The sequence below is a fragment of the Citrobacter sp. Cs237 genome, from assembly GCF_030332325.1.
In the GTDB taxonomy this organism is placed as follows: domain Bacteria; phylum Pseudomonadota; class Gammaproteobacteria; order Enterobacterales; family Enterobacteriaceae; genus Citrobacter_A; species Citrobacter_A sedlakii.
Genome location: NZ_JAOWIB010000099.1, coordinates 1 through 86,280 on the forward strand (window position 1 = coordinate 1; position 86,280 = coordinate 86,280).

An 86,280-nucleotide genomic window follows, 5' to 3' on the forward strand; every position below is an offset into this window, starting at 1 on the left:
TGCGTGCCGTTGTTCCGTGTCAGTGGTGGCGCATTATAGGGAGTTATTTCGGGCTGACAAGAGGAAATTTAAAATAATTTATCAACCGCGCAATTTTTATTCTTTACGTTTATTTAACCGGCGATTTGACGGTTAACTGGGCGATTTCCCGGGCAAAACCTGCAACCTGCTCCCAGTCGGTATAGATCACTTCTTTATTGGTGTCCGTTTCGCCGCCTGACATTTTCATAATCAGTTTGATCATTATGCGGTCATACCAGCGATAGCGCGGGTAAAGCAACGCGCCGGCGATCACCGCACAGCGGTCAGGGCGCCACTGCGAGCTCATTAAAAATTTACGCGCGTAACTGTTAGTCTGCGGCGTGCGCTTTTCCGGTTTACGCGCCACCAGATTTACGGAATAGAACGCGCTCGGCATCCCGTTCAGCCGCGTCGCATGTTTTTTTACGAACTCCTGAAAGGCTGTATGGTAATGCCCGTAACGTATAGACGCGCCAATAACCACGCGATCGTAGCTGTCCCATTCAGGTTCTTCGGTACGGTGCAAATTCACGACGTCTGCCCAGATGCCCAGTTCTTTCAGTTCTGACGCCAGATACGAAGCGATTTCGCGCGTTTGTCCATCCCGGGTTGAAAAAAGAATCAGTGTTTTCACGTGTTACTCCATTATTCACGCCAGAAGGTCGGGGTAAAAAGTACCAGCAAAGTGAAGACCTCAAGACGGCCAAACAGCATATTGGCAATCAGGATCCATTTCGCCACCGGATTCATACTGGCAAAGTTGTCCGCGACGACACCCAGCCCGGGTCCAAGGTTGTTAAGTGTAGCCACCACGGAGGCAAACGCGGAAAAGTCGTCGACGCCAGTCGCGATAATCGCCAGCATACTGACAATAAATACCAGAGCATACGCCGAGAAAAAACCCCAAACCGCTTCGAGGATACGTTCCGGCAGCGCACGGTTCCCCAGCTTAATACTGTAGACCGCATTCGGATGCACCAGTCGCTTCAGTTCTCGGTTCCCTTGTTTGAACAGCAGGAGGATACGGATCACCTTCAGCCCCCCGCCTGTCGATCCGGCGCAACCGCCGATAAACGCGGAGCACAACAGCAGCACTGGCAGGAACAGCGGCCAGCGCGCAATACTGTCGGTAGTGAAGCCCGCCGTCGTCGCCATCGACACCACCTGGAAAAAGGCCTGGTTGAGCGTCGTTAGCGCAGAGTTATAAACATCATGGAACCACAGCACGATCGTGCAGATGACCACCAGCGTAAGCTGCACGCCAATAAACATGCGAAACTCCGGGTCACGCCAGTACACTCTGAGGCTACGTCCGCTTAACAAAGAGAAGTGCAAACCATAGTTACAGCCGGAGATTAATAAAAAGATAGCGATAATCGTGTTAATCGTTGGGCTGTCAAAATAGCCCACGCTGGCGTCGTGCGTAGAAAACCCGCCGATGGCGATAGTGGCGAAGCTGTGCCCGATAGCGTCAAAAGCGGGCATTCCGGCAAACCATAGCGCCAGCGCGCAGGCCACGGTCAGCAGGACGTAGATCAGCCACAGCGTCTTTGCCGTCTCCGCAATACGCGGGCGCATTTTGTTGTCTTTTAGCGGCCCGGGCATTTCAGCGCGATACAGCTGCATCCCCCCGACGCCAAGTATCGGCAGAATCGCCACCGCCAACACGATGATCCCCATCCCGCCAAACCACTGCAGCATCTGGCGATAAAAAAGAATCGCGTGCGGTAACGAATCCAGACCCACCAGTGTGGTGGCGCCCGTTGTGGTTAAACCGGAAAATGATTCAAAAAACGCATCGGTAATGGTGAGGTTCGGGCTTTCCGAGAAAATAAACGGTAACGCACCCACGCTACCCAGCACGGTCCAGAACAACACCACAATCAGAAACCCTTCGCGCGATTTCAGTTCACCTTTCTCGCGGCGGTTAGGCCACCACAGCATTGAGCCTATCGCCAGCGCGACAAAGAACGTTTGCGTAAATGCACGTCCCGCCCCATCACGATAGATGAGGGCTACCAGTCCGGGAATAATCATCGTCCCCGAAAATAAGATGACCAGTAGTCCAACGATTCGGGTAATGGCGCGAAAATGCATCTCTGCCGCTTCCTTAGTTCTTCAAAATGAGGGGGGATTATTCTTCAATCGCTAACAAATGCAATGAACCGCGGCTAAAATCCGCCAGCCTTGCTGAAAATTCGGCCACTTTCGCATAAGGAAGCGCCACCCTGAGCCGAACGAACGCCTGGTATTCACACGTGACGATGTTGCCGTCATGCTGAGCCAGAAGTGTTTCCACGCCAGCCAACTGCGCGTATTCACACTGCAAAGTATATTCGGTTAACGGCGTCTTGCGCTGTGTTGTTAGCTGACGCAGCGCCTGATTGACGCCGCCGCCGTACGCTTTCACCAATCCACCTGTTCCGAGCAGGATCCCACCGTAATAGCGCACCACCACGGCGGTGATTTCCCCAACGCCGCAGCCCATCAGTTGGGCAAGCATTGGCTTGCCCGCCGTGCCCGCCGGTTCGCCATCGTCGGAAAACCCCAATTGCTGCGAATCATCCGGCGCGCCTGCCACCCACGCCACGCAATGGTGACGGGCATCCGGATGCGCCGCTTTCACTGACCCGACAAAGGCTTTCGCCGCCTCAACGCCATCGGTATGCGCCAGAAGCGTAATAAAGCGGCTTTTTTTGATCTCCTCGACTACAGTGACCGGCGCCGCAGGAATTAACCAACTGTCCATTACGCCAGTTTCAGATCCCGCGTCATGTTTTCCACGCTGTTATCATGAATCACCACGTTATCTTCGATACGAATGCCGCCGAACGGTTTCAGCGCTTCAATTTTCTGCCAGTTGAAATGCTTGCTGTACTGCCCTTCGCGCCACGGCGCAAGCAGCGACTCGATGAAGTAAATCCCCGGCTCAATGGTCAGGACCATGCCAGGCTGGAGCACGCGGGTACAGCGCAGGTACGGATATTTTGACGGCGCGGCAAGATGCGTACCGCTGTCATCCTGCATAAATCCGCCAACGTCGTGTACCTGTAACCCCAACTGATGGCCGATTCCGTGCGGCATAAACGGCCCGGTAAGATTATTCTCCACCATCGCTTCTTCGCTCATATCCGTAACAATCTGGTGCTTACGCAACAGCTTGGCGATGCGTTGATGGAACTGGATGTGATAATCAACGTAGCTGACGCCCGCCTTCATGGTGGCGATCAGCGCCAGCTGTTCATCGTTAACGTCTTTTACCAGCTGCGCATAATCGTTGTCGCTTTTCGCCGACCAGGTACGTGTGAGATCTGCCGCGTAACCGTTGTACTCCGCGCCCGCATCCAGCAAAAAGCTGCGGATTTCAGATGGCGCCTGATGATCCAGTTTGGTGTAATGCAGTACAGAGGCGTGTTCATTGAGTGCGACGATATTGCCGTAAGGCACATCGGTATCACGATGTCCGGTGGCGGTCAGGTAGGCCAGATTAATGTCGAACTCGCTCATGCCGGAACGAAAGGCTTCCTCTGCGGCACGATGACCATTCACCGCCATTTTCTGCGCTTCACGCATACAGGCCAGCTCATAGTCTGTTTTATAAGCGCGATAATAATGCAGGTAATCAATCACCCCTTTCGGGTTGATATTGCTGGCCGCAATATCCAGTTGCAGCGCGCGCTCCGGAACCGGGCCAATATAGCCGATATTGCCGCGTGCAGCAGGCAGTTGGCTACCAATGCCCTCCGCTTTTGGCAGCGCAATGACTTCAATTTCTTCTGTCCAGAAGGAGGTCGGCAGCGGTTCCACATTGTGCCAGTAATCCACCGGTAAATAGAACCACAGTTTCGGTTTGTTTACGCCATCCACCAGCAGCCAGCAGTTCGGCACCTGCGTCACTGGCACCCACGCCTTAAACTGCGGATTCACTTTAAACGGATAGGGATGATCGTCGAGGAAGACGTTAACCAGCTCGCCGGAATGAATAAGTAACGCATCGAGTTTGAAGCGCGCCAGCGCGTCACGTGTCCGTTCCTGTAGGGTAACGATATGATTTTTATAGAGTGCGGCCAGTGATTCCATTTTCTATCCTTCTGCTTTTTTGACCTCAAGTCTCCGCATCTTAGCACAACGACCCGAAAGAGCGTGATTTCTGCCGACCGTGATCGGATCGGCATTTTTTTAATCACTTGTTTGCATTTCTTTAACACAAAATACACACTTCGATTCATCTGGTACGACCAGATCCCCATGCGGATTCAGGAGACTGACATGCTTTACAAAGGCGACACCCTGTACCTCGACTGGCTGGAAGATGGCATCGCCGAACTGGTGTTCGATGCCCCCGGCTCAGTCAATAAACTCGACACTGCGACCGTCGCCAGCCTCGGCCAGGCGCTGGATGTACTGGAAAAGCAGACAGATTTAAAAGGGCTGCTGCTGCGTTCTGAGAAAGCAGCCTTTATTGTCGGTGCGGACATCACCGAATTTCTTTCACTGTTTCTGGTTCCCGAAGAACAGTTAAGCCAGTGGCTACATTTTGCCAACAGCGTCTTTAACCGTCTGGAAGACCTGCCGGTCCCTACCCTTTCCGCCGTCAACGGCTATGCGTTGGGCGGCGGCTGCGAATGCGTGCTGGCGACCGATTACCGTCTGGCGACGCCCGATCTGCGCATCGGTCTGCCGGAAACGAAGCTGGGCATTATGCCAGGCTTTGGCGGCTCCGTCCGTATGCCGCGCATGCTGGGCGCCGACAGCGCGCTGGAAATTATTGCCGCCGGTAAAGACGTTGGCGCAGAGCAGGCGCTGAAAATCGGCCTGGTCGATGGTGTGGTGAAGGCGGAAAAACTGACGGAAGGCGCAATAGCGGTACTGCGCCAGGCGATTAACGGCGATCTGGACTGGAGAGCGAAACGTCAGCCAAAACTGGAACCCCTTAAACTCAGTAAGATTGAAGCCGCCATGAGCTTTACCATCGCCAAAGGCATGGTCGCGCAGACGGCGGGCAAACATTACCCGGCCCCTATGACAGCGGTGAAAACCATTGAAGCGGCGGCGCGCTTTGGCCGCGAAGAAGCGCTGAACCTGGAAAATAAGAGCTTTGTTCCATTGGCGCATACCAACGAAGCGCGCGCGCTGGTTGGCATCTTCCTGAACGATCAGTTCGTAAAAGGCAAAGCGAAGAAGCTGACCAAAGACGTTGAGACGCCAAAGCAGGCTGCCGTGCTGGGCGCGGGTATTATGGGCGGCGGTATCGCTTATCAATCGGCATGGAAAGACGTGCCGGTGATCATGAAAGATATCAACGACAAATCGCTGACACTGGGAATGACCGAAGCCGCCAAACTGCTGAATAAACAGCTGGAGCGCGGCAAGATTGACGGTCTGAGGATGGCGGGGGTGATTTCGACGATTCACCCGACGCTCGACTATGCTGGCTTTGATCGCGTGGACGTGGTTGTGGAAGCCGTTGTGGAAAATCCGAAGGTGAAAAAAGCCGTGCTGGCGGAAACAGAAGAAAAGGTCCGCCCGGATGCTGTGCTGGCGTCAAACACGTCCACGATTCCCATTAGCGAACTGGCAAGCGTACTGAAGCGTCCGGAAAACTTCTGCGGGATGCATTTCTTTAACCCGGTGCACCGTATGCCGCTGGTCGAAGTGATCCGTGGCGAACAAACGTCTGACGACACCATCGCCAAAGTGGTGGCGTGGGCCAGCAAAATGGGCAAAACGCCCATCGTCGTTAACGACTGCCCGGGCTTCTTCGTTAACCGCGTGCTGTTTCCGTACTTTGCCGGATTCAGCCAGCTGCTGCGCGACGGCGCGGATTTCCGCAAAATCGACAAAGTGATGGAAAAGCAATTTGGCTGGCCGATGGGTCCGGCGTATCTGCTGGACGTCGTGGGCATTGATACCGCCCACCATGCGCAGGCAGTGATGGCCGCAGGTTTCCCGCAGCGTATGCAGAAAGATTATCGCGACGCGATCGACGCCCTCTTCGACGCCAACCGTTTTGGTCAGAAGAACGGTCTGGGTTTCTGGCGCTATAAAGAAGACAGCAAAGGTAAACCGAAAAAAGACGACGACGCGGCCGTGGACAGCCTGCTGGCGGACGTCAGCAACGCGAAGCGTGATTTCAGCGACGACGAAATTATCGCCCGCATGATGATCCCAATGGTCAACGAAGTGGTGCGTTGTCTTGAAGAAGGCGTCATCGCCAGCCCGGCGGAAGCCGATATGGCATTGGTGTACGGCCTGGGCTTCCCGCCATTCCACGGCGGCGCGTTCCGCTGGCTGGATACGCTCGGCAGCGCGAAGTACCTCGACATGGCACAACAGTATCAGTCTCTCGGTCCGCTGTATGACGTGCCGGAAGGGCTGCGCGACAAAGCGCGCCATAACGAACCCTACTATCCAGCAGTTGAGCCAGCCCGTCCGGTTGGCGAGCTGAAAACGGCTTAAGGAGTCACAATGGAAAAGGTTGTCATTGTTGATGCGATTCGCACCCCGATGGGCCGTTCAAAAGGCGGCGCGTTCCGTAACGTGCGCGCGGAAGATCTCTCCGCGCACCTGATGCGTAGCCTGCTGGCGCGTAACCCGGCGCTGGATCCTGCCGCGCTGGACGATATCTACTGGGGCTGCGTACAGCAGACCCTGGAGCAAGGTTTCAACATCGCCCGCAACGCGTCGCTGCTGGCGGAGATCCCGCACTCGGTTCCGGCAGTTACCGTTAACCGCCTTTGCGGTTCGTCAATGCAGGCGCTGCATGACGCCGCGCGGATGATCATGACCGGCGATGCGCAGGCCTGTCTTGTCGGCGGCGTGGAGCATATGGGCCATGTGCCGATGAGCCACGGCGTGGATTTCCATCCGGGTCTGAGCCGCAACGTCGCCAAAGCCGCGGGTATGATGGGGCTGACCGCAGAGATGCTCTCCCGCATGCACGGCATCAGCCGTGAAATGCAGGACGCGTTTGCCGCGCGCTCGCATGCCCGAGCCTGGGCGGCAACCCAGTCTGGCGCGTTTAAGAATGAGATCATCCCGACCGGCGGTCACGACGCGGACGGTGTGCTAAAGCAATTGACTTACGACGAAGTGATCCGTCCGGAAACGACCGTCGAAGCGCTGTCCACCCTGCGTCCGGCGTTCGATCCGGTCAGCGGTACGGTAACGGCAGGCACTTCGTCAGCCCTTTCCGACGGCGCAGCCGCGATGCTGGTGATGAGCGAGAGTCGTGCGCGGGAACTGGGCCTGAAAATTCGCGCCTGCGTACGTTCAATGGCGGTGGTGGGGTGCGATCCCTCGATCATGGGCTACGGTCCGGTTCCGGCGTCGACGCTGGCGCTGAAGAAAGCCGGGCTGACCGCCAGTGATATCGGCGTGTTTGAGATGAACGAAGCGTTTGCCGCGCAGATCCTGCCGTGCATTAAAGATCTTGGGCTGATGGAGCAGATTGACGAGAAGATCAACCTGAACGGCGGCGCGATCGCCCTCGGTCATCCGCTCGGCTGTTCAGGCGCCCGCATCAGCACGACGTTAATCAATCTGATGGAACGTAAAGATGTGGAATTTGGTCTGGCGACAATGTGTATCGGCCTGGGGCAGGGCATCGCGACAGTATTCGAGCGTGTCTAGGTGAGTTCAAGGCCCGGCACGCTCCGGGCCACCAGAAAAATCGCCGGAGGGCGTCTCCCTTCACCGGGCATTATTTAGTTGCCGTTCTTCCCGCCTGTCAGGGGCGGGTTTTTTATTGCTTAAATGAAAGCGAACGCATCGCCAAACAGACGATCGGCTCGCGCGCTGCGCTCGTTGCAGAACAGGTCGCGTGCAATTTTCGCCATCTCAAAGCGACCCGCAATATAAATATCATGTTCTGCCAGCGTACCGTGATCCTGCAACACGGCGGTTAATACCGTCCCGGTGCGCCCACGCCAGCCCGCTTCAGGCTGTTCAACCACCGGCTCCACGCGCAGGTTCGGGTGCTTCAGCGTCAGCGCTTCCAGCTCTGAGAGATCGTAGAGATGCTTTTCTTCGCGGCCACCCCAGTAAATGGTCACCTTACGGTTCGGGTTGCGCGCCAGGGCCGTCAACAGTATTGAACGCGCGTAAGAAAATCCGGTACCGCCGGCAATCAGGATCAGCGGGCGCTCTTCATCGTCGCGCAGCCACGCTTCACCGTGCGGAATATCCACGACGATCTCATGATCTTTAAGAATGCGATCCATCACCGCTTTGGCATAGAGGTTAATTTCAGACGCGCCAATATGAAGCTCAATAAACCCCTGTTCGTCCGGCGTTGACGCCATTGAGAACGGACGTTTATCCCGTTCGTCCATCACCACCATCAAATACTGACCGGCACGAAAGGAAAATGCCGCGTCGGGCACTAAACGAACGCGGTATACGGTATCGGTGATAGCTTCTACCGAGGTCACTTTACAGCTTAAGGTTGTCATGCGCTCCCTCTATGGGTCTATAGGGCAAAACGTTCGCGCCTCAGGCGCCTTTACCGTGATTAAAGATGGCCAGTTCATCCCAGATCGCATCAACACGCGCGATAACATCCGGGTCTTTTTTAATGGGACGCCCCCACTCGCGTTGGGTTTCACCTGGCCATTTGTTCGTGGCATCCAGCCCCATTTTTGAACCCAGCCCGGAGACCGGCGAAGCAAAATCCAGATAATCGATTGGCGTGTTCTCGACCAGCACCGTGTCCCGTGCAGGGTCCATACGGGTGGTGATCGCCCAGATGACGTCGTTCCAGTCGCGAGCGTTGACATCGTCATCACAGACGATAACAAACTTGGTGTACATAAACTGGCGTAAAAATGACCAGACGCCCATCATGACGCGTTTAGCATGTCCCGCGTACTGTTTTTTCATCGTCACGACGGCCAGACGGTATGAACAGCCTTCCGGCGGCAGGTAAAAGTCGACGATTTCCGGAAACTGCTTTTGCAGAATGGGGACAAAGACTTCGTTCAACGCTACGCCAAGTACCGCCGGTTCATCCGGTGGACGACCGGTATAAGTGGAGTGGTAAATGGCGTCTTCACGCCGGGTAATATGCGTGACGGTAAAGACCGGGAAGCTGTCCACCTCGTTGTAATAGCCGGTATGGTCGCCGTATGGGCCTTCCGGCGCCATCTCGCCGGGCTCAAGATACCCTTCCAGTACGATCTCCGCGCTGGCTGGCACTTCGAGATCGTTAGAAATACATTTAACCACTTCGGTTTTTGTACCGCGCAGCAGACCGGCAAAAGCATATTCGGACAGCGTATCCGGCACTGGCGTCACTGCGCCAAGAATCGTGGCCGGATCGGCCCCCAGCGCCACGGAAACCGGGAAGCGCTCGCCAGGGTGCGCCGCACACCACTCCTGATAATCAAGTGCGCCGCCGCGATGCGACAGCCAGCGCATGATGAGCTTATTTTTACCAATCAACTGCTGACGATAAATGCCCAGATTCTGCCGCTCTTTATGCGGCCCACGGGTCACGGTAAGCCCCCAGGTAATGAGCGGCGCAGCATCTTCCGGCCAGCAGGTCATAATGGGAATGCGGTTCAGATCGACGTCATCACCCGTAATAATCTTCTGCTGACAGGGCGCGCCACGAAGGCGCTTCGTCGGCATATTCAGCACCTGTTTGAACTGCGGAAGTTTGTCAAAGAGATCGCGAAAGCCCCTCGGCGGTTCCGGTTCTTTCAGAAAGGCCAGCAGCTTACCCACTTCACGCAGTGCGGAGACATCATCCTGCCCCATCCCCATCGCGACGCGCTTTGGCGTGCCAAACAGGTTACAGAGCACCGGCATGGAATAGCCTTTAGGATTTTCAAACAGCAGCGCGGGTCCGCCAGCACGCAGTGTGCGGTCAGCAATTTCGGTGATTTCCAGGTGCGGGTCAACTTCAAGCGTGATGCGTTTAAGTTCGCCCTGTTGTTCAAGCAGCGTCAGGAAGTCGCGTAAATCGTGATATTTCATGGCGTCCATTATAGCCTCTGGGTAAGCGCCTCATTATACGGCGTTCATCATCGTGATGCTGTATTTTTGTTAAATTAGCGTGAACTCAGGCAGCCAACAAAGAAGCAGCCGGAATTACGCCGGGTATAATTAACTTAGCGCATAGCTTTTGCTATGCTTGCGCCCCGAACAAGCGGATAAGAGTCATTATGCAATCCTGGTATTTACTGTACTGCAAGCGCGGGCAACTTCAGCGTGCCCAGGAACACCTCGAAAGACAGGCGGTCAATTGCCTGACGCCGATGATCACCCTGGAAAAGATGGTGCGTGGAAAACGTACCGCAGTCAGCGAACCGCTGTTCCCCAACTATCTGTTTGTGGAATTTGATCCGGAAGTGATTCATACCACAACGATTAACGCCACGCGAGGCGTCAGCCACTTCGTTCGTTTTGGCGCTTCCCCGGCCACCGTGCCCCCCAGCGTCATCCATCAACTCTCCGTGTATAAACCGGAAGGCATTGTGGATCCGGAGACGCCTTACCCGGGTGACAGCGTGATCATCACCGAAGGCGCCTTTGAAGGGCTTCAGGCAATCTTCACCGAACCAGACGGCGAAGCGCGCTCTATGCTGCTGCTTAACCTGCTGAATAAAGAGGTGAAGCAGAGTGTGAAAAACACGGGTTTCCGTAAGCTATAACGCTCTTGCCGACCCGCATCCGGTTCACAGCGCGATGCCGAACAGCGTTCTGACATTGGTATCCGTTGTGGCGGCAAGCCACTGCGGATCGTCCCCGCGCCAGTGCGCGATACGCGCAAAGATATGCGGCAGATGCGCCGGTTCATTGCGCCGCGACGCCGGCTTCGGCGACAGATCGCGCGGCAATAAATAGGGTGCATCGGTTTCGATCAGCAGCTTATCCGCAGGAATAAACGGCAGTATTTCACGCAGCGCCAGCCCGCGGCGCTCATCACACACCCAGCCCGTAATGCCTATGTATAACCCTCTGTCGATGCACGCCTGCATCTCCTGGCGTGTGCCGGTAAAACAGTGCAGTACAGCGCCCGGGAGCTTATCCAGCCACGGATCGAGCAGCGCCAGGAAACGCGTATGCGCGTCACGGCAATGCATAAAAACCGGCATCTGTAATTCGGCGGCTATCCGCAACTGTGCGTCGAAAGCTCGTTCCTGCTCTTCTGGCGTGGAAAAGTTGCGATTGAAATCAAGACCGCACTCGCCAATCGCCACCACCTCCGGTAACGCCGCCAGGGCGACAATGGCTTCCTCCGTTGACGGTTGCCATTGGCTACTGTCGTGCGGGTGAACGCCGGCGGTGGACCAACATTGGTGATAATGTTGCGCAAGACGCTGCGCCTGCTGACTTTCATGGAGATTCGTGCCGGTAAGAAGCATGCCGTTCACGCCAGCGGCAAGCGCTCGCGCCACCACCTCGTCCCGGTCTCTGGAGAACTGCGAACTGGTCAGGTTTACGCCAATATCAAACATGCTTCTCTCCATATGAAAACCGCCCTGACGGGCGGTTATATTTAATCTTCGGACTTTCCGGCTCTTGCAGCGTCTGCTTCTGCTTCCGCCTCGTTATCTTCATCCCGCGTCTGTCGTTTGCCGACGTAAAAACGCGAAAAGAAAACGCCGACTTCAAACAGGCAGTACATGGGTATTGCCAGCAGCGTTTGAGAAAAAACGTCCGGCGGCGTAAGCAGCATGCCAATTACAAAGGCGCCAACCAGCACGTAGGGACGTTTTTTACGCAGATCGTCAGGCGTGGTAATACCTACCCAACACAGCAATACGATGGCAACCGGCACCTCAAAGGAAATACCAAACGCCATAAACAGCGCCATGACAAAGCTGAGATAGCTGGCAATGTCGGTCGATACCTGTACGCCTTCCGGCGCAGTGTTAGCCAAAAAGCCAAACGCCAGCGGGAACACCACGAAATAGGCGAACGCCATACCAATATAGAACAGCAGCGAACTGGAGATCAGCAGCGGTACCACTAACCGACGCTCATGTTTATACAACGCCGGTGCAATAAACGCCCAGACCTGATACAGGATCACTGGTGCTGACAGGATCAGCGACACCATGAAGGTCAGTTTGATTGGCGTGAAAAAGGGTGATGCGACGTCCGTCGCGATCATGGTCGCACCCTGCGGCAGCTGTTTTATCAGCGGCGCGGAAACCAGGTGATAGATGTCATTAGCAAAATAGACCAATGCCAGAAAAATCACGATAACCGCAATGATGCAGTTAAGCAGGCGTTTGCGCAGCTCGATCAGGTGCGTGATAAGCGGTTGAGTATCTTCTACAGCCATGTTTACGGTTTATCACTCGACGTGGTGGAGGCGCCTGCAGCAGGCGCAGCGGATTTCGGTTCAGCGTCTTTCACGCCAGCGACAGGCTTCTCCGCCGCCACAGGTTTTTTATCCTCGGCAACCGCAGCCGTTTCCAGAGCCTCGGGGGCCTGTTCAGGCGCGCTGGCCTGGACTTCTGCCGTCGCCGGGGTAACCCCTTCATGCTGCTCTTCGTTCCCTTTGACTATCGGGTTATGGATAGTATGCGCTTCATCACTCGCCTTTTCCGGCTCGTTAGCGCTGTAGGAACGTTTCATCGACTCTGCCGCCTGACGCAGTTCGTCCATTGAGGCCTTCAACTCAGGCGTCAGGTTTTCGAGGCTCGCTTTCTCAACTTTTTTCAGGCTGTCCTGAAACTCCTGGAGCTTCAGTTCCTGCGTCAGTTCATTCTGAACGGTCGTGGCGAGAGAGCGCAGCGCGCGAACCCAGCCCGCTATCGTTTTGACGGCTACCGGCAGTCGCTGCGGCCCCAGCACGACGAGGCCGATAATAAATACCAGTAACAGTTCGCTAAAACCGATATCAAACACGAATTACACCTGCTCTTTATCGTGGCGCTTGGCGTCTTCTGTTTTAGCGTCTGCGGGTTTGTCAGTGATTGACTTCGCGGTGAAGTCAGCATCCTGACTGGTTTTTTCCTGTTTCGCATCATCATCACTCATGGCTTTTTTGAAGCCTTTAATGGATGCGCCGAGATCGGAACCGATAGAACCGAGCTTTTTGGTGCCAAACAACAGGACAACGATGACGGCAATGATCACCAACTGCCAAATACTGATACCACCCATACATGTTCCTCAGTGATAGATGATGAAATAATTAGGCCCGTAGTATACGTTACATAGCCCGCGATGAGCGATGAAAAAATCAGCGAGTTTTGCGCCAGCCAACGATCCAGGCGACGAGGCCGCCCGCCATTAACCAGCCGGGCATATAGCCCCATTCAGGACGACTAATCAGCAGGAAGGTCCCACTCAATAGCAGCGTGGCGCCAATACCGAATAAATAACGGGACTGACCCTGACGGACATGGTTCTCATGAAGCTCGCGCGCAATCTTATCAACACTGTGCTGTAAATATTTGCCCTGGCGCAAACTGTCGTACACCAGTTCAGGCAGTTCCGGCATTTTTTCAACCCAGAACGGCGCTTTTTCCTTAAAGGCTCTGACCAGAGCAGGAATACCGACCTGATCTTTGATCCAGGATTCGAGAAAAGGTTTCGCCGTTTTCCAGAGATCGAGCTGCGGATACAGCTGACGACCCACGCCTTCAACGTACAACAATGTCTTCTGCAATAATACCAGTTGCGGCTGCACTTCCATGTTGAATCGACGCGCCGTATTGAAAAGGTTTAACAACACGTGGCCAAACGAGATCTCCGCCAGCGGCTTTTCAAAGATAGGCTCACAGACCGTGCGGATAGCGAACTCAAACTCTTCGACGTTGGTATCCGGCGGAACCCAGCCTGAATCGACGTGTAATTCCGCCACTTTGCGGTAATCACGGTTAAAGAAGGCGATGAAATTTTCCGCCAGATAACGCTTATCTTCTTTGTTTAACGAGCCGACAATACCGCAATCAATACCTATATACTGCGGATCTTCCGGGTGCTCATAGCTCACGAAGATATTGCCGGGGTGCATGTCCGCATGGAAAAAGCTGTCGCGAAACACCTGGGTGAAGAACACTTGCACACCGCGTTCTGCCAGCAGTTGCATGTTGGTGCCGTTCTTTTCCAGCGCCACGACATCGGAAACTGGAATACCGTAAATGCGCTCCATCACCATCATGTTCTCACTGCAATAGTCAGAATACACTTCCGGGACGTAGAGCATCGGGCTGCCTTCAAAGTTTCGGCGCAGCTGGATAGCATTAGCCGACTCGCGCAGCAGGTTCAACTCATCGATTAGCGTCTTCTCGTACTCGCGTACCACTTCCGTTGGACGCAGACGACGACCATCCGGCAGCAAGCGGGGCACCCAGCGCGCCAGGCGGTAAATAAGCTTAAGATCCGCTTTGATGATCGGCAAAATGTCCGGGCGGATAACCTTAATGACCACCTCTTTGCCGTTCGATTTCAGCCTGGCCGTATGCACCTGGGCGATGGACGCTGACGCCAGCGGCTTGATCTCAAAATCGTCAAACCAGGCTTCAACGGGCAGTCCGCCCATCGCCGCTTCGATTTGCGCTTTCGCCAGTTTGCCGTCAAACGGCGCGACTTTGTCCTGCAACAGCGCAAGCTGGTCAGCAATTTGCGGCGGGAAGAGATCGCGGCGGGTAGAGAGCATCTGTCCGAACTTGATCCACACTGGCCCTAACTCTTGCAGTGCCAGTCTCAGCCGCTCTCCCAGCAGTTTGTCTTTATGACGGTTTGGCATCCAGAACAGGCCATATCGCCATAACCGTAGCGGCAGCGTGATCCGCATTCTGGGGATGAGCTCATCAAGTCCGTAGCTTAAAAAGGTGCGAATGATGAAATATAGGCGCCGTACTTCACCTGGCGTCATTTAGCCTCCAGTTTTTCCAGCCGCTTCGTCAGCGCATCAACAGCGCGTTCCACCGCTGCCGTTTCTTCCGCAAACCAGGCGACCTCAAGGGGTCCGGGCGCCATTCGCCACTCTTCCGTGATTGCTTCGGCGACATAGCGCTGTTGGCGTTGAATGCTGTGACGGAGAAATCTGGCCCCACCGCGCAGGGCTTTACCGATCCCTTCCGCCGCGATATCGCCAGTGTAGGGCGCGATCAGCTCGGCAGGATCGAATTCCGCTAAATCGGCAAGGGCGACAAAATTCTGAACGACCTGAATATCACCCTGAACTTCCAGTTCGCCACTGCGAATCAGCGCGGTGAGCTGCTGACGGTCGCGCAGTTCAGGCAGCACGCTGGCGTAGGTAATGACGGTGCAATCAGCCTCGCCCGCCCACTCACCCAGCACGTCAACCTGACGCTCGCTGAAAACCAGAATCAATGATGTCGAAAAGCCTTTTAGTTCCACGCGCAGCACTTTACCCAGCAGGCGCGTTCGCGCGGTTTTCAGCGCTGGTGAACGGTACAGGAACGTATTGAGCAGACTTTCCATTCCTGCGGTCACTAAGGGTTTAAAAGGCATCCCCGCTCTCCTGTCAGAACTTATAGCCGCGATGCAGCGCTACCACACCCGCCGTCAGGTTGTAATAATCGACGCTTTCAAATCCGGCGTCCTGCATCATCGCTTTCAGCGTGTCCTGATCGGGATGCATACGAATAGATTCCGCTAAATAGCGGTAGCTGTCCGCATCGTTCGCCACCATGGATCCGATGCGTGGTAGAACGTGGAAAGAGTAGGCATCGTAGGCTTTGCTCAGCGGCTCGATAATCGGCTTAGAAAATTCCAACACCAGCAGGCGTCCGCCGGGTTTCAGCACGCGGAACATGGAGCGCAGGGCTTTGTCTTTGTCCGTGACGTTACGTAGACCGAAGGAAATGGTGATACAGTCAAAGGTGTTGTCCGGAAAGGGCAGCGCTTCCGCGTTAGCCTGAACGTATTCGACGTTGCCGATAACCCCGATGTTACGCAGTTTTTCACGGCCCATCTTAAGCATGGAGTCATTGATATCCGCCAGGATCACCTTGCCGGTTTCACCGACCAGGCGAGAGAACTTGGCCGTCAGATCGCCCGTCCCTCCGGCCAGATCAAGCACCGTCTGACCGCGGCGAACGCCGCTGCAGTCGATAGTGAAGCGCTTCCACAAGCGATGAATGCCAAATGACATTAAATCATTCATGACATCATATTTTGAGGCCACAGAATGAAAAACGTGGGCCACCATGTCTGCTTTCTGTTCTTTAGCGACAGTCTGAAAACCAAAGTGCGTCGTTTCTTGTGAATTATCCACCATCTCAGTGCCTGCTCATCAAAAAATTGTTCGAGAAGTGTAACAGATTGGGGCTATTTGCCCTACCCTTCTACCCGTTCCGGCGACGCCAAACGGGCTAAATCGATTGCTGTTTGACGCCGCTATCGTCTGAATGAAGCGTGTTTTCAGGTGCTTCGGGCACCGCGCGCAAACGGTATTCTTCATCCTGCGACGTCGCCTGTTCGGCCAGTTCCGGATTAATCTCGCGTTTGATTTCCACGCCTAACCCCCGAAACGCTTCTGCCTGCGCCAGCACGTTGCCGCGCCCCGACGTCAGTTTTTTCATCGCCTGACGGTAGTTGTCCTGCGCTTTCTCGAGGCTTTGCCCGACAGACGACATATCATCCACAAACAGCCGCATCTTGTCGTACAGTTTACTGGCTCGTTCGGCAATTTGCTGCGCATTGCGGCTTTGATGCTCGTAGCGCCACAGGTTGGCGATGGTCCGTAACGCCACCAGCAACGTCGTAGGGCTGACCAGCATAATGTTATTTCTCAATGCCTCGGTAATCAGTTCGGGCTGTCTGTCCAGCGCCAGCAAAAAAGCAGGCTCGACGGGGATAAACATCAGCACATAGTCCAGCGAGCGCAGCCCTGGAAGCTGCTGGTAATCTTTACGACCAAGCAGGCGAATATGGTTACGCACGGAAGCGATATGCTCCTGGAGCGCGCTCTCACGGGTGACGTCATCTTCCGCGTTGAAATAGCGCTCATAGGCCACCAGCGTCATTTTAGCGTCGATCACGACATCTTTGCCCTGCGGTAAGCGGACAATCACGTCGGGCTGCATCCGCGAACGAACATCATTTTCAATGCTGACCTGCGTTTCGTACTCATAGCCTTCGCGCAAGCCGGAAGCCTCCAGCACGCGGGTAAGCACCACCTCACCCCAGTTGCCCTGGGTTTTATTGTCGCCTTTCAGCGCGCGCGTGAGATTGACCGCTTCCTGCGCCATCTGCGCATTGAGCTGTTGCAGATTACGAATCTCATGCGCCAGCGTATGCCGCTCGCGCGCCTCCTGACCAAAGCTGTCCTGAACCTGGCGGCGAAAACCGTCCAGTTGCTCACGCAACGGCGTGAGCAGGCTGTTAAGGCTCTGTCGGTTTTGCTCGTCGACCCGGCGGTTGCTTTGCTCAAAAATCCGGTTCGCCAGGTTTTCGAACTGCTCGCTGAGGCGCTGCTCGCTGTTGATCATCTGACGAATTTTGTCTTCCGCATGCTGCTGCGTCGCTTCCATTCGCGTCGTGACTTCCCGCAGATCCGCTTCCAGCGAGGTGTTAATACTGCGCAGACTGCGAAGCTCATTGTTCAGCAGTTCGCACTCGTCGCGCCAGTGATCGCTTTGGGCAAGCTCCTGTCTGGCCGCGCTTAGCGCCGCCACCATCTCTTCACGCTCGCTAAGCTGATCGGCTTTTTGCTGTGCATGTTGATAACTGGCGATCAGCCAGCCCAGCGCAACACCTACCAACGCTAGCACTGCATAAATTATGAGAGAGATATCCAAAATGCCTCCTGCCGCAACCACTCACCAGCACAAAATAGAATTGTGCTGTATAAACGTCCAGTTTGAAAGGGATTTCCTGCGAGGCGTTACGCAAAATAAAAAGGCCGAACGCGTCGGCCCTGGGGGGAAAAACAGAAAATTAGATCAGGCGACGCGCCGCTTCCACCACGATTTTCACCGCATGGCTTTCGGTTTGCTTCATGGTCTCGGCGTTCGGTATCTCTTGCTGAGTACGGTTGACGATAACCCCGGCAACCATTCCCGCACGCAGACCCTGGCTGGCGCACATGGTCAGCAAAGTGGCAGACTCCATCTCATAGTTCATGACGCCCATCGCCTGCCACTCTTCCATCGAGCCTTTAAAGCGGCTCACAACGCGACCAGAATAGGTGTCGTAACGCTCCTGCCCTGGATAGAAAGTGTCAGAGGACGCGGTTACGCCTACGTGCGTGGTCGCCCCTATTGATTTCGCCGCCTCGACCAGCGCGGTGGTACAGTCAAAATCTGCCACCGCCGGGAATTCCATCGGCGCGAAGTGCAGGCTTGCACCGTCGAGACGCACAGATGCCGTGGTCACCAGAACATCACCCACATTGATATTCGGCTGAATCGCGCCGGTGGTACCGATACGCAGGAAAGTACGAATGCCCAGCTGTGCCAGCTCTTCTACGGCGATGGAGGTGGACGGGCCGCCGATACCGGTCGAGCAGACAATCACAGACTTGCCGTCCAGCTCTGCGCGCCAGGTCGTAAATTCGCGATGCGATGCCAGCTTAACCGGCTTATCCATCAGCGCGGCGATCTTTTCCACACGCTCCGGATCGCCTGGAACGATTGCAAGCGTAGCCCCTTGTAAATCGCTTTTGGTGAGGCCGAGATGAAAAACATCAGACTTGGACATATAAAACTCCTCTGTGATTCGTTTTAGTCAGAAGAAGCAAAAAGATACTCTACCGAAGGACGCAGGTGATTTTCGTGACCATCATCACCATGAGGGAAAACAGTTGCATTGAATTACGATAATTAAGTGATGTCGATCACAATTAGTTGTCAACCCTGCCTTCCATTGCACAAAAATTGAGCCAATTCAGGCAGTGTGCTTTAGTGAAGGCTGTCTATAGTTAACATTGCGCTATGTATTTTAAGGGTACGGAGAATACCATGACCTCAACACAACAAACGGGCTTTGCACCTGCGGCCTCTCCCCTCGCCTCTACAACGGTTCACACTCCGGACGACGCCATTATTGCCGGTTTTACCTCCATCCCTTCTCAGGGAGAAGATATGCCGGCTTATCAGGCGCGACCAAAACAAAACGATGCGCCCCTGCCAGTGGTCATTGTAGTGCAGGAAATTTTTGGCGTGCATGAACACATTCGCGATATTTGCCGCCGGCTGGCGCTGGAAGGGTATCTGGCTATTGCGCCAGAGCTCTATTTTCGCGAGGGCGATCCGAATGATTACAGCGACATCCCGACGCTGTTCAGCAATCTGGTCAGCAAAGTGCCGGATGCACAGGTGCTGGCCGATCTTGACCACGTCGCCAGTTGGGCGGCCCGCAACGGCGGCGATCCGCACCGTCTGATGGTGACCGGTTTTTGCTGGGGGGGACGCATTAGCTGGCTGTACGCCGCGCATAATCCACAGCTCAAAGCTGCCGTCGCCTGGTATGGGAAACTGATGGGTGAAAAGACCCTGAACTCACCGAAGCATCCGGTCGATATCGCCACGGATTTAAATGCGCCAGTGCTGGGGCTGTATGGTGGTCAGGATACTGGGATCCCGCTCGATACGGTTGAGACAATGCGCCAGGCGCTGCGGGCGGCAAACGCGAAAGCAGAGATTGTAGTCTATCCGGATGCCGGACACGCATTTAATGCCGATTACCGTCCGAGTTATCATGCGGAATCCGCGAAAGATGGCTGGCAGAGAATGCTGGCGTGGTTCAGCCAGTACGGTGGGAAGAGAGCGTAATGATTAAAAGCCCGGTGGCGGCTACGCCTTACCGGGCCTTTGTCACAGGGTTAGCAAAGGTATTAACCCTGACGCAAATTCTGCGCTGCCTTCACCATGTTCGCCAGCGCCGCACGCGTTTCCGGCCAGCCGCGAGTTTTCAGGCCGCAGTCCGGGTTGACCCACAAACGTTCCGCCGGGATGCGCTGGGCCGCTTTTTGCAGCAGGGCTTCAATCCACTCCACGCCTGGCACGTTCGGGGAGTGAATGTCATACACGCCCGGCCCAATTTCGTTCGGGTAGTCGAACTCTTCAAATGACTCCAGTAGCTCCATGTCTGAACGCGATGTCTCAATGGTGATCACATCCGCATCCAGCGCGGCAATCGAGTCCATGATGTCGTTAAACTCGCAGTAGCACATGTGGGTGTGGATCTGCGTGTCGTCCTTAGCGACGGCGGCGCTGATGCGGAACGCTTCCACGCCCCACTGTAAATAGGCATCCCAGTCGCTGCGACGCAGCGGCAGACCTTCACGTAGCGCCGGTTCGTCAATCTGGATAATACCAATGCCCGCAGCCTCCAGATCCGCCACTTCATCCCGCAGCGCCAGCGCGATCTGTTTGGCGATGGTTTCGCGGGTCACGTCTTCGCGCGGGAAGGACCAGCAGAGAATGGTCACCGGACCGGTTAACATGCCTTTTACCGGCTTGTCGGTCAGCGACTGAGCGTACTTCGCCCAGTCGACGGTAATCGGCGCAGGACGGCTGACATCGCCAATCACCACCGGCGGCTTCACGCAGCGCGAGCCGTAACTCTGCACCCAGCCGTTCTGGGTAAAAACAAAGCCGTCAAGATGCTCACCAAAGTACTCCACCATGTCGTTACGCTCAGCTTCGCCATGGACCAGCACGTCCAGCCCTAATCGCTCCTGTTCAACAATCGCCTGCTTAATGTGTTCGGCAATACCGGTGCGGTAGTGATTCGCATCCAGATTACCTTTTTTGAAGTCCAGTCGCAGGCCGCGGATTTCCGTGGTTTGCGGAAAGGAACCGATGGTGGTCGTCGGCCAGGCGGGTAATTTGAAACGCGCACGCTGGGCTTCGGCGCGCACTTCATACGGATTCTGACGTTGACTGTCCTGCGCGGAGATCGCCGCCAGACGTTTTTCTACCGCCGCATTATGTACGCGTGTTGACTGCTGACGCGCCTGAATTGGTACGCTCCACTCGCGAATTACCGTCGTGTCGCCGCTGTTCAGCGCATCGCGCAGCAGGGCCAGCTCTTCACATTTTTGCAGAGCAAAGGCAAACCAGCTTTTCACCTCCGCATCCAGACGGGTCTCTACGCTCAGATCGATCGGGCTGTGCAGCAGGGAGCAGGAAGAAGCGATCCACAGCTCGCGTTTGTCCACGATGTCCTTAATTTGTGCGTATTTTTCCGTTAGATCGGCGCGCCAGACGTTACGACCGTTTACCAGACCTGCAGACAGTAGCCAGTCAGCGGGCAGACGCGTATGCAGTTCCGCCACATCGTCTTTACCGTGTACCAGGTCAACGTGCAGACCCTGTACCGGCAGCGCAGTAATGGTGTCGAGATTCGGCGTCACGCCCTCGAAATAGGTGGTGAGTAGCAGCTTCACCTGTCCGGTGAGCGCGTCATACGCCGGTTTAAAGGCATCGAGCCAAACCTGGGGTAGCTCCAGCACCAGCGCAGGCTCATCGATTTGTACCCACTGAATGCCGCGTTTGCCCAGTTCAATCAGCACCTGTTTATAGACCGGCAGAATATCGTTCAGCAGGCTGAGACGGTCAAATTGCTCGCCTTTCACTTTACCCAGCCACAGGTACGTTATCGGACCCAGCAGGACCGGTTTCACCTGGTGGCCCAGCGCCAGCGCTTCGTCTACTTCGTCCAGAAGCTGGGTCCAGGTCAGTTTGAACTGCTGACCTTTTACGAATTCCGGCACCATGTAGTGATAGTTAGTGTTAAACCATTTGGTCATTTCTGCCGCCGCAGCCGGTTCACCGGTCGGCGCGCGACCGCGACCGATGCGGAACAGGGTATCGATATCAACAGAGCCGTCTTTATTCTGATGACGCGCCGGCACGTTGCCAAGCAGCAGGCTGGTGGTCAGCACATGGTCGTACCAGGCGAAATCGCCTACCGGCAGCAGGTCAATACCGGCCTGTTTTTGTTGATCCCAGTGGCGCGCGCGCAATTCACGCCCTACCGCCAGCAGCTCTTCACGGGACGCGTTGCCCGCCCAGTAGCTTTCTTGCGCTTTTTTCAGCTCGCGACGCAGGCCGACGCGAGGAAAACCGAGGGTGTGATTAATAATTGTCATTTTTATAACCTCATAATGTGTAATCCGAAGGATTTCGGATTTAGGGAAGGCGGCAAACTTGCTCATCCCCAGCAGCTTACTGAAGTAAGTGACTGGGGTGAGGAAGTGCAGCCAACGCACCATAAATTCGAAAGACGCAGGATTTAGACGTCCAGATGTTTACACATCTATATTTGGCGGTTACTGTATATTCCTCAAGCGCAATTTGCTCATGCCGAAGTGAAGGACTTTCATGATCGAGATTAAACACCTGAAAACGCTCCAGGCGCTGCGGAATACCGGGTCGCTCGCCGCCGCCGCCGCGACGCTGCATCAGACCCAATCCGCCTTGTCTCACCAGTTCAGCGACCTGGAACAGCGTCTTGGCTTTCGGCTGTTTATCCGTAAAAGCCAGCCGCTGCGCTTTACGCCGCAGGGTGAGATATTGTTACAGCTCGCCAACCAGGTATTGCCGCAGATTAGCCGCGCACTTCAGGCCTGTAATGAACCGCAGCAAACACGCTTGCGCATCGCGATTGAGTGCCACAGCTGTATTCAGTGGCTGACCCCGGCGCTGGAGCAGTTCCGCGCGAAGTGGCCGCAGGTAGAGATGGATTTTAAATCCGGGGTGACGTTTGATCCGCAGCCAGCGTTGCAGCAGGACGAACTGGATCTGGTACTGACCTCCGACATTCTGCCGCGCAGCGGGCTGCACTATTCCCCGATGTTTGATTTCGAAGTGCGGCTGGTACTGGCGCCCGATCACCCGCTGGCCAGACAAATCCAGATCTCACCGGAAGATTTAGCCAGTGAAACGTTGCTGATCTATCCGGTACAGCGCAGCAGACTGGACGTCTGGCGACATTTTCTGCAGCCCGCAGGCATCAGCCCGGCGCTGAAAAGCGTTGATAACACGCTATTGTTGATTCAGATGGTAGCGGCAAGAATGGGCATCGCCGCCCTGCCGCACTGGGTGGTGGAGAGTTTTGAGCGCCAGGGTCTGGTGGTCACCAAAACTCTGGGCGATGGGCTCTGGAGCCGCCTTTACGCCGCCGTGCGCGACGGCGAACAGCGCCAGCCAGTGACCGATGCGTTTATTCGCTCGGCGCGCAGTCATGCCTGCGATCACCTGCCGTTTGTGCGGAGCGCGGAGCGACCCACTTTCGATGCACCCACAGAGAAGCCAGTATCACAACCGCGCCTGTGATAAAGCTCGGCCAGTGAGGCTGTTGATGCCAGATCGCCAGATTAACCAGCAGCCCGGCAGGCACATGCATGTTATTCATAATGCCTAACGTGCCGGCATCCACCTGCGTCGCCCCCACGTTCCACATGAAATAGCCGATACCTGACGCCGCCACGCCGAGGAAGACCAGAATGCCCCACTGCAGCGTCGTTTCTGGCATCTTCTGCGCATTGCCGAGCAAAGACCACGCCGCCACCGCCACCAGAAACGCGCCGACGTAGAACCAGGCGAACGCGTTGTACTGCGGCATAGGGCGGGTTTCCATCAGACGCTTGTAGCCCACCATGCCGATGGCAAAGCTGATATTGGAAAGCTGCACCAGCAGAAGGCCGGTCCAGAAGTGATCGGTGACCTGATCATAACGGATAATACCCGCGCCGATCACCGCCAGAAGGGCGCTAAACGCATATCCCCAGCGCAGGCGGCGTTTGCTCATCACGTCATAAATCAGCGTGATATAAAGCGGCGTCAGCACGGTAAACAACAACAGTTCCGACACGGTCAAATACAGATAGGCGTGGAAACTCAACATATACATTATGCCGAGCTGCATTGCGCCCACCAGCATATACAGCCCGACAGTTTTCAGGCTGTGGCCGCGCGTGCGCAGAAACGGTAAAAAGACCAACGCCGCCAGGCCAACCCGCACCAGCACGGCGAAATAGCTGTCGACGTGTCCGGCAAGGTATTCGCCGAACAGGCTAAAAGAAAACGCCCACAGGATGGTGGTAATGATGAGTAACGCCACAATGGAACTCTCCGGGTTCAAGGAGTATCCATTGTAGCGAAGAGTTAGGTTGACAACTGACTAACTAACGAACAATCACCTTAACGCAAAAACAGATTGCGCAGATAATGCGGCACCGCATCATCGGCATTAATCCCAATCACTTCCAGCTCAGCATGTAAATCTTTCAGACGCTGGTGGGCGTTGCCCATGATGCAGCCCTTGCCAGCCATCGACAGCATTTCCGCGTCGTTCATGCCATCACCAAAGGCGATGCAGTCGGTCAGGCTGTAGCCCATCGCCTTCGCCACGGCTTCCAGCGCGTGGCCTTTCGATACGCCGCCTGCCATCACCTCCAGACAGGTGAGCGTGGAAAAACTGACGTTCACGCGGTCGCCCCAGCGCGCGTTGATCGCCTGTTCCAGTGGCAGCAGCACCTCATGGCTGTCGCTGGTGAAGAATACCTTGCTGATGCCTTCCGGCTCCAGCAGCGCAGGCTCAAACAGGGAGTAGTTAAAGACTGCCTCTTTGAAAAAACGCATTTCATCCGGGCGGTGACGGTTCATAAACCATTCATCGTCACGATAGACATTCGTGATGATATCCGGGCTTGCGTTCACCACACCAAACAGATCGCTGGCGATATCGCGATCCAGATTATGGGTAAACACCAGATTGCCGTCCATATCATGCACCCGCGCACCGTTAGAGGTGATCATGTAGGACTTAATTTCCAGATTATCGCGGATTTGTCCCACGTCGACGTGGTGGCGACCGGTGGCAAAAACAAAGTTAACGCCACGCGCGGTCAGCAGTTTCAGTGTCTCTTTAGCGTAAGGAGATAGGGTATGGTCGGGCGAGAGCAGCGTGCCATCTAAATCAGACGCAACAACCTGATACATATAAAAATTCAACCTCTAAGCAAAGCGGTTTCCGCTGGTGAGTTATGCTTGTTGAAAAAATCAACAATAGCGTGAAGCGCGACTGAGCGCATGGCGTCCTTTTCAAAAAGGATCTCATGGTACGCGCCTTTGATGACAAGCGGTTGACCCCCTTCGACCGGGTGTCCCGCCGCGGCGCGGATTTCACAAAAACGGTAATGCATGCGGTTATCCACCACACGCTCTTCTTCGGCCTGGATCAGCAACGTTGGCGTGGCATCGTCGCCCGCCCCGGCCAGCACGTGTTCTGCCGCCAGGATGCCTTCACGTACCCAATGGTAGGTCGGGCCGCCCACGCGCAGCTGTGGCTCATCGGCGTAAAACCGCAGGTTACGCCGATAACGCTGCCGACTGTGCGTTAACAAATTCATGCCAAACGGCAACGCCCGCCAGCGCCCGGTGCCAATCGCATAACCTTCACGGATGCGGGGATGCCCCTCGGCCCAGTCGAGAATATGGCGAACCATCCAGTCGGGCAGGCGCATCACAATACCAAACATCGGCGCGCACAGCGCGATCGCGTCGCACTGGTTTGGATGACGTTGCAGAAACAAAGTCGCAATCGCGCCGCCCATCGAGTGCGCCAGAATGTAGCGCTTCCGCCACGGTCCCGGCTGCACTTCCTGTTCCCAGAACGCCGTTAAATCATCAACATAATCGTTGAAGTTATCGACATGACCACGGTGCGGATCCGATAACATGCGCCCGGAACGGCCCTGCCCCCGGTGATCAATGATCAGGACATCAAAGCCAAGATGAAACAGGTCATAGGCCAGTTCGGCATATTTAACGTAGCTTTCAATACGCCCCGGACAAACCACGATCACCCGATCGTTTTGCTCTGCGCGAAAACGGACGAAACGTACCGGCACGCTGTCTACGCCTGTAAATTCCGCTTCCTCCCGCTGGCGCCAGAAATCGGTCAGCGGTCCCATTGAGAACGCCGCGAACGCATTTTCTCTCGTTTCCCAGTCTTTTTGCTGCTGAAACATCAGGTATCCAGCCTCGTTTACCAGGTAAAATCGTTTTTTTGTCGTTGCCTGACACAACCGCACAACAGTAGCGTATTGTGGCATAAAAATAGACAATCAGGGAGTTTCCGATGACTTTCGAATGGTGGTTCGCCTACCTTTTGACATCCATAATTTTGAGCCTTTCACCGGGCTCCGGCGCCATCAATACCATGACCACCTCCATTAACCATGGCTATCGTGGCGCAATGGCCTCTATCGCCGGGTTACAGGCGGGCCTGGCTATCCATATCGTGCTGGTCGGCGTCGGACTGGGAACGCTGTTCTCACGGTCGGTACTCGCATTTGAGATACTGAAATGGGCGGGCGCGGCCTATCTGATCTGGTTGGGCATCCAGCAGTGGCGTGCAGCGGGGGCCATTGATTTGACCACCATGACGAATACCCAATCCCGCGGACGTCTGTTTCAGCGCGCCGTCTTCGTCAACCTGACCAACCCGAAAAGCATCGTTTTTCTCGCCGCGCTGTTTCCGCAGTTCGTCATGCCGAAGGAGCCGCAGCTGATGCAGTACATCATTCTCGGTGTGACGACGATTGTCGTTGATATTGTGGTGATGATTGGTTACGCGACGCTGGCGCAACGAATTGCGCTCTGGATCAAAGGACCGAAGCAGATGAAGGCGCTGAATAAAGTGTTCGGTTCGCTGTTTATGCTGGTAGGCGCGCTACTGGCTTCGGCAAGGCATGCGTGACAAACGGAGTCGCGCTCGCAATACCTTGTTGACGATCAGAACGGTGGAATATAGACCGTCGAACCAGACAGCAAAGAAAGAAACAGGGTTCATTCTTTGCTGTTGAACGCAGTGTTGCTGGATAGACTGACTCAGCGGTTTATGCTGGAGCAGATGAGCGGACAACAAATTACCGTGCTGGTAAGGCGGGAAATAAATCAGCGCGAAATGATCAAATGGATGCCAAAACCCGCAAACAGCGCGCCGGCAAAGCCGTCGATCCATTTCGCCAGCCGCTGATAGCCGCGACGCATCTGTGGCAGCGCAAACAGACTCGCCACCACCGTAAACCACGCGAATGTTTCCACGATAATCAGCACAAAGATACCCCAGCGCGCGGCGGTACCCACGTTATCGCCAACAAACAGGGAAAACACCGAACCGAAATAGATTATCGCTTTTGGGTTCGCCAGATTGGTCAGCAATCCCTTCAGAAAACTGCGTCCGCTCTGCGCCAGTTCAACCTGCGGCGCGGGCGCGGCAGTATCCTGCTTTTTCAGCGCGCCGCGTAGCATCTGGTAGCCCATCCAGCACAGATACAGACCGCCGCCGACCATAATAATAGTATGCAGCCAGGCCATTTTTTCAATAATCAGATGCAGGCCAAGCAGCGCGATACCCGCCCAGACCATAACGCCACAGGTAATCCCCAGCACGCCCATCATCGCTTCTTTACGCGAGCGGCTGACGGCAGTCTGCGAGACGAAAAAGAAATCCGGACCCGGACTCATGAGCGCTACAATGTGCACCATCGCCACGGTGAGAAATAACATTAGCATGATCGAAATACTCGCGGGGGAAACAGTTCAGTGAGTCACCATCCTGGCACTTTTTTGCCTGGCTGACTACTCCTCGTCGTCACCGTCTACGTGAGCGCGAATCAGCGCCATAAATTCTTTACCGAAGCGTTCGAGTTTACGCATCCCGACACCGTTGACGCTGAGCATTTCGCTGGCGGAAACCGGCATCTGTTCGGCCATCTCAATCAGGGTGGCATCGTTAAACACCACGTACGGCGGGATATTTTCTTCGTCGGCGATCGCTTTACGCAATTTGCGCAGTTTTGCGAACAACTTGCGATCGTAATTGCCGCCGAAGGATTTCTGCATAACCCGCGGCTTAAGGGCTACGATACGCGGTACAGCAAGCTGAAGCGGCACTTCGCCGCGCAGCACCGGACGCGCCGCGTCGGTCATTTGTAACGCGGAATGCTGGGCGATATTTTGCGTCACCAGCCCCAGGTGGATCAGTTGACGGATCACGCTGACCCAGTGCTCATGGCTTTTCTCGCGTCCCATACCGTAGACTTTGAGCTTGTCATGTCCCAGTTCACGGATGCGCTGATTGTTGGCGCCGCGGATCACCTCAACAACATACCCCATGCCAAAACGCTGGTTCACCCGGCCTATCGTCGAGAGGGCAATTTGCGCGTCCTGCAGGCCATCGTACTGTTTAGGGGGATCAAGGCAGATATCACAGTTGCCGCACGGTTCCTGCCGCCCTTCACCAAAGTAGTTGAGCAATACCAGGCGACGACAGGTTTGCGCCTCGGCAAACGCGCCCATCGCATTCAGCTTATGTCGCTCGATATCCTGCAGTTGCCCCTGCGGTTTTTCTTCCAGGCAACGGCGCAACCACGCCATATCCGCCGGATCGTAAAACAGCATGGCTTCCGCAGGCAGGCCGTCACGACCCGCGCGTCCCGTCTCCTGGTAATAGGATTCAATGTTGCGCGGAATATCAAAATGCACCACAAAACGCACGTTGGGTTTGTTGATGCCCATGCCGAACGCCACGGTCGCCACCACGATTTGCAGGTCGTCGCGCTGGAATTTCTCCTGCACGTCCGCACGCACGTCATTTTCCAGCCCCGCATGGTACGCCGCCGCGCTAAGCCCGCGGCTTTGCAGGCGTGCGGCGGTATCTTCTACTTTCGCCCGGCTGTTGCAGTAAATGATGCCGGACTTGCCGCGCTGCTCCTGCACGTAGCGCATCAGTTGATCGAGCGGCTTAAATTTCTCCATCAACATGTAGCGAATGTTGGGCCGGTCAAAACTGCTGATCTGAATTAAGGGGTCGTTGAGGCCTAATAAACGGACGATATCCAGCCGGGTGGTTTCATCCGCCGTGGCGGTCAACGCCATGAACGGCAGCGCGGGGAAGCGCTGGCGAAGCTGGCCTAACGCCGCGTATTCCGGGCGAAAGTCGTGGCCCCACTGCGAAATACAGTGCGCTTCATCAACGGCCAGTAAGACGGGATTCCAGTGGGCAAGATGCTCGAGAAAGTTATCCAGCATCAGACGTTCAGGTGCGATATAGAGCAAACGAATCTTCCCGGTACGGCATCCTGCCATCACCTCATGTTGCTGTTCACGCGTCTGGGTCGAGTTCAGGCAGGCCGCCGCCACGCCGTTCGCCAGCAGCTGATCGACCTGGTCTTTCATCAGGGAAATCAGCGGCGAGACCACCACCGTTAACCCATCAAGGAGCAAAGCAGGGATTTGATAACACAGGGATTTTCCGCCGCCGGTCGGCATAACCACCAGGCAGTCGCGTCCGGACATCGCAGTGTCGATGATCGCTTCCTGGCCCGGGCGAAACTGTTGGTAGCCAAAGGTCTCCTGCAAAACCTGTTTAGCTCCGGACTCCAGATTCAACACTTCCGCCTGCGCCACATTCACCCCGTTCGCCATCAAATAAAACAGGCGCTATTTTCAGCGCCTGAGAGAGAAACTGCAATGTTTAATCGATCAGAAGATATCGTTAAGCATCACGCCGACACCCACTCGCGTCTGGTTGAAGTTGTAATCGATAAGCGACTCGCCATAGCCGCTGTATACCTGGGTGTAAAGCCGAACGTGCTTCGTCAGCGGATAGCTCAGACCCAGTTCAGCGCCGCCGTAGCCGGTGTTCCAGTTATACTGTCCTTTCGCGCTCAGCACCGCATCGCCGAGGTGATACCCGATTTTCAACTGGTAATAGCCCATATATTTGGTGATATCGGGGTTATCGTCGGTGCTGCCGATGACATACCACGGTTTCACCTCCACCAGCCAGTTGCCGTTTTCCGCCATCAGGCGCGTGTAAAGACGGTTCCAGCTACGTGAGGTTGGGTCCGAACGCCCGTTGGAATCATGGTTGTACCCCATTTCCACGTCGCGCAGCGTCCAGCCCGCAAAGCGATAATCGGTTGCAAAGCCGAGAAAAAGTTGTGGCTCGTAGTTGGTTTCACGAAACGGCGAGGACTCTTCGCTGTTGGAAAGCTGCCACCAGGATTTCTGAGTATACGACGCCCCCAGGACTGAATGGGGTCCCAGGATCCCTCGCCACAGCGGGAATGCCAGGCTCAACTGGAATTTCACTTCGTCTTTGCGGGCGTTTTCAGACCAGTTATAAGTGCTGATCGCTTCTTTATTTAAGTCGCTGGTACTGGTGTAGATCAGGTAGTTGGTGTCGTAAGGGTAAAGCGTGAACGGATTGTCATGCTCCACCAGCATATTGGCGATGATACTGCCCTGTACCGACGGCGTGTCATGCACCTCTTTTACCGTCGCTTCTTGCGCAAAAGCGACCACTGGCAGCATAGCTGCCGTCCATAAACCACCCAGAATCGCCCGCATTCTTGTTGTTCTCCTGAACGAAATAGTTAAGTTTTGAATAAAAATTGTTTCCGCCATTCTACATATTTACTGGTGTTGCGGTTAGTTATCCCGTCTTAAAGTAGAAATCAACAAACAAGAAGCATAACATCAACATTTCATTAACCAATGGAGTGACGGAATCGTATGTCTGCTGTACTCACCGCGGAGCAAGCCCTGAAGCTTGTGGGCGAAATGTTTGTCTACCACATGCCGTTTAACCGGGCGCTGGGGCTGGAACTCGAACGCTACGAAAAAGAATTTGCCCAACTGGCGTTTAATAATCAACCGATGATGGTCGGTAACTGGGCGCAAAGTATTTTGCATGGCGGGGTGATCGCCTCAGCGCTGGATGTTGCCGCCGGACTGGTTTGCGTAGGTAGCACGCTGACCCGCCATGAAACCATCAGCGAAGACGAGCTACGTCAACGGCTGTCGCGAATGGGGACCATCGATTTACGCGTCGATTACCTGCGTCCGGGCAGGGGTAACCGTTTCACCGCCACCAGCAGCTTGTTGCGCGCCGGGAATAAAGTCGCCGTGGCGCGGGTGGAATTACACAATGAAGAGCAGTTATACATTGCCAGCGCCACCGCCACTTATATGGTAGGGTAAAACACGATAAACTGTTGTTACATTTCAGACACGAGTTTTCCCGATGGATGCAAAGCAAACGCGGCAGGGCGTGTTACTCGCTCTTGCCGCTTATTTTATTTGGGGCATCGCCCCTGCGTACTTCAAACTGATTCATTACGTCCCTGCGGATGAAATCCTGACGCACCGGGTGATCTGGTCATTCTTTTTTATGGTGGCGCTGATGAGCGTCAGCCGTCAGTGGTCCGGCGTCAAAACGCTGCTGCAGACACCGAAAAAGGTGTTCCTGCTGGCGTTGTCTGCCGTGCTGATTGGCGGTAACTGGCTGTTGTTTATCTGGGCGGTGAACAATCACCACATGCTGGAAGCCAGCCTCGGTTACTTCATTAATCCGCTGGTCAATATCCTGCTGGGAATGATTTTCCTCGGCGAACGCTTTCGCCGGATGCAGTGGGTGGCCGTGATTCTGGCGGTGTGCGGCGTGCTGGTGCAGTTATGGACCTTTGGGTCGCTGCCAGTCATCGCGCTGGGGCTGGCGTTTAGCTTTGCCTTTTACGGTCTGGTCCGTAAAAAGATTGCCGTGGAAGCACAAACCGGCATGCTGTTTGAAACGCTGTGGCTGTTGCCAGTAGCGGCGATTTACCTGTTTGGTATTGCGGACAGCACAACCAGCCACATGGGGCAAAACCCGCTGTCGCTTAATTTATTGCTGATCGCCGCAGGCGTCGTGACTACCGTCCCGCTGCTGTGCTTTACCGGCGCCGCAACCCGTTTGCGCCTCTCAACATTGGGCTTCTTCCAGTACATTGGCCCGACGCTGATGTTCCTGCTGGCAGTCATGTTTTACGGCGAAGTGCCGGGGGCAGATAAGATGGTGACGTTCGCGTTTATCTGGGTGGCGCTGGCGATTTTTGTCGCCGATGCGATTTATACCCAGCGCCGGACGCGTAAAAGCGTGTGATTTACCCGTCCCCCTGACCCTCTCCTGTCTGGAGAGGGAACCCGCCAGGTTTTACAGCCAGTTCTTACGTTTAAAGTACAGATACGGCGCCAGCCCCGCGAGGATCATGAAGATAATCGCGCCAGGGTAGCCAAAGCTCCATTTTAGCTCCGGCATAAACTCAAAGTTCATCCCGTAACTGGATGCCACCAGCGTCGGCGGCAGGAACACCACGGAAACCACCGAGAAGATCTTGATGATGCGGTTCTGCTCGATGTTGATAAAGCCCATCGCCGCCTGCATCAGGAAGTTCACCTTCTGGAACAGAGATTCGTTGTGCGGCAGCAGGGATTCGATATCGCGTAAGATCTCGCGCGCCTGCTCCAGTTGACCACCCGGCAGACGCGCTTTGCGTACCAGGAAGTTCAGCGCGCGCTGGGTATCCATCAGACACAAACGCACCTTCCAGCCGATATCCTCCAGCTCCGCCAGCGTCGAAAGCGCTTCATCATATTCATCGCCCTGATGCCCTTCCATGATCACACGGCTAAGCTGTTCCAGGTCGCTGTAGATGTTTTCAATTTCATCCGCCAGCTGTTCGATTTTGGTTTCGAACAGATCGAGCAGCAGTTCATAGGCGTTACCGTCGACCATCGCCTGGCTACGGGCGCGCATGCGGTATAAACGAAACGCGGGCAGTTCGCGCTCACGCAGGGTAAACAGACGGCCATCGCGAATGGTAAACGCCACGGTGGAGTTACCGGCGTGATCTTCCGCGTCTTCAAAGAAGAAGAAGGAGTGGATGTGCAGGCCGTCTTCGTCTTCAAAAAAACGCGCGGATGCTTCGATGTCTTCCAGTTCGGGGCGGGTTGCCAGGCTCTGCCCCAGCTCGGATTGTACGCGCAAACGCTCGTCATCGTCCGGTTCGACCAGGTCGACCCACACGGCATCAATCAGGGTTTGTGATTCTTCGACTTCCAGCCGGCTCAGTCGATTGTTTTCCAGTTGAAATGCGCTCAGCATGACCGGGACTCCCAATGCGTAAAAATATCGGACAGTTCGGTGGGCACACAGAAACAAATTGGGTTTCAGACCATAAAAGCCTGACTCAGCGCGACGGGAAAAAATGCAGGTCGCTGACAACCGCTAAGGCCATCAGCAAAAAGGGATAGCCTTAGGAGTTGATCCTGGATGACAGGATAATGAGCCAGTATCTACTGGGTGTGTCCAAGGCGAATGTCCTCTTAGCGTAATCGTGCGCGCATGTTACGCCAGCAAAAATTTGCCGTCAACTCGCAACGGAACGCGAAAAAGTAATAATTTCCCCTTATGTAAAAAGGTTAGCAGAGAGGGGGGATTTATCTATGATTTCAGAATATTAAGCGGCGATGTGGAAGCGAAAAGCGTCTGTCTGATAAGACTGCCGTCATCCGGGAATAAGCCAGGCCGGACGATGGCATAACTCCCTTATCCGGCCTAAGAATCAATGCGTTAGCGCCATCAGACCGTTTCCAGCTTCGCGTATGCCGCGACCAGCCATTTTATCCCCTGTCCCTGGAAGGCGACCTGTAACCGGCTGTGCTCGCCGCTGCCCTCCAGATTCACAATGGTGCCGTCACCGAACTTCGCATGGCGCACGCGCTGGCCCAGCTTATACCCGGTATCGTTTTTTGCAAGGGGCGCGCCCATCCGCTGATGGCTGACCGGACGGCTGACCGTCGCCCGCAGGCGGACTTCTTCCACACACGCTTCCGGTAGTTCGCCGATAAAGCGCGACGGGCGGTGATAGACCTCTTTACCATACAGACGGCGGGTTTCGGCGTAGGTCAGGGTAAGTTTTTGCATCGCGCGTGTTACGCCAACGTACGCCAGGCGGCGCTCTTCTTCCAGACGCCCCCCTTCATCCAGCGACATCTGGCTGGGGAACATCCCCTCTTCCATGCCGACGATAAACACCTGTGGGAATTCCAGCCCTTTCGCGGAGTGTAACGTCATGAGCTGAACCGCGTCCTGCCAGGTATCCGCCTGCCCTTCTCCCGCTTCCAGCGCCGCGTGGGAAAGGAACGCCTGCAGCGGCATTAAATCTTCATCTTCTTCGTTGTAGCTGAACTGACGCGTCGCCGTCACCAGCTCCTCTAAGTTTTCAATACGGGTTTGTCCTTTCTCGCCTTTTTCCTGCTCGTACATAGTGCGCAGCCCGGAATCTTTAATCACCCGGTCAGTCTGCACGTGCAGCGGCATATCGGCGGTTTCCTGCGCCAGCGCGTCAATCAGCTCCATAAAACGCTGGAGCGCACTGGCGGCGCGTCCGGCCAGCGCTTTTTCTTGCAGCAGGTCGCGACAGGCCTGCCAGAGAGTAAGCTGGCGATCGCGCGAGGTCTGGCGCACCACGTCAAGGGTGCGATCGCCAATCCCGCGGGTTGGCGTATTGACCACGCGTTCAAAAGCGGCGTCGTCATTGCGGTTCGCGATCAGGCGCAGGTAAGAGAGTGCGTCTTTAATTTCCTGACGTTCGAAGAAGCGCATACCGCCATAAATTCGGTACGGCATACTGGCTTGCAGCAAGGCTTCTTCCAGCACGCGCGACTGGGCGTTGCTGCGGTAGAGAATGGCGCACTGTTCCAGCGCCCCACCGTTGTCCTGCCAGGTTTTGATGCGGTTAACCACAAACCGCGCTTCGTCCAGTTCGTTGAAGGCGCAGTAAAGCGAGATAGGCTCACCGTCAACGCCGTCGGTCCACAGTTTTTTCCCCAGTCGACCGTTGTTATTTTCAATCAGGGCGTTGGCCGCGCTCAGGATGTTGCTGGTCGAACGGTAGTTCTGCTCCAGACGAATGGTTTGCGCGCCGGGGAAGTCGTTGAGAAAGCGCTGGATATTTTCTACCTGCGCGCCGCGCCAGCCATAAATGGACTGGTCGTCGTCGCCCACAATCATCACTTTTCCGCTATCGCCCGCAAGCAAACGCACCCACGCGTACTGGATGTTATTGGTATCCTGAAATTCGTCCACCAGAATATTGGTGAAACGCTCGCGGTAGTGCTGAAGGATATGCGGTTTATTAAGCCATAGCTCATGGGCGCGCAGCAGCAGTTCGGCAAAATCCACCAGTCCGGCGCGATCGCACGCTTCCTGATAGGCCTGATACACCTTCTGCCAGGTCTGCTCTACCGGATTTCCAAAACTCTGTAGGTGGTGTGGCCGCAGCCCTTCGTCTTTCTGGCTGTTGATGAACCACATGGCCTGGCGCGGCGGCCACTGCTTCTCGTCAAGGTTCATCGCCTTGATCAGGCGCTTGAGCAGACGCAACTGGTCTTCACTGTCCAGGATCTGGAAATCCTGCGGCAAGTTGGCGTCCATGTGGTGCGCACGCAGCAGCCGGTGTGCCAGCCCGTGGAAGGTCCCCACCCACATTCCGCCCTGGCTGGTGCCCATCAGTTGGCCGATACGGTGGCGCATTTCCGCCGCCGCTTTGTTGGTGAAGGTCACCGCCATAATCGAATACGGCGAGTTGTTCTCCACGGTCAGCAACCAGGCGATACGGTGTACCAGAACGCGGGTTTTACCACTCCCCGCCCCGGCGAGAACCAGCATGTTGCTGCGTGGCGCGGCCACCGCTTCGCGCTGTTTGTCATTGAGGCTGTCGAGCAGGTAAGAAACGTCCATTGGCACCGCCGCGTATAAGTAGGTAGGGCGGATAAGCGTAGCGCCTTCCGCCAAAAAAAGCTGGGTATATATACAGAGTTCTGCTGGTGATTATATCAGCGTCGTGAGGGATGCCAACCGTGAAATTTCCATATGCGGCAACAAGCGGCTGTCATAGGTCTGCATCAGGTCGGCATTTTGCGGTTTGATCCAGCAGGCCTGCAAACCGCTGCGGATCGCTCCGGCAACATCGGTGGTCAGATCGTCGCCCACGTGCAGTATCTCGCCGATCGGTACGTTGAGTTTTTCCGCCGCCAGAAAGTACATGTCGCTAAACGGCTTTGAGCGACCATCCGGACCTGCGCGCAGCACAAATTCAAAATAGTCGCCAAGACCAAACAGTTCCGGCTGGGCGTTACCGTTGGTGATCGCCACCAGCGGCCATTTCTTCGCTAACGCCTTCAGCGTGTCATGCGTGGCTTGCGGCACATCGACCTGACTGCGCCATTTAGCAAAGTTCATCATCGCCGCATTTGCGCCTGCTATCGCGTCTTCCGCCGGGAGGCCTGCGTTGAGCATTGCCTGTTCCACCGCGCGATGCCGCCAGCGGGTCACATCGTGATAGATGTCCGGTTCCGCCTCGCGCACAACCTGGCGCAGGCGTTGCAGATCGGCATTCTGAATCGTGCGCAGCGCCGGATGATAATTTTGCACAAAGGCAAGCGCTTCCTGCTCGGTGCGCAGGATAACCGGACGGTTATCATAAAGGGTGTCATCGAGATCGAAGGTGATCGCGGAAATGTGCCCTAAAGGCCGGTAAAAACGCATTATTTCCCCCGTTTGGCGCGCGGGTGCGCCGCATCGTACACCGAGGCAAGGTGTTGAAAATCCAGATGAGTATAGATTTGCGTGGTGGAGAGGTTAGCGTGTCCTAACAGCTCCTGTACGCCACGCAGGTCGCCGCTTGACTCCAGCATGTGGGTCGCGAACGAATGACGTAACTTGTGCGGGTGGACGTGGCTGTTCAGTCCCTGTTTGATCCCCCACTCGGCAAAACGCTTCTGCACGTTACGCGCGGAGATCCGCTTGCCAAGCTTCGACAGGAACAGCGCGTCTTCTTCACTGCCAAACAGACCGCGCAGATCCAGCCAGTGTTCAATCCACGCCACTGCGTTCCGGCCAATGGGCAAACGGCGCTCTTTGCTGCCTTTCCCCATCACCCACACTTCGCCAGTGTCGAGATCGAGATGCTTAATATCCAGCCCCACCAGTTCGGACAAACGCAGCCCCGCGCCGTACATCACCTCCAGCATCGCCCGGTCGCGCACGGCGAGCGGATCGTTAAGGTCGATGTCCAGCAAACGGTTCATGTCGTCGACGTCGATATTTTTCGGCAAATGGCGAGGCGTTTTCGGCGCAGAAACGCCTTTCGCCGGGTTGGCGCTCAGTTTTCCTTCGCTGACCATCCAGTCGAAGAAACTGCGCAACGCGGAAAGACGTAACGCCAGGCTGGCAGGGCCAAGCCCCTGTCGACGGCTGCGCGCCGCGAAACTGCGCACCATCGCCGCGTCACAGTGTTGCCAGCTCTCCAGTCCCGCCGCGGTAGCAAGGGCGATAATGGCATCCAACTGACGCTGGTAGTTTTTCAGCGTAATGGGGCTAAGCTGGCGTTCCACGCCGAGATAGCGCAGGAAACGGTCGACATCGGTGTTGAAATCGCTCATACGCGTTCAATCCAGCGCTCCAGCAGATCCGGCAGCATCAGCGCGACCTCCTGCAGCAACTGCGTTCCCTGTCCCTGTTGATAATGATGCACATCGCGGCTGCTGAATACGATCACGCCCAAATCGCCGTCGCGCCCCAGCATCGACATCGCGACCGAGCCAATCGCTTTGGCGTCCGGCAGCACCACCAGCAACTCCGGACCGTTTAAAGGCCCAAGATAATGGTGTGCCTGCCCCAGTCGTTGAATACGCAGCGGTTCAAAGGCTTGTCGGTTTAGCGCCAGATGGGTGTAGCTCGACGGCGCGCCGAGTCGCCAGCGATCGGGAAACAAACGGACGGTCGCGCCCGCCAGCCCCAGATCCCGCGCCCAGCGATGAAAGCGCATTAACATATCATCCAGGCTGGTTGCAGCGACCAGCCGCCCCTGCAAATGCAGTAGACGGTAAAACAGGCTTTCGTTCGCTGTCGCCTGCGCCACCAGCAGCGACATGTTTTCTTCAAGAACGTTGATGTGATTACGCGCGCGCGCCATATGCCACTCAACCAGCGATATCGTGCCCCGCACCGGATGGGGAACACGCATCGCTTCCACCGCGTGCGCGTTGCGGATAAAGAATTCAGGATTCTTTTGCAGATAGTCGACGACCGCCCGGTCATCGAGTTCCATAAGCGTTTCCTGTAGTTCTTCCCCTGGCTGCTTCATAGATGGATAAACCCGTCGTAAACATGTGCCGCCGGACCTGTCATGTATAACGGATGGCCCGGACCTTTCCAGGCGATATCAAGGCGACCGCCCGGTAATTCGACGCGAACATCTTCCGCCAGCAGACCCTGTTGAATGCCGACGGCGACGGCCGCGCACGCACCGCTGCCGCAGGCTTGCGTCTCGCCCGCGCCGCGCTCGTAAACGCGTAAACGAATATGCTCACGCTTCACAACCTGCATAAAACCAATATTTGCCCGCTCGGGGAAACGCTCGTGGCTTTCCAGCACCGGTCCAAGCGTTTCCACTGCCGCCGTGTCGACGTCATCGACCTGAATCACGCAGTGCGGGTTTCCCATTGAAACCACGCCGCACAATATTGTCTGCTCGGCGGCGCGCATAATATAGGTCTTTTCCGCTTTGTTCGCGCGAAACGGCACTTGAGACGGCTCGAAATTGGGTTCCCCCATGTTCACCCGCACCAGCTCGTCGTCCGTTACGCTCAGCACCATTCGGCCATTGGCCGTACTGACGCGAATATCGCGTTTATTGGTCAGCCCTTTCAGGCGCACAAAACGCGCGAAGCAGCGCGCGCCATTACCGCACTGGGACACTTCGCTGCCGTCGGCATTGAAGATGCGATAATGAAAATCCAGCTCCGGATCGTACGGCGGCTCGACCACCAACAATTGGTCAAATCCCACGCCCAGGTGCCGGTCAGACAGGCGGCGGATGAGTTCCGGTGAAAAAAAGACATTCTGCGTTACCGCGTCGACGACCATAAAATCGTTGCCAAGGCCATGCATTTTAGAGAATTGCATTATTCACTCCGTTCACGCGGGGACAGAAACACACCGTCAGTAGTTCACCTGCGTTGGCCCGTCTCCCGTTGCGCGATCGTTTTGATCGGGCGTCGTTGATTGCGTTTGCGGATCAACAGGTTTGGTCGGCGGCGGCGCGTTTTTATCGGCTGGCGGGAAATAAAGCGGACCTTTTAAGCCACAGCCCGTCAGGCTGAACAGAGTCAGAAGTACAGCGAGTGCCTGAAACACGTTTTTCATTATGGATTGCCTGTAAGTTCATGCTTTCTGCTTTCTATCATCGCAGGAGAAGACGTAAAAGCAAGAGTTTGCCAGTAATCTGCAACACGTTTTGTTTCGCGTTATACTGCCGCCATCACGAAAAAAACGGGAAACGACAATGAACGACAGTGAATTCCATCGCCTGGCAGATACCCTGTGGATGACCATCGAAGAACGTCTGGACGATTGGGACGGTGACAGCGATATCGACTGCGAGATCAATGGCGGCGTGCTGACCATTAGCTTTGAAAACGGCAGCAAAATTATTATCAACCGTCAGGAACCGTTGCATCAGGTATGGCTGGCAACCAAACAGGGCGGTTACCATTTTGACCTGAAAGGCGACGAATGGGTGTGCGATCGCAGCGGCGAAACCTTCTGGGATCTGCTGGAACAGGCGGCAACGCAGCAGGCGGGCGAGACGGTCAGCTTCCGCTAAGTTTGTTTCAGGTTCGTCCGAATGTCGGCCCGATAAGCGAAGCGTCATCGGGCGCGATAATTACGAAAAGTACTGTTGCAGCAGCGGCGCGTCGTTATCCTGATTGGCCGGCGGGACGTTGCTGATAGATTGCGCGCGGAACGGGATCACCTGGGCGCGCCCGTCGGTTTTCACAATCTGATAAAACTGCGGCAGGTTGAAATTTATGAAGCTGGAGCCGTAGGTAAAGCGGTCATGCGACGACGAGTAGAAGCGGCTGACGTCACGCACCAGCTCTTCCTTACTGCCTTCGCAGTGATGATACACTTCCGCACGGTTGCTCTCGTCCAGAATGTAAATATTAAAGCCCTTCTCATCGCCGGTTTCTTCAAAGAAGAACTGGATGATCCCTTCGCTGGCAAAGCCATCCACCACCGGCGGCAGCTTCACCTGGTTCGTTTCCACCTGCACGGAAAGGCCGTGCAGCTTGTTATGCGAAATCGCGCCGTAAAACTCAATGGCGTTTTCCAGCTTCTGCACCGACACGTTAAGGCGCTCAAAGAACAGGCCCCAGGTCTGGCCGGAAACGCGCAGCGCCTTAAAGCGTCCCGTTTCCTGACGGGTGCTGGAAAGACGCAGTTCAATGCACTCGGAAACCAGTTGCTGTACGCGGGTACGAATTAAGCCGCGCAGATGCTGGCTGTAGCAGAACACTTCCACGCTGTCCGGCGGCGCAGCATCCTGGTGCATTTTGCCGAGAATCGTCTTCAGCGCTTCGATCATCGCCTGTTCGCCGTTAAAGTGCAGGGTACGCACTTCGTTCCACGAGTTGCGGTACAACAGGTCAACGCTGCCGACCAGGCAATTTTGCTCTTCGCCAAAGCTGAACACATCCAGTTTACGGAAGTCGAAATGCACCACCTGATTGCGGAACGCCGCCGTCGGGTCATATTCAAGGTTAACGATAATCGCCAGATGGCGAATTTCACACGGACTGTAGAGCGCTTTCGGCGTCGGCGCTGGCAGACGCAACGGGAAGTGATGCGAAACATCCGCCACCATCTCCTGCAGCTTCGGCAGGTCCACAATACCGTTGCCCTTAATAAACAGATGCGTCCGCGAGGTCAGCAGGCCGTTAAACCACGCCCAGGCCACCAGTTTGTTCAGATAGCGGTTATATTCCAGCGGTTGATGGCTGATGATCGAATCCATGTTCGGCGCGCGGTTATAAAGATACCAACCTGAACGGTTGGCGCGGCCCGGCGGCACATGGATAAAGGTTAAATTCGGTTCAGAGAGATCGGGCGAAATCTGCGGGTTCACCAGCGTGACTTTACCCGGCAGGGCTTCAAACGCCGCGTACAGTTTACGGGTGAGAACGCCGATATCCTGCGGACTGGCGCTAACGCTAAGGTTATTCCTGCGCGCAAAGCGGATCAGATTACGATAGCTTTGCATCATGGCGTCGAGCAGCTCGTTATGCGCTTCTCGCACCTGATCGATCTTCCAGTTTGCCCGGTTATCGAGCATAGCCAGACGGGCGTCGTCCCATCCCCATTCATTCACTAACTGGCTCAGTACCTCACGTCGCCAGCCCACACAGGCGCGCTCGCGGCTCAGTTTCTCGCACACTTTCAGATAGAAACATCGACGCACCAGATCCAGGCGCGTCGGATCTTCAATCGCCGTGAGATATTCAGTAACGCGCTCCAGCATCATGCAGTATGGATCGAGCCCAAATGAGACAATTTCGCCGTCGTGCAGGCGCTGTTTAATGTCTTTTGCCAGCAGGCGCGGATTGGGGTATTCCCAGGAATAAGCCTCAAGCAGCAGCGTTTTGAGCACCGCTTTGTAGGGGGAATCAATGCTTTTATACAGTTGCCACAGGCTGGCGCCGAAGTATTCCTCGGCGGAGAGTGAGCTTAAGCCGCCCAGATCCAGCCATTCGTTCGGCGTAAGCACGCCCTGCGCGTAGAGCGTCATCACGTAGTCATCGTAATGCTCTTCTTCGTCGCCCGGCACCATATTCCACAGAATACGCTTACCGGCGAGGCGCACAGCAGTGCGGTAAAATTCGTCGAGCAGCAGGATGTGCTGGGTGGAGCCACAGTCTTCTCCCCCCAGGCTACCGCTTTCATTGTGACGGAAACGGTTTTCATCGATCAGGAAGAAACTGACTTCCACCCCCAGCGAGGCGGCCCAGCTTTCCAGCAGGCTGCATTTTCGTTGCAGTAGTTGGCGCTCTTCACTGTCGAGCCACGACTGGTGGCATACCCAGATATCCAGGTCAGACGAACAGCTTTGCCCAACGGAGGAGGTGCTGCCCATTGAGTAAACGCCAGTGATAGGCAATTCGCCCTTCGGCGGATCCTGCGGCGCGAGTCCGCGGTGCAGTTCCAGTTCGTTCAGGTAGTGGCGTTGGGTTTCATCAGGCGTGTAGAAGCAAATGCCTCGGGGAACGTTACCATCGAGGTACCCCGGCATCAGCGGATGGTGGTAATGCAATAATGTCGGCAGAAGACTGTACACCTGCTGAAAAGCAGGTCCCATGGCAGCAAGCGCGCGATCCACGCGCAATTGATTTATGGCATCCAGTCTCTGTTTCAGAGTCTCAATATAGAGGTACAAGACGTATCGCCTGATGTTGCTACCCGTCATGTTGTCGATCGTCGCAGTAAGAACGCCTGCGCGCGACCTTCACCATTCGGGATAAACCGTATGTCAAAAAAACCGTTACCCTTTTCGTCCGTATTTTTGTGCTTACCGACGAAAAAATGGTCTAAAACGTGATCAATTTAACACCTTGCTCATTGACCGTAAAGAAAGATGCACTACATACAAGTGTAGCACCAATCGCTGCGCGTAAATTCTGTAATACGATCGGGCGGCTTCTCGTCATTATTTACTGCCAGCTGTCGCGCTGCGTCTTATCCTTTACTTACCTTTGACCGTAACACTGCCATCCCACTTGTAAGGATGTTAGGATGAACCACGGACGATAATGACGGTAACAAGCATGTTAGACAATGTTTTAAGAATTGCCACACGCCAAAGCCCCCTTGCGCTCTGGCAGGCACATTATGTCAAAGACGCGCTGATGGCAAATCATCCCGGCCTGGTGGTGGAACTGGTGCCGATGGTGACGCGTGGCGACGTCATTCTTGACACCCCGCTGGCCAAAGTGGGCGGTAAAGGCTTGTTCGTGAAAGAACTCGAAGTCGCGCTACTGGAAAAACGCGCCGATATCGCAGTGCACTCAATGAAAGATGTCCCGGTCGAATTCCCGGAAGGGCTGGGGCTGGTGACTATCTGCGAACGCGAAGATCCGCGTGATGCCTTTGTTTCAAATACCTTCAATACACTCGACGAATTGCCCGCAGGCAGTATTGTGGGCACGTCGAGCTTACGCCGCCAGTGCCAGCTCGCCGAGCGCCGTCCGGATCTTATTATCCGTTCCCTGCGCGGCAACGTCGGCACGCGTTTAAGCAAACTGGATAACGGCGACTACGACGCGATTATTCTTGCCGTTGCAGGCCTCAAACGCTTAGGACTTGAATCACGCATCCGCACCGCGCTGCCGCCGGAAATTTCGCTCCCTGCAGTGGGCCAGGGCGCGGTCGGCATTGAATGCCGTCTTGATGATACGCGCACCCAGGCGCTGCTGGCGCCGCTGAATGACGAGATCACCGCGCTGCGGGTGAAAGCTGAGCGCGCCATGAACACCCGTCTGGAAGGCGGCTGCCAGGTGCCGATTGGCAGCTATGCTGAAATGATTGATGGCGAAATTTGGCTGCGTGCGCTGGTTGGCGCCCCGGACGGTTCGGTGATGGTGCGCGGTGAACGTCGCGGTGCCGCCGATCAGGCCGAGCAGATGGGCATCTCGCTTGCCGAAGAGCTGCTGGACAACGGCGCCCGCGCTATTCTGACGGAAGTGTATAACGGAGAGTCCCCCGCATGAGCATTCTGGTCACCCGCCCGTCTCCCGCAGGGGAGGAATTAGTGAGCCGTCTGCGCGCACTGGGGCAGGAGGCCTGGAGCTTTCCGCTCATCGAATTCACGCCGGGGCGCGATCTGTCGCGACTCCCCGAGGCGCTGGCGACGCTGACGGATAACGATCTGCTGTTTGCGCTGTCGCAACACGCGGTCTCTTTCGCCCATGCGCACCTGGAGCGGCAAAGGGAGAAGTGGCCCGCTGAACCGCGCTATTTCGCCATTGGCCGCACCACCGCGCTGGCGCTTCATACCGTCAGCGGTCACGATATTCGCTACCCGCAGGATCGGGAAATTAGCGAAGTGTTGCTACAATTACCTGAATTACAAAATATTGCAGGTAAACGGGCGCTGATCTTACGCGGTAACGGCGGTCGGGAACTGTTGGGGGAAACCCTGACGGCGCGCGGCGCTGACGTGGCGTTTTATGAATGTTATCAACGCAGCGCTAAACATTACGATGGCGCGGAAGAAGCGATGCGCTGGCAGTCGCGCGGGGTGACGACGGTGGTTGTCACCAGCGGCGAAATGCTGCAACAGCTTACCGCGCTGATTCCGCAGTGGTATCGCGAAAACTGGTTACTACGCTGCCGGCTTATTGTCGTCAGTGAGCGTCTGGCGCACCTCGCCCGGGAACTGGGCTGGCAAGATATTCAGGTCGCCGATAACGCCGACAACGATGCGCTACTGCGCGCATTACAATAACTCTCATAATGGGAAGCCATAATGACGGAACAAGAAAAATCCTCCGCCGTGGTTGAAGAAACCAGGGAGGCCGTGGACACCACGCCACAGCCAGTAAAAGCTGAAAAAAAGAGTAACAACAGCACCGCGCTGGTCCTGAGCGCAGTGGCTATCGCGATTGCGCTGGCGGCGGGCGTTGGGCTTTATGGCTGGGGGAAACAACAGGCAACCACCCAAAGCGCCGCGAACGATGCGCTGGTTAATCAACTGACCGCGCTGCAAAAGGCGCAGGAAAGCCAGAAAGCGGAGCTGGAAGGCGTTATCAAACAGCAGGCGACACAGCTTGAGCAGGCCAATCGCCAGCAAGCCGAACTGTCCAGACAACTGGATGAAGTGCAGCAAAAAGTCGCCACCATTTCCGGTAGCGATGCAAAAACCTGGCTGCTGGCGCAGGCGGATTTCCTCGTCAAGCTGGCAGGGCGTAAGCTGTGGAGCGATCAGGATGTCACCACGGCGGCGGCATTGCTGAAAAGCGCCGACGCCAGCCTGGCGGACATGAACGATCCAAGCCTGATCGCTGCCCGTCGGGCGATTACCGACGATATTGCCAGCCTCTCCGCGGTTTCCCAGGTGGATTACGACGGCATTATCCTGAAGGTCAATCAGCTGTCTAATCAGATCGATAACCTGCGTCTGGCCGATAACGACAATGACGGTTCGCCGATGGATGCAGACAGCCCTGAGCTTTCCAGTTCGATCAGTGAATGGCGCATTAATCTGCAAAAAAGCTGGCAGAACTTTATGGACAGCTTTATTACCGTTCGTCGTCGCGACGACACCGCCGTGCCGCTACTGGCGCCGAATCAGGATGTCTATCTGCGGGAGAACATTCGCTCTCGTCTGTTAGTCGCCGCGCAGGCAGTGCCGCGTCATCAGGAAGAAACCTACCGCCAGGCGCTGGATAATGTCTCAACCTGGGTACGCGCTTACTACGATACTGACGACGCCACCACCAAAGCCTTCCTCGAAGAAGTGGATAAGCTCAGCCAGCAGAACATCACGATGGACGTGCCGGAAACGCTGCAAAGCCAGGCCATTCTTGAAAAATTAATGCAGACCCGTGTGCGTAACCTACTGGCGCAACCAACCGCGACAACAACGGAAGCCGCGCCCGCACCTGCCGCACCGCAGGCTGAAGCCCCGGCAGCCTCGCCGCAAGGAGAATAATGATGCTGAAAGTATTATTGCTCTTTGTGCTGTTGATAGCCGGGATCGTGGTGGGGCCGATGATCGCCGGCCATCAGGGTTACGTGCTGATCCAGACCGATACATATAACATCGAAACCAGCGTCACCGGGCTGGTCATCATCCTGATCCTTGCGATGGTGGTGCTGTTTGCCATCGAATGGGTGCTGCGCCGAATCCTTCGTACCGGCGCCCATACGCGCGGCTGGTTCGTTGGCCGTAAGCGTCGTCGCGCGCGTAAGCAAACGGAACAGGCGCTGCTGAAGCTGGCGGAAGGCGACTACCAACAGGTTGAAAAGCTGATGGCGAAAAACGCCGACCATGCCGAACAACCGGTCGTAAACTATCTGCTGGCGGCGGAAGCGGCGCAACAGCGCGGCGATGAAGCGCGCGCTAATCAGCATCTGGAACGCGCGGCGGAACTGGCAGGTAACGACACCATTCCGGTGGAGATTGCCCGCGTACGCCTGCAGCTGGCGCGTAATGAGAACCATGCGGCGCGTCACGGCGTTGATAAACTGCTGGAAGTCACGCCACGTCATCCGGAAGTACTGCGTCTGGCGGAACAAGCCTACATCCGCACCGGCGCGTGGAGTTCGCTGCTGGATATTATCCCGTCAATGGCGAAAGCCAACGTCGGCGACGAAGAACATCGCGCCGCGCTGGAGCAGCAGGCGTGGATTGGTTTGATGGATCAGGCGCGAGCCGATCAGGGCAGCGAAGGGTTACGTGAATGGTGGAAACACCAGAGCCGTAAAACACGCCATCAGGTCGCCCTGCAGGTGGCAATGGCTGAACACTTGATCGAGTGTGACGATCACGATATGGCGCAGCAGATTATCATCGACGGCCTGAAGCGCCAGTATGACGATCGTCTGGTGCTGCCAATCCCTCGTCTGAAAACCAACAACCCGGAACAGCTGGAGAAAGTGCTGCGTCAGCAGATCAAGACCGTGGGCGATCGTCCGCTGTTGTGGAGTACGCTGGGGCAATCGCTGATGAAGCACGGTGAATGGCAGGAAGCGACTATCGCCTTCCGCGCCGCGCTTAAGCAGCGTCCGGACGCGTATGATTACGCCTGGCTTGCCGACGCGCTGGACCGTCTGCATCAGCCGGAAGAAGCGGCCACCATGCGCCGCGACGGCCTGATGCTGACCTTGCAGAACAATCCCCCGCAGTAATACCTCTCACGCCCGGTAACGCTTCGCTTACCGGGCCTGCAATGCCCGTACGCTAATCACATAAAAAAACGCCTGCTCTTTTAGGGAGCAGGCGTCAAAACAGGTCTGTATGACAACATAAAGGGGTGCTTCACTCAACGTTATGTCCATGGTGTTTGATGAGGCCGAAGCGACATCTGTCAGTGGACGATAAGCACCGTAAACGGCTCTGCATCATTCCTGAGTTTATGAGGCACTATGGCGAGCATAAGAGATGGAATGAGCATCTACGCGTATATTATTGCACATTGCATGCCAGAATTGCACCGCCAAAAATAGGGATTAAGACTTTTTACCAGGCCTGTAATGGCGCGCGATGGCGACAGTTAACGGCAGGATCGTCTGCGCTATCGCGCACAGATTGTCGCCAGGCAGAGACATCTATCAGGCTATAAAAGTAAATAGTTTATTTTCAAAGGATTATCTGTCACTGATTGGCGACAATGAACATGCGGGATGTCGTCTGGCGACAACAGCAGGCGGTGAAGCGCAGAAAACAAAAAACCCCGCCGAAGCGGGGTTCAAAATTGGTCGGCGAGAGAGGATTCGAACCTCCGACCCACTGGTCCCAAACCAGTTGCGCTACCAAGCTGCGCTACTCGCCGATGTACTGCTTTTTTGAATTTTTAGTTCAATTCATTAAGTCGTGGTGCGAGGGGGGGGACTTGAACCCCCACGTCCGTAAGGACACTAACACCTGAAGCTAGCGCGTCTACCAATTCCGCCACCTTCGCATTTCACAACTTTTAATAATGGGGTGGCTAATGGGATTCGAACCCACGACAACTGGAATCACAATCCAGGGCTCTACCAACTGAGCTATAGCCACCACTGCAAATCTGTATTACGCGGTATCGAGACCACCGCAGCTCCAGCACCGGGTGAATGGTGCGCCCGACAGGATTCGAACCTGAGACCTCTGCCTCCGGAGGGCAGCGCTCTATCCAGCTGAGCTACGGGCGCTTAGCGCCGTTGCGGGGGTGGATAATACGGACTTCACACCCCGCTGTCTAGTGCCTTTTTAAATAAAATGCGCGTTTGGTTACGCTTTGCGCGTTTTGTCCGTTATTCCTGCGTTTTCTGCGCGATACCGTGGCGGTTAAGGCCAAAAACCTTATAAACGAGCGTCACGCCAAGCAAGAACAGAATGCCGACAAACAGCGACATACGCGTCTCTTCGTTAATGTACATGCCAATCAGCACGCACACCAGGAAAGCCATTGTTATCCAGTTTGCCCACGGGAATAACATGGAGCGGAACGGATGCGAGGCGATCGCCTCTTTATGTGCCCGACGAAAACGCAGCTGGCTAATCAGGATCACAAACCATGGCACCATCCCCGGCAGCACGCTGGCGCTGTAGACATACACAAACACCCGTTGCGGATTAGGAATGATGTAGTTCAGGCAGGAGCCAACCAGCAGAATCAGAATCGACAGCGCCACCCCGGCTACCGGTACGCCATGACGCGACACTTTCGCCATCGCCGCAGGCAACTGACGGTTCTTTGCCAGCGCGTAAAGCATCCTCCCGCAGCTGTACATTCCGCTGTTACAGCCAGACAGCGCTGCCGTCAGCACCACAAAATTAATAATACCCGCAGCGGCGGTAATGCCGATTTTGGCAAAGGTCAGCACGAATGGGCTACCGTTGCTACCGATTTCATTCCACGGGAAAATCGTGACGATAACGAAAATCGCGCCCACGTAAAAAATCAGGATTCGCCATAGCACTTTACCGACCGCGCTGCGCAGAGTAACTTGCGGATTCTTCGCTTCACCGGCGGTAATACCGATGAGCTCCACGCCCTGATACGACGCGACCACAATACATAGCGCGGTAAGGAAGCCTTTCCACCCACCGGCAAAAAAGCCGCCGTGCTCAGTCAGGTTACCAAAGCCAATCGCCTGACCGCCGTTGCCAAAGCCGAAGAAAATCACCCCCAGCCCGATAACAATCATCACGATAATAGTGGTGACTTTGATCATCGCGAACCAGAACTCGATTTCGCCATACAAACGCACGGCCGCAAGGTTGGCCAGCGCCACCAGCCCGACGGCGATAAGCGCAGGTATCCACTGCGCCATCTCCGGGAACCAGAACTGCACGTAAACACCAATGGCGGTAATTTCTGAGATCCCCACCGCCATCCACATAAACCAGTATGACCAGGCGGTAAGGTAGCCGAAAAACGGGCTCATGTAGCGGTGCGCGTAAACGGCGAACGAACCGGTCACCGGCTCCAGGAACAGCATCTCGCCCATTGAGCGCATAATGAAAAAGACGAACAGGCCGGCGATGATATACGCTAATAAAACCGACGGCCCCGCCCATTTCAGCGTGCTTGCGGCCCCCATGAACAGACCAACGCCAATGGTGCCCCCGAGGGCAATTAATTCGATATGACGAGCCTCCAGCCCACGCTGTAGCTCTGCTTTATTCTCTGCCATACATCCTCTTGTCGTGTTTGCTTACCATCCGGCTTTACCGGTTATTGTTATGGGTACATCGATGGGGGCGCATGGTTTCGCAAATTTGGCAAAATGGCAAATGAAGCATTAAAAAAATGCATGATTTGTGTAAAAAAGGAACGGATGCAGGGATGAAAGGCAGCGTTGTCAGCAGAATACGCTGCCTGCAAGGAAAGGGAGATCAGAGATCGCCGGTATAGTGCCAGCGCAGATAGCGCAACAAGCGAAGCTGACGGGTAATGCGGCTCGGTTGAGACAGCAGACGATAAAGCCACTCCAGCCCCAGGTTTTGCCACACTTTCGGCGCGCGCTTGACGTGCCCGGTAAACACGTCGTAGGTCCCGCCCACCCCCATATACAGGGCTTGAGGATGCACCTGACGGCAGTCACGCATGAAGATTTCCTGTTTCGGCGATCCCATCGCCACGGTGACGATCTGCGCACCGCTGGCGTGAATACGCGCAAACAGCGCCTGCCGCTGCTCTGGGGTAAAATAACCGTCCTGGCGACCCACAACATTAACGTTCCACTGCGCGCGCAGTTTCGCTTCGGTTTGCGCTAACACGTCAGCCTTTCCACCCACCAGAAATACTGGCGTACCTTCCTGCCCAGCGCGCGCCATTAATTCTTCCCACAGATCGGCTCCCGCTACGCGTGACACCTCCGCTTCCGGAAATTTTTTGCGAATCGAACGCACAACGCTGATCCCATCGGCATATTTGTATTCTGCCGCGTTAATCAACGCCCTGACTTCAGGATTATCTTCCGCCGTCAGCACTTTTTCGGCGTTGATCGCCACCAGGGTGCCCTGCTTCAACTTACCGCCAGCATAAAGGTAATCCAGCGCATGTTGCATGTTGCGCCAGCCTATTAGCTGAAGTCCGCGCAGCGCATAGAGCGGCGCCGTTGTTTTCTTAGTCATTGCTATCCTTCAACCTGTTTTCGCGGCAGGGTTTTTATACGTTTATGGATCAGTCCGGCGCTGTCGAACAACCAGAAGAGGAGTTTAGCGATCAGCAGACTGGCGCCAAAAACCACCATGAAAAACACCACGCGAGAGACAAACGAGTCCAGCCCCTCACGCGCCAGCACGATCATGTTGAATATCGCGCCAAAGCAGAAACTGTGCAGAATGGCCGCCTTATAGCGATTCGTCTCGCGGTTACCCAACTCATACAGCCAGTCAAACCATTTGATGATCAGGCCCACCACGATCGCCCCCAGCGGGATAAACAGCGCGCCGCCCATCACCACCAGCGAACCAATTAATGTTGGAGAGATTGCCAATCCGGAGTGGTTGTTCAGCACTTCCCACGTAAAATAGTTAGCGGCGTTCAGCACCATGCCGGGACGCCCAGGCCACAGCCAGGAAGGTATGAACACGTAAAAGTCGCGGACAATGGGCGCCAGCCCCTGAAATTCGATTTTGTCGTAATTTTGCAGCAGCAGCGCCAGGTTTTCCCACGGTGAAAAGGTGTCGCGGGTCAGATACAGGAAAGTGTAAAACGCCTCATCGCCGCTGACGTTCAGCCCATAGCGTTTTAGCGCCAGCCAGAACATGCCGACAATCCCCAGCACGCCCGCCGCAGCCAGCATCCACAATGAAATCCAGCCGCGAATGATGCCAATAAACAGGAAAATAGCGAAAGCGATGATGATATTGGCGCGGGTGCCGCCAACGATCATATAGGTCAGTAGTCCAAACGCGACGGTACTGACCAGAAAGAACAACCAGGCTTTGCTGTCCTGACGCAGGAAATAAACCACCAGCATCGCCGGAATGAAAAAGTAAAAGAAGCGCTTTAACGCCACGCCGGAAACTTCGCTGGAAAAAATCTGGCTGTAGGAATGCAGACGGAACAACAGGAAACCGTTGTGCATAAAGAAAACGCCAACGCTCACCAGCGCGATGCCCATCAGAATCACCCACGTTAAATGGGTTTCCACGCGGTTCATGGTAAACAGCGGTTTGCGCGGTACGTCTGATGTCCGCTTACGCAAGCGGGTCTTATAGGTCACATAATAGACCGCATAAAAACAGGCGGCGGACAACAAGGCCTGTAACAAAATTTCCGGCGGCGCGACGCCCACATCAAAGCGGAACACCAGCACACTGGTCAGTGGAAAACCGAAAAAGAAGGTCAGCAGAAACAGCAGCGAGAAAAAAACGTTGAAGTTAAAGCGCACGCGGCGAAATTCGAACCAGGTCAACGTGGCAATGAACAACGTCGCCAGTAGCCAGACGGCGAACAGCCCACTGAACTGCATCAGGCTCATACGGCCTCCCCTGCGGCGATTCTGATCGCCTTGTGCCAGGGTTGCAGGTAGTTCGGGCTAAAGAAAGTGATCGCGTTTTTATCAACCGATGCCAGCTGGCGCTGCGCTTCTCGCACCACCTGTTCATTCAGCGCATCGCTGGTAAACAGTACCGGCAGTTGCTGTTCCACCATATCCTGCCAGAACGGGTTTTCGCGGTTCAGCACGCACGGCACCCCGGCCTGGATAAGCAGGCACAGCGTACCAATCCCCTGCTGACGGGCAAAAATAAAGTAGCCGAGGTCGCACTGGCGAAGCAGCGTCAGATAGGCGTCGAATGCCAGTTTTTCCTCAAGCACCTGCAAATTTTCCGCGCGGAACAGCGCCAGACCGGCCTGTTTCACTTCAGCAATATAGGCGTCGTTATTGGCCGGATACCCCATCGGGACGATGACGTTGACCGTATCGCCAAACTGCTGATGCACCGCTTTCAGCGCGGCAATATGCTCGTTGCTGCGATCGCCGGAATTCCCCACCAGAACGGTCATTTTCCCGCTACGCTGCCGATCGTTCGCCATATTATTTAGCGCGGGATCCATTCGCGTCGGGAAATACAGCAGTTCACCAGGAACGCGTGGATGCAGCCCGGCGAAATAGCGCAGATCGCCACGGGTAGCAAATACGCCGCCAACGCGGTTCTGCGCCAGACGGCGAACTGGATAGAACAGCTTAAATTTCAGACCACCGGACACTTCGTACAGATCCGCGCCCCAGATATGCCAGTAAAACTGACCGGGCTTAATGCCGCCGCTGAGCAGCGCCAGCCATAGCGCGGTATTGAACTGCCCGTGAAAAAAGAACCGCTGCTGGCGGTTCGCTTTGGCTTTCGCGATAACCGCCTCGGCCAGCGATTTTTTACCGTTGTAAAACGAAAGGGAGAGCGACGGACAACTTTCCGTCAGTCCGGTGTCCTGACCGGCAACCATAAAGAGACGGGCATGCTCGCTGGTTTGCGCCAGCGCGTCGTTAAAAAACCGCAGCACGGTTTGATTATGGTGAGGGATATCCGATCCCAGTACGTGAATCAGTACAGTCATGCCCGCCTACGCCAGAGTAAAAATACGCCACAACAGAGTGAAAAATAGACGACATAGGTGGCCATATACGCCTGCGCCGCACCCAGCGCGCCGTGCGTCGGGATCAGCCAGTGCGCAAATGCCGTCAGTAAAATGAACTGGCTGATTTCAGCCAGTATGTAAAACCGCAGCGACGCTTTCGCGATCACCAAATAGCCAAATACATATGCGCCGACTTTCAGCACATCCCCGACCAGTTGCCAGGCAAACAGATCGCGCATGGCGCTGAACTTGTCAGAGAAAAGCAGCCAGATAGCAACATCGCGCAGCAACCAGACGGTAAAACTTGCCGCCGCCACCGCTGGCAGCACAAACTTCAGCGACCTGACCACTTCCCGCGTAATATCGCGTTTCTCGGTCAGTCGCGACAGCGTAGGCAACAGCCAGACGCTGAACGAGGCGGTAATAAATTGTAGATAAGCGTCGGAAATACTGCTCACGCCCTGCCAGATGCCAACGTCATCCCAACTGTAGTGCGCCGCCAGCAGGTTTCGCATCATGACATAAGCCACCGGCAGCGTGACGGAAGTGATTAGCGCCATCAGGGTGAACTTGCTGAGCTGACCCGCCAGTCCGTTATCCCAGGACGGCTTCAGGTAGCGCAGCGGGATCGTCCCCCGCTTCATCAGTATCACAGCCGCCGGAATGACCACCAGCGCGGGCACCAGCGCCAGGCCAAGCAGCGCGCCTTCATAACCGCCTACCCGGTAGCAGCCGTAATAGGCGACGACCCCCACCAGGCTGCCGACAATCAATGACAGCGCGTTTCCGGCTGCATCACGAAAGCCCTTCATCAGCGCCAGCAGCAGGTTAGCCCAGGCGATACCCATCTGCACCAGCGCCACTAAACGTACCAGGCCCTGATACTGAGTATGACCGAATAACCCCTGACTTATCGGCGCAGCCGCCACCAGGAACACCAGCGCCAGCAGCGTGGAAAATCCGAGCACCATCGCTGAAGAGGTACCGACGACTTTTCGCAACTGCGCCGGGTTGTCGTGCGTCTGCGCAACGTATTTAGTGACGCCGTTGAAAATCCCGGCGCCCGCCAGCACGCCGAGTACGGTGACCATCTGGCGGAAGTTTCCCGCCTGCCCGACGCCCGCCGGGCCGAATGTCACCGCCAACAGTTTAACGACCAGTAACCCGGCGCCAATTTTGACCAGCGTACTGGCCGCCGTCCACAGGGACGCTTTCGCAAGCGACATATCAGGCGAAATAATTCAGCAATGTGGTAATCACCGTGCGTTGATTCACTGCCGACAGGTTATAGAACAGCGGCAGGCGCAGCAGGCGTTCACTCTCTTTGGTGGTATAGCGATCTTCGCCGTGGAATTCACCAAACTTCTCCCCTGCCGGGCAATCGTGCAGCGGGATATAGTGAAACACCGCCATGATTTCCGCTTCTTTGAGGAAGTTGATCAGCGCGCTCCGGTCATCAATATTACGCAGCTTGATATAGAACATATGAGCGTTCTGTTTGCAGTCGCCCGGAATGGACGGCAGTTCAATACGCCCGGCACGCGCCAGGGGCTGTAGCGCGTCATAATAGGTTTGCCACAACGCCAGACGCTGTTGGTTAATGCGATCTGCGGCTTCCAGTTGCGCCCACAGATAAGCGGCCTGGAGATCGGACATCAGATAGCTGGAGCCGATATCGCGCCAGGTATATTTATCCACCTGACCGCGGAAAAACTGGCTGCGGTTAGTACCCTTTTCACGGATGATCTCCGCGCGTTCGATCAGTTTGCGATCGTTAATCAGCGTCGCGCCGCCTTCGCCGCCCGCGGTGTAATTTTTGGTTTCGTGGAAACTAAAGCAGCCGATGTGACCGATTGTTCCCAACGCGCGGCCTTTGTACGTCGACATCACCCCCTGCGCGGCATCTTCGACCACATACAGATGATATTTTTCCGCCAGCGCCATGATAGTGTCCATCTCACAAGCCACGCCCGCATAATGAACTGGCACAATCGCCCGGGTTTTATCGGTGATCGCCGCTTCAATGCGCGTTTCGTCGATGTTCATGGTATCCGGACGGATATCCACAAAGATGATTTTCGCGCCGCGCAGCACGAAGGCATTTGCCGTCGATACAAAGGTATAGCTCGGCATGATCACTTCATCGCCCGGCTGGATATCCAGCAGCAGCGCCGCCATTTCCAGAGAGGCGGTGCAGGACGGCGTCAGCAATACTTTTGCGCTGCCAAAACGCTGCTCCAGCCACTGCTGACAGCGCCGGGTAAAACCGCCGTCGCCGCACAGTTTGCCGCTGCCCATCGCAGACTGCATGTAGTCAAGTTCGCTTCCCACCACCGGCGGTGCGTTAAACGGAATCATGTTGTCACCTGTATAACCAGTACGCGGTGCTTTCAACGTTCGCACCGCTTTGTATATAACGTTTAAGCGCGGCGGTGTTGCCCATTTGGGTCGCCACCCGCAATGTCGTTTTGCCATGCGCCCGCGCCCAGCCGAGCGCCGCCTGCACCAGCTCAGCGCCTGCGCCACGCCCGGCCAGTAAGCCGATGCGCGCCTCGCTGTCATTCAGTTCTCGCAGCGAAACATAGCCGCGGATATCGCCGTTCGCCGCCCGCAGAACCAGACACTGGCTATCAAACGTGCCGCGCACCGCGTTTTCTATCCACTGCGCATAGAAGCGCGCGCTGGCGTCTGGCGCATACCACGGCGCGCGAAAGCGGCTTTGTGCGAAGGCGACAGCGGCATGGTCGCGCAGCGCAGGAATGTCTGCCAACTGTGCAATTTCCGCGCCATTCTGCGCGCATTCTGCCGTCACGGGCAGCGCTAAATCGACTTCGCCCTCGACAAGGGAAAAACCCAGTTGTTGCAGCGCATCCAGCTCAACCGTATTCGCCGCCGGAATTTTCGCCTGCACACGTGACCATCGCTGCAGCGCTGCCACCGTTAAAGGCGACGCCGCAGGGTTAATGCGCACAATGGCGCTGTTCACGCCAAAGAAAGCGTTTTCCCAGCTTAACGGCTCAATACTGGCGCGGACGTGCACGGAGCAACTCCAGTAAATATTGACCGTATCCGGTTTTTGCCAACGCGCTGGCGGCGCGTTTTACGCCGTCATCATCCAGCCAGCCGTTGCGCCAGGCAATCTCTTCCAGACACGCTATTTTAAAACCCTGACGTTTTTCCACCGTCTGAACAAATGTACTCGCCTCAATCAAGCTGTCATGCGTACCGGTATCTAACCAGGCAAAGCCGCGCCCCAGTAGCTCGACTGTCAGATTGCCAGCGTCGAGGTACATCTGGTTGATTGAGGTGATTTCCAGCTCACCACGCTCAGAAGGCTTAACACGCTTCGCGTACTCCACCACTTTGCTGTCGTAAAAATACAGCCCCGTTACCGCCCAGTTTGACTTAGGTTGCTTTGGCTTTTCTTCTAATGAGATCGCGCGAAAGTTATCGTCAAATTCCACCACACCGAAGCGTTCAGGATCCATAACCTGATAACCAAACACTGTCGCGCCTTCGGTCCTTGCCGCAACGTGCCGCAGTTTTGGGCTAAAGCCCTGACCAAAAAAGATATTATCACCAAGCACCAGACAAGAAGGTTCGCCGTTTAGGAACGTTTCAGCGATGATAAACGCCTGAGCAAGCCCATCCGGGCTGGGCTGTTCGGCATACTGTAAGTCGATACCAAATGCCGAACCATCACCCAGCAGACGCTGAAAATAACCTTTATCTTCTGGTGTCGTGATGATCAAAATTTCACGGATTCCGGCCAGCATCAAAACGGACAACGGGTAATAAATCATCGGCTTGTCATAAATGGGCAGTAACTGCTTCGACACGCCGCGTGTGATCGGGTGCAAACGGGTACCTGAGCCGCCCGCCAGAATGATACCTTTCATGTGTTCCTCCTCCGGGAGCCAAAGTCCGGCTCATCAGGCGTAATTGTCGCAGCCAGTTTGAGCACTACCAGGTTCAAAATGGCAAGTAAATAGCCTGATGGGCTGGGTTTTTAGCCTTTCAGACCCAAACGTTGCCCTTGATAGCTGCCGTCCTGCACTGGTTTCCACCAGGCTTCATTCGCCAGATACCATTGCACGGTTTTACGCATTCCGCTTTCAAAGGTTTCCTGTGGCGTCCAGCCGAGCTCGCGCGCAATTTTCGCCGCATCAATGGCGTAACGTAAGTCATGGCCCGGACGATCATCAACAAAAGCAATCAGTTCACGGTACTGAGTAATACCGCGCGGCTTATTCGGCGCCAGCTCTTCCAACAGATCGCAAATAGTCTCGACCACATCCAGATTCTTCCGCTCATTGTGGCCACCGATGTTATAGGTTTCACCCACTGTTCCAGTGGTCGCCACGAGATACAGCGCCCGGGCATGATCCTCCACATACAGCCAGTCGCGGATTTGCTGTCCGTTACCGTACACGGGCAGAGGTTTCCCCGCCAGCGCGTTAAGGATCATCAGCGGGATGAGTTTTTCCGGGAAATGATAAGGCCCATAATTATTCGAGCAGTTGGTGATCAGCGTCGGCAAGCCATAGGTGCGCAGCCAGGCGCGTACAAGGTGATCGCTGCTGGCTTTCGACGCCGAATAGGGACTACTGGGCGCGTACGGCGTGGTTTCAGTAAAGAAGTCTTCCGCTGAATGCAGGTCGCCATAAACCTCGTCCGTGGAGATATGGTGGAAGCGAAATGCCGTTTTTTTAGTGCCCGCTAAAGCACTCCAGTATGCACGGGCTGCCTCCAGTAATGTGTACGTGCCCACGATGTTCGTTTCAATAAACGCCGCCGGGCCGTCAATAGAGCGATCAACATGGCTTTCCGCCGCCAGATGCATCACACAGTCCGGTTGATACTGTTTAAAAACGCGCGCCAGCGCGGCGCGATCGCAGATATCCACTTTCTCAAAGGCGAAACGCTCACTCTGCGTAACTGGCGCTAATGACATCAGGTTTCCGGCGTAGGTGAGTTTATCCACCACCACCACCGAATCAGCCGTCTCATTAATGATATGCCGTACCAACGCCGAGCCGATAAACCCCGCGCCACCTGTGACCAGAATCCGTTTCATTAACGCCAGACCCCTTTGGTATCAACGATATATTGCTGACGAACCGCGTCACCGCGCATCGCTTTAAACTCATTATGATCGACCAGCATCACCAGCACGTCGGCGGTTGCCAGCGCATCGTCCAGCGTCGCCAGCGCGCACAGGCCATCCAGCTTTTTCGGTAACTGATGGATATTCGGCTCCACCGCCAGCGTTTCACCGCTGTGCCATTGGGCGATATTCTGCGTAATTTCCATTGCCGGGCTTTCGCGGAGATCGTCGATATTCGGTTTGAAAGCCAGCCCAAAGCAGGCGATTTTCACTTCGCTGGCGCGCTTATCGGTCGCAGCCAGGCAATCCGCCACGGCGGCTTTCACCTGGTCAACAACCCAGTGCGGCTTACCGTCGTTGACTTCACGCGCGGTACGAATCAGACGCGACTGCTGCGGGTTTTGCGCCACGATAAACCACGGATCGACGGCGATGCAATGCCCGCCAACGCCCGGTCCGGGCTGGAGTATATTGACCCGAGGATGGCGATTCGCCAGTTGGATCAGTTCCCAGACGTTAATCCCCTGATCGGCGCAGATCAGCGACAGTTCATTCGCAAAAGCAATATTGACATCGCGGAAACTGTTTTCCGTGAGCTTACACATTTCCGCTGTGCGGGCGTTCGTCACCACGCACTCACCTTCAAGGAAGATCTTGTACAGTTCGCTGGCGCGCGCCGAGCATACCGGCGTCATACCGCCAATCACGCGGTCATTCTTAATCAGTTCGACCATCACCTGACCTGGCAGTACGCGTTCAGGACAATAGGCCACATTGACGTCAGCCTGCTCTCCGGCCTGCTGCGGGAAAGTGAGATCCGGGCGCATCGCCGCCAACCAGGCAGCCATTTGCTCTGTCGCACCGACTGGCGAGGTAGACTCAAGGATCACCAGCGCCCCTTTTTTCAGTACCGGCGCCACGGATTTCGCCGCGGCTTCGACATAGGCCATATCGGGTTCGTGATCGCCTTTAAACGGTGTGGGAACAGCGATCAGGTATGCGTCAGCGTCAACCGGCGTAGTGGTGGCGCGCAAAAATCCGCCCTCAACCGCCGTTTTTACCACCTTACCCAGATCCGGCTCAACGATATGAATTTCACCGCGGTTGATGGTATCTACCGCGTGCGGGTTAACGTCCACACCAATGACCTGCTTTTGGCGCGACGCGAAGGCGGCCGCCGTTGGCAAACCGATATATCCCAGACCAATAACAGAAATGGTAGAAAAACTCATAGCGATACCCGACTGTTTTTTAAAGCGTCTAAAATTCGGCCACAGGCCAGCCCGTCACCGTAAGGGTTATGGGCGCGACTCATGGTCTGATATTCATTTTCGTCATGCAGCAAGCGCGTGACTTCCGCAACAATGCGCCGGGAGTCAGTTCCCACCAGGCGCACCGTCCCCGCCGTCACGGCTTCTGGGCGTTCGGTCGTTTCACGCATCACCAGTACCGGTTTGCCCAGCGACGGCGCTTCTTCCTGAATCCCTCCGGAGTCGGTGAGGATCAGCCAGGCGTGATTCATCAGCCAGACAAAAGGTAAATAGTCCTGCGGTTCAATCAGCATCACGTTTTCAACGTGACCGAGAATACGGTTGACCGGCTCACTGACGTTAGGGTTCAGATGGACCGGATAGACAATTTGCACGTCCTGGTTGGCGGCGGCAATATCCGCCAGCGCATGGCAAATCTGCTCAAAACCACGGCCAAAACTTTCACGTCGATGCCCCGTCACCAGAATCAGCTTTTTATCTTCGCAGAGGAAAGGGTAGCGTTCGGCCAGCGCTGAGCGCAGCTTATCGCTGGCCAGGACGCGGTCACGCACCCAAATAAGCGCATCGATCACCGTATTGCCGGTAACAAAGATGCGGCTGTCTGCGATACTTTCACGCAGCAGGTTTTGCCGTGAGTTTTCAGTCGGCGCGAAATGGTACATCGCCAGATGGCCGGTCAACGTCCGGTTTGCCTCCTCCGGCCACGGCGAAAAAAGATCGCCAGTGCGAAGTCCGGCTTCCACATGCCCGACAGGGATGCGTTGATAAAATGCCGCAAGACTGGTGGCGATAGTGGTGGTGGTATCGCCATGTACCAGTACCACATCAGGCTTGAAATCAGACAGGATAGGCTTCAGCCCTTCCAGAATTCGACAGGTTATTTCTGTCAGCCCCTGACCCGGTTGCATAATATTAAGATCGTAGTCAGGAACTATGGAAAAGAGGTTCAAAACCTGATCGAGCATCTCCCGGTGTTGCGCGGTGACGCAAACTCTCGCTTCGAAATCAGGATCCTTTGCCAGCGCATGAACCAAAGGCGCCATTTTGATGGCTTCCGGTCGCGTGCCAAATACAGTCAGTACTTTCACATCGATTCTCTTCGAATAGTCAGTGAGGGCCCAGCCCCTCACTGCGGCAGTCGTGCTAGATCGTGCGGCGGCGGGTTAACGCAACACCAGCGCCGATAAGCCCCCCCACGATGCCCCACATCACCATCAGGAAGGCACGGCGCGGGCTATCGCGTTTTACCGGTTCTTCCGGCGTCCGCAAATAGCGATAGGTCTGAAAACGCGGGTCCAGGGTTGGCCCCACGTTCAATGTATTCAGCATGGCCCGGTTCTGGAAGTAGTCCAGATCGAAGGTGGGACCAACGGCCTGTAAATTTTCGAGGCGAGCCTGGAGCATCGGTCGTCCCAATAAAAACAGTTCCGACTCCGGCAATTCATCCGGCGGAACGTCTGTCTGCGTGCGAGAAATATTGTGCTGCTCGGCGATTTTCAGCGCCTGTTCGATACTGCTTACGCGGCGGGAGAAAATGGCTTTTGCCACCTCTTCCTGGCGTTTAACCTGCGCTTTCATTTGCACGGTCCGCGCCGCCCATGCGCCTTTCAGCTCGTCATTCAGATGGCTTGCCGCGCGCTGGCTCGAGAAGGCGACATACTGGCGCAACAGATTGTTGGCGTCAGGTGCGGTTTCGGCAATCAGCTTGACGCTGTCGTTAACAGCACGAGTGAAATCACCGGGGATAAACTGAATATTGTTGATCAGCTCATCCAGCATCGCGGCATCGGCCTTGCTGTTACCCACCATCCGTTGCTTGTAATAGTCGGTTTGCAGCCAAAAATCGCGACGAGTATCCCAGGAGGCCAACTGCATCACGAACTCTTTGTAGGCTTCATCCATCACCGAAGGCTGGTCGGCTGGCGTATTGCTGACTTTGACATCCAGATTACGCAAAAACTGCTGCTGGGAATAGTAGCCTCCCAGCATGTTCACCGTAGGACGATCGGAAATGGCGGTCGCGCTCCACTCCTGGCGGGCAAAGAAGGTATACGCTAACGCGAGCAGCGCGAACAACAGTGCGACACCGACAATCCATACCTTCCCGGCCCATAAGGTACGAAACAACCCACGAATATCCAGTTCATTTTCAGCGCTCACGGCGTGTGCCCCCGGTAATGGTTGAGTCATCGCACCCTCGATTTACTTGATTAAATTTGGCTTATTATCTCGGTTTCTGCGCAGTCTGCGCTTTAAGCGTTTGATGAATCTCGCCACTTTCCAGGCACGCTTAATGCAGTAACCGTAGAGGAAGAATGCTAGCAAAAAGAGCACCAACATAACCCACTCAGGCACAATTTGAGAGTATTCCGCAAGCACGCCAATGGAGGCGAGGATGGCAGCGGCCAGGGTAATGAGGACAAACGCCTGACGGGAAGTAAACCCTGCGCGCATGATCAAATGATGAATGTGCTGACGGTCAGGCGAGAACGGGCTCATTCCTTTGCGCAGGCGGCGGTACATAATGGCCACCATGTCCATCAGCGGAATGGCGATGATCCACAGCGCGGTAACCGGGCTAATAGGATGGGTTTGTCCTTGCGTGGTTTCTAACAGGATCCAGATGACGGTAAAGCCTATCAGCGTACTGCCAGCGTCCCCCATAAAAACCTTGTAGCGTCGACCCAGCGCGCCCAGGTTCAACAGGATATACGGCAGGATGGCGGCTATCATCGCAAAGCACCAGATGGCAAGGCTTGTCTGTCCGTCAAACCAGAGGATAAGCCCCATCGCCCCAAAGGAGACGCTGGAAAGCCCACCTAACAGACCGTCGATGCCATCAACCATATTAAAGGCGTTGATGGCTGCCCAGACGGCGAAAAGGGTGAGGAAATAACCGAAAGGACCGAGCACCATTTCCCACGGCCCAAAAATGAAGCCGAGACTGCTGAGGTAGAGTTTACCGACCATCATCATAACGACGCCGATAGCGGCCTGTACGGTAGCGCGTATTTTTACGCTGATATCAAAGCGATCGTCGAGCGCGCCGATAAAAACCAGCACGCCCGCACAGGCAAGATAAAGAGCAGCATGGGGAATATAATAATCAGCAATGCCGAACGTGAAACAGATCCCCGCATAAACTGAAATGCCCCCAACCAACGGTATCAATCCCTGGTGGCGTTTGCGGAAGTTAGGCTTATCCACTAAACCGATCTTTTTTGCTACCTTGCGCGCAAAAAACAGAAACAGTGTCGTGAATAAAAAAATACTGATGAGATCAGTACTGACTGTCAGTAAATTCACAATGCGTGCTCTCAGAGAAAATTATTAGCAGAAGTATAACCACGAAGACCTGTATTCAGAAGGGAAACTCCATTCCGAAGCGTCTGTTTTGTATTATTTTTAACCACATTTCGTATTTACCAGGCAAAACGCGGTGCAGCGGAGTGTGTTTACGCAACATCTTATTAAGACGTTGTTAAGATTACAGGCATAAAAGCAAAACGCCACGTAAAAACGTGGCGTTTTTGGCTGGTCGTACTCTTACGAACGCTTCATCATGTCGAAGAAATCATCGTTGGTCTTGGTCATCGCCAGCTTATTGATGAGGAACTCCATTGCGTCGATTTCGCCCATTGGGTGAATGATCTTACGCAGGATCCACATCTTCTGCAGCTCTTCCTGGGTGGTAAGCAACTCTTCTTTACGGGTACCGGAACGGTTGTAGTCGATAGCCGGGAAGACGCGTTTTTCCGCGATCTTACGGGAGAGGTGCAGTTCCATGTTACCGGTGCCTTTAAACTCCTCGTAGATAACTTCATCCATTTTGGAGCCAGTATCGATAAGCGCGGTCGCGATGATGGTCAAGCTGCCGCCCTCTTCCACGTTACGCGCCGCCCCGAAGAAACGCTTCGGACGATGCAGGGCGTTGGCATCCACACCACCGGTCAACACTTTACCGGAAGCCGGTACCACGGTGTTGTAGGCACGCGCCAGACGGGTGATGGAGTCGAGCAGAATGATAACGTCTTTCTTATGTTCAACCAGGCGCTTCGCTTTTTCGATCACCATTTCGGCGACCTGAACGTGACGGGATGCCGGTTCGTCAAAAGTCGACGCAACCACTTCGCCTTTCACCAGACGCTGCATCTCGGTCACTTCTTCCGGACGTTCGTCGATCAGCAATACCATCAGCACGCAGTCTGGGTGGTTGTAGGCAATGCTCTGCGCAATATTTTGCAGCAGCATGGTTTTACCCGCTTTCGGCGGCGCCACAATCAAGCCACGCTGACCGCGACCGATTGGCGAAGCCAGATCCAACACGCGCGCCGTTAAGTCTTCAGTCGAACCGTTACCCCGTTCCATGCGCAGACGAGAGTTGGCATGCAGCGGCGTTAAGTTTTCGAAAAGGATTTTATTGCGGGCGTTTTCCGGTTTGTCATAGTTAACTTCGTTAACTTTCAACAGCGCAAAGTAGCGTTCGCCTTCTTTCGGCGGGCGAATCTTACCAGAGATGGTATCACCAGTGCGGAGGTTGAAACGGCGGATTTGGCTGGGGGAAACGTAGATGTCATCAGGACCGGCGAGGTAGGAGCTGTCTGCAGAGCGGAGGAAACCAAATCCATCCTGCAATATCTCCAGCACACCGTCACCAAAGATATCTTCGCCACTCTTTGCGTGCTGCTTCAGGATGGCAAAAATAATGTCCTGCTTACGCATACGAGCCAGGTTTTCCAGCCCCATATTTTCGCCGAGAGTGATCAGCTCAGAAACCGGCGTATTCTTTAATTCGGTAAGATTCATAATGGTGTGAGTTCTTAAACTTGGGGTAAATCTCGAACTTAATGTTGTGAATGGTATGGCAGGGTCATCCATGCCTGTTTACGGCCATCAACTCATGTCTGTTCGCTGTCTGGTCACAGGAAAGTACGCAGAACTGAAACGACAAGACGGAATGAATGATAAGCCAGGAATCTGTCCACATCTCGGGTGAAACTGAGACGTTGTGGAAATAGCAAGATTCAAACTTAATAAGGTATGTTTAATACGAAGTCAACACTAACTTAGCACGACTCACGCCGGGCGTCCAGTCATCCGAATCATTTAGGATTAAGGGCGCCCGAGCATGAGGTCTCCTCTTACGCGATATTCGCGTCGAGGAATTCTTTCAGCTGACCTTTGGACAGTGCGCCCACTTTGGTCGCTGCAACTTCACCGTTTTTGAACAGCAGCAGAGTCGGGATGCCACGGATACCATACTTCGGCGCGGTGCCTGGGTTCTGGTCAATGTTCAGTTTAGCAACCGTCAGTTTGCCCTGATATTCGTCAGCGATCTCATCCAGAATCGGGGCGATCATTTTGCACGGTCCGCACCACTCTGCCCAGAAATCGACGAGGATGGCCCCGTCCGCTTTGAGTACATCCGTGTCAAAACTGTCGTCAGTCAGGTGAATAATTTTATCGCTCATATTAACTCCACAGGAATAAGCCTGGTACGTTGGTTTTGCCTTCATCAACGACGTGTTGATGTCGCATTAACCAACTAAAGGTTGACTTTATTTCACCGGATACGCTTTCGTAAAGCAATAGTAAGCTGATATTCTACCACACTATGAGCAAAACACATTTAACAGAACAGAAGTTTTCCGACTTCGCCCTGCACCCAAAGGTGATCGAAGCCCTTGAAAATAAAGGGTTTCATAACTGCACGCCCATTCAGGCCCTCGCGCTGCCGCTTACGCTGGCCGGTCGCGATGTTGCAGGGCAGGCGCAAACCGGTACTGGCAAAACGATGGCGTTCCTGACGTCAACGTTTCATTATCTTCTCTCTCATCCCGCGATTGACGATCGCAAGGTGAACCAGCCGCGCGCCTTAATCATGGCGCCGACGCGTGAGTTAGCCGTGCAGATCCACGCCGATGCCGAGCCGTTGGCGCAGACCACAGGTCTGAAGCTGGGTCTCGCCTACGGCGGCGACGGCTATGACAAGCAGCTGAAAGTGCTGGAAAGCGGCGTCGATATTCTTATCGGCACCACAGGCCGTCTGATCGACTACGCAAAACAGAATCACATTAACCTGGGCGCGATTCAGGTCGTTGTCCTCGACGAAGCCGATCGCATGTACGATCTGGGCTTTATTAAAGATATCCGCTGGCTGTTCCGCCGCATGCCGCCAGCCACACAGCGTCTGAACATGCTGTTCTCCGCAACCCTCTCTTACCGCGTGCGTGAACTGGCGTTCGAACAAATGAACAACGCCGAATACGTGGAAGTCGAGCCGGAACAAAAAACCGGCCACCGTATTAAAGAAGAGCTTTTCTATCCGTCTAACGAAGAGAAGATGCGCCTTCTGCAAACATTAATTGAAGAAGAATGGCCGGATCGCGCCATTGTTTTCGCTAACACGAAACACCGCTGTGAAGACATCTGGGGCCATCTGGCCGCCGATGGTCATCGCGTGGGCCTGCTGACGGGCGACGTGGCGCAGAAAAAACGCCTGCGCATTCTCGACGAGTTCACCCGCGGCGATCTGGATATTCTTGTCGCTACCGATGTTGCCGCACGCGGGCTGCATATTCCCGCAGTCACCCACGTATTTAACTACGATTTGCCGGACGATTGCGAAGATTACGTCCACCGCATTGGCCGAACCGGACGCGCAGGCGCAAGTGGCCACTCCATCAGCCTGGCGTGTGAAGAGTACGCGCTGAACCTGCCGGCGATCGAAACCTACATCGGTCACTCCATTCCGGTCAGCAAATACAATCCGGATGCGCTGATGAACAATCTGCCGAAGCCGCTGCGTCTGACGCGCTCGCGCCCAGGCAATGGCCCGCGTCGGGCTGGCGCCCCGCGTAACCGTCGTCGTTCGGGTTAAAGAACATGCTAAGCACCTCCTCGCTGTACGCCGCAATTGATTTAGGCTCGAATAGTTTTCATATGCTGGTGGTGCGCGAGGTGGCGGGAAGCATCCAGACGCTCACGCGAATTAAACGCAAGGTGCGTCTGGCCGCTGGCCTGAACAGCGAGAACGCCCTTTCTGCTGAAGCTATGGAGCGCGGCTGGCAATGCCTGCGCCTGTTTGCCGAGCGCCTTCAGGATATTCCCCAGCCGCAAATCCGCGTGGTTGCGACCGCAACGCTACGCATAGCGGTGAATGCCGATGAATTTATCGCTAAAGCGCAAGAGATTCTCGGTTGCCCGGTACAGGTCATCAGCGGCGAAGAAGAAGCGCGCCTGATTTATCAGGGCGTGGCGCATACCACCGGCGGCGCGGATCAGCGACTGGTTGTCGACATCGGCGGCGCGAGCACTGAACTGGTTACCGGCACGGGCGCACAAACCACGTCGCTGTTTAGTCTGTCGATGGGCTGCGTCACCTGGCTTGAGCGCTATTTCACCGACCGTAATCTGGCGCAGGAAAATTTCGACGAAGCGGAAAAAGCCGCGCGAGACGTGCTGCGTCCGGTAGCCGATGAACTTCGCTACCACGGCTGGAAAGTGTGCGTTGGTGCATCCGGCACCGTGCAGGCGCTTCAGGAAATCATGATGACGCAGGGCATGGATGAGCGCATTACGCTGTCGAAACTCCAGCAGTTGAAACAGCGGGCGATTCACTGTGGCCGTCTGGAAGAACTGGAAATTGAGGGCTTAACCCTTGAACGCGCACTGGTATTCCCCAGCGGGTTGGCCATTCTCATCGCCATTTTTACCGAACTGAATATTCAGGGCATGACCCTGGCCGGCGGCGCGCTGCGCGAAGGGCTGGTGTACGGTATGCTGCATCTTGCAGTCGATCAGGATATTCGTAGCCGTACGCTGCGTAACGTCCAGCGTCGGTTTATGGTCGATACCGAACAAGCGAACCGCGTTGCCAGACTGGCAGAGAATTTCGTCGGACAAGTAGAACATGAGTGGCATCTTGAGCCGATCAGCCGCGAACTGTTGATCAGCGCCTGCATGCTGCATGAAATCGGCCTGAGCGTAGATTTCAAACAAGCGCCTCAGCACGCGGCGTATCTGGTGCGCAATCTGGACCTGCCTGGATTCACCCCCGCGCAGAAAAAACTGCTCGCCACGCTGTTATTGAACCAGACCAACCCGGTTGATCTTTCCTCGCTGCACCAGCAAAACGCCGTGCCGCCGCGCGTGGCTGAGCACCTTTGTCGTCTGCTAAGACTGGCGATTATTTTCGCCAGCCGCCGTCGTGACGATCTGCTGCCGTCGATCGCCCTGCAGGCGACAAATGAGATACTGACGATTACGCTACCGAAAGGGTGGCTGGAACAGCATCCGCTGGGAAATGAGTTGATTGCGCAGGAAAGCCAGTGGCAAAGCTATGTTCACTGGCCTTTAGATGTTCAGTCATCGTGATTTTGCCGGATGACGCTTCGCGAATCCGGCCTATAACTTCGCTTTCTTTGCCGCCATCATTGCTTTCAGGTTCGCCAGATGGCTTTGCCCTTTCTGCATGCGTTCTTCTGCGCTTACCACTTTGCGTTCCTGCTCCCAGATCAGATCATCCTGCGGTAATTCCAGCAGGAAACGGCTCGGCTCCGGGCGTACCAGCTCGCCGTACTGACGGCGCTCTTTACAGAGGGTGAAGATCAGTTCTTTTTGCGCGCGGGTTATGCCTACGTAGGCCAGACGGCGTTCTTCATCAATATTGTCTTCATCGATGCTGCTTTGATGCGGCAGAAACCCCTCTTCCATTCCCACCATAAACACATACGGAAACTCCAGACCTTTCGAGGCGTGAAGCGTCATCAGTTGAACCTGATCCAGTTCTTCTTCGCTTTCACCGCGCTCCATCATGTCGCGCAGCGTAAAGCGTGTCACCACCTGGGTCAGCGTCATCGGCTCATCCAATTCGCTGCCTTCCAGCATTTCAGTCATCCAGCTAAACAGCTGGTTGACGTTTTTCATGCGCATTTCGGCCGCTTTCGGGCTGGGCGAGGTTTCGTACAGCCAGGATTCATAATCAATGCCGTGAATCAGATCGCGTACGGCGGCAATGGGGTCGCGCTCGGCCAGACGCTGGATTTCACCCAGCCAATGGGTAAATCGGGTCAACGAATCGTAGCCGCGCCCGGTAAGCGTCTGGCTCAGGCCCAGATCAAAGCTGGCGGTAAACAGGCTTTTATTGCGGGTCATAGCCCACTCGCCCAGCTTTTGCAGCGTAGCCGGTCCGATTTCGCGTTTTGGCGTATTCACGATGCGCAGGAAAGCGCTGTCATCATCCGGATTGGTCAGCACCCGAAGATAGGCCAGCAGATCTTTGATCTCCGGGCGAGAGAAGAACGAGGTGCCGCCGGATATTTTGTACGGAATACGGTTCTGCATGAGGTATTTTTCAAACACCCGCGACTGATGATTACCGCGATACAGAATGGCGTAATCCTTGTATTCCGTTTTATTCACGAAGTGATGGGCGATCAGTTCGCCGGTCACACGCTCGGCCTCATGCTCTTCGTTGTTTGCGCTGAGCACTTTCAGCTCCGCGCCATATCCCAGCTCCGAAAAGAGCCGCTTTTCAAAGACGTGCGGATTATTGGCAATAAGAATATTTGCTGCTTTCAGGATCCGCCCGGAAGAGCGGTAGTTCTGCTCCAGCTTGATAACCTGCAGCGCCGGAAAATCCTGGCTCAACAGCACCAGGTTTTGAGGTCGCGCACCGCGCCAGGAGTAGATTGACTGGTCGTCATCACCCACGACGGTAAAGCGCGCGCGGTTCCCCACCAGCAGCTTGACCAGCTCGTACTGGCTGGTGTTGGTATCCTGATACTCGTCCACCAGCAGATAGCGGATCTTGTTCTGCCAGCGCTCGCGCACTTCCTCATTACGCTGCAGCAGCAGTGTTGGCAGTAAAATCAGATCGTCAAAGTCGAGAACGTTACAGGCTTTCAGGTGCGCATCGTACAGGCCATAGCAGTGCGCAAAAATGCGATCGCGTTCGCCTTTCGCACTTGCTGCCGCCTGGGCTGGCGTTTTGAGATCGTTCTTCCAGTTTGAGATCGTCGAGATCAGCTGTTGCAGCACCACCTTGTCATCGTCAATCAACCCTTCCGTCAGCTCTTTCAGCAAGGCGACCTGATCGGTGTCGTCAAACAGCGAGAAATTGGATTTCATTCCCAGCGCGGCGTATTCCCGTTTTATCACCTCCAGCCCCAGCGTATGGAAGGTGGAGATCATCAGCCCACGCGCTTCTTTACGCCCCAGCGTCTGTCCGACACGTTCTTTCATTTCGCGCGCCGCCTTGTTGGTAAAGGTCACCGCAGCGATGTGTCGCGCCTGGTAACCGCAGCCGCGTATCAAATGGGCGATTTTGTTGGTGATAACGCGTGTCTTACCGGAACCCGCCCCCGCCAGCACCAGGCAAGGTCCGGTGACGAATTCGACAGCGTGTTGTTGGCCGGGGTTTAAACGCATGGGAATGTTGCTCAATCTTCGAACGGGGGAGGGATTGTAGCAGAAAGCGAGGCAGAGATTGAGCTTTCCGTGACTGTATGTACGGAGGCCGCCTGAAAGAAAAGAACACGGCGCTGGCGTGCAAGAAATGATTAATTTCCGAACAATATCCTACGTCGATCACATCGAAAAAAAAGACGGAACAGGCGAACAGAAACAGAATTAATCATTTGAGTTTAAAGGGAAAACAGAGGATACAAGCTTTCTGGGGCATTTTTATTTGTATAAACCGACAAAAAAGAGGCCGTACTGCCCGCTTTCTTTGTCTGTTCACCCGAAACATTTCACCACTGGATACGCTAATAGATCGGATATGGGCCACATATTGCGCCCGCCTTTCATGCTGAGCATAAAATGAACAAGATTCACGCTAATTATTACCTGCAAGACTCTACCGCACGCCAGATAGTTCAACGCACAATGGGGATTATTCCGTACTCGGTAAATGTGATGAACGAGCATGGGATGATCATTGCTTCCGGGGAAGCCTCACGTTTACATCAACGCCATGAAGGCGCGGTACTCGCATTGACCGAAAACCGGGTCGTCGAAATTGATTCCGCGACCGCCAATAAGCTTAAAGGCGTTAAGCCCGGCATCAATTTACCGATTAATTTTCGCGACCAGCTGATTGGCGTACTGGGCATTACCGGCGAGCCTGGTGAAGTGAAGGCATATGCGCAGTTGGTGAAGATGGCTTCGGAATTAATCATCGAACAAATGGCGCTCCTCGAGCAAAAACAGTGGGATAAGCGTTACCGCGAAGAGCTGATTAATCAGCTGATTTTGCGCGATCCGCCGCCGGACTCGCTGAACGCGGTGGTCTCATGGTTGGGAATTAATCTCCAGCTTCCGCGGGTGGTGATTATTATGGAACTGCAACAACCGGATCGCGACGCGCTGCGTAATCTGATGGAGTATTTTGAATATCGCGCCCGCGACCATTTGGTCACGTTTTCCGACTTTAATGAGCTGATAATCTTAAAACCTATCGCGCTAAAAAACGGCGTCTGGCATAAATCGTTGGAACTAAGCGATCTGCAGAGATTTAAACATTACGCACAGTCCTGTGGTTTTTCCCGACTGATCGTCGGCGGCTATTTCACCGGAGAAAACGGCCTGCGTCGCTCTTTTCAGACCGCGAAATCCACCCAGGCCATGGCGAAAAGACTGAAGTTGAAGCATCAGTTCATTTTTCATGACGACTATGCGCTGGCGTCATTATTGGGCGGGCTTTCCGGTACCTGGCAAGCGGAAGAATTATCCAAAATCTGGCGCGATCTGGTTACCCAGGACACCAAAGGCGTTCTGCAAAAAACGCTACAGCATTATTTTGAGCATAATTGTGATCTTTCGCAAACAGCGACCAGCCTGCATATTCATGTCAATACATTACGCTATCGACTGCAGCGAGTGGAAGATATTACAGGAATACAAATCAATAACTTAAAACAGTTACTCTGGTTGTATATCGGCATGGAGTTACAGCGCTGAACTGTATTTTCCTCCAAATTTTTCGCCGTCTGGCGCCGTATTTTTAGCCGATACACACAAGTCTAACGCGGCTGCTTTCTCCATACTGCCCCCTGTTATTTTCATGGAGAAAGCAGAAGATGGTTTCAATAACAGCAACTGGCGCCATCATCGCACTCGTGGTGGCGATCGTTTTAATTTTACGCAAAGTCTCGCCGGCTTACGGCATGATGGTCGGCGCGCTGGTAGGCGGTCTGGTCGGCGGCGCCGATCTGGTGCAAACCGTGACGCTAATGGTCACCGGCGCGCAAGGCATTACCAATGCCGTGCTGCGCATTCTCGCGGCAGGTGTACTGGCCGGCGTGTTAATTGAATCCGGCGCGGCAAACACCATCGCTGAAACGGTAGTGAAAAAAGTGGGCGAAAGCCGGGCGCTTTTAGCCTTAGCCATTGCGACGATGATTCTGACCGCCGTCGGCGTATTTATCGACGTGGCGGTTATCACCGTTGCACCGATTGCCCTGTCTATTGCCCGTCGCGCCGGTTTGTCGAAACTCGCCATTCTGCTGGCGATGATTGGCGGCGGTAAAGCGGGTAATGTGATGTCGCCTAACCCCAATGCCATCGCCGCGTCGGACGCCTTTCATGTTCCCCTCACCTCCGTGATGATGGCCGGGATAATCCCCGGTCTGTTCGGCCTGATCGTGGCTTATTTCCTGGCAAAACGTCTCAGCCAGAAAGGCCTGATGGTGATGCCCGACGAAGTGATTTCACACGACAACCACGGCAAGCAGCCGGGATTTCTTGCCGCTATCAGCGCGCCGCTCGTCGCCATTGTGCTGCTGGCGCTACGACCTGTTGCGGGTATCGCCATCGATCCGCTGATTGCCCTGCCCGTCGGTGGGTTAGCCGGTGCGATCCTGATGGGCAGGTTTAAGCAAAGTAACGCCTTTATGATGTCCGGGCTTACGCGCATGGCGCCGGTAGCCATCATGCTGCTCGGTACCGGTACGCTCGCCGGGATTATCGCCAACTCGGAACTGAAAGATGTGCTCATTCATGGGCTGACCTCTTCCGGTCTGCCTTCTTATCTGCTGGCCCCTATTTCCGGCGCGATCATGTCTATGGCAACAGCGTCCACTACGGCGGGAACCGCCGTTGCCGCCGGGGTATTCAGCCAGACGCTGCTGGGTCTTGGCGTATCAGCCCTTGCCGGTGCCGCCATGATTCACGCTGGCGCAACCGTACTGGATCACCTGCCCCACGGCAGCTTCTTCCACGCCACGGGCGGCAGTGTCGGCATGCCGATCCACGAACGGTTAAAACTGCTGCCTTATGAAACCCTTGTCGGTTTTGTTATCGCCCTGATTTCCACACTGATGTTTGGCGTCTTCGGACTTGCCGGGTAAGGACACGATGAAAATAGTCATTGCACCAGATTCATTTAAAGAAAGTTTATCGGCCATGCAGGTGGCCACCGCTATCGAGCAGGGATTTCGTGAAATTTATCCCGAGGCCGAGTATGTCAAATTGCCGATGGCAGACGGCGGCGAAGGTACCGTCGAGTCAATGGTTGAAGCAACCGAAGGCCATTATCTGTTCCAGAATGTGACCGGACCGCTGGGAACGCCAGTACAGGCGCGCTGGGGTATGCTGGGAGATGGGAAAACGGCAATCGTTGAAATGGCCTCCGCATCCGGACTGCATCATGTCCCGCCAGAATGCCGTAACCCTATGCTGACCACCAGCTATGGCACCGGCGAATTGATCCTTGCCGCGCTGGACCACGGCGTTGAGCGCATTATTCTCGGGATTGGCGGTAGCGCCACCAATGACGGCGGCGCAGGTATGCTACAGGCACTTGGTGTGGCGCTGCTTGATACAAACGGGAAATCGCTTCCTTTCGGCGGCGGCGCGCTAAGCGACCTGGCCATCATCGATGCCTCAGGCTGCGACGCTCGACTGAAAAACGTTTCTGTCACCGTCGCCTGCGACGTTAACAATCCACTCTGTGGCGCAACAGGAGCGTCAGCCATCTTCGGCCCGCAAAAAGGGGCAACGCCGGAAATGGTTGCCTCCTTAGACGCTGCGCTGGCCAACTTTGGTAAACGGCTTCAGGGCGCAACCGGACGAAACGTGATGACGACGCCTGGCGCAGGCGCCGCTGGCGGCATGGGCGCGGCGCTGTTAGGGATACTGAACGCGGAGTTAAAGCCGGGAGTGGAGATTGTTATTGACGCGCTGCATCTCGATAGCCTGGTCGCGGATGCCAGCCTGGTGATCACCGGTGAAGGTCGTCTTGATAGCCAGAGCATCAGCGGTAAAACGCCGATTGGCGTCGCACGCTGCGCTAAGCGGTATCAGAAACCGGTGATCGCGCTGGCGGGCGGCTTAACGACCGATCACCAGATTGTGCATCAGCACGGGCTGGACGCGGTGTTCTCCGTGCTGACGCGAATCGCCACGCTGCCGGAAGCGCTACAGGATGCGGAATACAACCTGCGCGTTTCGGCACGCAATATTGCCAGCGTCTGGAAATTATCACAGCAGCAGATGCGCTAATCTTCAGCCAGGCCAGCAAGCAGTAGCTGGCCTGGATATTCTTTCTCACCAGCCCCGTGCTAAAATCGCCCGCTTCATTCATCCCACGCAAGGCACGATCATGGCAAAAACAGCAGCAGCACTGCATATTCTTGTTAAAGAAGAAAAACTGGCGCTGGATCTTCTTGAGCAGATTAAAAACGGCGCCGACTTCGGCAAACTGGCGAAGAAACACTCAATCTGTCCGTCTGGCAAACGCGGCGGCGACCTGGGCGAATTCCGTCAGGGCCAGATGGTTCCGGCATTCGATAAAGTGGTCTTTTCCTGCCCGGTACTGGAACCAACCGGTCCGCTGCACACCCAGTTTGGCTACCACATCATTAAGGTGCTGTACCGTAACTAACAAAAAACCCGGTGTCTTCAAACACCGGGTTTTTTTATCTTTGCCGGATGCTGGCTTCGCGGAATTAGCCAGCGACAGCGATACGCTTCATATCGGTCATATAGCCGCGCAGTTTCTTACCTACCTGCTCGATAGCATGGCCGCGAATCGCCTCGTTCACATCGCGCAGCTGCGCGTTGTCTACCGCCCCTTCCGCAATCGCTTTGCCCAGATCGCCCGGCTGCAGGGTGGTCATGAACTCTTTCAGCAGCGGTACGCAGGCGTAAGAGAACAGGTAGTTGCCGTACTCGGCGGTATCAGAGATAACCACGTTCATTTCGTACAGACGCTTACGGGCGATGGTGTTCGCGATCAGCGGCAGTTCGTGCAGGGATTCGTAGTACGCAGACTCTTCGATGATGCCGGAATCCACCATGGTTTCGAACGCCAGCTCAACGCCCGCTTTCACCATCGCGATCATCAGTACGCCTTTATCGAAATACTCCTGCTCACTGATTTTGCCTTCATACTGTGGCGCCGTTTCGAACGCGGTTTTACCGGTTTCTTCACGCCAGGTCAGCAGTTTCTTATCGTCGTTCGCCCAGTCCGCCATCATGCCGGAGGAGAACTCGCCGGAGATGATGTCGTCCATGTGTTTCTGGAACAGCGGCGCCATGATGGTTTTCAGCTGTTCGGAGAGCGCGTAAGCACGCAGTTTCGCCGGGTTGGACAGGCGGTCCATCATCAGCGTAATGCCGCCCTGCTTCAGCGCTTCGGTGATGGTTTCCCAGCCGAACTGAATCAGTTTTTCCGCGTATGCCGGGTCGGTGCCCTCTTCCACCAGCTTGTCGAAGCACAGCAGAGACCCCGCCTGCAGCATGCCGCACAAAATGGTCTGCTCGCCCATCAGGTCAGATTTCACTTCCGCAACGAAGGACGATTCCAGCACGCCCGCGCGGTGGCCACCGGTCGCTGCCGCCCATGCTTTGGCAATCGCCATGCCTTCGCCTTTCGGATCGTTTTCCGGGTGAACCGCGATCAGGGTCGGCACGCCGAAGCCACGCTTGTACTCTTCGCGTACTTCCGTACCCGGGCACTTCGGCGCCACCATCACCACGGTGATGTCTTTACGGATCTGCTCGCCCACTTCAACAATGTTAAAGCCGTGAGAGTAACCCAGCGCGGCGCCGTCTTTCATCAGCGGCTGTACGGAACGCACCACGTCAGAGTGCTGCTTGTCTGGCGTCAGGTTTACCACCAGGTCCGCCTGCGGGATCAGCTCTTCGTAAGTCCCTACTTTAAAGCCGTTTTCGGTCGCTTTACGCCAGGACGCACGCTTCTCGGCAATTGCTTCTTTGCGCAGGGCGTAAGAGATATCCAAACCGGAGTCACGCATATTCAGGCCCTGATTCAGACCCTGCGCGCCACAACCGACGATGACCACTTTTTTACCCTGAAGGTAGCTCGCGCCATCGGCAAATTCATCGCGACCCATAAAGCGGCATTTGCCCAGCTGCGCCAACTGCTGGCGCAGGTTCAGTGTATTAAAGTAGTTAGCCATGGGTGATACCTCGTGATGTTGTGTGTCTTATTGTTCGGTTCGCGTTTCAGCGAGAATGTACCCACATTACAACAGGAAATTTATTGCGGAAATTGATATATTCACAACGTCATGTTGCAATTTTTGCAATGTAAAAAGAGGGAGTGGAATCGGTGGATTTACGCGATTTGAAAATGTTCCTGCATCTGGCGGAAAGCCGTCACTTTGGCCGCAGCGCCCGGGCGATGCACGTCAGCCCGTCCACGCTTTCCCGACAGATACAGCGCCTTGAGGAAGACCTTGGCCAGCCGCTGTTCGTGCGCGACAACCGCACCGTCACGCTCACGGAAGCGGGCGAAGAGCTACGGGTCTTTGCCCAACAGACCTTATTGCAGTATCAGCAACTGCGGCACACGCTCGATCAGCAGGGACCGTCGCTCTCCGGCGAGCTGCATATTTTCTGCTCCGTGACCGCCGCTTACAGTCATTTGCCGCCTGTTCTCGATCGCTTTCGCGCGGAGCACCCCTCGGTGGAAATTAAACTCACCACGGGCGACGCCGCCGACGCGATGGAAAAGGTGGTGACGGGCGAAGCGGATCTCGCCATTGCCGGGAAACCTGAAACGCTGCCCGGCGCGGTGGCATTCTCGATGCTGGAGAATCTGGCGGTGGTGCTGATCGCCCCGGCGCTACCCTGCCCGGTACGCAGTCAGGTCGCGGTGGAAAAACCCGACTGGTCGACAGTGCCGTTCATCATGGCTGACCAGGGGCCGGTGCGCCGCCGCATTGAGCTGTGGTTTCGCCGCCATAAAATCAGTAACCCCATGATTTACGCAACCGTCGGCGGGCATGAAGCGATGGTGTCGATGGTCGCGCTCGGCTGCGGCGTGGCGCTGCTGCCGGAAGTGGTGCTGGAAAACAGTCCTGAACCGGTACGCAATCGCGTGATGATTTTAGAACGTAGCGACGAAAAAACTCCGTTTGAGTTGGGGGTGTGCGCAACGAAAAAGCGGCTGCATGAGCCGCTGATTGACGCGTTCTGGAAGATATTGCCGAACCACTAGCCCGCCAGGAAGAAACGGAACGCCGGGTTTTGAGTTTCGTCGTGACACTCATAGCCCAGTTCGTTCAGGCGCGTTTCGAAATCCGGCTCGTGATCGCCCAGTTCGAAGGCTGCCAGCACGCGCCCGTAGTCGGTGCCATGGCTGCGGTAATGGAACAAAGAGATGTTCCAGTGGGTGCCGAGCGTATACAAAAACTTCAGCAAGGCGCCGGGAGATTCCGGAAACTCGAAGCTGTAAAGTCGTTCTTTCAGCGGCTTAGATGGACGCCCGCCGACCATATAGCGCACATGGAGCTTCGCCATCTCGTCGTCAGAGAGATCGACCACGCTGTAGCCGCCGTCATTCAGCAAATTCAGGATCTCTTTGCGCTCTTCCAGACCGCGGCTTAAACGCACGCCGACAAAAATGCAGGCATCCTTGGCATCGGCAAAACGGTAATTAAACTCGGTCACCGAACGACCGCCGAGCAGCTGGCAAAATTTCAGAAAGCTGCCCTTCTCTTCCGGAATGGTCACCGCCAGCAAGGCTTCACGCTGTTCACCCAGCTCGCAGCGCTCGGAAACGTAGCGCAGGCCGTGGAAGTTAACGTTAGCGCCAGACAGCACGTGCGCCAGACGTTCGCCGCGAATGTTGTGCTGGGCGATATATTTTTTCATGCCCGCCAGCGCCAGCGCGCCGGACGGTTCCGCCACCGCACGCACGTCCTCGAACAGATCTTTCATCGCCGCGCAGATAGCATCGCTATCAACCGTGATAATATCGTCAAGATACTCCTGGCACAGACGGAAGGTTTCATCGCCGATGCGTTTGACCGCCACGCCCTCGGCAAACAGCCCCACACGCGGGAGATCGACCGGATGCCCGGCATCGAGCGCCGCTTTCAGGCATGCAGAGTCTTCCGCTTCAACGGCAATGACCTTGATCTGCGGCATCAGCTGTTTGATCAGCACCGCCACACCTGCCGCCATGCCGCCGCCGCCCACCGGCACGAACACGCGATCAAGGTGAGCGTCCTGCTGGAGCAGTTCAAGCGCCAGCGTCCCCTGCCCGGCAATCACCATCGGGTGGTCGAACGGCGGCACCCAGGTAAAGCCCTGCTGCTGCGCCAGTTCGATCGCTTTGGCTTTCGCCTCATCAAAATTCGCGCCGTGTAGCAGGACTTCTCCGCCAAAACCGCGCACCGCATCCACTTTGATATCAGCAGTCGCAACCGGCATGACAATCAGCGCCTTCACGCCCAGACGCGCAGAGGAAAACGCCACGCCCTGCGCATGATTGCCCGCCGACGCGGTGATCACACCGCGCGCTTTTTGTTCCTCGGTTAAGCCCGCCATCATCGCGTAAGCGCCGCGCAGCTTAAAGCTGTGCACCGGCTGGCGGTCTTCGCGCTTCACCAGGATGACGTTGTCGAGGCGCGAGGAGAGTTTTTCCATTTTTTGCAGAGGCGTGACCTGCGCCGCTTCATAAACCGGCGCGCGCAGCACCGCCCGGAGATATTCCGCCCCCTCGGGGGCGGCTGATAAGGGTTGTGACTCGGCCATCATTAGCCCCCAAGTTTGGATTTATCGCGCACCGCGCCTTTGTCTGCGCTGGTCGCGAGGCTGGCGTAGGCGCGCAGGGCAAACGACACCTGACGCTGACGGTTTTTCGGCGTCCAAGCTTTGTCACCGCGCGCTTCCTGCGCTTCACGGCGCGCCGCCAGTTCGGCGTCGCTCACCTGCAACTGAATGCCACGGTTAGGGATATCAATGGCGATCAGATCGCCATCTTCAATCAGGCCAATATTGCCGCCGCTTGCCGCTTCAGGGGAAACGTGGCCGATGGAGAGACCAGAGGTCCCGCCAGAGAAACGACCATCGGTGATCAGCGCACAGGCTTTGCCGAGGCCCATGGATTTCAGGAAGCTGGTTGGGTAGAGCATTTCCTGCATTCCCGGACCGCCTTTCGGCCCTTCGTAGCGGATCACCACAACGTCGCCTTCCACCACTTTGCCGCCGAGAATGGCTTCTACCGCGTCGTCCTGGCTTTCGTAGACTTTCGCCGGGCCGGTGAAAGTCAGGATGCTGTCGTCCACGCCTGCGGTTTTTACGATGCAGCCGTTTTCCGCGAAGTTACCGTACAGTACCGCCAGACCGCCGTCTTTGCTGTAGGCATGTTCCAGCGAGCGGATACATCCTCCCGCGCGATCGTCGTCCAGTGTCTCCCAACGACAGTCCTGCGAGAACGCTTTGGTGGTGCGAATACCAGCGGGACCGGCACGGAACATCTGCTTCACGGCCTCATCCTGCGTCACCATCACGTCGTACTGCTCAAGCGTTTGCGGCAGCGTCAGCCCCAGTACGTTTTTCACGTCACGGTTCAGCAGCCCCGCACGATCCAGTTCGCCGAGGATCCCCAGCACGCCCCCCGCACGGTGGACATCTTCCATGTGGTATTTTTGGGTGCTTGGCGCCACCTTGCACAATTGCGGCACTTTGCGGGACAGCTTGTCGATATCGCTCATGGTGAAGTCAATCTCCGCTTCCTGCGCGGCGGCCAGCAGGTGCAGAACGGTATTGGTTGAACCGCCCATGGCGATATCCAGCGTCATGGCGTTTTCGAATGCTGCCTTGCTGGCGATGTTGCGCGGCAGCGCGCTGGCGTCGTCCTGCTCGTAGTAGCGTTTCGTCAGCTCAACGATGCGTTTGCCGGCGTTAAGGAACAGCTGTTTACGGTCAGCATGGGTCGCCAACAGCGAACCGTTCCCCGGCTGGGAAAGGCCCAGCGCTTCGGTCAGGCAGTTCATGGAGTTGGCGGTGAACATTCCGGAACAAGAACCACAGGTCGGGCAGGCAGAGCGTTCAACCTGATTGCTTTGGTCGTCAGAGACTTTTGGGTCTGCGCCCTGGATCATCGCGTCGACCAGATCGAGTTTGATGATCTGATCGGACAGTTTGGTTTTCCCGGCTTCCATCGGACCGCCGGAAACAAAGATCACCGGAATGTTCAGGCGCAATGAGGCCATCAGCATTCCCGGGGTGATTTTGTCGCAGTTGGAGATACAAACCATCGCATCAGCGCAGTGGGCGTTCACCATGTACTCGACTGAATCGGCGATCAATTCGCGGGACGGCAGCGAATAAAGCATCCCTCCGTGGCCCATGGCGATACCATCATCCACGGCGATGGTATTGAACTCTTTCGCCACGCCACCTGCGGCTTCTATCTGTTCGGCAACCAGTTTACCGAGATCCCGCAGGTGCACGTGCCCCGGCACGAACTGGGTAAACGAGTTCACGACCGCAATGATCGGCTTACCAAAATCGTCATCGGTCATTCCAGTGGCGCGCCACAGCGCGCGGGCTCCCGCCATATTGCGGCCATGAGTGGTGGTGGCGGAACGGTACTTAGGCATACTTTTTACTCCCAGTGTCTGTCTGTGAAATGGGACGGTGCGTGCCGTCCCATTTTTTATTCTTAGTGATTAACCTGATCCAACCAGCCGTATTTATCTTCCGTTTCACCGGTGAAGAGACCGAAGAAGGCTTGCTGAATGCGCTTCGTGACCGGACCGCAGCGGCCTTCGCCTACCTGGATTCCGTCAACGCTGCGCACCGGGGTGATTTCCGCCGCGGTACCTGACATAAACACTTCGTCAGCCAGATACAGGGATTCGCGGGACAGGACCTGCTCGCGCACTTCGATACCGAGGTCTTTCGCCAGTTTGATGATCGCGTCGCGGGTGATACCCGGCAGCGCGGAAGAGGTAAACGGCGGCGTGAACAGCACGCCATCTTTCACTTCAAACAGGTTTTCGCCTGCGCCTTCGGAGATATAGCCATTCACGTCCAGGGCGATACCTTCCTGATACCCATGGCGGCGGGCTTCGCTGCCCACCAGCAGAGAGGAAAGATAGTTGCCGCCCGCTTTCGCCGCCGTCGGAATGGTATTTGGCGCTGCGCGATTCCAGGACGACACCATCGCATCGATCCCCTGTTCCAGGGCTTCGGCGCCCAGGTATGCGCCCCATGGGAACGCTGCGATGATCACGTCGGTGTTGTATCCCGGAGGTGGGTTCACGCCCATGCCAACATCACCGACAAACACCAGCGGACGTATGTAGGCGCTGGTCAGGTTGTTTTTACGGATCACGTCGCGACAGGCTTCCATCAATTCGTCCACGCTTTGCGAAACCGGGAAACGATAAATTTTGGCTGAGTCATGCAGACGCTGCATGTGTTCACGATGACGGAACACCACCGGTCCTTTGTGAGAGTCGTAGCAACGGATACCTTCAAACACGGACGTACCGTAATGCAGCGCGTGGGACATCACGTGGACTTTCGCGTCCTCCCAACGAACCATCTCCCCATTGAACCAAATGTAATCAGCTTTTTTCGTCGTCATTTTTTTCTTCCTGTCGCGCTCAAGCACGGATTTGTTGTGATGTGGTTGTGCTCTGGCAGATGGCAACATGTGCAACGTCTACCAGTTTTGTTAACTGACTAAACAGTAAGTCGACCGACCGAGGACTGGCAACGGTTAATTCGATATTGATGTTTTGCGCATCGCTGGCGGCTTCCATATTCATGGCGCATACCTGAAATCCGCGATGACGGACCACGCGCAATACGCGTTCTAACGTTTCGGGATTAAAGCGAGCTTCAACGGCGACCTGATGTTGCATCATAATGTTTTCTCCAGCATTTCAGAGTTGCTGGCGCCAGGCGGCACCAGAGGCCAGACATTCTCAAGTTCATTGATTGAGACATGAAGCAGGTATGGCCCCTCGCTGTTCAGCAGGGTGTCGAGTGCCGCTTCAACCTGGTCTTTACGGGTGATGTGTTGGCCAGGGATGCCGAAAGCGCTGGCTAACATAAGGAAATCGGGGTTATCGGTCAGAGTGGTTTCGCTATATCGTTCTGCAAAAAACAGTTGTTGCCATTGTCGAACCATCCCTAACCGTTGGTTATCCAGTAATACCATCTTCAACGGTAACTGCCTGCGTTTTACGGTGCCTAACTCCTGAACGTTCATCATGAAGGAGCCATCACCGGAGATACAGATTACGGTATCGTTGGGCCGCGCAACCTGTGCGCCCACCGCAGCCGGTAAGCCAAACCCCATGGTGCCTAATCCGCTGGAGGTGATGAAATTCTCCGGACGGGTATAAGTCATGTGTTGCGCTGACCACATCTGGTGCTGGCCGACATCGGTTGTCACCACGCAGTTTGCCGGTTTACGTTCGGACAGCTGCTTCAACAGCAGCGGCGCGTAAATGGCATCGCCCGGATGGTCGTAGCGCCAGCCGTGTTCCGCTCGCAGCTCCGCGTTACGCTGGCGCCACGCATCGATATTTACCGGTTGCTGTAATGCAGGCAGAAGGGCATTTAAATCACCCTGCAGCGCAACGTGGGCCTGGCGCAGTTTATTCAGCTCAGCCGGGTCGATATCCATATGAATCACACTGGCGTGCGGCGCGAAAGTATTTAATTTGCCAGTCACCCGGTCATCAAAACGTGCGCCGATCGCAATCAGTAAGTCGCACTCCTGTACCGCGAAATTTGCCGCTTTGGTGCCATGCATACCAAGCATCCCCAGGTAGTACGGATAGTCAGCCTCCACGGCGCCCAACCCTTTCAGCGTACAGGTAACGGGCATTTGTGTTGTCGCCAGAAACTCACGCAGCGCCGGTACCGCCTGCGCCATTCCTACGCCGCCGCCGACATACAACATAGGTTTTTGCGCCTGCGCCAACATAGCGCGAGCTTGTTCAACTTCTGCATGGGGGAAAGCCGCTTCGCTTTCAACGGTGGTGAAATATGGTTCCAGCGCACCGCTGGCTAACTGGATATCTTTCGGGATATCGACCAGTACAGGACCGGGACGGCCGGAACGGGCGACGTCAAACGCCTCTGCCATGATGCGTGGCAATTCTTCCAGCGACTGCACCAGGAAACTGTGTTTGGTGCAGGCCAGCGAAAGACCTAATACATCCACTTCCTGAAATGCATCAGTACCGATGAACGGCGCAGAAACCTGCCCCGTGATAGCCACTACCGGAACGGAATCCAGCAGCGCATCCGCCAGGCCGGTGATCAGGTTAGTCGCCCCCGGACCGGAAGTGGCGATACAGACTCCGGTTTTACCTGTAGCGCGGGCGTAGCCAATAGCGGCCATCGCAGCACCCTGCTCATGGCGGCACAACAGGTGCTCCACGCCACCGTCATACAACGCATCGTAGACCGGCATAATTGCGCCACCGGGATAGCCGAAAACGGTCTCGACACCCTGCGCACGCAACGCATGTACCACCCACTGTGCTCCATTCATAGTTAGTTCCCCGCCGTAAATCCTGAGAAACAGAATTTTATGCTGTTATTCATTATCTGCTCCTCGATGATAGTTTTAAGGTCAAAAAAAACCCCCGGACCTTTCGGTGCGGGGGTCTTAGTTCGTTAAGGCTTGATTTCTAAGCCTTTCCTCGTCCAAGTGCAGCCCCGCACGGTGGGATAATAATCACCACCACGCTAATCACGACCAGGCTAATCACTCGTAGAAGGGCTGTCATTTTTGTCGATTCTTGCATCTTGTTCGAAGGAATGCCTAAAGAGTTACCATAGATTTTGCCGATTGCACAAGATTTTTTTGGTTTGTTTTTTCCGTCGCTGCTGATGCTTTAACGTAACGTCGTTGTTTTTTATACAAAAAGTGATATTTGAAAAAAATTCACCTTGCACGGGTAACTCGCTGTTTCCGTTGTGCAACATACCTGTCTGATCGCCTTTTGCGAGCAGTCTTCCGGAATACGGTTCTATGCTTTCAAATTCAGTAAAAATACCGGAATCCCCCTCGAAAAAACGCAAAATTACACAACATTCACCCTAACGCGTACGCCATAATCATGGCCTCTGGAGGGGCTATGTCACTGTCAATTGTTCATACGCGAGCTGCGCTCGGCGTTAACGCGCCGGCTATCACAATCGAAGTCCATATCAGTAACGGGCTCCCAGGCCTGACGCTGGTGGGGCTACCGGAAACCACCGTAAAGGAGGCCCGGGATCGGGTTCGTAGCGCTATTATCAATAGCGGGTATGAATTCCCGGCTAAGAAAATCACGATTAATCTTGCCCCTGCCGATCTCCCCAAGGAGGGAGGGAGATACGATTTACCTATCGCCGTTGCGCTTCTGGTGGCTTCTGAGCAGCTTAAGACCCATAGGCTTGATCAATATGAGTTAGTGGGCGAATTAGCGCTTACAGGCGCGCTACGTGGCGTTCCTGGCGCCATCTCCAGCGCTACCGAAGCGATACGCGCAGGAAGAAGCATCATCGTTGCAAAAGAGAATGAAGACGAAGTAGGATTGATTGACGGCGATGGCTGTCTGATAGCCGACCATCTGCAGGCAGTCTGCGCATTTCTGGAAGGCAAGCAGCCGCTCAATCCCCCTTCCTCGAGCGTATGGGGTTCTTCGCCCACTCACGACGATATCAACGATATTATTGGCCAGGAGCAAGGTAAGCGCAGCCTGGAGATTACGGCGGCAGGTGGACACAACCTGCTTCTTATTGGCCCTCCGGGCACCGGTAAAACAATGCTTGCCAGTCGGCTTAATGGATTACTACCACCTCTAAGTAACAAAGAGGCGCTGGAAAGCGCGGCAATCCTTAGCCTGGTTAATTCAACCAGTGTGCAAAAGCAGTGGAAACAGCGCCCCTTTCGATCGCCACATCACAGCGCATCCCTGGCGGCAATGGTCGGTGGCGGCTCCATTCCCGGACCCGGTGAAATTTCTCTGGCGCATAACGGCATACTTTTTCTCGATGAACTCCCCGAATTCGAACGACGCACATTAGATGCGTTACGTGAGCCGATAGAGTCCGGGCAGATTCACCTTTCGCGCACGCGGGCTAAGATCGCCTATCCGGCGCGTTTTCAATTGGTTGCGGCAATGAACCCCAGCCCTACCGGACATTATCAGGGAAAACACAATCGATGTACGCCAGAACAAACACTGCGCTATCTTGGCCGGCTGTCCGGACCGTTTCTCGACCGCTTCGATCTTTCGTTGGAGATCCCGTTGCTACCTGCAGGTATGCTCAGTCAGACCGAAGTCAAAGGTGAAAGTAGCGCTACGGTTAAGCAGCGGGTCATCGCTGCGCAGGAACAGCAGTACAGGCGCCAGGGTAAACTCAACGCACATTTGCAAAATAAAGAAATTCGTCAGCATTGCCCGTTGAACAACGAGGATTCGCAGTGGCTGGAAGAAACGCTCATCCATCTGGGGTTGTCTATCAGGGCGTGGCAACGTTTGTTGAAGGTTTCCCGGACCATTGCCGATCTCGAACAGGCGGAAGGGATCACTCGCCAGCATTTACAGGAAGCAGTGAGCTACCGGGCCATAGACAGGTTGCTTGCTCATCTGCAGAAACTCCTGACGTAAAAAAAGGGCTTACGCCCTTTTTTCGTTAGTCATCAGACTCAGTGTAGTCTTCAGCCCCTTCCATCTGCGGTTTACCGCCTGACAGGGTGTGGAAACGTTTTGGACGCTTGATGCGCGACATGTATTTAGACCATACACGTTCCGCTTCGGTCACCGGCTCGCGTTCACCACGGCATACCGCCACAAAGAGTTTCTCTTCCTCGGTAACCGGCTCACGCTTGCCAAGATCCAGCTCGTTGAAGGCATAACCATGACGCTCAAGCAGTTGTGCCTCTTTGATGGTGAAATCACCATGACGAGAGAACCCGCGTGGATAATATTTGTTGTCGAAATATCGATTAGTCGTCGTAAAGCTTTCCGCCATCCTGCACGCTCCTAATTCTTTGGCCGAGCTATTTATGGCGCGGAGTATTAGTTACGCTTGACAGAGTGTAAAACAAAACATTTAAATCATAACGACAAATAATTTTGCGGAGAGCACTGTGGATACGGAATTGCTAAAAACTTTCCTGGAAGTGAGCCGGACACGCCACTTTGGCCGGGCTGCGGAAGCACTCTATCTGACACAGTCGGCGGTGAGCTTTCGCATCAGACAGCTGGAAAACCAGCTGGGCGTGAACCTTTTCACACGCCACAGAAACAATATCCGCTTAACAGCAGCGGGGGAGAAGCTTTTACCCTATGCCGAAACGCTGATGAATACGTGGCAGGCGGCCCGCAAAGAAGTCGCCCATACCTCAAGGCATAATGAGTTCTCTATCGGTGCCAGCGCTTCTTTGTGGGAGTGTATGCTCAATGACTGGCTGGGTCGGCTATACCAGACACAAGAGCCGCAAACCAGCCTGCAATTCGAAGCGCGTATTGCCCAGCGCCAGTCTCTGGTCAAGCAGTTACATGAGCGTCAGCTTGATCTGCTGATCACGACCGAAGCGCCGAAGATGGATGAATTCAGTAGTCAGTTACTTGGGCATTTCACCCTGGCGTTGTACTGCGCGCGCCCTTCTACGCTAAAGGATGCGTTGAATTATTTGCGGCTGGAGTGGGGTCCGGACTTTCAGCAGCATGAAGTGGGTCTGATCGCCTCGGATGAAATACCCGTGCTAACCACCAGTTCCGCCGAACTGGCCAGACAGCAACTGTCGGCGTTGAATGGTTGCACCTGGTTACCCACAGCATGGGCTAAGGAAAAAGGCGGTTTGCATACCGTTGCCGACAGTGCAACGCTATCGCGTCCGTTATACGCCATATGGCTACAGAATAGCGATAAACATGCGCTGATCAGAGATCTTTTAAAAACCGTCGTACTGGAAGAATAAAACAATCAGGAGGCAAGGATGCCGATAAGAAGGGATGGTGAATTTACTGTTTTACAAACAAAAAAAATCCTTAGCAAATGCTAAGGATTATTTTATGGCAGGGGCGGAGAGACTCGAACTCCCAACACCCGGTTTTGGAGACCGGTGCTCTACCAATTGAACTACGCCCCTAATTAGGGTGGCGGAACGGACGGGACTCGAACCCGCGACCCCCTGCGTGACAGGCAGGTATTCTAACCAACTGAACTACCGCTCCAC

The 86,280-nt window shown here is 55.3% G+C and carries 79 protein-coding genes, 6 tRNA genes and 1 pseudogene; 23 read left to right on the plus strand and 63 right to left on the minus strand.

What is annotated here, in order from left to right:
• Window positions 1-109 precede the first annotated feature (109 nt).
• The 4 genes from hemG to pepQ are packed head-to-tail and all read right to left on the minus strand — an operon-like array spanning window position 110 to window position 4,101.
• On the minus strand, window positions 110-655 hold the full coding sequence (gene hemG, locus OGY07_RS08525) for a menaquinone-dependent protoporphyrinogen IX dehydrogenase (protein ID WP_042292697.1): 546 nt from the start codon (window positions 653-655) through the stop codon (window positions 110-112).
• Window positions 656-666: 11 nt separating this feature from the next.
• Window positions 667-2,118 (minus strand): Trk system potassium transporter TrkH, encoded by a 1,452-nt coding sequence (trkH, locus tag OGY07_RS08530; protein WP_200036022.1) that lies wholly within the window; start codon window positions 2,116-2,118, stop codon window positions 667-669.
• Between the two features lie 37 nt (window positions 2,119-2,155).
• Complete coding sequence (locus tag OGY07_RS08535; RefSeq protein ID WP_286599971.1) at window positions 2,156-2,770, minus strand: IMPACT family protein; 615 nt, start codon at window positions 2,768-2,770, stop codon at window positions 2,156-2,158.
• Entirely contained in the window at window positions 2,770-4,101 is a 1,332-nt protein-coding gene (gene pepQ, locus OGY07_RS08540; protein ID WP_286599973.1) for a Xaa-Pro dipeptidase, read from the minus strand. The genes OGY07_RS08535 and pepQ overlap by 1 nt, the downstream gene beginning before the upstream one ends.
• A 189-nt stretch (window positions 4,102-4,290) precedes the next feature.
• Here pepQ and fadB point away from each other — a divergent pair, with 189 nt between their 5' ends.
• A complete protein-coding gene (gene fadB, locus OGY07_RS08545) occupies window positions 4,291-6,480 on the plus strand; it encodes a fatty acid oxidation complex subunit alpha FadB (RefSeq protein WP_286599975.1) in 2,190 nt (729 codons plus the stop codon).
• A 9-nt stretch (window positions 6,481-6,489) separates the two neighbouring features.
• On the plus strand, window positions 6,490-7,653 hold the full coding sequence (gene fadA / locus OGY07_RS08550; protein WP_286599977.1) for an acetyl-CoA C-acyltransferase FadA: 1,164 nt from the start codon (window positions 6,490-6,492) through the stop codon (window positions 7,651-7,653).
• Between the two features lie 119 nt (window positions 7,654-7,772).
• Here the strand turns inward: fadA and fre are convergent, their stop codons facing one another.
• Both fre and ubiD read right to left on the minus strand, forming a co-directional pair.
• The gene (gene fre, locus OGY07_RS08555) at window positions 7,773-8,474 is read right to left on the minus strand and encodes an NAD(P)H-flavin reductase (protein ID WP_286599980.1); all 702 of its coding nucleotides are present in this window, start codon (window positions 8,472-8,474) and stop codon (window positions 7,773-7,775) included.
• A gap of 40 nt (window positions 8,475-8,514) precedes the next feature.
• Complete coding sequence (gene ubiD / locus OGY07_RS08560) at window positions 8,515-10,008, minus strand: 4-hydroxy-3-polyprenylbenzoate decarboxylase (RefSeq protein WP_181822248.1); 1,494 nt, start codon at window positions 10,006-10,008, stop codon at window positions 8,515-8,517.
• 179 nt (window positions 10,009-10,187) lie between these two features.
• Between ubiD and rfaH the strand changes: the two genes are divergently transcribed.
• Window positions 10,188-10,676: a transcription/translation regulatory transformer protein RfaH gene (gene rfaH / locus OGY07_RS08565; RefSeq protein ID WP_042292718.1), complete on the plus strand. Its 489-nt coding sequence runs from the start codon at window positions 10,188-10,190 to the stop codon at window positions 10,674-10,676.
• Between the two features lie 24 nt (window positions 10,677-10,700).
• On the opposite strand, the gene tatD is transcribed toward rfaH, so the two are convergent.
• The 9 genes from tatD to udp form a co-directional block, all read right to left on the minus strand.
• The gene (tatD, locus tag OGY07_RS08570; RefSeq protein ID WP_286599983.1) at window positions 10,701-11,483 is read right to left on the minus strand and encodes a 3'-5' ssDNA/RNA exonuclease TatD; all 783 of its coding nucleotides are present in this window, start codon (window positions 11,481-11,483) and stop codon (window positions 10,701-10,703) included.
• 41 nt (window positions 11,484-11,524) lie between these two features.
• The gene (tatC, locus tag OGY07_RS08575) at window positions 11,525-12,316 is read right to left on the minus strand and encodes a Sec-independent protein translocase subunit TatC (protein WP_205613178.1); all 792 of its coding nucleotides are present in this window, start codon (window positions 12,314-12,316) and stop codon (window positions 11,525-11,527) included.
• Window positions 12,317-12,318: 2 nt separating this feature from the next.
• Complete coding sequence (gene tatB, locus OGY07_RS08580) at window positions 12,319-12,885, minus strand: Sec-independent protein translocase protein TatB (protein ID WP_042292725.1); 567 nt, start codon at window positions 12,883-12,885, stop codon at window positions 12,319-12,321.
• Window positions 12,886-12,888: 3 nt separating this feature from the next.
• Entirely contained in the window at window positions 12,889-13,143 is a 255-nt protein-coding gene (gene tatA, locus OGY07_RS08585; RefSeq protein ID WP_042292727.1) for a Sec-independent protein translocase subunit TatA, read from the minus strand.
• A gap of 79 nt (window positions 13,144-13,222) precedes the next feature.
• On the minus strand, window positions 13,223-14,863 hold the full coding sequence (gene ubiB, locus OGY07_RS08590; protein WP_042292730.1) for a ubiquinone biosynthesis regulatory protein kinase UbiB: 1,641 nt from the start codon (window positions 14,861-14,863) through the stop codon (window positions 13,223-13,225).
• Window positions 14,860-15,465: a ubiquinone biosynthesis protein UbiJ gene (ubiJ, locus tag OGY07_RS08595; RefSeq protein ID WP_286599987.1), complete on the minus strand. Its 606-nt coding sequence runs from the start codon at window positions 15,463-15,465 to the stop codon at window positions 14,860-14,862. The genes ubiB and ubiJ overlap by 4 nt, the downstream gene beginning before the upstream one ends.
• Window positions 15,466-15,478: 13 nt before the next feature.
• A complete protein-coding gene (gene ubiE, locus OGY07_RS08600; RefSeq protein ID WP_042292737.1) occupies window positions 15,479-16,234 on the minus strand; it encodes a bifunctional demethylmenaquinone methyltransferase/2-methoxy-6-polyprenyl-1,4-benzoquinol methylase UbiE in 756 nt (251 codons plus the stop codon).
• A gap of 94 nt (window positions 16,235-16,328) precedes the next feature.
• Window positions 16,329-17,756 carry a DNA recombination protein RmuC gene (gene rmuC / locus OGY07_RS08605; RefSeq protein WP_042292740.1) on the minus strand — a complete coding sequence of 476 codons (1,428 nt, stop codon included), beginning with the start codon at window positions 17,754-17,756 and terminating at the stop codon, window positions 16,329-16,331.
• Window positions 17,757-17,895: 139 nt separating this feature from the next.
• Window positions 17,896-18,657 (minus strand): uridine phosphorylase, encoded by a 762-nt coding sequence (udp, locus tag OGY07_RS08610; protein WP_286599989.1) that lies wholly within the window; start codon window positions 18,655-18,657, stop codon window positions 17,896-17,898.
• Window positions 18,658-18,917: 260 nt separating this feature from the next.
• Between udp and OGY07_RS08615 the strand changes: the two genes are divergently transcribed.
• Window positions 18,918-19,730: a dienelactone hydrolase family protein gene (locus OGY07_RS08615; protein ID WP_042292744.1), complete on the plus strand. Its 813-nt coding sequence runs from the start codon at window positions 18,918-18,920 to the stop codon at window positions 19,728-19,730.
• Window positions 19,731-19,792: 62 nt separating this feature from the next.
• Here the strand turns inward: OGY07_RS08615 and metE are convergent, their stop codons facing one another.
• Window positions 19,793-22,054, minus strand: a complete 2,262-nt coding sequence (gene metE, locus OGY07_RS08620; protein WP_286599992.1) for a 5-methyltetrahydropteroyltriglutamate--homocysteine S-methyltransferase — start codon at window positions 22,052-22,054, stop codon at window positions 19,793-19,795.
• A 232-nt stretch (window positions 22,055-22,286) separates the two neighbouring features.
• On the opposite strand from metE, the gene metR reads away from it, so the two are divergent.
• Window positions 22,287-23,240, plus strand: a complete 954-nt coding sequence (gene metR, locus OGY07_RS08625; RefSeq protein ID WP_181822253.1) for an HTH-type transcriptional regulator MetR — start codon at window positions 22,287-22,289, stop codon at window positions 23,238-23,240.
• Here the strand turns inward: metR and OGY07_RS08630 are convergent.
• The 3 genes from OGY07_RS08630 to pldB all read right to left on the minus strand — a co-directional run bounded on the left by OGY07_RS08630 (window position 23,128) and on the right by pldB (window position 25,939).
• Window positions 23,128-24,027 carry a carboxylate/amino acid/amine transporter gene (locus tag OGY07_RS08630; RefSeq protein WP_042292751.1) on the minus strand — a complete coding sequence of 300 codons (900 nt, stop codon included), beginning with the start codon at window positions 24,025-24,027 and terminating at the stop codon, window positions 23,128-23,130. The two genes, metR and OGY07_RS08630, sit on opposite strands and share 113 nt — an antisense overlap.
• A gap of 80 nt (window positions 24,028-24,107) precedes the next feature.
• Window positions 24,108-24,908, minus strand: a complete 801-nt coding sequence (yigL, locus tag OGY07_RS08635; protein ID WP_042292754.1) for a sugar/pyridoxal phosphate phosphatase YigL — start codon at window positions 24,906-24,908, stop codon at window positions 24,108-24,110.
• Between the two features lie 8 nt (window positions 24,909-24,916).
• On the minus strand, window positions 24,917-25,939 hold the full coding sequence (gene pldB / locus OGY07_RS08640; RefSeq protein WP_042292755.1) for a lysophospholipase L2: 1,023 nt from the start codon (window positions 25,937-25,939) through the stop codon (window positions 24,917-24,919).
• Between the two features lie 110 nt (window positions 25,940-26,049).
• Here pldB and rhtB point away from each other — a divergent pair, with 110 nt between their 5' ends.
• A complete protein-coding gene (gene rhtB, locus OGY07_RS08645) occupies window positions 26,050-26,670 on the plus strand; it encodes a homoserine/homoserine lactone efflux protein (protein ID WP_286599996.1) in 621 nt (206 codons plus the stop codon).
• Between the two features lie 108 nt (window positions 26,671-26,778).
• Window positions 26,779-26,853: pseudogene (locus tag OGY07_RS08650) on the plus strand (hypothetical protein); the annotation flags it as partial.
• Between the two features lie 14 nt (window positions 26,854-26,867).
• Here OGY07_RS08650 and rhtC read toward each other — a convergent pair.
• The 3 genes from rhtC to pldA form a co-directional block, all read right to left on the minus strand.
• Window positions 26,868-27,488 (minus strand): threonine export protein RhtC, encoded by a 621-nt coding sequence (gene rhtC, locus OGY07_RS08655; RefSeq protein ID WP_042292762.1) that lies wholly within the window; start codon window positions 27,486-27,488, stop codon window positions 26,868-26,870.
• A gap of 66 nt (window positions 27,489-27,554) precedes the next feature.
• A complete protein-coding gene (gene recQ / locus OGY07_RS08660; RefSeq protein ID WP_042292863.1) occupies window positions 27,555-29,384 on the minus strand; it encodes an ATP-dependent DNA helicase RecQ in 1,830 nt (609 codons plus the stop codon).
• Window positions 29,385-29,459: 75 nt separating this feature from the next.
• The gene (gene pldA, locus OGY07_RS08665) at window positions 29,460-30,329 is read right to left on the minus strand and encodes a phospholipase A (protein ID WP_042292764.1); all 870 of its coding nucleotides are present in this window, start codon (window positions 30,327-30,329) and stop codon (window positions 29,460-29,462) included.
• Between the two features lie 165 nt (window positions 30,330-30,494).
• On the opposite strand from pldA, the gene yigI reads away from it, so the two are divergent.
• Window positions 30,495-30,962, plus strand: a complete 468-nt coding sequence (gene yigI, locus OGY07_RS08670; RefSeq protein WP_042292767.1) for an acyl-CoA thioesterase YigI — start codon at window positions 30,495-30,497, stop codon at window positions 30,960-30,962.
• A 43-nt stretch (window positions 30,963-31,005) separates the two neighbouring features.
• A complete protein-coding gene (rarD, locus tag OGY07_RS08675) occupies window positions 31,006-31,902 on the plus strand; it encodes an EamA family transporter RarD (protein WP_060570165.1) in 897 nt (298 codons plus the stop codon).
• Between the two features lie 51 nt (window positions 31,903-31,953).
• Here the strand turns inward: rarD and corA are convergent, their stop codons facing one another.
• From corA to lptM, 8 genes are all read right to left on the minus strand, one after another.
• Window positions 31,954-32,904 carry a magnesium/cobalt transporter CorA gene (gene corA / locus OGY07_RS08680; protein WP_042292773.1) on the minus strand — a complete coding sequence of 317 codons (951 nt, stop codon included), beginning with the start codon at window positions 32,902-32,904 and terminating at the stop codon, window positions 31,954-31,956.
• A 151-nt stretch (window positions 32,905-33,055) separates the two neighbouring features.
• Window positions 33,056-33,112 (minus strand): YsgD/CorL family protein, encoded by a 57-nt coding sequence (ysgD, locus tag OGY07_RS08685; RefSeq protein ID WP_212723238.1) that lies wholly within the window; start codon window positions 33,110-33,112, stop codon window positions 33,056-33,058.
• A gap of 269 nt (window positions 33,113-33,381) precedes the next feature.
• A complete protein-coding gene (gene uvrD / locus OGY07_RS08690) occupies window positions 33,382-35,544 on the minus strand; it encodes a DNA helicase II (RefSeq protein WP_286599999.1) in 2,163 nt (720 codons plus the stop codon).
• A 90-nt stretch (window positions 35,545-35,634) separates the two neighbouring features.
• A complete protein-coding gene (yigB, locus tag OGY07_RS08695; protein WP_060570164.1) occupies window positions 35,635-36,351 on the minus strand; it encodes a 5-amino-6-(5-phospho-D-ribitylamino)uracil phosphatase YigB in 717 nt (238 codons plus the stop codon).
• Window positions 36,351-37,247, minus strand: a complete 897-nt coding sequence (xerC, locus tag OGY07_RS08700) for a tyrosine recombinase XerC (protein WP_042292780.1) — start codon at window positions 37,245-37,247, stop codon at window positions 36,351-36,353. Before xerC ends, yigB begins: the two co-directional genes overlap by 1 nt.
• Complete coding sequence (locus tag OGY07_RS08705) at window positions 37,244-37,951, minus strand: DUF484 domain-containing protein (RefSeq protein WP_286600002.1); 708 nt, start codon at window positions 37,949-37,951, stop codon at window positions 37,244-37,246. Before OGY07_RS08705 ends, xerC begins: the two co-directional genes overlap by 4 nt.
• Window positions 37,948-38,772: a diaminopimelate epimerase gene (dapF, locus tag OGY07_RS08710; RefSeq protein WP_042292786.1), complete on the minus strand. Its 825-nt coding sequence runs from the start codon at window positions 38,770-38,772 to the stop codon at window positions 37,948-37,950. The genes OGY07_RS08705 and dapF overlap by 4 nt, the downstream gene beginning before the upstream one ends.
• A 36-nt stretch (window positions 38,773-38,808) precedes the next feature.
• The gene (lptM, locus tag OGY07_RS08715) at window positions 38,809-39,012 is read right to left on the minus strand and encodes an LPS translocon maturation chaperone LptM (RefSeq protein ID WP_042292789.1); all 204 of its coding nucleotides are present in this window, start codon (window positions 39,010-39,012) and stop codon (window positions 38,809-38,811) included.
• Between the two features lie 139 nt (window positions 39,013-39,151).
• Here lptM and cyaY point away from each other — a divergent pair, with 139 nt between their 5' ends.
• Window positions 39,152-39,472, plus strand: coding sequence for an iron donor protein CyaY (gene cyaY, locus OGY07_RS08720; RefSeq protein WP_042292793.1), 321 nt, complete (start codon window positions 39,152-39,154; stop codon window positions 39,470-39,472).
• A gap of 60 nt (window positions 39,473-39,532) precedes the next feature.
• On the opposite strand, the gene cyaA is transcribed toward cyaY, so the two are convergent.
• Window positions 39,533-42,079 (minus strand): class I adenylate cyclase, encoded by a 2,547-nt coding sequence (gene cyaA, locus OGY07_RS08725; protein WP_042292797.1) that lies wholly within the window; start codon window positions 42,077-42,079, stop codon window positions 39,533-39,535.
• A gap of 388 nt (window positions 42,080-42,467) precedes the next feature.
• On the opposite strand from cyaA, the gene hemC reads away from it, so the two are divergent.
• The 4 genes from hemC to hemY are packed head-to-tail and all read left to right on the plus strand — an operon-like array spanning window position 42,468 to window position 46,551.
• Window positions 42,468-43,409 (plus strand): hydroxymethylbilane synthase, encoded by a 942-nt coding sequence (hemC, locus tag OGY07_RS08730; RefSeq protein WP_042292864.1) that lies wholly within the window; start codon window positions 42,468-42,470, stop codon window positions 43,407-43,409.
• Window positions 43,406-44,146, plus strand: coding sequence for a uroporphyrinogen-III synthase (gene hemD, locus OGY07_RS08735; RefSeq protein WP_200036030.1), 741 nt, complete (start codon window positions 43,406-43,408; stop codon window positions 44,144-44,146). The genes hemC and hemD overlap by 4 nt, the downstream gene beginning before the upstream one ends.
• 21 nt (window positions 44,147-44,167) lie before the next feature.
• A complete protein-coding gene (gene hemX, locus OGY07_RS08740; RefSeq protein WP_286600007.1) occupies window positions 44,168-45,352 on the plus strand; it encodes a uroporphyrinogen-III C-methyltransferase in 1,185 nt (394 codons plus the stop codon).
• A gap of 2 nt (window positions 45,353-45,354) precedes the next feature.
• Window positions 45,355-46,551 carry a protoheme IX biogenesis protein HemY gene (gene hemY, locus OGY07_RS08745; RefSeq protein WP_042292802.1) on the plus strand — a complete coding sequence of 399 codons (1,197 nt, stop codon included), beginning with the start codon at window positions 45,355-45,357 and terminating at the stop codon, window positions 46,549-46,551.
• A 567-nt stretch (window positions 46,552-47,118) separates the two neighbouring features.
• Here hemY and OGY07_RS08750 read toward each other — a convergent pair.
• The 20 genes from OGY07_RS08750 to trxA all read right to left on the minus strand — a co-directional run bounded on the left by OGY07_RS08750 (window position 47,119) and on the right by trxA (window position 64,285).
• Window positions 47,119-47,195, minus strand: a tRNA-Pro gene (locus tag OGY07_RS08750).
• A gap of 42 nt (window positions 47,196-47,237) precedes the next feature.
• Window positions 47,238-47,324: transfer RNA gene (locus tag OGY07_RS08755), tRNA-Leu, on the minus strand.
• 19 nt (window positions 47,325-47,343) lie between these two features.
• Window positions 47,344-47,419: transfer RNA gene (locus tag OGY07_RS08760), tRNA-His, on the minus strand.
• Between the two features lie 57 nt (window positions 47,420-47,476).
• Window positions 47,477-47,553 (minus strand) — tRNA-Arg (locus OGY07_RS08765).
• A 102-nt stretch (window positions 47,554-47,655) separates the two neighbouring features.
• Window positions 47,656-49,041 (minus strand): bifunctional threonine/serine APC transporter ThrP, encoded by a 1,386-nt coding sequence (gene thrP / locus OGY07_RS08770; RefSeq protein WP_042292806.1) that lies wholly within the window; start codon window positions 49,039-49,041, stop codon window positions 47,656-47,658.
• A gap of 202 nt (window positions 49,042-49,243) precedes the next feature.
• On the minus strand, window positions 49,244-49,984 hold the full coding sequence (wecG, locus tag OGY07_RS08775) for a lipopolysaccharide N-acetylmannosaminouronosyltransferase (RefSeq protein ID WP_286600009.1): 741 nt from the start codon (window positions 49,982-49,984) through the stop codon (window positions 49,244-49,246).
• Between the two features lie 2 nt (window positions 49,985-49,986).
• A complete protein-coding gene (gene wzyE, locus OGY07_RS08780) occupies window positions 49,987-51,339 on the minus strand; it encodes an ECA oligosaccharide polymerase (RefSeq protein ID WP_042292809.1) in 1,353 nt (450 codons plus the stop codon).
• The gene (locus OGY07_RS08785) at window positions 51,336-52,415 is read right to left on the minus strand and encodes a TDP-N-acetylfucosamine:lipid II N-acetylfucosaminyltransferase (protein ID WP_042292811.1); all 1,080 of its coding nucleotides are present in this window, start codon (window positions 52,413-52,415) and stop codon (window positions 51,336-51,338) included. The genes wzyE and OGY07_RS08785 overlap by 4 nt, the downstream gene beginning before the upstream one ends.
• On the minus strand, window positions 52,412-53,662 hold the full coding sequence (wzxE, locus tag OGY07_RS08790; protein WP_211935027.1) for a lipid III flippase WzxE: 1,251 nt from the start codon (window positions 53,660-53,662) through the stop codon (window positions 52,412-52,414). Before wzxE ends, OGY07_RS08785 begins: the two co-directional genes overlap by 4 nt.
• 1 nt (window position 53,663) lies before the next feature.
• Entirely contained in the window at window positions 53,664-54,794 is a 1,131-nt protein-coding gene (gene rffA / locus OGY07_RS08795; protein WP_042292814.1) for a dTDP-4-amino-4,6-dideoxygalactose transaminase, read from the minus strand.
• A 4-nt stretch (window positions 54,795-54,798) separates the two neighbouring features.
• The gene (gene rffC / locus OGY07_RS08800; protein ID WP_286600013.1) at window positions 54,799-55,476 is read right to left on the minus strand and encodes a dTDP-4-amino-4,6-dideoxy-D-galactose acyltransferase; all 678 of its coding nucleotides are present in this window, start codon (window positions 55,474-55,476) and stop codon (window positions 54,799-54,801) included.
• Window positions 55,454-56,335 carry a glucose-1-phosphate thymidylyltransferase RfbA gene (rfbA, locus tag OGY07_RS08805; protein WP_181822264.1) on the minus strand — a complete coding sequence of 294 codons (882 nt, stop codon included), beginning with the start codon at window positions 56,333-56,335 and terminating at the stop codon, window positions 55,454-55,456. Before rfbA ends, rffC begins: the two co-directional genes overlap by 23 nt.
• 110 nt (window positions 56,336-56,445) lie before the next feature.
• Window positions 56,446-57,513 (minus strand): dTDP-glucose 4,6-dehydratase, encoded by a 1,068-nt coding sequence (gene rffG, locus OGY07_RS08810; RefSeq protein ID WP_286600016.1) that lies wholly within the window; start codon window positions 57,511-57,513, stop codon window positions 56,446-56,448.
• Complete coding sequence (wecC, locus tag OGY07_RS08815) at window positions 57,513-58,775, minus strand: UDP-N-acetyl-D-mannosamine dehydrogenase (RefSeq protein ID WP_042292816.1); 1,263 nt, start codon at window positions 58,773-58,775, stop codon at window positions 57,513-57,515. Before wecC ends, rffG begins: the two co-directional genes overlap by 1 nt.
• A complete protein-coding gene (wecB, locus tag OGY07_RS08820; RefSeq protein ID WP_286600019.1) occupies window positions 58,772-59,902 on the minus strand; it encodes a non-hydrolyzing UDP-N-acetylglucosamine 2-epimerase in 1,131 nt (376 codons plus the stop codon). Before wecB ends, wecC begins: the two co-directional genes overlap by 4 nt.
• A gap of 55 nt (window positions 59,903-59,957) precedes the next feature.
• Window positions 59,958-61,004 carry an ECA polysaccharide chain length modulation protein gene (gene wzzE / locus OGY07_RS08825; RefSeq protein WP_042292818.1) on the minus strand — a complete coding sequence of 349 codons (1,047 nt, stop codon included), beginning with the start codon at window positions 61,002-61,004 and terminating at the stop codon, window positions 59,958-59,960.
• Window positions 61,005-61,016: 12 nt separating this feature from the next.
• A complete protein-coding gene (wecA, locus tag OGY07_RS08830; RefSeq protein ID WP_286600021.1) occupies window positions 61,017-62,120 on the minus strand; it encodes a UDP-N-acetylglucosamine--undecaprenyl-phosphate N-acetylglucosaminephosphotransferase in 1,104 nt (367 codons plus the stop codon).
• A 240-nt stretch (window positions 62,121-62,360) separates the two neighbouring features.
• Window positions 62,361-63,620: a transcription termination factor Rho gene (gene rho / locus OGY07_RS08835; RefSeq protein WP_002437993.1), complete on the minus strand. Its 1,260-nt coding sequence runs from the start codon at window positions 63,618-63,620 to the stop codon at window positions 62,361-62,363.
• A gap of 87 nt (window positions 63,621-63,707) precedes the next feature.
• Window positions 63,708-63,830, minus strand: coding sequence for a rho operon leader peptide (locus tag OGY07_RS08840; protein ID WP_120714861.1), 123 nt, complete (start codon window positions 63,828-63,830; stop codon window positions 63,708-63,710).
• 125 nt (window positions 63,831-63,955) lie between these two features.
• Window positions 63,956-64,285 carry a thioredoxin TrxA gene (gene trxA, locus OGY07_RS08845; protein ID WP_042292820.1) on the minus strand — a complete coding sequence of 110 codons (330 nt, stop codon included), beginning with the start codon at window positions 64,283-64,285 and terminating at the stop codon, window positions 63,956-63,958.
• A 143-nt stretch (window positions 64,286-64,428) separates the two neighbouring features.
• Here trxA and rhlB point away from each other — a divergent pair, with 143 nt between their 5' ends.
• A complete protein-coding gene (gene rhlB / locus OGY07_RS08850; protein ID WP_060569249.1) occupies window positions 64,429-65,694 on the plus strand; it encodes an ATP-dependent RNA helicase RhlB in 1,266 nt (421 codons plus the stop codon).
• Window positions 65,695-65,699: 5 nt separating this feature from the next.
• The gene (gppA, locus tag OGY07_RS08855) at window positions 65,700-67,190 is read left to right on the plus strand and encodes a guanosine-5'-triphosphate,3'-diphosphate diphosphatase (RefSeq protein ID WP_286600024.1); all 1,491 of its coding nucleotides are present in this window, start codon (window positions 65,700-65,702) and stop codon (window positions 67,188-67,190) included.
• 30 nt (window positions 67,191-67,220) lie between these two features.
• On the opposite strand, the gene rep is transcribed toward gppA, so the two are convergent.
• The gene (gene rep / locus OGY07_RS08860) at window positions 67,221-69,245 is read right to left on the minus strand and encodes a DNA helicase Rep (protein ID WP_269677671.1); all 2,025 of its coding nucleotides are present in this window, start codon (window positions 69,243-69,245) and stop codon (window positions 67,221-67,223) included.
• A 393-nt stretch (window positions 69,246-69,638) separates the two neighbouring features.
• Here rep and OGY07_RS08865 point away from each other — a divergent pair, with 393 nt between their 5' ends.
• From OGY07_RS08865 to ppiC, 4 genes are all read left to right on the plus strand, one after another.
• On the plus strand, window positions 69,639-70,778 hold the full coding sequence (locus OGY07_RS08865) for a sugar diacid recognition domain-containing protein (protein ID WP_286600027.1): 1,140 nt from the start codon (window positions 69,639-69,641) through the stop codon (window positions 70,776-70,778).
• A 119-nt stretch (window positions 70,779-70,897) separates the two neighbouring features.
• A complete protein-coding gene (locus OGY07_RS08870) occupies window positions 70,898-72,166 on the plus strand; it encodes a GntP family permease (RefSeq protein WP_042292830.1) in 1,269 nt (422 codons plus the stop codon).
• Window positions 72,167-72,173: 7 nt separating this feature from the next.
• Window positions 72,174-73,319: a glycerate kinase gene (locus OGY07_RS08875; RefSeq protein WP_286600029.1), complete on the plus strand. Its 1,146-nt coding sequence runs from the start codon at window positions 72,174-72,176 to the stop codon at window positions 73,317-73,319.
• Between the two features lie 100 nt (window positions 73,320-73,419).
• Window positions 73,420-73,701 (plus strand): peptidylprolyl isomerase PpiC, encoded by a 282-nt coding sequence (gene ppiC, locus OGY07_RS08880; RefSeq protein ID WP_001140251.1) that lies wholly within the window; start codon window positions 73,420-73,422, stop codon window positions 73,699-73,701.
• Between the two features lie 64 nt (window positions 73,702-73,765).
• Here the strand turns inward: ppiC and ilvC are convergent, their stop codons facing one another.
• Window positions 73,766-75,241 (minus strand): ketol-acid reductoisomerase, encoded by a 1,476-nt coding sequence (gene ilvC, locus OGY07_RS08885; protein ID WP_060569253.1) that lies wholly within the window; start codon window positions 75,239-75,241, stop codon window positions 73,766-73,768.
• 152 nt (window positions 75,242-75,393) lie between these two features.
• On the opposite strand from ilvC, the gene ilvY reads away from it, so the two are divergent.
• Window positions 75,394-76,284, plus strand: a complete 891-nt coding sequence (ilvY, locus tag OGY07_RS08890) for an HTH-type transcriptional activator IlvY (protein ID WP_042292841.1) — start codon at window positions 75,394-75,396, stop codon at window positions 76,282-76,284.
• Here the strand turns inward: ilvY and ilvA are convergent.
• The 7 genes from ilvA to ilvL all read right to left on the minus strand — a co-directional run bounded on the left by ilvA (window position 76,281) and on the right by ilvL (window position 82,834).
• Window positions 76,281-77,825 carry a threonine ammonia-lyase, biosynthetic gene (gene ilvA, locus OGY07_RS08895; RefSeq protein ID WP_286600044.1) on the minus strand — a complete coding sequence of 515 codons (1,545 nt, stop codon included), beginning with the start codon at window positions 77,823-77,825 and terminating at the stop codon, window positions 76,281-76,283. The genes ilvY and ilvA overlap by 4 nt on opposite strands.
• 2 nt (window positions 77,826-77,827) lie before the next feature.
• Window positions 77,828-79,678 carry a dihydroxy-acid dehydratase gene (ilvD, locus tag OGY07_RS08900; RefSeq protein WP_042292842.1) on the minus strand — a complete coding sequence of 617 codons (1,851 nt, stop codon included), beginning with the start codon at window positions 79,676-79,678 and terminating at the stop codon, window positions 77,828-77,830.
• Between the two features lie 62 nt (window positions 79,679-79,740).
• The gene (gene ilvE / locus OGY07_RS08905; RefSeq protein ID WP_042292843.1) at window positions 79,741-80,670 is read right to left on the minus strand and encodes a branched-chain-amino-acid transaminase; all 930 of its coding nucleotides are present in this window, start codon (window positions 80,668-80,670) and stop codon (window positions 79,741-79,743) included.
• Window positions 80,671-80,689: 19 nt separating this feature from the next.
• On the minus strand, window positions 80,690-80,953 hold the full coding sequence (gene ilvM, locus OGY07_RS08910; protein ID WP_042292846.1) for an acetolactate synthase 2 small subunit: 264 nt from the start codon (window positions 80,951-80,953) through the stop codon (window positions 80,690-80,692).
• Window positions 80,950-82,596 carry an acetolactate synthase 2 catalytic subunit gene (ilvG, locus tag OGY07_RS08915; protein ID WP_286600035.1) on the minus strand — a complete coding sequence of 549 codons (1,647 nt, stop codon included), beginning with the start codon at window positions 82,594-82,596 and terminating at the stop codon, window positions 80,950-80,952. Before ilvG ends, ilvM begins: the two co-directional genes overlap by 4 nt.
• A 2-nt stretch (window positions 82,597-82,598) precedes the next feature.
• The gene (ilvX, locus tag OGY07_RS23375; RefSeq protein ID WP_204375586.1) at window positions 82,599-82,649 is read right to left on the minus strand and encodes a peptide IlvX; all 51 of its coding nucleotides are present in this window, start codon (window positions 82,647-82,649) and stop codon (window positions 82,599-82,601) included.
• Between the two features lie 86 nt (window positions 82,650-82,735).
• Complete coding sequence (gene ilvL, locus OGY07_RS08920) at window positions 82,736-82,834, minus strand: ilv operon leader peptide (protein WP_001311244.1); 99 nt, start codon at window positions 82,832-82,834, stop codon at window positions 82,736-82,738.
• A 351-nt stretch (window positions 82,835-83,185) separates the two neighbouring features.
• Between ilvL and OGY07_RS08925 the strand changes: the two genes are divergently transcribed.
• On the plus strand, window positions 83,186-84,706 hold the full coding sequence (locus OGY07_RS08925; protein WP_286600037.1) for a YifB family Mg chelatase-like AAA ATPase: 1,521 nt from the start codon (window positions 83,186-83,188) through the stop codon (window positions 84,704-84,706).
• A 25-nt stretch (window positions 84,707-84,731) separates the two neighbouring features.
• Here OGY07_RS08925 and maoP read toward each other — a convergent pair whose 3' ends face one another.
• The gene (gene maoP, locus OGY07_RS08930; RefSeq protein ID WP_042292859.1) at window positions 84,732-85,070 is read right to left on the minus strand and encodes a macrodomain Ori organization protein MaoP; all 339 of its coding nucleotides are present in this window, start codon (window positions 85,068-85,070) and stop codon (window positions 84,732-84,734) included.
• A 118-nt stretch (window positions 85,071-85,188) separates the two neighbouring features.
• On the opposite strand from maoP, the gene hdfR reads away from it, so the two are divergent.
• Window positions 85,189-86,022, plus strand: a complete 834-nt coding sequence (gene hdfR / locus OGY07_RS08935; RefSeq protein ID WP_042292860.1) for an HTH-type transcriptional regulator HdfR — start codon at window positions 85,189-85,191, stop codon at window positions 86,020-86,022.
• A 95-nt stretch (window positions 86,023-86,117) separates the two neighbouring features.
• On the opposite strand, the gene OGY07_RS08940 is transcribed toward hdfR, so the two are convergent.
• Together OGY07_RS08940 and OGY07_RS08945 are read right to left on the minus strand one after the other, a co-directional pair.
• Window positions 86,118-86,193, minus strand: a tRNA-Trp gene (locus OGY07_RS08940).
• 8 nt (window positions 86,194-86,201) lie between these two features.
• A tRNA-Asp gene (locus OGY07_RS08945) sits at window positions 86,202-86,278 on the minus strand.
• Between the last annotated feature and the right edge of the window lie 2 nt (window positions 86,279-86,280).

What these genes read in the sequence shown, in the direction of transcription:
- trkH (WP_200036022.1), bottom strand. Translation starts at nt 2,118, where the DNA reads ATGCATTTTCGCGCCATTACCCGAATCGTTGGACTACTGGTCATCTTA.
- OGY07_RS08535 (WP_286599971.1), bottom strand. Translation starts at nt 2,770, where the DNA reads ATGGACAGTTGGTTAATTCCTGCGGCGCCGGTCACTGTAGTCGAGGAG.
- pepQ (WP_286599973.1), bottom strand. Translation starts at nt 4,101, where the DNA reads ATGGAATCACTGGCCGCACTCTATAAAAATCATATCGTTACCCTACAG.
- fadB (WP_286599975.1), top strand. Translation starts at nt 4,291, where the DNA reads ATGCTTTACAAAGGCGACACCCTGTACCTCGACTGGCTGGAAGATGGC.
- fadA (WP_286599977.1), top strand. Translation starts at nt 6,490, where the DNA reads ATGGAAAAGGTTGTCATTGTTGATGCGATTCGCACCCCGATGGGCCGT.
- fre (WP_286599980.1), bottom strand. Translation starts at nt 8,474, where the DNA reads ATGACAACCTTAAGCTGTAAAGTGACCTCGGTAGAAGCTATCACCGAT.
- ubiD (WP_181822248.1), bottom strand. Translation starts at nt 10,008, where the DNA reads ATGGACGCCATGAAATATCACGATTTACGCGACTTCCTGACGCTGCTT.
- rfaH (WP_042292718.1), top strand. Translation starts at nt 10,188, where the DNA reads ATGCAATCCTGGTATTTACTGTACTGCAAGCGCGGGCAACTTCAGCGT.
- tatD (WP_286599983.1), bottom strand. Translation starts at nt 11,483, where the DNA reads ATGTTTGATATTGGCGTAAACCTGACCAGTTCGCAGTTCTCCAGAGAC.
- tatC (WP_205613178.1), bottom strand. Translation starts at nt 12,316, where the DNA reads ATGGCTGTAGAAGATACTCAACCGCTTATCACGCACCTGATCGAGCTG.
- tatA (WP_042292727.1), bottom strand. Translation starts at nt 13,143, where the DNA reads ATGGGTGGTATCAGTATTTGGCAGTTGGTGATCATTGCCGTCATCGTT.
- ubiB (WP_042292730.1), bottom strand. Translation starts at nt 14,863, where the DNA reads ATGACGCCAGGTGAAGTACGGCGCCTATATTTCATCATTCGCACCTTT.
- ubiJ (WP_286599987.1), bottom strand. Translation starts at nt 15,465, where the DNA reads ATGCCTTTTAAACCCTTAGTGACCGCAGGAATGGAAAGTCTGCTCAAT.
- ubiE (WP_042292737.1), bottom strand. Translation starts at nt 16,234, where the DNA reads ATGGTGGATAATTCACAAGAAACGACGCACTTTGGTTTTCAGACTGTC.
- udp (WP_286599989.1), bottom strand. Translation starts at nt 18,657, where the DNA reads ATGTCCAAGTCTGATGTTTTTCATCTCGGCCTCACCAAAAGCGATTTA.
- OGY07_RS08615 (WP_042292744.1), top strand. Translation starts at nt 18,918, where the DNA reads ATGACCTCAACACAACAAACGGGCTTTGCACCTGCGGCCTCTCCCCTC.
- metE (WP_286599992.1), bottom strand. Translation starts at nt 22,054, where the DNA reads ATGACAATTATTAATCACACCCTCGGTTTTCCTCGCGTCGGCCTGCGT.
- metR (WP_181822253.1), top strand. Translation starts at nt 22,287, where the DNA reads ATGATCGAGATTAAACACCTGAAAACGCTCCAGGCGCTGCGGAATACC.
- yigL (WP_042292754.1), bottom strand. Translation starts at nt 24,908, where the DNA reads ATGTATCAGGTTGTTGCGTCTGATTTAGATGGCACGCTGCTCTCGCCC.
- pldB (WP_042292755.1), bottom strand. Translation starts at nt 25,939, where the DNA reads ATGTTTCAGCAGCAAAAAGACTGGGAAACGAGAGAAAATGCGTTCGCG.
- rhtB (WP_286599996.1), top strand. Translation starts at nt 26,050, where the DNA reads ATGACTTTCGAATGGTGGTTCGCCTACCTTTTGACATCCATAATTTTG.
- rhtC (WP_042292762.1), bottom strand. Translation starts at nt 27,488, where the DNA reads ATGCTAATGTTATTTCTCACCGTGGCGATGGTGCACATTGTAGCGCTC.
- pldA (WP_042292764.1), bottom strand. Translation starts at nt 30,329, where the DNA reads ATGCGGGCGATTCTGGGTGGTTTATGGACGGCAGCTATGCTGCCAGTG.
- yigI (WP_042292767.1), top strand. Translation starts at nt 30,495, where the DNA reads ATGTCTGCTGTACTCACCGCGGAGCAAGCCCTGAAGCTTGTGGGCGAA.
- rarD (WP_060570165.1), top strand. Translation starts at nt 31,006, where the DNA reads ATGGATGCAAAGCAAACGCGGCAGGGCGTGTTACTCGCTCTTGCCGCT.
- corA (WP_042292773.1), bottom strand. Translation starts at nt 32,904, where the DNA reads ATGCTGAGCGCATTTCAACTGGAAAACAATCGACTGAGCCGGCTGGAA.
- uvrD (WP_286599999.1), bottom strand. Translation starts at nt 35,544, where the DNA reads ATGGACGTTTCTTACCTGCTCGACAGCCTCAATGACAAACAGCGCGAA.
- yigB (WP_060570164.1), bottom strand. Translation starts at nt 36,351, where the DNA reads ATGCGTTTTTACCGGCCTTTAGGGCACATTTCCGCGATCACCTTCGAT.
- xerC (WP_042292780.1), bottom strand. Translation starts at nt 37,247, where the DNA reads ATGAGCGATTTCAACACCGATGTCGACCGTTTCCTGCGCTATCTCGGC.
- OGY07_RS08705 (WP_286600002.1), bottom strand. Translation starts at nt 37,951, where the DNA reads ATGAAGCAGCCAGGGGAAGAACTACAGGAAACGCTTATGGAACTCGAT.
- dapF (WP_042292786.1), bottom strand. Translation starts at nt 38,772, where the DNA reads ATGCAATTCTCTAAAATGCATGGCCTTGGCAACGATTTTATGGTCGTC.
- lptM (WP_042292789.1), bottom strand. Translation starts at nt 39,012, where the DNA reads ATGAAAAACGTGTTTCAGGCACTCGCTGTACTTCTGACTCTGTTCAGC.
- cyaY (WP_042292793.1), top strand. Translation starts at nt 39,152, where the DNA reads ATGAACGACAGTGAATTCCATCGCCTGGCAGATACCCTGTGGATGACC.
- hemC (WP_042292864.1), top strand. Translation starts at nt 42,468, where the DNA reads ATGTTAGACAATGTTTTAAGAATTGCCACACGCCAAAGCCCCCTTGCG.
- hemD (WP_200036030.1), top strand. Translation starts at nt 43,406, where the DNA reads ATGAGCATTCTGGTCACCCGCCCGTCTCCCGCAGGGGAGGAATTAGTG.
- hemX (WP_286600007.1), top strand. Translation starts at nt 44,168, where the DNA reads ATGACGGAACAAGAAAAATCCTCCGCCGTGGTTGAAGAAACCAGGGAG.
- hemY (WP_042292802.1), top strand. Translation starts at nt 45,355, where the DNA reads ATGCTGAAAGTATTATTGCTCTTTGTGCTGTTGATAGCCGGGATCGTG.
- thrP (WP_042292806.1), bottom strand. Translation starts at nt 49,041, where the DNA reads ATGGCAGAGAATAAAGCAGAGCTACAGCGTGGGCTGGAGGCTCGTCAT.
- wecG (WP_286600009.1), bottom strand. Translation starts at nt 49,984, where the DNA reads ATGACTAAGAAAACAACGGCGCCGCTCTATGCGCTGCGCGGACTTCAG.
- wzyE (WP_042292809.1), bottom strand. Translation starts at nt 51,339, where the DNA reads ATGAGCCTGATGCAGTTCAGTGGGCTGTTCGCCGTCTGGCTACTGGCG.
- OGY07_RS08785 (WP_042292811.1), bottom strand. Translation starts at nt 52,415, where the DNA reads ATGACTGTACTGATTCACGTACTGGGATCGGATATCCCTCACCATAAT.
- wzxE (WP_211935027.1), bottom strand. Translation starts at nt 53,662, where the DNA reads ATGTCGCTTGCGAAAGCGTCCCTGTGGACGGCGGCCAGTACGCTGGTC.
- rffA (WP_042292814.1), bottom strand. Translation starts at nt 54,794, where the DNA reads ATGATTCCGTTTAACGCACCGCCGGTGGTGGGAAGCGAACTTGACTAC.
- rfbA (WP_181822264.1), bottom strand. Translation starts at nt 56,335, where the DNA reads ATGAAAGGTATCATTCTGGCGGGCGGCTCAGGTACCCGTTTGCACCCG.
- rffG (WP_286600016.1), bottom strand. Translation starts at nt 57,513, where the DNA reads ATGAAACGGATTCTGGTCACAGGTGGCGCGGGGTTTATCGGCTCGGCG.
- wecC (WP_042292816.1), bottom strand. Translation starts at nt 58,775, where the DNA reads ATGAGTTTTTCTACCATTTCTGTTATTGGTCTGGGATATATCGGTTTG.
- wzzE (WP_042292818.1), bottom strand. Translation starts at nt 61,004, where the DNA reads ATGACTCAACCATTACCGGGGGCACACGCCGTGAGCGCTGAAAATGAA.
- rho (WP_002437993.1), bottom strand. Translation starts at nt 63,620, where the DNA reads ATGAATCTTACCGAATTAAAGAATACGCCGGTTTCTGAGCTGATCACT.
- trxA (WP_042292820.1), bottom strand. Translation starts at nt 64,285, where the DNA reads ATGAGCGATAAAATTATTCACCTGACTGACGACAGTTTTGACACGGAT.
- rhlB (WP_060569249.1), top strand. Translation starts at nt 64,429, where the DNA reads ATGAGCAAAACACATTTAACAGAACAGAAGTTTTCCGACTTCGCCCTG.
- gppA (WP_286600024.1), top strand. Translation starts at nt 65,700, where the DNA reads ATGCTAAGCACCTCCTCGCTGTACGCCGCAATTGATTTAGGCTCGAAT.
- rep (WP_269677671.1), bottom strand. Translation starts at nt 69,245, where the DNA reads ATGCGTTTAAACCCCGGCCAACAACACGCTGTCGAATTCGTCACCGGA.
- OGY07_RS08865 (WP_286600027.1), top strand. Translation starts at nt 69,639, where the DNA reads ATGAACAAGATTCACGCTAATTATTACCTGCAAGACTCTACCGCACGC.
- OGY07_RS08870 (WP_042292830.1), top strand. Translation starts at nt 70,898, where the DNA reads ATGGTTTCAATAACAGCAACTGGCGCCATCATCGCACTCGTGGTGGCG.
- OGY07_RS08875 (WP_286600029.1), top strand. Translation starts at nt 72,174, where the DNA reads ATGAAAATAGTCATTGCACCAGATTCATTTAAAGAAAGTTTATCGGCC.
- ppiC (WP_001140251.1), top strand. Translation starts at nt 73,420, where the DNA reads ATGGCAAAAACAGCAGCAGCACTGCATATTCTTGTTAAAGAAGAAAAA.
- ilvC (WP_060569253.1), bottom strand. Translation starts at nt 75,241, where the DNA reads ATGGCTAACTACTTTAATACACTGAACCTGCGCCAGCAGTTGGCGCAG.
- ilvA (WP_286600044.1), bottom strand. Translation starts at nt 77,825, where the DNA reads ATGGCCGAGTCACAACCCTTATCAGCCGCCCCCGAGGGGGCGGAATAT.
- ilvD (WP_042292842.1), bottom strand. Translation starts at nt 79,678, where the DNA reads ATGCCTAAGTACCGTTCCGCCACCACCACTCATGGCCGCAATATGGCG.
- ilvE (WP_042292843.1), bottom strand. Translation starts at nt 80,670, where the DNA reads ATGACGACGAAAAAAGCTGATTACATTTGGTTCAATGGGGAGATGGTT.
- ilvM (WP_042292846.1), bottom strand. Translation starts at nt 80,953, where the DNA reads ATGATGCAACATCAGGTCGCCGTTGAAGCTCGCTTTAATCCCGAAACG.
- ilvG (WP_286600035.1), bottom strand. Translation starts at nt 82,596, where the DNA reads ATGAATGGAGCACAGTGGGTGGTACATGCGTTGCGTGCGCAGGGTGTC.
- ilvL (WP_001311244.1), bottom strand. Translation starts at nt 82,834, where the DNA reads ATGACAGCCCTTCTACGAGTGATTAGCCTGGTCGTGATTAGCGTGGTG.
- OGY07_RS08925 (WP_286600037.1), top strand. Translation starts at nt 83,186, where the DNA reads ATGTCACTGTCAATTGTTCATACGCGAGCTGCGCTCGGCGTTAACGCG.
- maoP (WP_042292859.1), bottom strand. Translation starts at nt 85,070, where the DNA reads ATGGCGGAAAGCTTTACGACGACTAATCGATATTTCGACAACAAATAT.